Annotated in this window: 70 protein-coding genes; 33 read left to right on the top strand and 37 right to left on the bottom strand. The window is 66.3% G+C overall.

Annotation, left to right across the window (positions count from 1 at the left end; translation table 11 throughout):
- Both BLQ58_RS26470 and BLQ58_RS26465 read left to right on the top strand, forming a co-directional pair.
- Window positions 1–624: ShlB/FhaC/HecB family hemolysin secretion/activation protein (locus BLQ58_RS26470; protein WP_139186180.1), on the top strand; the 624-nt coding region annotated here is incomplete at its 5' end.
- 47 nt (window positions 625–671) lie between these two features.
- Window positions 672–1559: a hypothetical protein gene (locus BLQ58_RS26465; protein ID WP_139186179.1), complete on the top strand. Its 888-nt coding sequence runs from the start codon at window positions 672–674 to the stop codon at window positions 1557–1559.
- 131 nt (window positions 1560–1690) lie between these two features.
- Here BLQ58_RS26465 and BLQ58_RS26460 read toward each other — a convergent pair whose 3' ends face one another.
- Window positions 1691–3757 carry a ParB/Srx family N-terminal domain-containing protein gene (locus BLQ58_RS26460; RefSeq protein ID WP_254776178.1) on the bottom strand — a complete coding sequence of 689 codons (2067 nt, stop codon included), beginning with the start codon at window positions 3755–3757 and terminating at the stop codon, window positions 1691–1693.
- A gap of 298 nt (window positions 3758–4055) precedes the next feature.
- Between BLQ58_RS26460 and BLQ58_RS26455 the strand changes: the two genes are divergently transcribed.
- Window positions 4056–4730 (top strand): NADPH-dependent F420 reductase, encoded by a 675-nt coding sequence (locus BLQ58_RS26455; RefSeq protein WP_254776176.1) that lies wholly within the window; start codon window positions 4056–4058, stop codon window positions 4728–4730.
- 33 nt (window positions 4731–4763) lie between these two features.
- Here BLQ58_RS26455 and BLQ58_RS26450 read toward each other — a convergent pair whose 3' ends face one another.
- Window positions 4764–5153, bottom strand: coding sequence for a GNAT family N-acetyltransferase (locus BLQ58_RS26450; protein ID WP_029050758.1), 390 nt, complete (start codon window positions 5151–5153; stop codon window positions 4764–4766).
- 247 nt (window positions 5154–5400) lie between these two features.
- On the opposite strand from BLQ58_RS26450, the gene BLQ58_RS26445 reads away from it, so the two are divergent.
- Complete coding sequence (locus BLQ58_RS26445) at window positions 5401–6891, top strand: AMP nucleosidase (protein WP_029050757.1); 1491 nt, start codon at window positions 5401–5403, stop codon at window positions 6889–6891.
- 168 nt (window positions 6892–7059) lie between these two features.
- On the opposite strand, the gene BLQ58_RS26440 is transcribed toward BLQ58_RS26445, so the two are convergent.
- Both BLQ58_RS26440 and leuA read right to left on the bottom strand, forming a co-directional pair.
- Window positions 7060–7665 carry an OmpW/AlkL family protein gene (locus BLQ58_RS26440; RefSeq protein WP_029050756.1) on the bottom strand — a complete coding sequence of 202 codons (606 nt, stop codon included), beginning with the start codon at window positions 7663–7665 and terminating at the stop codon, window positions 7060–7062.
- Window positions 7666–8072: 407 nt separating this feature from the next.
- Entirely contained in the window at window positions 8073–9761 is a 1689-nt protein-coding gene (leuA, locus tag BLQ58_RS26435; RefSeq protein ID WP_175460017.1) for a 2-isopropylmalate synthase, read from the bottom strand.
- Between the two features lie 566 nt (window positions 9762–10327).
- Between leuA and BLQ58_RS26430 the strand changes: the two genes are divergently transcribed.
- Complete coding sequence (locus tag BLQ58_RS26430; protein ID WP_254776174.1) at window positions 10328–11707, top strand: hypothetical protein; 1380 nt, start codon at window positions 10328–10330, stop codon at window positions 11705–11707.
- Window positions 11708–12062: 355 nt separating this feature from the next.
- Here BLQ58_RS26430 and BLQ58_RS26425 read toward each other — a convergent pair whose 3' ends face one another.
- From BLQ58_RS26425 to BLQ58_RS26415, 3 genes are read right to left on the bottom strand one after another with little or no spacing between them, the layout of a single operon-like run.
- Window positions 12063–12398 (bottom strand): DUF6587 family protein, encoded by a 336-nt coding sequence (locus tag BLQ58_RS26425; protein WP_029051631.1) that lies wholly within the window; start codon window positions 12396–12398, stop codon window positions 12063–12065.
- Window positions 12399–12438: 40 nt separating this feature from the next.
- The gene (feoB, locus tag BLQ58_RS26420) at window positions 12439–14298 is read right to left on the bottom strand and encodes a ferrous iron transport protein B (protein ID WP_029051630.1); all 1860 of its coding nucleotides are present in this window, start codon (window positions 14296–14298) and stop codon (window positions 12439–12441) included.
- A gap of 35 nt (window positions 14299–14333) precedes the next feature.
- Complete coding sequence (locus BLQ58_RS26415; protein ID WP_049815987.1) at window positions 14334–14669, bottom strand: FeoA family protein; 336 nt, start codon at window positions 14667–14669, stop codon at window positions 14334–14336.
- 217 nt (window positions 14670–14886) lie between these two features.
- Here BLQ58_RS26415 and BLQ58_RS26410 point away from each other — a divergent pair, with 217 nt between their 5' ends.
- The 3 genes from BLQ58_RS26410 to BLQ58_RS26400 all read left to right on the top strand — a co-directional run bounded on the left by BLQ58_RS26410 (window position 14887) and on the right by BLQ58_RS26400 (window position 17164).
- Complete coding sequence (locus BLQ58_RS26410) at window positions 14887–15405, top strand: sigma-70 family RNA polymerase sigma factor (protein WP_029051629.1); 519 nt, start codon at window positions 14887–14889, stop codon at window positions 15403–15405.
- The gene (locus BLQ58_RS26405; RefSeq protein ID WP_029051628.1) at window positions 15402–16169 is read left to right on the top strand and encodes an anti-sigma factor family protein; all 768 of its coding nucleotides are present in this window, start codon (window positions 15402–15404) and stop codon (window positions 16167–16169) included. Before BLQ58_RS26410 ends, BLQ58_RS26405 begins: the two co-directional genes overlap by 4 nt.
- Window positions 16170–16273: 104 nt before the next feature.
- Complete coding sequence (locus tag BLQ58_RS26400) at window positions 16274–17164, top strand: alpha/beta hydrolase (protein ID WP_092603302.1); 891 nt, start codon at window positions 16274–16276, stop codon at window positions 17162–17164.
- 214 nt (window positions 17165–17378) lie between these two features.
- Here BLQ58_RS26400 and BLQ58_RS26395 read toward each other — a convergent pair whose 3' ends face one another.
- Window positions 17379–18272 (bottom strand): LysR family transcriptional regulator, encoded by an 894-nt coding sequence (locus BLQ58_RS26395; RefSeq protein WP_092603283.1) that lies wholly within the window; start codon window positions 18270–18272, stop codon window positions 17379–17381.
- Between the two features lie 127 nt (window positions 18273–18399).
- On the opposite strand from BLQ58_RS26395, the gene BLQ58_RS26390 reads away from it, so the two are divergent.
- The 3 genes from BLQ58_RS26390 to BLQ58_RS26380 all read left to right on the top strand — a co-directional run bounded on the left by BLQ58_RS26390 (window position 18400) and on the right by BLQ58_RS26380 (window position 22487).
- The gene (locus BLQ58_RS26390) at window positions 18400–20211 is read left to right on the top strand and encodes an acyl-CoA dehydrogenase family protein (protein ID WP_092603281.1); all 1812 of its coding nucleotides are present in this window, start codon (window positions 18400–18402) and stop codon (window positions 20209–20211) included.
- 88 nt (window positions 20212–20299) lie between these two features.
- Window positions 20300–21298 carry a Bug family tripartite tricarboxylate transporter substrate binding protein gene (locus BLQ58_RS26385; RefSeq protein ID WP_029051700.1) on the top strand — a complete coding sequence of 333 codons (999 nt, stop codon included), beginning with the start codon at window positions 20300–20302 and terminating at the stop codon, window positions 21296–21298.
- A gap of 31 nt (window positions 21299–21329) precedes the next feature.
- Window positions 21330–22487, top strand: a complete 1158-nt coding sequence (locus BLQ58_RS26380; RefSeq protein ID WP_049816003.1) for a CaiB/BaiF CoA transferase family protein — start codon at window positions 21330–21332, stop codon at window positions 22485–22487.
- A gap of 156 nt (window positions 22488–22643) precedes the next feature.
- On the opposite strand, the gene BLQ58_RS26375 is transcribed toward BLQ58_RS26380, so the two are convergent.
- From BLQ58_RS26375 to BLQ58_RS26360, 4 genes are all read right to left on the bottom strand, one after another.
- The gene (locus BLQ58_RS26375; protein WP_092603279.1) at window positions 22644–24353 is read right to left on the bottom strand and encodes a lactate permease LctP family transporter; all 1710 of its coding nucleotides are present in this window, start codon (window positions 24351–24353) and stop codon (window positions 22644–22646) included.
- Between the two features lie 67 nt (window positions 24354–24420).
- Window positions 24421–25866 (bottom strand): LutB/LldF family L-lactate oxidation iron-sulfur protein, encoded by a 1446-nt coding sequence (locus tag BLQ58_RS26370; protein WP_092603277.1) that lies wholly within the window; start codon window positions 25864–25866, stop codon window positions 24421–24423.
- On the bottom strand, window positions 25863–26579 hold the full coding sequence (locus tag BLQ58_RS26365) for a LutC/YkgG family protein (RefSeq protein WP_092603275.1): 717 nt from the start codon (window positions 26577–26579) through the stop codon (window positions 25863–25865). Before BLQ58_RS26365 ends, BLQ58_RS26370 begins: the two co-directional genes overlap by 4 nt.
- Window positions 26576–27349, bottom strand: a complete 774-nt coding sequence (locus BLQ58_RS26360) for a (Fe-S)-binding protein (protein WP_092603273.1) — start codon at window positions 27347–27349, stop codon at window positions 26576–26578. The genes BLQ58_RS26365 and BLQ58_RS26360 overlap by 4 nt, the downstream gene beginning before the upstream one ends.
- Before the next feature lie 143 nt (window positions 27350–27492).
- Here BLQ58_RS26360 and BLQ58_RS26355 point away from each other — a divergent pair, with 143 nt between their 5' ends.
- The gene (locus BLQ58_RS26355; protein ID WP_029051019.1) at window positions 27493–28200 is read left to right on the top strand and encodes a FadR/GntR family transcriptional regulator; all 708 of its coding nucleotides are present in this window, start codon (window positions 27493–27495) and stop codon (window positions 28198–28200) included.
- Between the two features lie 113 nt (window positions 28201–28313).
- Here BLQ58_RS26355 and BLQ58_RS26350 read toward each other — a convergent pair whose 3' ends face one another.
- The gene (locus tag BLQ58_RS26350; protein WP_049815861.1) at window positions 28314–29411 is read right to left on the bottom strand and encodes an AI-2E family transporter; all 1098 of its coding nucleotides are present in this window, start codon (window positions 29409–29411) and stop codon (window positions 28314–28316) included.
- 182 nt (window positions 29412–29593) lie between these two features.
- Between BLQ58_RS26350 and BLQ58_RS26345 the strand changes: the two genes are divergently transcribed.
- Window positions 29594–30976, top strand: a complete 1383-nt coding sequence (locus BLQ58_RS26345; protein ID WP_029051021.1) for an ethanolamine ammonia-lyase subunit EutB — start codon at window positions 29594–29596, stop codon at window positions 30974–30976.
- 19 nt (window positions 30977–30995) lie between these two features.
- Window positions 30996–31814, top strand: a complete 819-nt coding sequence (gene eutC / locus BLQ58_RS26340) for an ethanolamine ammonia-lyase subunit EutC (protein WP_049815862.1) — start codon at window positions 30996–30998, stop codon at window positions 31812–31814.
- Between the two features lie 17 nt (window positions 31815–31831).
- Here the strand turns inward: eutC and BLQ58_RS26335 are convergent, their stop codons facing one another.
- The 3 genes from BLQ58_RS26335 to BLQ58_RS26325 form a co-directional block, all read right to left on the bottom strand.
- Window positions 31832–32308, bottom strand: a complete 477-nt coding sequence (locus tag BLQ58_RS26335) for an aminoacyl-tRNA deacylase (RefSeq protein ID WP_029051023.1) — start codon at window positions 32306–32308, stop codon at window positions 31832–31834.
- Between the two features lie 33 nt (window positions 32309–32341).
- Entirely contained in the window at window positions 32342–33286 is a 945-nt protein-coding gene (locus BLQ58_RS26330) for a LysR family transcriptional regulator (RefSeq protein WP_029051024.1), read from the bottom strand.
- A gap of 85 nt (window positions 33287–33371) precedes the next feature.
- On the bottom strand, window positions 33372–34685 hold the full coding sequence (locus tag BLQ58_RS26325; protein WP_029051025.1) for an MFS family transporter: 1314 nt from the start codon (window positions 34683–34685) through the stop codon (window positions 33372–33374).
- A 384-nt stretch (window positions 34686–35069) separates the two neighbouring features.
- Between BLQ58_RS26325 and BLQ58_RS26320 the strand changes: the two genes are divergently transcribed.
- The 3 genes from BLQ58_RS26320 to BLQ58_RS26310 all read left to right on the top strand — a co-directional run bounded on the left by BLQ58_RS26320 (window position 35070) and on the right by BLQ58_RS26310 (window position 37274).
- Window positions 35070–35402, top strand: coding sequence for a hypothetical protein (locus BLQ58_RS26320; RefSeq protein ID WP_049815863.1), 333 nt, complete (start codon window positions 35070–35072; stop codon window positions 35400–35402).
- Window positions 35403–35526: 124 nt separating this feature from the next.
- Window positions 35527–36684, top strand: a complete 1158-nt coding sequence (locus BLQ58_RS26315) for an acyl-CoA dehydrogenase family protein (RefSeq protein WP_029051027.1) — start codon at window positions 35527–35529, stop codon at window positions 36682–36684.
- A 44-nt stretch (window positions 36685–36728) separates the two neighbouring features.
- On the top strand, window positions 36729–37274 hold the full coding sequence (locus BLQ58_RS26310) for a hypothetical protein (RefSeq protein ID WP_029051028.1): 546 nt from the start codon (window positions 36729–36731) through the stop codon (window positions 37272–37274).
- Between the two features lie 114 nt (window positions 37275–37388).
- Here BLQ58_RS26310 and BLQ58_RS26305 read toward each other — a convergent pair whose 3' ends face one another.
- Both BLQ58_RS26305 and BLQ58_RS26300 read right to left on the bottom strand, forming a co-directional pair.
- Window positions 37389–37760: a hypothetical protein gene (locus tag BLQ58_RS26305; protein WP_029051029.1), complete on the bottom strand. Its 372-nt coding sequence runs from the start codon at window positions 37758–37760 to the stop codon at window positions 37389–37391.
- 319 nt (window positions 37761–38079) lie between these two features.
- A complete protein-coding gene (locus tag BLQ58_RS26300) occupies window positions 38080–40947 on the bottom strand; it encodes a M16 family metallopeptidase (protein WP_049815864.1) in 2868 nt (955 codons plus the stop codon).
- A 189-nt stretch (window positions 40948–41136) separates the two neighbouring features.
- Here BLQ58_RS26300 and BLQ58_RS26295 point away from each other — a divergent pair, with 189 nt between their 5' ends.
- The 3 genes from BLQ58_RS26295 to thpR are packed head-to-tail and all read left to right on the top strand — an operon-like array spanning window position 41137 to window position 43811.
- A complete protein-coding gene (locus tag BLQ58_RS26295) occupies window positions 41137–42699 on the top strand; it encodes a DNA-3-methyladenine glycosylase 2 family protein (protein ID WP_049815870.1) in 1563 nt (520 codons plus the stop codon).
- Window positions 42696–43259, top strand: a complete 564-nt coding sequence (locus tag BLQ58_RS26290; RefSeq protein WP_049815865.1) for a methylated-DNA--[protein]-cysteine S-methyltransferase — start codon at window positions 42696–42698, stop codon at window positions 43257–43259. Before BLQ58_RS26295 ends, BLQ58_RS26290 begins: the two co-directional genes overlap by 4 nt.
- A 3-nt stretch (window positions 43260–43262) precedes the next feature.
- Entirely contained in the window at window positions 43263–43811 is a 549-nt protein-coding gene (gene thpR, locus BLQ58_RS26285; RefSeq protein WP_029051030.1) for an RNA 2',3'-cyclic phosphodiesterase, read from the top strand.
- On the opposite strand, the gene BLQ58_RS26280 is transcribed toward thpR, so the two are convergent.
- The gene (locus tag BLQ58_RS26280) at window positions 43795–44418 is read right to left on the bottom strand and encodes a LysE family translocator (protein WP_029051031.1); all 624 of its coding nucleotides are present in this window, start codon (window positions 44416–44418) and stop codon (window positions 43795–43797) included. The genes thpR and BLQ58_RS26280 overlap by 17 nt on opposite strands.
- A 137-nt stretch (window positions 44419–44555) precedes the next feature.
- Here BLQ58_RS26280 and BLQ58_RS26275 point away from each other — a divergent pair, with 137 nt between their 5' ends.
- Complete coding sequence (locus tag BLQ58_RS26275; protein WP_049815871.1) at window positions 44556–45461, top strand: LysR substrate-binding domain-containing protein; 906 nt, start codon at window positions 44556–44558, stop codon at window positions 45459–45461.
- A gap of 231 nt (window positions 45462–45692) precedes the next feature.
- On the top strand, window positions 45693–46487 hold the full coding sequence (locus BLQ58_RS26270) for a flagellar brake protein (RefSeq protein WP_029051033.1): 795 nt from the start codon (window positions 45693–45695) through the stop codon (window positions 46485–46487).
- A 16-nt stretch (window positions 46488–46503) separates the two neighbouring features.
- Here BLQ58_RS26270 and BLQ58_RS26265 read toward each other — a convergent pair whose 3' ends face one another.
- Both BLQ58_RS26265 and BLQ58_RS26260 read right to left on the bottom strand, forming a co-directional pair.
- Complete coding sequence (locus BLQ58_RS26265; RefSeq protein WP_029051034.1) at window positions 46504–47352, bottom strand: IclR family transcriptional regulator domain-containing protein; 849 nt, start codon at window positions 47350–47352, stop codon at window positions 46504–46506.
- Window positions 47353–47592: 240 nt separating this feature from the next.
- Window positions 47593–49926, bottom strand: a complete 2334-nt coding sequence (locus BLQ58_RS26260; protein ID WP_029051035.1) for a patatin-like phospholipase family protein — start codon at window positions 49924–49926, stop codon at window positions 47593–47595.
- A 200-nt stretch (window positions 49927–50126) separates the two neighbouring features.
- On the opposite strand from BLQ58_RS26260, the gene BLQ58_RS26255 reads away from it, so the two are divergent.
- The 3 genes from BLQ58_RS26255 to BLQ58_RS26245 all read left to right on the top strand — a co-directional run bounded on the left by BLQ58_RS26255 (window position 50127) and on the right by BLQ58_RS26245 (window position 52457).
- Window positions 50127–50336, top strand: a complete 210-nt coding sequence (locus BLQ58_RS26255) for an oxidoreductase-like domain-containing protein (protein ID WP_049815866.1) — start codon at window positions 50127–50129, stop codon at window positions 50334–50336.
- Window positions 50333–51205: an NAD-dependent protein deacetylase gene (locus BLQ58_RS26250; protein WP_049815867.1), complete on the top strand. Its 873-nt coding sequence runs from the start codon at window positions 50333–50335 to the stop codon at window positions 51203–51205. Before BLQ58_RS26255 ends, BLQ58_RS26250 begins: the two co-directional genes overlap by 4 nt.
- A gap of 355 nt (window positions 51206–51560) precedes the next feature.
- Window positions 51561–52457, top strand: coding sequence for a DMT family transporter (locus tag BLQ58_RS26245; protein WP_049815868.1), 897 nt, complete (start codon window positions 51561–51563; stop codon window positions 52455–52457).
- 18 nt (window positions 52458–52475) lie between these two features.
- Here BLQ58_RS26245 and BLQ58_RS26240 read toward each other — a convergent pair whose 3' ends face one another.
- From BLQ58_RS26240 to BLQ58_RS26230, 3 genes are all read right to left on the bottom strand, one after another.
- A complete protein-coding gene (locus BLQ58_RS26240) occupies window positions 52476–53060 on the bottom strand; it encodes a DUF1439 domain-containing protein (RefSeq protein ID WP_029051038.1) in 585 nt (194 codons plus the stop codon).
- An 84-nt stretch (window positions 53061–53144) separates the two neighbouring features.
- The gene (locus BLQ58_RS26235) at window positions 53145–53348 is read right to left on the bottom strand and encodes a SlyX family protein (protein WP_029051039.1); all 204 of its coding nucleotides are present in this window, start codon (window positions 53346–53348) and stop codon (window positions 53145–53147) included.
- 85 nt (window positions 53349–53433) lie between these two features.
- Window positions 53434–53862, bottom strand: coding sequence for a VOC family protein (locus tag BLQ58_RS26230; protein ID WP_029051040.1), 429 nt, complete (start codon window positions 53860–53862; stop codon window positions 53434–53436).
- A gap of 254 nt (window positions 53863–54116) precedes the next feature.
- On the opposite strand from BLQ58_RS26230, the gene argG reads away from it, so the two are divergent.
- Window positions 54117–55442 carry an argininosuccinate synthase gene (gene argG / locus BLQ58_RS26225; RefSeq protein WP_029051041.1) on the top strand — a complete coding sequence of 442 codons (1326 nt, stop codon included), beginning with the start codon at window positions 54117–54119 and terminating at the stop codon, window positions 55440–55442.
- A gap of 73 nt (window positions 55443–55515) precedes the next feature.
- Here argG and BLQ58_RS26220 read toward each other — a convergent pair whose 3' ends face one another.
- Window positions 55516–56781: a GDSL-type esterase/lipase family protein gene (locus BLQ58_RS26220; protein ID WP_092603271.1), complete on the bottom strand. Its 1266-nt coding sequence runs from the start codon at window positions 56779–56781 to the stop codon at window positions 55516–55518.
- A gap of 106 nt (window positions 56782–56887) precedes the next feature.
- Here BLQ58_RS26220 and BLQ58_RS26215 point away from each other — a divergent pair, with 106 nt between their 5' ends.
- The 3 genes from BLQ58_RS26215 to BLQ58_RS26205 all read left to right on the top strand — a co-directional run bounded on the left by BLQ58_RS26215 (window position 56888) and on the right by BLQ58_RS26205 (window position 62373).
- On the top strand, window positions 56888–57802 hold the full coding sequence (locus BLQ58_RS26215) for a LysR family transcriptional regulator (RefSeq protein WP_092603269.1): 915 nt from the start codon (window positions 56888–56890) through the stop codon (window positions 57800–57802).
- Window positions 57803–57925: 123 nt separating this feature from the next.
- Window positions 57926–58951 carry an aldo/keto reductase gene (locus BLQ58_RS26210; protein WP_092603267.1) on the top strand — a complete coding sequence of 342 codons (1026 nt, stop codon included), beginning with the start codon at window positions 57926–57928 and terminating at the stop codon, window positions 58949–58951.
- 296 nt (window positions 58952–59247) lie between these two features.
- Window positions 59248–62373, top strand: a complete 3126-nt coding sequence (locus BLQ58_RS26205; RefSeq protein ID WP_175460014.1) for a transglycosylase domain-containing protein — start codon at window positions 59248–59250, stop codon at window positions 62371–62373.
- Here the strand turns inward: BLQ58_RS26205 and BLQ58_RS26200 are convergent.
- From BLQ58_RS26200 to BLQ58_RS26185, 4 genes are all read right to left on the bottom strand, one after another.
- Window positions 62338–62589 carry a GlsB/YeaQ/YmgE family stress response membrane protein gene (locus tag BLQ58_RS26200; RefSeq protein ID WP_029051595.1) on the bottom strand — a complete coding sequence of 84 codons (252 nt, stop codon included), beginning with the start codon at window positions 62587–62589 and terminating at the stop codon, window positions 62338–62340. The two genes, BLQ58_RS26205 and BLQ58_RS26200, sit on opposite strands and share 36 nt — an antisense overlap.
- 134 nt (window positions 62590–62723) lie before the next feature.
- Window positions 62724–64829: an elongation factor G gene (gene fusA, locus BLQ58_RS26195; RefSeq protein ID WP_092603265.1), complete on the bottom strand. Its 2106-nt coding sequence runs from the start codon at window positions 64827–64829 to the stop codon at window positions 62724–62726.
- Between the two features lie 95 nt (window positions 64830–64924).
- Window positions 64925–65752 (bottom strand): polysaccharide deacetylase family protein, encoded by an 828-nt coding sequence (locus BLQ58_RS26190; protein ID WP_254776171.1) that lies wholly within the window; start codon window positions 65750–65752, stop codon window positions 64925–64927.
- 62 nt (window positions 65753–65814) lie between these two features.
- On the bottom strand, window positions 65815–66033 hold the full coding sequence (locus BLQ58_RS26185; RefSeq protein ID WP_092603263.1) for a hypothetical protein: 219 nt from the start codon (window positions 66031–66033) through the stop codon (window positions 65815–65817).
- A 156-nt stretch (window positions 66034–66189) separates the two neighbouring features.
- Between BLQ58_RS26185 and BLQ58_RS26180 the strand changes: the two genes are divergently transcribed.
- On the top strand, window positions 66190–66915 hold the full coding sequence (locus BLQ58_RS26180) for a DUF3047 domain-containing protein (RefSeq protein WP_092603261.1): 726 nt from the start codon (window positions 66190–66192) through the stop codon (window positions 66913–66915).
- A gap of 16 nt (window positions 66916–66931) precedes the next feature.
- Here BLQ58_RS26180 and BLQ58_RS26175 read toward each other — a convergent pair whose 3' ends face one another.
- On the bottom strand, window positions 66932–67681 hold the full coding sequence (locus BLQ58_RS26175) for a lipoate--protein ligase family protein (protein WP_092603292.1): 750 nt from the start codon (window positions 67679–67681) through the stop codon (window positions 66932–66934).
- Between the two features lie 185 nt (window positions 67682–67866).
- Here BLQ58_RS26175 and BLQ58_RS26170 point away from each other — a divergent pair, with 185 nt between their 5' ends.
- From BLQ58_RS26170 to BLQ58_RS28970, 3 genes are all read left to right on the top strand, one after another.
- Window positions 67867–69429 (top strand): methyl-accepting chemotaxis protein, encoded by a 1563-nt coding sequence (locus BLQ58_RS26170; protein WP_092603259.1) that lies wholly within the window; start codon window positions 67867–67869, stop codon window positions 69427–69429.
- A 331-nt stretch (window positions 69430–69760) separates the two neighbouring features.
- The gene (locus BLQ58_RS26165) at window positions 69761–72259 is read left to right on the top strand and encodes a glycoside hydrolase family 19 protein (RefSeq protein ID WP_092603257.1); all 2499 of its coding nucleotides are present in this window, start codon (window positions 69761–69763) and stop codon (window positions 72257–72259) included.
- A complete protein-coding gene (locus tag BLQ58_RS28970) occupies window positions 72259–72750 on the top strand; it encodes a hypothetical protein (RefSeq protein WP_139186178.1) in 492 nt (163 codons plus the stop codon). The genes BLQ58_RS26165 and BLQ58_RS28970 overlap by 1 nt, the downstream gene beginning before the upstream one ends.
- A 562-nt stretch (window positions 72751–73312) precedes the next feature.
- Here BLQ58_RS28970 and BLQ58_RS26160 read toward each other — a convergent pair.
- From BLQ58_RS26160 to BLQ58_RS29605, 7 genes are all read right to left on the bottom strand, one after another.
- Window positions 73313–74323 (bottom strand): LLM class flavin-dependent oxidoreductase, encoded by a 1011-nt coding sequence (locus tag BLQ58_RS26160; protein ID WP_092603255.1) that lies wholly within the window; start codon window positions 74321–74323, stop codon window positions 73313–73315.
- Window positions 74324–74438: 115 nt separating this feature from the next.
- Window positions 74439–77123 (bottom strand): patatin-like phospholipase domain-containing protein, encoded by a 2685-nt coding sequence (locus BLQ58_RS29250; RefSeq protein ID WP_175460013.1) that lies wholly within the window; start codon window positions 77121–77123, stop codon window positions 74439–74441.
- Window positions 77124–77215: 92 nt separating this feature from the next.
- On the bottom strand, window positions 77216–78193 hold the full coding sequence (locus BLQ58_RS26150; RefSeq protein ID WP_092603253.1) for a DedA family protein/thiosulfate sulfurtransferase GlpE: 978 nt from the start codon (window positions 78191–78193) through the stop codon (window positions 77216–77218).
- Between the two features lie 114 nt (window positions 78194–78307).
- Entirely contained in the window at window positions 78308–78739 is a 432-nt protein-coding gene (locus BLQ58_RS26145) for an Hpt domain-containing protein (protein WP_092603251.1), read from the bottom strand.
- Window positions 78736–79380, bottom strand: coding sequence for a response regulator transcription factor (locus BLQ58_RS26140; protein WP_092603249.1), 645 nt, complete (start codon window positions 79378–79380; stop codon window positions 78736–78738). Before BLQ58_RS26140 ends, BLQ58_RS26145 begins: the two co-directional genes overlap by 4 nt.
- Before the next feature lie 350 nt (window positions 79381–79730).
- Complete coding sequence (locus BLQ58_RS26135) at window positions 79731–80552, bottom strand: hypothetical protein (protein ID WP_029051721.1); 822 nt, start codon at window positions 80550–80552, stop codon at window positions 79731–79733.
- A 393-nt stretch (window positions 80553–80945) separates the two neighbouring features.
- The coding region (locus BLQ58_RS29605) for an OsmC family protein (RefSeq protein WP_254776169.1) at window positions 80946–81789 on the bottom strand (844 nt) is incomplete at its 5' end.

Here is an 81789-nt window from a genome sequence, read left to right as displayed (position 1 = left end):
CAGCAGCGCCGGAATAACACCCTCCTCGAAGTCGGGGTGACGGACCGCCATTACTTCGGCCCGTCGCAGCTCGACGCCACGCTGTCATTCCGCCAGGGCATTGGCGCCTTCGGCGCGCAGGACGACACGCTGGCGTCGTTCGATGGCCCGACCTGGCGCTACCGCATGATGGTGCTCGACGCCAACCTCTCGGTGCCTTTCAAACTGGCAGAACAGCCATTCCGCTACGTCACGACGATCCGGGGGCAATTCACCAATGACCGGCTCTATTACGAGGATGACTTGACGATTGGCAGCCGATATACCGTAAGAGGCTTCGATGGCGAGAGCCAGCTTGCGGGCGAGCGTGGCTTCTATTGGCGCAATGAACTGCAGGCGCCGCTAGGGATCAGCGGCCAGGCGCTTTACGTCGGCCTCGATTATGGCCGCGTGTACGGACCATCGACCCAGGCACTAGTCGGCACGCAACTGGCCGGCGCGGTGATCGGCATGCGCGGCGGCGTCGGCTCGCAAAAGTTCGGCGGCGTCTCGTATGACGTGTTCCTGGGCACGCCCGTTTACAAGCCGGAGCAGTTCAATACCGCCGGGGTGACGGCGGGGATGCAGGTGGTTTATCAGTATTAGGCGAACTGCGCCGTCCAGCTATCCGATAGACGATAGACCTGTCTCACTTGGCCTTCGATTTCCCAACCCAGGGCAGCACAGACTGCCCGCTCTCAATGCCCGCAAGGGGTCAACTATCCATGAAGAAGACGCTCGCATTAACGCTGTTGGCATCCGCTGCCGTCATCGCCGCCTGTGGTGGATCGGACGGAGAAAATTCGAACAGCGCCGGTACTAACGGCGCCACCACCGGTTCCAATGCAAACGCGATGGCGCCGCTCGATGCGCCTTGCCTGACGCCGCTGGCAAATGGCAAGAAGATGACTGTCTCCGCGAATGCCGGTCCGGTGACGGAGGCGGTCACCTTCGAAGGCAAGCACATCGGTCAGACCACGTTCGATGGCAAGAGCCTCGATACCATCGACGTTCAGGCCAGCGGCACGCTGTTCCACGCCGTATCGTCCAACTTCCGGATCTATCTGGATCCGGAAACCGTGCTGTTTCCGCTCGGCGTGACCGAGTTCGGGCACCGTGGCTATCCGGATGGGCCGTGGGTCAAGTATCGGCGCTTTACGTATGAGGATGCTGCGGGCAAACCGGCCAGGCTGTCGTTGCTGGGCATGCAGCCCAACGAGACGCGCACCGTGACGATGGCGGAGGAGCGCGAATCCGCGTTGGCCACGGATCCGCAGCCGGCGTTTAGCCGTGGCGTTGATCGGAAGGTCCAGCTGACGGTGCAATACATTGGCCGCGAAGATGTGACCGCGATGGGCAAGTCCTACGCCAACACGTGCAAGGTCAAGATCCGGTACGACCGTGAGCCGGGGAGCTACTTCCCCAACCTTGAGGCAACGGTCTGGCTGGCGCCGGGCCTGGGCCCGGTCAAGCTGAGCGGCTTGCCGCTGCTGCGCGTGGATACCTTGTCGGCCGAAACGTCGGGCATCGTGGCCAACTGATCGGCCGTGCATTGCCTCCCGGCGATGCCTCAAGCAAAACACCCCAGCCCTGTCTCCAGGCGCTGGGGTGTTCACCTCCGTCCTTCCGGCGGTTCCCATCAAGGCAAGCTGGCCAGCCAGCTATCCCATCGTTACGGCTTCAGCTTCGACCGATAGTCCACCGCATACGGCAGCTTGCCAGGCTTGGACGAGCCAACCGGTTGCGACAGCGCCGTGAATTCCGTCTCGTTGAACGTGTCCAGGCGGCCCAGCGTGGCGGCAGTCTTGCCGGTGCTGACAATGGCGTCGGGCGACAGGGCCACCATCGCTTCGGCGGCCTTGCGCACGGCCGCCAGATAGGCCGTGGAGTCGCTCAGGTTCACCTGCTTCAGGTCCACGACCTTGCGCAGCCAGTCGCCCCAGTAGAACTCGGTGAATTCCGTGGCGCCGGCAGGCTGGCTGTAGCCGATATCCCGCGTGAAGTAGACCAGCGAGCGGTACTGGTCGTTGCCCAGGCCGTTCGAGAGGCCCAGCTGGCGCGGCAGGTCGGCCGGGTAAACCGGGCGGTTGTCGCCGTCCTTGAGCCAGACCAGCTTGCGTGCGCGCATCGTGCGGAAGAACTGGGCACGGTTCAGGTTCGACAGGTTGTCCTGCACGCGGATCCACATCTTGGCTTGCGGGCCGCCGGTCGGGGCTTCCCAGACCGTGGTGAAGGCGTGATGGCCATCGGTCAGGTACGGTTCGCCATACGGGCCCACCACCAGCGTCTTCATGTCCTCGGGCTTGTCGCCGACGGCCTTCGTGCAGGTGAACGAGTTCAGGTTGTCGATGCGCGAGTCGGTCTTGATGCCGTCCTTGGCGGTCTTGTTCTGGCCGTTGTTCTCGCAGGCGTCGTCGAAATTCTTGGCCGAATCCACGGCGTAGCGGCCCAGCTTGTAATAGATCTGGTCGCGACCGATGGCGGGCTGCGTCGGGCGCAGGTCGGCCATTGTCACCAGGATGTTCTGCTGGGCCGTGGCCTGCAGATAGGTGGAAATCGGAGTCGGCGCCGGCAGCGGCGTGCAGACGGCCGGCAGCACGCGTTGGGACCCCGGCACCTGGCGCAACTGGTAAGCCAGCTTGGCGCTGACCGGCAGCCAGGCGAGCGTTGCGGTCGGCATCTGGCCGGCCACCGGTTCCTGCCACGTACCCGAGATCAGGCCGAAGGCGGCGCCGCTGGCAAAGCCGTTGTAGATCAGCGCCACGTCCGATGGGATATTGTCGGCGGCCAGCACGTTGCCGCTCACCGAAATGATGTTGCGGCGCGTGCGGCCGGTGGTGGCGTTGGCATTGTCGAGCTCGGGCTCGGCGCAGACCCAGTCGCCGTCTACCGCGCTGGTGGGCAGCGACGTCGCGGCGCGCACCACCCAGTTACCGGTGGCGGCCGTGGCGCTGGCGCCCGTTTCGTCCACGAACAGGGCCGTGCTGCCTTGCTGCTTGCCGACGAAGACGCGGCCCACCTTGCTGCCGGCGATGGTGAGCGCGAAGGCGCCCGGATAGCGCGCCTGGTCGGCGTCGGCGCTGAGCGTGCCGGTCTGGCCCCCCGCGCAGCTGGCGCTGTAGCCCTGGCCCGCGCACACGCGCACCGCGCCGTCGGCCTGGATCGCCAGTTGGCCGGCCGTGGCGGTGTCGCCTGCCTGGCGCAGATAGGTGTAGGTGCCGGCGATGTCCTTCAGCTGGGCGCCCCGGTTGGCGGCGGAGATATAGCCCTGCAGCAGGCCGCCGTTGCCGGCCTTGACGTTAGGCACCTGGCCCAGCGCGCCAGAGAGCAGGCCGTCGTCCAGCGTGAAGCTGAACGTGATCGTAGCCGCGGCGGCGGCCAGCGCGGCCGGTACGTCGGCGCCGGAGGCGGTCAGGTTCGATACGCGATAGGTGTCGCCGATCTGCGTGTACTGGCCCACCAGCGCGCCGGCCAGGCCGAAGCGGGAATCGAGGAAGCGCAGGGTGATCTGTCCGGCGGCGGGCTGATCGAGCTGGACCGACACCGTGTCGCCGAAGCTCACCGAACCCATATAGAGAGAACCGCCTGCCAGCGGCCTGACCTGGGCCGGCGTCGCGCCGGTGCTGGCGCCGCCGTTGGTGCCGCCGCTGGCCGTGTTGCCGTCATCGCCACCGCCGCACGCTGTCATCGCCGCCGAGGCCAGCAATAACATGACTGCCGTGCCGGCGCTGCGTTGCATCCATTGCCCAGGTTTCCTAGTCCTGCTTTCCATTGTTCTTCCCCGTTGTTGTTGTGGTGTCGGTTGTTGGGTACGTCGCGCGCAGCCGGTGCGGCGTGTGCGGCACGTGGCCGCGCGACAGTTTATGAACCGGGAATGACGTACCTGTGACAGCCTGACGTCACGGCATCCCCGGCTTTTTCATGGGGATTCGCCTAGAGTGATCGGAGCGGGACAACGCGGAGGGCAGGCGATGACGCACGAATTTCAACGAATGTCGCACGGGCGGCGCAGGCTTATGATTGCCGGCGGGTGGTCCATGCTGCTGGCGCTACCGGCCTGGCACGCCGTGGCGCAGCCGGTCCATCGCAAGACGAAATCGAAGATCGGCGTGGTCGGCTCGGGCCGGCTGGGCGGCGCGGTGGGCAGCCTGCTGGTGAAGGCGGGACACCCGGTGATGTTCGCGTCGCGCCATCCCGAGGAACTGAAGGCGCTGACCGATTCCCTCGGGCCGCTGGCCCAGGCCGGTACCGTCGCCCAGGCCGTGGCATTTGCCGACGTGATCCTGCTTGCGGTGCCTTATGGTGCGGTGCCGGATGTGGGCCAGCAGAACCGCTGGCAGGGCAAGATCGTGCTGGACGCCACCAATGCCGTGGCGGCGCGCGACGGCGCCATCGTGGACGAGGTCAAGGCCAACGGCATCGGGCCCACCACGGCCAAATACCTGGCCGGTGCGCGCATCGTGCGCGTGTTCAATTTCACGGGGGCGGCGGAGTTCACGCGTGAAAGTCACCGCAAGCCGCCGCTGATGGCGGTGCCGATGGCCAGCAACGACGCCGAGGCGCTGTCCGTGGCGGCCGGGCTGGTGCGCGACGCGGGGTTCGATCCAGTGGTGGTTGGGGGATTATCGAGTGCCGACCGGTTTGCGCCCGGTGGCAAGCTGTTCCGCCAGATGGGAACTGCCGAAGAGCTTCGCCATGCGATGGAACAGTAGCCGGACAGCGCCGGCAGGGGGAGCCGCCGCGCCTTAGCGCCGGCGCCACTCCATCGCCACCATCGATGGCGTGAAGCCCAACTGGCCGAAGAATGCGGCTTCGGAGGAGCGTGCTGCGCGCAGAACCCAGGTGATGTCCGGGTCGTTGCCCATGACATGTCGCAGCAATGCGCGGCCGATGCCGCGGCGGCGATGCTGTGGCGCCACGGCGACCATCGAGATGTAGCCGTTGGAGATATCGTCGCAGAGCGCCCGGGCAAAGCCGATGACCTCGCCGTTTTCCACCGCCACCGCCACGCGTTGGGAGTTGGCGATCAGTTGCGCGAACCGCTCGGGATTGCCGACCCGTTGTTCCCAACCGTTGGCCGCCAGCAGCCGCCGGGCCGCCTCCACCTCTGCGGGCAACGGATTACGGATTTCCATCGACAATTCCTCCTGCGTGATTCCGGGGCGCATGCATGCAGACCCTCCAGAAGTGGGGGGCGCAGAGCGGCTGCGCCGCGTTTTCGCGCGATGTGTCGCGCAATTCGTCGCGCATTTCGGCGCAGAGTGTAGCGAAGCCGATGCGGCGGCGTCAAACAACTTTGTCCGGAAAATGCGACCGTCCGCACGCACGGGCAATCCCGGCGCGGGGCGCGCAACGGCCTGTCGCGCGCCGGAAGCTGGCGGTATGATGGCTGCCATGAACGCCCCGATCTTCTCCTCCGCACACCCGGCCGATCAGCTGGCCGAGTTCAGCGATGCCGATAGCGCCATGGCGCGTATCCGCGAGATCTACGACAGCTCCGTGGCAGCCGTGCGTGCGCGCTTCGACGCGTTTGCCAAGGGCAAGCCGCTGCCATCGGCGGCCCACGCGTGCTACCCGTATCTCGGCATCTCCGTCAACCTGGAAACCATGGTCACCGACAGCCGACCGTCGTGGGGCACGGTGGCCTATCCCGGTGTGTACGGCACCACGGTCACGCGGCCGGATCTGCTGTGCGACTACTACCGCGACCAGATCGAGCGGCTGATGCGCTATCACCGCGTGCCGGTGGTGGTGGGCCTGTCGCGCCGGCCGATTCCGCTGCCGTTCGTGATCGAGGCATCGACCACCGACATCAGCTATACCCAGGCCCGCGAACTGGAAGCCTCGTTCGTGCTGCCTGAGCTGAGCCGCATCGACGATTCGATTGCCAACGGCACCTACGAGCCGACACCGGGCGAAGCCTGGCCGTTGTCGCTGTTCCCGGCCGAACGCGTGGACCTGGCGCTGCAGCGGCTTTACCACTACACGGGCACGGCGCCGCATCACTTCCAGCGCTTCGTGCTGTTCACGAACTATCAGCGATATGTCGACGAGTTCGTGACATTGGGCCGCAACCTGATGGCCGGCGACGGTGGCGACGGGTACGTGCGGTTTGTCGAACCGGGCGATGTGGTGCAGGACCTGGGCGGCGTCGAACCTGACGACGCGTCGCGCCCGAAGGCGCTGCCGCAAATGCCGGCCTATCACCTGGTGCGCGAGGACGGCCTCGGCGTGACGCTGGTGAACATCGGCGTGGGCCCGTCGAACGCCAAGACCATGACCGACCACCTGGCCGTGTTGCGGCCGCATTGCTGGCTGATGGTGGGCCACTGCGGCGGCCTGCGCCGCTCGCAGCAACTGGGCGATTACGTGCTGGCACACGCCTACGTGCGCGACGATCATGTGCTGGACCACGACCTGCCACCGTGGGTGCCGGTGCCGCCGATCGCCGAAATCCAGGTGGCGCTCCAGGAAGCGGTGGCCCGTGTCACGGGTTTGTCCGGCACCGAGATGAAGACGCGCATGCGCACCGGCACGGTGGTGTCGACCGACGACCGTAACTGGGAGCTGAAGTCGAAGGCGCTGTACGCGCGCTTCAACCAGTCGCGGGCGATTGCGATCGACATGGAAAGCGCGGCCGTGGCTGCCAATGGCTTCCGCCTGCGCGTACCCTATGGCACGCTGCTTTGCGTATCCGACAAGCCATTGCATGGCGAGTTGAAACTGCGTGGCATGGCCAACGCGTTCTACCGCCAGCGCGTCAGCCAGCACATGTCGATCGGCCTGGAAGCCATCCGCATCCTGCGCGAGAACGGCGTCGAGGAATTGCACTCGCGCAAGCTGCGCAGCTTCGACGAACCGGCGTTCCGCTAACGCCAGGGCGCCAGCACATGGCCCGCCTCACGCCCTCCGAGGCGAATCAGAAATAAAAAAGCGCGCGGGGTTGCCGCGCGCAGTGAGGCGGGAAGGACGTCGGTTAGGCGGCCTTCCTTCGAGGAGACAAAGTGGAAAGTCTCGGAAAAACCGTAATTTCGTTGGCGGTCAGAAGCGATAGCCCACGCCGGCGCTAAACAGCCACGGGTCGAGGTTGACAGTCGACACCTTGACACCATTGGCGTAGACGTTGCTGGAAATCCAGACCTTTTTGGCGTCCACGTTCAGGAACCAGTTCTTGTTGAGCTTGTAGTCCATGCCGATCTGCAGGGCCGGACCCACGCTCCACTTGTCCAGACCCAGCGTGCCACCGGCCAGATCGGCGCCATAGATGCGTGTCGCGTTCACGCCGGCACCGACGTACGGGCGGAACGTGCCGTTCGGCAGGAAGTGGTACTGCAGCAGGATGCTCGGCGGCAGGTGCTTGAACGTGCCGATCTTCGTTCCGTCAAGGCTCACGTCCTGCTTCTGCGGGATGGTCAGCACCAGTTCGGCCGCGATATGCGGCACGATGAAATACGTGATATCGACTTCCGGAATCCACTTGTTGTTGACGTGGATGCGATCCGATGCCCCAACGCCGCCTACGGGGTCCGACTTGTTGGCCATGTCCAGATAGGTGCCGCGCAGGCGCACCATCCAGTTGCCCTGCGCTTCGTCAGCGGCGACGGCAGGCGCGGAAATGGTGCCGATGGTGGCGGCGGCGAGCGCCATGCCAATCGAGGAAACGAGGGTCTTGCGGCGGGGAGAAATTGCAGTGGTCATGTTGGTCAGGCACAAAACATCGAAAAAGTGCGACCAGTGTGTCTTGTGCGAGGCACCCAAACCTTGATGCAGGACAAGTGAAGTGCAGCCCACGCAAATTGGATGGAACTGCGTCGTCAATGCGCGACACCGCTGCGGCGTCGCCGCCCCGCGCGGGCTTGCGACACAAGGTGAATGCTTCTATGGACATGCGGATTTATTCGTGGCGCAGCCGCTTTGCGGCCCTTACGCTGTGGGCTCGTGGTTGTGCACCGCGCATGTCGTGGGCGTCCGTCAGGACGTCTTTTCAGGTGTGCCCTGTGGGGGCAGGGCACACCGTTTTTCAGCCAGATCAGCGGATCAGTTCAACCCGCGGATCACGCAGCCCGGGCCTGGTCGTGGCCCTGCGCCCGCAGATGCCGGTTGACGCCCGACACCATGGCCTTCAGCGATGCCGTGACGATGCTGGCGTCCACGCCGGCGCCAAATCCCGTCGGCGAATCGCCAACCCGCACTTCCACATAGCAGGCCGCATTGGCATCGGCGCCGGTGGTCATGGCGTGCTCGTGATAGTCCATCACCCGCACGGCAATGCCCAGGCCGCGTGAAAACGCATCGACGGTGGCATCGATGGGCCCGTTGCCCGCACCGCGCACCCGCACCGGCTGCCCGTCGCGTGTCACTTCCATCTCGATTTCCACGGCGTTGTCGCTGGTCGACACCATGCGGTGCGACACATAGCGCAGCGGCGCATCTACGTCGAGGTACTCGCGGCGGAACAGTGCGTAGAGGTCCTCGGCGCTGGCTTCCAGCCCGGTCTCGTCGGTCATCACCTGCACCGCGCGGCTGAACTCGATCTGCAGGCGGCGCGGCATGAAGATGCCATGGGCCTGCTCCAGCAGGTACGCCATGCCGCCCTTGCCCGACTGGCTGTTCACGCGGATCACCGCGTCGTAGCTGCGGCCCAGGTCGGCGGGGTCGATCGGGAGGTAGGGCACTTCCCAGATGGCGTCGGGCTTCTGTTGCGCAAAGCCCTTGCGGATGGCGTCCTGATGCGAGCCCGAGAAGGCCGTGAAGACCAGATCGCCCACGTACGGATGGCGCGGATGCACGGGCAGCTGGTTGCAGTGTTCCACGCACTGGCGCACTTCGTCGATATCGGAAAAATCGAGTTCCGGATCCACCCCCTGGGTGTAAAGGTTCAGCGCCAGCGTGACCAGATCGACGTTGCCGGTGCGTTCGCCATTGCCGAACAGGCAGCCTTCCACGCGGTCGGCGCCGGCCATCACGGCCAGTTCGGCGGCGGCCACGGCGGTGCCGCGGTCGTTATGCGGATGGACGGACAGCACGATGTGTTCGCGTCGCGCCAGATGCCGGTGCATCCATTCGATCTGGTCGGCAAAGACGTTGGGCGTGCTGCATTCCACCGTGGTCGGCAGGTTCAGGATCATCGGGCGCGCAGCATCCGGCTGCCAGACGGCCGACACCGCATCAGAAACTTCCAGCGAGAAATCAAGTTCGGCCAGGCTGAAGGTCTCCGGCGAGTATTCGTACGTCCAGGCCGTTTCCGGCATGGCATCGGTCAGCTCGCGGATCAGGCGCGTGCCGGACACGGCCACCTCCTTGATCTCGTCGCGCGACGCATTGAAGACGATGCGGCGCCAGGCCGGGGCGATCGGGTTGTAGAGGTGAACGGTGGCGCGCCTGGCGCCGCGCACGGATTCCACGGTGCGACGGATCAGGTCTTCACGCGCCTGCGTCAGCACCACGATGGTGACGTCGTCCGGAATGCGGTCTTCCTCGATCAGCATGCGCACGAAATCGAAATCGGTCTGCGATGCCGACGGGAACGCGACCTCGATTTCCTTGAGACCGACCTTCACCAGCTGTTCGAAGAAGCGCAGCTTGCGGGCGCTGTTCATCGGCTCGATCAGCGCCTGGTTGCCGTCGCGCAGGTCGGTGCTCATCCAGCGCGGTGCGCGGGTGATCTGGCGCGATGGCCACGCACGGTCAGGCAAATCGACAACGGTGGCGGGACGGTACTTGGCGGCGGGGTTGCGCAACATGGGCATGGCATCTCCTTCCTCGCTAAGGAAGCATCAGGAAGCGGCTCGGCATACGAGGGCTTCGCGTGAACGGAAAAAACGGAAAGACGGAAAAAAGTGGCGAACGGCTGCCGAACTGCCACAGGGCACTAGGCCCGGCAACCGATCGGTAGGCCTAGCAGTAGCGAGGAAGCGCCCAGCAGGGCGCGGCACGACGTCAGGGCGGCCAGCGAACCATCAACACGCGCGCGCACGGCGGCACCGATGCGCGAGGCATCTGCGGCGTGGCGGAGGATGAGGGCGTTGGCTGGCATCGTGCGAGAAGGATATCGTCGCGCCATCTAAGCGCGGACGAACAGGAGGAGGGTAGTGCAAAACGCACCACAGCGTCAACCGTCGGCATGTCGTCTGACAGGTCTGATTCGGCCGGCAATGCGGGGCACCGCACGTCAGAGCTTTACCCCGAACGGATGAGTTCCACCCGATATGTGGGTTGGCGCTCAATCCTCTGGCCAGTACATCGCCATTCACTTCCCGCCTAGGCTGGCAGCAGCAGGAACGGGATCGATAACGACAAGGGGGCAATCATGCGTACACGTACGTGGACGGGGTGGATCGCGTGCATGGCGACGGCCATGCTGATGGCGGCATGTGGCGGCGGTGGCGGCAGCTCGGGCGCCGGCACGACGGCCCCCGCGGGCACCGGAGGCGATGCCGGCGGCAACGGCGGTGGCGGCAGCACGGCCGTCGCCAAGTCGTACACGCTGGTCATGAACCGTACGTCGGGGCAGGTAGCCGTGGGCAGCACCATCTCGCTGACGGCATCGGTCGTCGACGATCTCGGCAACGATGTCACGGGCGCCACGACCTTCGTCTGGAACAGCGGCAACGGCTCTGTGGGGGCGGTGGCCAACGGCACCATTCCTGGCAGCGCCGTGGTGACCGGCGTGGGCGTGGGCACCACGTCGGTGAACGTGGCGGCAACGGTGGCCGGCGCCAATGGCACCACCACCGTGCTCCCACAGGTGGCCGCCACGATCACGGTGGTGGCACCGGGCGTGCGGACGTACAGCCTGGCGCTGCCATATCCGGTGCTGTCGATGACCAATGGCCAGGTGCTGCCGGTAACGGCATCGCTGATCGACAGCGACGGCGCGGACCGCTCGGGCGCAGCCACGGGCTGGACATGGCGCAGCAGCACGACGGCCGTCCAGGCCACCGGCACCACCAACGTGGGCACGCTGCGCGGCGTCAATACCAGCGACACGACGGCGCAGTCCTTGGTGACGGTGCAAGTCACCGCCCCCGACGGCAATACCTTGACCGCCGCCTTCCTGGTGTCGGTATTCAAGACCAGCGTGTCGACCTATCGCCTGGTGCTGTCGCAGTACGGCAAGCAGATCAACGCGTTGAACGTGCTGAACGGCTACCCGCAGACCTACGACTCGCGCGTGCTGCGCAATGACGAGAGCGATGCCACGGCCGCCTTCACCGGGCTGTGGACGTACATGACCACCTCGCCCTCGCTGGCGGTGGTGCCGAACTCGGCCACGCGCGTGACCACGGTGACCACCAGCCGCCCGACCGGCATCGCCCCGCTGCAGAGCGTGCTGGAGGAAATGGCCGGCAGCCTGACGCTCACCGCCAAGCCACGCGCCCAGCTGCTGGTGACCGAGCAGCCGACATGGGGGCTGATCTATAGCGGCCCGGACCCGTTCATCGTGCCGGGCGGCGGTGCGCCGGTCTCCGCGCACCTGCTGCACCGTGGCATCGACGAAGGCATCATGGGATGCAATGGCACGTGGAACTGGGAGGTGGGCAGCGGTCCGGTGTCGATCGTGCCGCATGGGGGCAACCTGGCGTCGGTGGTGCCCACCGGCTCAGGACCCTTCACGGTGATCGTCTCGTGTACCGCCGGGACCGAAGCCATGCCGGTGTCGCTGACGATTCCGGGCGTGGCGCAGTAGGGCCGGTTGGACGCGAAGAGTGTCCGCCGGGGGGGGGGCGGGTTGTTTCGTTGGGTGGGCGTACCCGTTTCTGCGTAGCGACCCCCGACATCCGGTTATGCGCTCCGCTCTCCCATGAATGGGAGAGGGGTTGGGGGAGAGGGCAGGCGTTTCAACAAGGATCGGCGGGATTTGAACCTCCGGACCCTCTCCCCCGGCCCCTCTCCCGCGCTGCGGGAGAGGGAAGCAAACAGGCGGGGTCCAGTGCAAAGCGTACCCGTTTCTGCGTGCGGTCCAATCAGGTCCCACCAAAACAAAACGGCGACCCCAAGGGATCGCCGTTGTCATTGCCGAGCCGCTCGGGCCGGTGCCGCCATCAGGATTTGCGTACGAAGCGGATGACCTGCTCGTTGCTGCCGCCGGAAGCGGCACTGCCCGTACCGCCAGAACCGGCGCCCGACGTGTTCGAGCCGCACGTGCCGCAGCCGCTGTTCGTATCGCAGCCGCTGGCGCACCCCGCGGCCTGTGTCGGGGCCAGACGCCGCGCCAGCCATCCGCGCCAGCCGCGGGCAGCCACGCCGCCCAGCATCGCCGCCAGACGCGCCTTCGCGCGCTCCCGTGTGCGTGGCATATAGCGCCCCGCGACGTGGATGGCGCAGCCCAGCACGATCAGCGGAACGATCAGGGTTTCGAAGGCGTGATAGAGCGTCATGGCCGTTGGACTCGAAGGTGGCGAGTCAGTTTCCTCGCAATCAGGTGAGCGCCAGCGCCACGCGGTACGTGACGAACGACGCGACATAAGCCAGCCCGGCCAGGTAGGCGGCCGAGGCGGCCATCACCTTCCAGGAATTGGTCTCGCGGCGGATCACCGCCAGTGTGGAAATGCACTGTGGCGCGAAGACATACCAGGCCAGCAGCGACAGCGCCGTGGCCAGCGACCATTGCGCCGCGATCATCGGCGCGAGCTGCACCGCCACGGCATCGTCGCTGCCCGACAGCGCGTACACCGTGGCCAGCGCACCCACCGCCACTTCACGTGCGGCCAGGCCCGGCACCAGCGCGATGCAGATCTGCCAGTTGAAGCCGATCGGGGCAAACACATGCTCCAGTGCGCGGCCGATCATGCCGGCGAAGCTGTAGTCGATCGGCGGCATGGTGGCGCCTTCGGGCGGCGACGGGAACGTGGCCAGGAACCACAGCAGCACGGTCAGCGTCAGGATCACCTTGCCAACGCGCGACAGGAAGATGCGCGCACGCTCCCACAGGCCGATGCCGATATCGCGCGGATTCGGCACGCGGTACGACGGCAGTTCCATCAGCAACGGATGGTCGGTGCGGTCGCGGCGGAACCACTTCAGCACGTAGGCCACCAGCAGCGCGCTGACGATGCCGGCCACATACAGCACGAACAGCACCAGGCCCTGCAGGTTGAACAGGCCGGCCACGGTGCGCTCCGGAATGAACGCGCCGATCAGTAGCGCATACACGGGCAGGCGCGCCGAGCAGGTCATCAGCGGCGCCACCAGGATGGTGGTCAGCCGGTCGCGCGGGTCCTGGATCGTGCGGGTGGCCATGATGCCCGGAATCGCGCAGGCAAAGCTGGACAACAGCGGGATGAACGACCGGCCCGACAGGCCCGCGCCCATCATTAGGCGGTCCAGCAGGAACGCGGCGCGCGGCAGGTAGCCCGATTCCTCGAGTGTCAGGATGAACAGGAACAGGATCAGGATCTGCGGCAGGAAGACGATCACGCTACCCAGGCCGGCGATCAGACCATCCACCAGCAGGCTCTTCAGCATGCCGTCGGGCATCAGGCCGCCGATCCATTCGCCGAAGAAATGCACGCCGGCCTCGATGCCGTCCATCATCGGCTCGGCCCACGAGAACACGGCCTGGAACATGAAGAACAGCAGCACGGCCAGGATCACCAGGCCGAACACCGGGTGCAGCACCACGCGGTCCACGGCGTCGTCGAAGCGCGCGGTGCGGGTGGGCATCGTCACGGCGGCGTCCAGCAGGCGCTTGACCTCGGCGTGGGTGTCCAGCTCGGACACGCTGTCGAGTGCCTGCGCCGGCGGTGCCGGGGGCAGCGTCTCGTCGAACAGCTTCACCAGCGCGGCGGCGCCGTCGCGCTTGACGGCCACGGTCTGCACCACGGGCACACCCAGCGCCCGCGACAGCGCATCGCGGTCGATCACGATGCCACGGCGCGCCGCCGCATCGCTCATGTTGAGCACCACCACCATCGGCAGGCCCAGGCGGCGCAGTTCCAGCACGAAGCGCAGGTGCAGGCGCAGGTTGGTGGCGTCGACCACCGAGACCAGCAGGTCGGGCCGCACCTCGCCGGGACGCTGGCCCATGCAGACCTCGCGCGTGATGGCTTCGTCCAGGCTGGCCGAATGCAGGCTGTACGCGCCGGGCAGGTCGAGGATGCGCACGGTGCGGCCGGCCGGCGAGACGAACTGGCCTTCCTTGCGCTCGACGGTCACGCCGGCGTAGTTGGCCACTTTCTGGCGGCTGCCGGTCAGGCGGTTGAACAGTGCGGTCTTGCCGCAATTGGGGTTGCCTACCAGCGCGATGCGCAGGGCGGAGGCATTCTGGGCAACTGACATGATGGATTAGGGTCAGGCGACGCGCGGGCAGGCCTTCAGGCGATGCGCTGGGCGTCGGAATCGGAAGCGTCGGTCGTATCGGCCGTTCGGGCCATATCGGCCTGGCTTGCCGGGGCGATGCTCGACACGGTGGCGCTGGCTACCTCCACGGCAATGCGATCGGCCTCCGAGCGGCGCAGTGCAAAACGCGTGTAGCCCACCTGGGCGACCAGCGGATCCTTGCCGAACGGACCGAAGGTGACAATCTGCACGGATTCGCCCGGCACGAAGCCAAGATCGCGCAGACGTCGCGCGACAGGGTCGCCAGGGGTGGCATCGTCCACCGATTTCACAATGGCGACCGTGCGCCGGGGCAGTTCAGACAACCGCATATGCTTCCAGTCCAAGGGCGGATCGCCGCCACGCGGCAGGGAAAATCCTGCCGGGTACGTAAATAGAAATCGTTCTCGATTGTATAGCATTCGCGCCATTTGCGCGCTGAAGCCACACCGTTGTTAGCCGTTTGTAATGTGGACGGAATAATTCGCCCTGCCGGACGTTTACGTGTAACGACTCTCTCCCTTGCCGCGCCCTGGCGCCCCGATACCGATGGACAACGATTTCTCAGACGATGCGCTGCGCGAAGTGATTCCGAGGCTGCGCCGCTTTGCGGTGTCGCTGACGCGGAACGAGGCCAGCGCCGACGACCTGGTGCAGGCGTGCCTGGAACGCGCCCTGTCGCGCCGTGTGACGCGGCAGGAAGGCGGCGACCTGCGCGCCTGGTTGTTCTCCATCCTCTACCGGCTGTTCATCGACGGCCAGCGCCGCGCCAAGCGGTACGCGGGCTTGCTGACGCTATTCGGGGTCGGGAGTGACGAAGACAGCGTCCCCTCCACGGAAGACGTGGTGCTGACCCGCTCGGCGCTGGACAACTTCAACCGGCTGTCAGCCGAACAGCGCGCCTTGCTGATGCTGGTCACGGTGGAAGGGCTCAGCTACCAGGAGGCCGCCGATGCGCTCGACGTGCCGATCGGCACCGTCATGTCCCGCATTTCGCGGGCGCGCAAGGCGCTGCGCGAACTCACCGACGGCAAGGTCGTCCATACACCCCTGCAGGTGCTCAAATGAATACCCTGATGCCCACCGAACCGGAACTGCACGCCTACGTCGATGGCGAACTGGACGAAACGCGCCGACTGCAGATCGACGCACTGATCGACAGCCACCCGGACCTGGCGCGCCAGGTGCAGGAGATCCGGCTCGACATGCAGCGCCTGCGCGCCAGCATGGAGCCGCCCCCGGCCGACACGCCGGCCCGGCTCGACCCATTCCGCATCCGGCGCGGCCTGCGCGACCGCCTGCGGCACCGCGTGGCCATTGCCGCGTCGCTGGTCATGGCGCTGGCCGTCGGCGGCATGGGCGGCTGGCAGTCGCGCGAGATCGCGCTGCGCCAGAGCTATCCGCCGATGGCCGACGCGATGTCGGCCTATCGGCTGTTCGCCGTCAGCGCCACACCGGAGATGGTCGACGTGAAGGTCGATGCCACGGCCACCGACGCGCGCGAACTCCAGACATGGCTGAATCGCCATTTCGTGCAGCCAGCGCCGCTGCCCGATTTCTCGGCCTATGGGTTCCATCCCGTGGGGGGCCGGTTGATGTCGAGCGAACAAGGCCCGGCGGCGATGATCCTGTACCGGAACCCGCAGATGCAGGCGATTGTTTACTACGTGCGGCCGCAGGGCGAACTGCGCCTGCGTAACGGGTCGCGCACCGAAGGCAACCTGATGGCCCAGTACTGGCGCAATGGGCGCTATCTATATGCCGTGGTCAGTCCAACCGACAATCCGGCCGCGTTGCCCGTGCAGCGCGCCGTTGCGCCGGGCGATACCTGAAAAGATATGCAGCGAGGAAATAGCGGCCGGGTGTCGATCGTCATACTGGGACACAGAGCATGACCGCAGTCCCATGCATGTGCTCCAGGATGAAAGGATCGATGATGAAACGGAACCACCCCCTGCTGGCCGCCCTGGCCACCGCCGCCGCCTTCACTTTCGCGCAAGGCGCGATGGCGCAGGTCACCCCCGCACCGCAGACCCCGGCCGCTGCCGCCGCTGCTACCGCCCCTGTCAGGAACATCGTGCTGGTCCACGGCCTGTATGCCGATGGATCGAGCTGGGAGAAAGTCATCCCGCTGCTGCAGGCCCGCGGCTACCACGTGACGTCGGTGCAGAACCCCACCACGTCGCTCGATGCCGATGTCGATGCGGTCAGGCGCGCACTGGCGCTGCAGGACGGCCCCACGCTGCTCGTCGCGCACTCGTATGCGGGCATGGTGATCAGCCAGGCCGGCGACGATCCGAAGGTGGCCGGCCTGGTCTATATCGCCGCCCGGGCTCCCGATGCCGGCGAAGACTATCCGGCGCTGACGCGCAGGTTTCCGGCCGCGCCGGCCTCGGCAGGCCTGCAGTGGTCGGCTGACGGCTACGGCAAGCTGTCCGAGCAGGCGTTCGTCAATGACTTTGCCGGCGACCTGCCGAAGGCGGAGGCCGAAGCCTACTACGCCGTGCAGCAGCCGATGGGCAAGGCCGTCACCATGGCCCGCACCACCGTGGCGGCGTGGCGCCACAAGCCGACGTGGTACGCCGTGTCGACCCAGGACCGCACCATCAATCCCGACCTGGAGCGTTTCATGGCCAAACGCATGGGCGCGTTCACGATCGAGATTCCGGCAAGCCACGTGTCGCTGATCTCCCATCCGAAGGACGTTGCCGACCTGATCGTGCAGGCGGCCAGCGGGCAGGGCTCGGCCAAGGTGGCCAGCACCGGGACGGACAAGGCTCTTCACGCCGCGATCGCGCCGCGCGACCCGTTTGCTGATGGCGCCTAATCTAAGGGATTACCCCGGCCGGGTGGGGGAATCAGCCTGCCTGAGCACCTTTCTCCCGTGAATCCCGCGTGAATAACACGTTTGCGGTATTGGTGCGGCGCACCCGCCGGCCCTAAGCTTCACGCACGCTGAACACCCCGTTCCACGCGTACTTCAGAGCCGCTGGCCCCCTGGGCCGGTGGCTTTTTCTTTTTCCCCGGGCCGGCTCGCCCGGCTAGACGGCCGACTGCGCCGCCGCTGCCCTGACTGTGGCCACGAAGTGGTCTCGCGCGGGATGATCGGGCGCCTGCTTCCACACGCAGTAGACCTCCGATGGCACCGTGGCGTCGGCCAGCGGCCGGAACGCCGCCCCCGCCATGCCTGAGCGCGCCATGGCGGCCGGCACCACGGCCACCCCCATGCCCTGCGATACCAGCGACACCACCGACAACCAGTGGCGCACCTCGTGCCGGATGCGTGGATAAAAGCCGTGTGCCGCGCACATGTCGAAGATGCGGCTGTAGTAGTCGGGCGAGGCCTCGCGCGAAAACAGCACGAACGGCTCGCCGCGCAGGTCGGTCAGGGCCACCGTATCGCTGGCCGTCAGCGGGTGGTCGGCCGGCATGCAGCAGACGAACGGTTCGGAATGCGCCAGCGTGGCCGCCAGTTCATCGGGCACCCGGCTGGTGTGGACAAAGCCCGCATCGAGTTCGCCATGCAGCAGGGCATCGATTTGTTCCTGCGAATTGAGTTCGGTCAGCGCCACATGGATGCCGGGATAGCGGCGCTGGAATTCCTGCAGCCGCTGCGGCAACCCGCGATACAGCATCGACCCGACAAAGCCCACCCGCAGGCGGCCCACCGCGCCGGCCTCTATCTCGCGCGCCAGCAGCCGTGCCGATTCAGCTTGCGCCAGCAAGGCGATAGCCGATTCCTGAAATGCCCGGCCGGCGGCGGTCAGGCGCACCCCGCGGCTGTCGCGCTCGAACAGCCGGGCGCCTACCGACGCTTCGAGCTGCTGGATGTTCAGCGAGAGCGGCGGCTGTGAAATCGACAGGCGCCGGGCGGCGCGGCCGAAGTGCAGTTCCTCGGCCAGCACGAGAAAGTAACGCAGGTGGCGGAATTCCATGGCGATACAAATTTTGTATTGATCAAGCCAATTTTAGAATTGGACGCGAATCGTTGGCGATCAAATAATGGATCCCAAACCATCCCGCCCGCCGTTCTGCAGGGCAGGGAGCCAACGGAGACACCGCATGCCGACCAGCGCCACCCGCCCCGCCGCATCGCCGCCCGCGCCACTTTCCCCGCCTTACGGCCAGCCAGACGCCCATCCGGTGCCCGACCGCCACGGTTCGAGCCTGTTCGCGGCTGACCCCGACCTGCGCGCGCTGCTGCCGCTGTACCTGCCAGCCGACCTGTTCAATCACCTGCTGCCGCACCTGGAGCGCATGGGCGCGCTGGCCGGCGGCGTGCTCGACGAACTCGCCAACGTGGCCGACCACGCCCCGCCGACGCTGTCGCATCGCACGCGCACCGGGCTGGACGGCCAGCGGATCCACAAGCATCCCGCCTACGTCGAACTGGAACGCGTGGCGTTTTCGGAATTCGGCCTGGCCGCCGCGTCGCATCGCGGCGGGGTGCTGGGCTGGGACAAGCCGATGCCGCCGGCAGCCAAGTACGCGCTGACCTATCTGTTCGTGCAGGCCGAATTCGGCCTGTGCTGCCCGCTGTCGATGACCGACTCGCTGACGCGCACGCTGCGCAAGTTCGGCGACGCGGCACTGGTCGACCGATTCCTGCCCAACCTGACCACGCAGGTGTTCGACGACCTGTACCAGGGCGCGATGTTCATGACCGAACAGGGTGCCGGCTCGGATGTGGCCGCCACGGCCACGCGGGCGATCCGCGACGACAGCGCCGAAGGCGGCTGGCGCCTGGTGGGCGACAAGTGGTTCTGCTCGAACCCCGACGCCGCACTGGCCATGGTGCTGGCGCGCGTCGAAGAGGCCGATGGCACGGCCGTGGACGGCATCAAGGGCGTGTCGCTGTTCCTGCTGCCGCGCACGCTGGCCGATGGCAGCGCCAACCACTACCGCATCATCCGTCTCAAGGACAAGCTGGGCACGCGCTCGATGGCCAGCGGCGAAATCCGCCTGGAAGGCGCGCACGCGCACCTGGTGGGCGAACTGGGCCGTGGCTTCGTGCAGATGGCCGACATGATCAACAACTCGCGGCTGTCCAACGGCGTGCGGGCGGCCGGCCTGATGCGCCGCGCGCTGACCGAGGGCCAGTTCATCGCCCGCGAGCGCCGCGCCTTTGGCAAGCGGCTGGCCGACATGCCGCTGATGCGCCGCCAGTTGCTCAAGCTCACACTGCCCACCGAGCAGGCCCGCACGATGGTGTTCCAGACCGCCGAGGCGCTGCGCCGCGCCGACGCGGGCGAGGCCGACGCCTATCCGCTGATGCGCATCCTGACGCCGCTGATCAAGTTCCGCGCCTGCCGCGACGCCCGCAAGGTGACCGGCGATGCGATGGAGATCCGCGGCGGCTGTGGCTACATCGAGGAATGGAGCGACCCGCGCCTGGTGCGCGACGCCCATCTGGGATCGATCTGGGAAGGCACCAGCAACATCGTCGCACTCGACGTGCTGCGGGCCATCCGACGCGAAGGCTCGCTGCCGGTGCTGCAGGCGCATCTGAGCGGTCTGCTGCACGACACGCCGCTGCAGGCGCAGGCGCGCGAAGTGTTTGCCGCAGCCATCGCCAATGCCGCCGCACTGGCCACGCGTGCGGCCGAGGCCGGTGCCGATGGCGACGTGCTGGCCCGCCAGGCCGCGTCGGCGCTGTACCACGTCACCAGCGCCGTCGCCATGGCCTGGGAAGCGGGCCGGATCGGCTCCGTGCGTCGCATGCGCCTGGCGCAACTGGTGCTCGTGCATCGCGTGCTGCCGCAAGACCCGCTGGGCGGCGGCACAGAGCCCGACTGGCTGGCCGATACCGTGGCCCCGCCGGCCGATGGCGCGGTGCGCGCGGCCGGTCCGGTCGATCAGGTCAACGTGTTCTGACGTTCGGCAATCTGCTGTTCTGAACGGGCGCGCCGCCAACCCGAATCGCGCGCCCAATATAAAAAAGCTTCACCGGAGACAACGCATCATGCCCCAATGGCACCGCCGCGCGGCCCTGGCCGCCTTTGCCTCGCTGGCCGCCTGCACGCTGTTTGCAACGGCCACCCCCGCCTTCGCGCAGAAGGATTTCCCGAGCAAGCCGATCATGCTGGTGGTGACCTACCCGCCGGGCGGCCCGACCGATGCGATGGCCCGCACGCTGGCCGCCGCGCTGAAGAACAGCCTGGGCCAGCCCGTGGTGGTGGAAAACCGCGCCGGCGCAGGCGGCAACATCGGTGCCGAGGTGGTGGCCCGGGCCGAGCCTGACGGCTACACGCTGATGTTCGGCACGTCGGCGCCGCTGGCGATCAACGTGAGCCTGTATCGCAAGATCAACTACGACCCGGTCAAGAGCTTCGCGCCGGTGATCCAGATCGGCCAGTTGCCCAATGTGCTGGTGGTGAATCCGGCCGTGCCGGCCAAGAACGTGCAGGAGCTGATTGCCTATGGCAAGGCGCATCCCGGCAAGCTCAGCTATGCGTCGTCGGGCAACGGGGCGTCGTCGCACCTGGCCGGCGTGCTGTTCAACAACCTGGCCGGCACCGACTTCCAGCACGTGCCGTACAAGGGCACCGGCCCGGCGCTGAACGACCTGCTGGGCGGCCAGGTGAGCATGACCTTCACCGACGTGCTGACCGCGCTGCCCTTCATCAAGAGCGGCAAGGTGCGCGCGCTGGGCGTGACCACCAAGGGCCGCTCGCAGGCGCTGCCCGATGTGCCGACCGTGGCCGAGCAGGGTGTTGCCGGGTTCGATGTTTCGGTATTCTTTGGCGTGGTGGCACCGGCGGGAACGCCCCCCGCCGTCATCGGCAGGCTGAACCATGCGTTCGCCGACGCGCTGCAGCAGCCCGAAGTCCGCAAGACGCTGCTGGCGCAGGGGCTGGAACTGGCGCCGTCCACGTCGCCAGAACAGCTGGGCAACTTCGTGAAGGCCGAGGTCGGCAAGTGGCGTACCGTCGTACAGAAATCCGGCGCACAGCTGGACTGACATCACGACAACAGCATCACAAGGAAGAGACATGACGCCATCCCAAACCGGCACTAGCGGCAAAAGCGGCGCGCTGGCCGGCATCCGCGTAGTGGATTTGTCACGCATCCTGGGCGGTCCGTTCTGCGGGCAGATCCTGGGGGATCACGGGGCCGACGTGCTCAAGATCGAACCGCCACAGGGCGACGACACGCGCACCTGGGGCCCCCCGTTCCGCGACGGCGTGGCGTCGTACTACTTCGGCCTGAACCGCAACAAGCGCGTGATGAAGCTGGACCTGACGGCCGACGCCGACCGGGCCGTGCTGCTGGCTTTGCTGGCCGATGCCGATGTGCTGGTCGAGAACTTCAAGACGGGCACGATGGAGAAATGGGGGCTGGGCTACGACGCGCTGTCGCAGCGTTTTCCACGCCTGGTGCATTGCCGTGTGTCGGGCTTCGGTGCCGATGGCCCGCTGGGCGGCCTGCCCGGCTACGACGCCGCCATCCAGGCGATGGCCGGCATCATGAGCATCAACGGCGAACCCGACCGCGACCCGCTGCGCGTGGGTTTGCCGGTGGTAGACATGGTGACGGGCCTGAACGCGGCGCTGGGCGTGCTGCTGGCCCTGCAGGAGCGCGAGCGCAGCGGGCGCGGGCAGTTCGTCGAGGCGGCGCTGTATGACTCCGGCCTGTCGCTGCTACATCCGCACGCGGCCAACTGGTTCATGAGCGGCAAGACGCCGGGCCGCACCGGCAACGCGCATCCCAACATCTACCCGTACGACACGGTGGCCACGGCGACCGATCCGATCTTCCTGGCCGTGGGCAACGACCGGCAATTCCGCATATTCTGCGAGCACATCGGCGTGGCGGAACTGGCCGACGACGAACGCTTTGCCACGGCCGGCGCGCGCTCGGTCAACCGGGCGCAGCTGAAGGGCACGCTGGAATCGAAGCTGGCCGCGTGGGATGGCAAGGCGCTGGCCGACGAACTGTCGGCGGCCGGCGTGCCGTGCGCGCCTGTGCTGTCGGTGCCCGACGCGCTGACGCATCCGCACACCGCGCACCGCGGGATGGTGGTGGAGATGCCCGGCGGCTACAAGGGCCTGGGCGCCCCGGTCAAGCTGAGCCGCACGCCGGCCACCTACCGGTTTGCACCGCTGACGGAGGGCAATGCGTTCCTGCCGAGAGAAGCGGCGAACGATTGAGGTAGCTGTTGCCCCCCTCTCCCGCACGGCGGGAGAGGCGTTGGGGGAGAGGGCCAGCAGTTCAAACAACGACAAATCGCAATGTGAACCTCGACGCCCTCTCCCCCACCCCTCTCCCATAAATGGGCGAGGGGAGCGCATGACAAGCGGTGTCGCTCACCCCGGAATCATCCCCGTCAGCCAGTAAGCCTGGATCATCGTGATCACGCCCACGATGAACGCGAACAGCAGGCTGTGCTTGACCGTGAAGCGGAACAGCTCCGATTCCTTGCCGACCAGGCCGGTTGCCGCGCAGGCCACGGCGATCGACTGCGGCGAAATCATCTTGCCCGTCACGCCGCCCGTGGTGTTGGCGGCCACCAGCAGCGTGTCAGACACGCCGATCTGGTGCGCCGTGGTGTGCTGCAGCGAGCAGAACAGCGCGTTCGACGACGTATCGGAGCCGGTCAGGAACACGCCCAGCCAGCCCAGCAGCGGCGAGAAGAACGGGAATGCGGCGCCGGTACCGGCCAGCAGCAGCGCCAGCGTGGACGACATGCCCGAGTAGTTGGCCACGAAGGCAAATGCCAGCACCAGGCCGATCGACAGCACCGGGCGGCGCAGCTCCAGCAGCGTTTCGAAGAAGGTGGCGATGGCGTCGCGCGGCTTCATGCGTAGCAGCACCACCGAGATGACCGCCGTCAGCAGGATGGCGGTGCCGACGGCGGACAGCAGGTCGAGCTTCAGCACGGCCTCGTAAGGCTTGGGCGCTGCCACGATCGGCGCGGCCTTGATGACGAGCTGGTCCAGCATCGGCACCTTGAACTTGAGCACCGTACCGGCCAGCGCGCCATTGGCGGCAAACAGCGCCTTGAACGACGGCAGGCTCCACACCGTGACGATGCCGGTCAGGATGCCGAACGGCGCCCAGGCGCGCACGGTCTGGCCGAACGTGTACGGCGATGGCTTGCGGTTCGACGGTGCACCCATGCCGCCGCCAAAGCCGGCCATGGCGACCGTGCCGCCCGACATCGTGCCGGCGGACGAACCACGTGCCGCCTGCGATGCCGAACGCGGCTGCCACACGCGCAGGAACGACGCCAGCGCGATCAGGCTGACCAGTGCGGACGTGATGTCCGGCAGTTCGGGCCCGATGTGATTCGACGTGAAGTACTGCGTCACCGCGAAGCTGCCGCCCACCACGAACGCGGCGGGCCATGTCTCGCGCACGCCCTTCCAGCCGTCCATCATGAACACCAGCCAGAACGGCACGGCCAGCGACAGCAGCGGCAACTGGCGGCCGGCCATCGCGCCGATGTGCATCGGGTCGATGCCGGTGACCTGGCCGGCCACGATGATCGGGATGCCCATCGCGCCGAAGGCCACCGGCGCCGTGTTGGCGATCAGGCAGAGCCCGGCCGCGTACAGCGGGTTGAAGCCCAGGCCCACCAGCAGCGCGGCCGTAATGGCCACCGGCGCGCCAAAGCCAGCCGCGCCTTCCAGGAACGCGCCGAACGCAAAGCCGATCAGCAGCATCTGCAGGCGCTGGTCGTCGGTGATCGACAGCACCGACGCGCGGATCACGTCGAACTGGCCGGTCTTCACGACGATCTTGTACAGGAACACCGCCGTGACGATGATCCAGGCGATCGGCCAGAGCCCGTAGGCAAAGCCGAAGCCGGCGGCGGCAAACGCCTGCTGCGCGGGCATGCCGTAGGCGAAGATCGCCACGACCAGCGCCAGCGCCAGGGTGACGGCGGCCGCCACGTGGCCCTTCATGCGCAGCACGGCCAGCGCGACGAAGAAGAAAAGGATGGGTACCGCCGCTGCGAGCGCGGACAGCCAGAGGCTGCCCAGCGGCGTATATAGCTGGGTCCAGGGTTGCACGGGATGTCTCCTCGTTGGTGTTTAAGTTCTTGAATTCTTGTGGGTGGCGGCGCCGGTGCCGGCGCGGCTACCCGGGCTGGTTCCGTTCGGCCAGCAGGTCCGACAGGCTCTTGGGCGCGGGGGTCAGCGGCTGGCGATGCTGGGTCCAGCCCATCTGTGCTGCCGGCGTGAAGGCGCGCAGCCGCGTGGCGGCCCAGCGGAACACGCGGTAGGCGGCCGGATGCGCGAACGCCCCGCTCCAGAAGCGCCACACCAGGTGTTCGCGCCTGCTGTACTTCGCGCCCTGGCCCTTCAGCGGATGCGGCACGGCCTCGTCGGGGTTGCGGTTGGCCTCGGTACGCAGCCGCACCAGCAGCTGCGGAATCGGAATGCGCACCGGGCATACCTCGCCGCAGGCGCCGCACAGGCTCGATGCGGTGGGCAGGTCGGCCGTGGCGTCGAGACCCAGCAGGTGGGGCGAGATGATCTTGCCGATCGGGCCCGGATAGGTCGTGCCGTAGGCGTGGCCGCCGATGCGCGTGTAGACCGGGCAATGGTTCATGCAGGCGCCGCAGCGGATGCACTGCAGCGTGGCGCGCAACTGCGCGTCGGCATAGGCCTGGCTGCGGCCGTTGTCGAGCAGCACCAGGTGCACTTCGTGCGGGCCGTCCTGCTGGCCGGGCTGGCGCGGGCCGGAAATCAGGTTGAAGTAGGTGGTGATGGCCTGGCCCGTGGCCGAGCGCGTCAGCAGGCTCGACAGCGGCACGATATGCGCCAGGCTGGCTACCACCTTTTCCATGCCCATGACGGCCACGTGCACGTTGGGCACGGTGGTGGAAAGGCGGCCGTTGCCCTCGTTCTCCACCAGCCAGAGCGTGCCGGTGTCGGCCGCCGCGAAGTTGACGCCCGACAGGCCGATGTCGGCTTCCACGAACGCCTGGCGCAGCGCGCGCCGGCCGGTCTGGATCAGCGCGTCCACGTCCTCCGTGTAGGGCGTGTCCGGGATGTGCTGCTCGAACAGCGTGGCGATGTCGGCCTTGGTCTTGTGGATCGCCGGCATGACGATGTGCGACGGCTTTTCGCCGGCCATCTGGACGATGTACTCGCCCATGTCCGATTCGATGCAGTCGATGCCGCGCTCCGCCAGGTAATGGTTCAGCTCCATTTCCTCGCTGGCCATCGACTTGCCCTTGATCACGCGTTTCGCGGCGTGGTTCTGGGCGATGCGATGGATGATCGCGTTGGCCTCGTCGGCCGTCTCGGCCCAATGGACCTGCACGCCGGCCTTCGTCAGGTTGGCTTCGAGTTGCGTCAGCAGGTCGGGCAGGTTGGCCAGCGCGTGCTGGCGCACCGCTTCGCCGAGGTCGCGCAGGTGTTCCAGTTCGTCGCCGTCCGGAAACTGCACGGCGCGCTTTTGCTGCAGGAAGTCCATCGCGCCGCGAAAGCTCTGGCGCAGCTTGAGGTCGTCCAGCGCCTCGCGCGCCCGGGCGCGGAAGTCGGCGGCGGGAACGAAGTGAAGGGTCTGCTGGCTCATTGTGCGGCACCTGCGGCGTGATCGTTGACGATGACGACCCAGAGCTGGCGCGGGCCATGGGCGCCGTAAGCCAGCGTCTGCTGGATGTCGGAGGTCTTGGACGGGCCCGACACCATCACCAGGTTGGTGGGCATGCCATCGGTCCAGCGCTCGGCACGCACGGCGCTGTGCAGGTCGGGATGCAGCGTCGACGCGTAGACCAGCGCGATATGGATCGGCGGCACCAGCGACATCGTGCGCGGCGATCCGGCATCGGGAGCCAGCACCAGCGTGCCGGTTGCGGCCAGGCCCGAGCGGGCCACCGTGAAGCCGGCGTCGACGGTATCGAACAGCTCGGCCTTCCATGCGTCGATTGGACGGTCGAAGTCCAGCGTGGCGGTGCCGGCGCGCAGCGCGCGCGCCAGCGCGGCGCCTTCGGGGCGGGCCGTGTCCAGCAGCAGCCGGCGCACGCCTTCGGCGGCGAGCCGGGTTGCAACCCAGGCGGGCCAGCCAGCGGCGTCGGTACAGCACACCTCGGCGTGCGACGCGCTCAGCGCGGCCTGCATCGACGCCACCATGGCGTCAACCGGCGGGCGCTCGCCGCGCCGCGTGTCGAAATGTGCGTCGATGCGGCGGTCCAGTTCGGCGGTGTCCGCGGCCAGCGTCGATCCGGAAGTCGGCACGGCGGCGCGCAAACGGCCCAGCATGCGCTCGCGGGCGGTCATGGCGGTCATGCCGCGCCTCCGGTACGGCGCCAGAGGAACGACGCCAGGTGTTCCACCGGCAGCGGCGCGCCGGCATGGGCGGCCGCGTGGCCGATATTGAGCAGGCAGCCGCAGTCGGCGGACACGAGGCGGTCGCAGCCGGTGGCGCAGGCGGAAGCCACCTTGTCGCGCACCATGGCGCCCGAGATATCGGCGTGCTTGAGCGAGAACGTGCCGCCAAAGCCGCAGCATTCCGATTCCCGCACGTGCTCGACCCGCGTCACGCCCGGCAGCGCATCGACCAGCGCCACGCCATGGGCACGCGTACCCATTTCTCGACGGGCGGCGCACGACGTGTGCAGCACCACGCGTTCATGATCGCCGGCCGGCACGTGGTCAAAGCGCACATGCAGCACATTGAGCAGGAATTCCGCCAGTTCGTAGACCCGCCCGGCGATGTCGCTGGCCAGCCGTGCGGCCTCCGGATCATCGGCGAACAGCGTCGGCCAGTGGTGGCGCATCATGCCGCCGCACGACCCCGAGGGCACGATGATCGGCCAGGGTTCGCGGAACAGTTCCAGCTGCGCGCGCGCCACCTTGCGGGCCTGCTCGGGATTGCCGCTGCTGTAGGCCGGCTGTCCGCAGCAGCTTTGGCCGCGCGGAAAGTGGACGGTCAGGCCCTCGCGCTCCAGCAGACGCACGGCGTCGAGACCGGCCTGGGGCACGAACAGGTCGACGAGACAGGTGCCGAACAGATAGACCTGTTGCGGGACGGTCGTGGGGTATTGCCTGGATTGCATTGTCTGCCTCCGGTATGGCGCCGGCGCGGGTGACGCGCTTTACGGCATTTTTGAGCGCATAATTCCCGCTCCCGCGCCGGAGTACAAATTGGTTGGACCAATCCGCCGGTGGGGGCCGAAAACAGGGGACGGGGAAGGGATCGATGGGCGGCAGCGCACGTAACCGCGTGGAAGACATCATGCGCAGGATGGAGACCGCGTTGCTGGACGGCACGTGGCCCGTGGGCACCCGGCTGCCCGCCGAACGCGTGCTGGCCGAGCAGTACGCGGTGGCGCGCAACACGATCCGGGAGGCAATCCAGCGGCTGGCGGCGCGGGGGCTGCTGCAGAGCCGGCGTGGCGCCGGCGTATACGTCACCGATCAGCTGCGCACCGGCATTGCGTCGCCCTGGGGCCAGCTGGTGGCCGACCACCCGGCGCTGCGCGACGACATCCTGGAGTTCCGCCGGGTGCTGGAGGGCGCCACCGCCTACTTTGCCGCGCTGCGCGCCGACGCTGCCGATCTGAAGCGTATACGTGCCCTGCTCAAGGAACTGGAGCGGTCGCGCAAGACCGACGACAAGGCCGCCGAGGCCGAGGCCGACGCGAAGCTGCACGACGCGATTGCGCAGGCGTCGCACAACACCATGTTCCTGCACCTGCATACGAGCGTGATCGGCATGTTGCGCGAACACATCACGATCAACGGCACCGGCCTGCGCGAGGCCGACGGGGAGTCGTCGGACCTGCTGCTGCGCCAGCACCGCACGCTATGCGAGGCGATCCTGGCGCGTCGGCCCGAAGAGGCGCGCACGGCCATGCAGACCCATATCGATTTCGTGCGCAGCAAGGTGGACGGCGAAAGCGCCTGAGCGGCGCTGTCCGGAGAGGGGGCCGGACGGGCTGCCTGCGCCGCCGGCCGCAATTGGTCGTACCAGTTGCTGCGTACCCGTTCCCAATGGAATCAGTGACTTGGCGCGGCGGGTTACACCAGCCCCGAGTTCGTCAGCTCGCGCTTCACGTAGGCGTAAAAGATCGGTCCGGCAATCACGCCGGGGATGCCGTACAGCGTTTCCATCACCAGCATCACGGTCAACAGCTCCCACGCGGCCGCCTGTATACGCGCGCCGATGATGCGGGCGTTCAGGAAGTATTCGAGCTTGTGAATCACCACGAGGAAGAACAGCGACACGATGGCGATCGGCAGCGACACCGACAGCGACGCGATCACGATGGCCGTGTTCGAGATCAGGTTGCCCAGCACCGGCAGCAGCCCGGCAATGAAGGTGATGGCCACCAGCGTCTTGGACAGCGGCAGGTGCTGGTTGAACAGCGGCAGCGCCACCAGCAGGTAGATCGACGTCAGGATGGTGTTGATCGACGAGATCTGGATCTGGGCGAAGATGAACTGGGCGAACGACTGCTGCAGCGTGCGCGCGCGGTTGATGAGCGCGCCGGCCAGCGGCCGGCGGTTGGGCCGCGAAATGGCGCGGTACAGCGCGACCATCGCGCCGATGATCAGGCCCAGCACGATGTGCAGCAGGGTGCGGAGGATATCGGTGCCCAGCCGCTGCGCCATCTGGGCATGCTCGCGCATGGCGCCTAGCAGCGTGGTGACCAGCTCCTCGGTGCCGCTGGGCAGGTAATCGCTCAGCCAGGTGGGTAGCTGGGTACGGGACTGGTCGATGATGTCGGCGGCATGGTCCAGCAGCCGCTCGACGGTGGCGCTGTCCACGTTCAGGAAATGCACCAGCGCCCAGATGCCACCAGTCAGGGCCAGCAGGATGATGGCGGACAGGATGGCCACGGCCAGCGCATCGCGCCGGGAATGGGTCAGGCGGGGCGCCAGCACGTCGACCAGCGAATACAGCAGCAGCCCCGCCAGCAGGGCCGCCACCAGGTTCGCATGCATGACCAGCAGCAGCGCGCCGGCGGTCAGGACATATGACACCACCGTGACGCTGAACCAGCTTCCTGGTGGCAGGCGCGGGCAGGCCGATGACGGGGAGGTTGAGGATGAGGACGCGGCGTCGTTCAGGGCGCCATCGTTGGCGCGGTCTTCCGGGTTTTCCAGCTGCGGCATGTCTCGGCTGAGCACGATTGAATTGGAATGAGTAGGCGGATTGTCGACGTGGCGCGTAACAATGGCAAGACAGCTTGCGCAGACAAGCGATCTTGCCGGCGCCGGGCGCGGAACTTGCGTCGTCGCCGTGGCCTATATTGGGGAGCAGAAGACGGCGCTGCCGCGCCAGGAGACCGCCTGCCATGGCCTTTACCCAGACCGTCGGCGTCCGCCGGCATGTGTTTGCCGACCTGCGCACGCTGCTGGCCCGTGCCAGCCCGGCGCGCTCGGGCGACGCGCTGGCCGGCATCGCCGCCGCCAGCGAGGAGGAACGGATGGCCGCCCGCATGGCACTGGCGGACATGCCGCTGGCCCACTGCCTGACCGAGGCGCTGATTCCCTACGAGGACGACGAGGTCACGCGGCTGATCGTCGACAGCCACGACGCGGCGGCCTTTGCCGAGATCGCCAGCCTGACAGTTGGCGACTTCCGCAACTGGCTGCTGCGCCACGAGACCGATTCGGCCACGCTGGCCCGGGTGGCACCCGGCATCACCCCGGAAATGGCGGCGGCCGTCAGCAAGCTGATGCGTAACCAGGACCTGGTGGCGGTGGCGCGCAAGTGCCAGGTGGTGACGCGCTTTCGCGGCACGATCGGCCTGCCCGGCCGCCTGTCCGTGCGGCTGCAGCCCAACCATCCGACCGACGACCCGCGCGGCATCGCGGCGTCCATCGCCGATGGGCTGCTCTACGGGTGCGGCGACGCCACGATCGGCGTCAATCCGGCCGGCGACAACCTGGGCGCCATCGTCACGCTGCTGAAGCTGATCGACGATATCCGGACGCGCTACGACGTGCCCACGCAATCGTGCGTGCTGACCCACGTCACCCATACGCTGCGGGCCATGGAACAGGGCGCGCCCGTTGATCTGGTGTTCCAGTCGGTGGCCGGCAGCCAGGCCGCCAACGCGGCATTCGGCATCTCGCTGGCGCTGCTGGATGAGGCACGCCAGGCGGCGCTGTCGCTGGCGCGCGGCACGGTTGGCAACAACGTGATGTACTTCGAGACCGGCCAGGGCAGCGCGCTGTCGGCCAACGCTCACCATGGAATCGACCAGCAGACCATGGAATCCCGCGCCTATGCCGTGGCGCGGCGTTTCGAGCCGTTGCTGGTCAATACGGTGGTGGGTTTTATCGGTCCCGAGTATCTCTACGACGGCAAGCAGATCATCCGGGCCGGCCTTGAGGACCATTTCTGCGGCAAGCTGCTGGGCGTGCCGATGGGCTGCGACGTCTGCTACACGAACCACGCCGAGGCCGACCAGGACGACATGGACACGCTGCTGACGCTGTTCGGCGTGGCCGGCATCAACTTCATCATGGGCGTGCCGGGTGCCGACGACATCATGCTGAACTACCAGAGCACGTCGTTCCACGATGCGCTGTACCTGCGCGAGGTGCTGGGCCTGCGGCCCGCCCCCGAGTTCGAGGCGTGGCTGCAGCGCATGGGCATGCTGGACAGCGCCGGCCGCCTGCTGCCGCCCACCGCGCGCCAGCCGTTGCTGACGATGGCCGAATCGCTCTGACCAGACCGAGGACACGCCGATGCCGAACCACCCAGCCCCCCCGGAGCATCCCCCTCATGCCGAAGATCCGTGGCAACGCCTTCGCCAGTTCACGCGCGCCCGCGTGGCCATCGGCCGTACCGGCCATGCCCAGACCACCGAAACCGTGCTGGCGTTCGGCCTGGCCCACGCGCAGGCACGCGATGCGGTACACCTGCCGCTGGATGCCCATTCCATCGAGGCGGCGCTGCAGGCTGCCGGGCTGGCCGCTGTGCATGTCCACAGCGCCGCGCACGACCGAGACCAGTACCTGCGTCGCCCGGACCTGGGCCGCCGGCTCGACGACGCCAGCCGTGCCGCGCTGGCGGCCGATACCGGGGCTGATACCGAGGACGATACCCGGGCCGATACCCAACCGTACGACGTGGTGTTCGTGATTGCCGATGGCCTGTCCGCGCTGGCGGCGCAACGCCACGCGGTGCCGCTGCTGCAGGCCGTGCTGGCGCGGCTGCCGGCCTGGCGGACCGGCCCGGTCGTGGTGGCCCGGCAGGCACGCGTGGCCCTGGGCGACGAGATCGGCGAACGGCTGCAGGCGCGGCAGGTGGTGATGCTGATCGGCGAGCGCCCAGGGCTCAGTTCGCCGGACAGTCTCGGCATCTACCTGACCTACGATCCGCGCGTGGGTCGTACCGACGCGCAGCGCAACTGCATCTCGAACGTGCGCCCGGAAGGGCTTCCCTACGCGCAGGCGGCTGATCGTCTGGCGTTTTTGCTACGTGGGGCCGTGGCGCTGGGGCGGTCCGGGGTGGACCTGAAAGACGACAGCGCCGCCGGTGCGGCGGCGCTGCCAGGGACGTGATGCGCCAGGGGGAAGGGCTACGACATCATCACGCGCGAGAACCTGCCGCGCTGTGCGTCCTCCATCAGCATCATGAACTGGTCGCGGTCCATGTGAACCAGTTCCAGGTGGTCGCCCGCCTCGAACCAGACTTCGGGCTCGGCGAACAGGCTTTCGTCGACATAGGTCTGCATGCCGTACGACATCGCGCACGGCGGGATGGCGCCAAGATCGCAATCCTTGAAGACTTCGCGGATTTCGTCCTCATGCGCCAGCACCAGCTTGCGGCCCGTCATTTCGCACAGGACCGATAGCTGCAGATGGTGGTTCGACGGGATCACGGCGGCCACGTAGCCGCCTTCATCTTCCAGCAGCAACGTCTTGGCCAGACGGTGCCCCGGTACATGTGCCGCGTGCGCCGTGGCCATGCTGCTGAGACTGTAGGGGTGACGAATGATGTCGAACCGGCTGTTCATGCGGCTGAGCCGGCCAGCCAGGGTGCCTGCCATTGCCATGATCGTCTTCCTTCCCGCGCGGGTGGGCGCGGTTTAGTCCTGAGTGTTCTCACTATAGGCACTGTCGCCGCGCATGCGAGGCCAGATTGCCTGCAGCTCGGTCTTGAGGAAGGTCAGCAGATAGCGCGTGGCCATGGTCTGGTAGCGGTTGGGCATGGTCAGCATGTAGAGCTTGCTGCCGAACACGCTGATGCGATAGTCGGGCAGCAGCGGCACGAGCGTGCCATCCGCGAGATCCTTGCCCACCGCATAGAGCGGGAAAATGCCGAGGCCGAGCCCGCCAACCACGGCATCCTTCAGGAACGCGAAGTTCTCGGAACTCAGCGTGGGCGCCAGCACCACCTGTTCGCGCTCCCCGGTGGCGTGGCGGATACCCGAAGCTTTCAGCTTCTGGCCAATCGGCGATGCGCAGACGATGGCATGGGCGCCAAGGTCGGCCAGCACCGCCGGCTTCGGCCGGCCCGCCAGATAGGCGGGCGCGCCGCAGACAATCCAGTCGACCGTGCCGATCTCGGTGGCCACGACCGAATCTGGCGGCGTCGAAATGATGCGCAGCGCCACCTCGACATCCTCGGACACGAGGTTGTGGATGCGGTTGTCGAACACCACGTCGAGCGTGATGTCGGGATAGCGTTGCTTGAACTGCACCAGCAGCGGCGACAGCATGGCGTGCCCCAGGCCGGTGGGTACCGACAGCCGAACATGGCCCTGCAGGCTCTTGCCCATGCTGCTGATCAGCGCGTTGGCGGCGGCGACTTCGCCCAGGATGTTGCGGCCGTGCTCGTAGAGCCCGGCGCCGACGGGCGTGGGCTCCACGTGGCGCGTGGTCCGGCGCAGCAGTTGCACGCCCAGTTCCTCCTCCAGCGCCTTGAGGTGGTAGCTGACATTGGCGCGCGTCATCTTGAGCTTGCGCGCGGCGGCGCTGAGGTTGCCCGCGTCGACGATATCGACGAACAGGCGCAGGGCGTTGAGATCCATGACGAGACAGGCGCGGGAATGAAAAAGGGGCCCGAAGGCCCCCCAGTTTGCCATGACGGCAGCGGCGCGCGTCCCGGCGCCGGCGTCAGTGCTCGTGATGCAGGTACTTTGCCTGGCGCGGCAGGCGCAGGCTGACCAGGAATGCAATAACCATCATGCCGGTCACGTACCAGTAGAACGCGTCCTCCTGACCACCCTTTTTCAGGGCCAGCGCCACGTATTCGGCCGTACCGCCGAATAGCGCATTGGCGATGGCATAGGCCAGGCCCACGCCCAGCGCACGTACTTCCGGCGGGAACATTTCGGCCTTCACGATGCCGCTGATCGACGTGTAGAAGCTGACGATGGCCAGGGCCACGCAGATCAGCAGGCCGGCCATTTCGGGGCTCGATACCGTCTTCAGCGCGGTCAGGATCGGTACCGTGGCAATGGAGCCCAGCGCGCCGAACAGCATCATGTTGTGGCGGCGGCCGATGCGGTCGGACAGCGCGCCGAACAGCGGCTGCATGCACATGTAGAGGAACAGGCAGACCGTCATCACGTAGCTGGTGGTCTTGATCGGCAGGTGGGCCGTGTTGACCAGGAACTTCTGCATGTACGTGGTGAACGTGTAGAAGATCAGCGAGCCCCCGGCGGTATAACCGAGCACCGTGAAGAACGCGGCCTTGTGGTGGCGGAAGATCTCGCTCACCGTGCCGGCGCCCTTGCTGTTGCGCTGCTGCGCGGTGGTGGTCTCATGCAGCGTGCGGCGAAGCAGCAGGGCCACCACGGCGGTGATGGCGCCGACCACGAAGGGGATGCGCCAGCCGTAGGATTTCAGTTCCGCTTCGGTCAGCATTTGCTCCAGCAGCACAATGACCAGTACAGCCAGCAGCTGGCCGCCGATCAGCGTCACGTACTGGAACGACGAGAAGAAGCCGCGTCGGCCCTTGAGCGCCACTTCGCTCATGTAGGTGGCGGTGGTGCCGTATTCGCCGCCGACCGACAGGCCCTGCAGCAGCCGCGCCACCAGCAGCAGCGCAGGCGCCCAGTTGCCGATGGTCTCGTAGGTCGGCAGACAGGCGATCAGCAGCGAGCCGAAGCACATCATGACCACCGAGATCAGCAGCGAATTCTTGCGGCCGTTACGGTCCGCGATACGGCCAAAGAGCCAGCCGCCGATCGGTCGCATCAGGAAGCCCGCCGCAAACACCCCGGCAGTGTTCAGCAGTTGTGCCGTGGGGTCGCCTTTCGGGAAGAAGGCCGGCGCGAAATAGATCGCGCTGAAGGCATAGATATAGAAGTCGAACCACTCCACGAGGTTGCCCGACGACGCGGCCACGATGGCAAAGACGCGTTTTCTGGTTTCTTCGGGGGAGGGTGCCGTGCCGTTGACGGCGGAGGAGGCGATGTCTGTCATAGGACCTTCTGTTCTTGACTTGGCGGCGGGGGCGCCGCTGGATACGGACGAGGAGAGCGAGGTACGACGAAGGCCGGCAAAACCGCCAAGCCGGCCTGGGGGCGTCGCAGGTCGGGCCCGTGTGCCCGGCTAGCGTAGCGCGGAACGGCCAGCCACCCAAGGGGGGCGGCTTTCGCAATTGCCCTGGCATATTGCAAATGCCTTGCCACCAGCGGTTTTGCGCCGCATTGTCCGATTGGCTGGAAAGAGTTTTTACAAAGCGCGCCCACCCGACATGAAAATCCTGGCCGGTGTGACCTCCGTCACCAAGCCAACTTGCGTGGGCCGCGCGGCTGCGCAATCATGCAGGGCGATTCTGAACGCCGTCTTTCAACGCCCCTGTCCATGTCCAATCCGCGCCTCCTGCCGTTCCTGCTGGCACCTTTGCTGTGGCTGGCCGCCGCGGTGGCACTTGCCGAGGGCGATCCCAACCTCGTGCAGTGCCAGCGCATCAACCAGGCGCAATTGCGGACGGCTTCCGAGGAGACGCTGCTGTTCCTGCGCTGCCGGGCACGGCAGATTTCCTATGACGCCCCGCGGCTCAAGGGCGTGACCCAGAAATTCCGCGACGACCTCGTGTTTTCCTGCCTGGACCAGGCCGACGAGATCGAGCACCAACTGCGGGTGGGCCATGGCTACACGCGGGAAACGCTGGCCCGCAAGAAATGTGATCATTAGGGCTTGTCGGGCGATTGTCAAATTATCTTGACGGTTCTGTACAAGTTGGCGTGGATTGTCAAAATCGATGGTCGGCGTACCATTGGCGGCCATTGTTGTCGTACCGACTCACCCGGAGACTGTCATGGCCCTCGACGCCGAATCCTTTTCCCTGCTGCGCGCCTCCGTGCAGCGTTTCATCGATGAGCGCCTGAAGCCGGCCGAAGACACGCTGGAGGAAATCGACGACGTGCCGGCCGACATCGTGGCCGACATGAAGGAGATGGGCCTGTTCGGCATCTCCATTCCGGAAAACTACGGTGGCATCGGCCTGTCGATGTCGCAGGAATGCGATGTGGTCTATGACCTGGGCCATACGGCCTTCGCGTTCCGCTCCGTCTTCGGCACCAACGTGGGCATTGGCTCGCAGGGCATCCTGATGGATGGCACCGAGGAGCAGAAGCAGACCTACCTGCCCAAGATCGCCAGCGGCGAGCTGGTCATCTCCTTCGCGCTGACCGAGCCGAACGCAGGGTCGGACGCCGCATCGCTGCAGACGCGTGCCGAGCTCGATGGCGACCACTACGTCATCAACGGTACCAAGCGGTTCATCACCAACGCGCCGCGTGCCGGCGCCTTCACGCTGATGGCCCGCACGGGCGGCCAGGGTGCCTCGGGCATTTCGTCGTTCATCGTGCCGGCCGACACCCCGGGCATCTCGCTGGGCAAGCCTGACAAGAAGATGGGCCAGCGCGGCACCAAGACGTGCGACGTGGTTCTGGAAAACGTGCGCGTGCCGGCCGCAAACATCATCGGCGGCGTGCCGGGCGTGGGCTTCAAGACCGCCATGAAGGTGCTGGACCGTGGCCGCCTCCATATCTCTGCGCTGGCTTGCGGCATGGCACATCGGCTAATTACCGATGCCGTCGCCTACGCGAAGGAGCGCAAGCAGTTCGGCAAGCCGATTGGCGACTTCCAGCTGATCCAGGCCATGCTGGCCGACAGCCAGGCCGAACTGTACGCCGGCCTGTCGATGGTGCGCGATTGCGCGCACCGCTACGACGCCAAGCCGGCCGGCCAGAGCGACCCCGAGGTCAGCATGCTGGCGTCCTGCACCAAGATGTTCTGTACCGAAATGGTGGGCCGCGTGGCCGATCGCGCCGTGCAGATCCACGGCGGCGCCGGTTACATCGCCGAATACAAGGCCGAACGGTTCTATCGCGACGTGCGCCTGCTGCGCCTGTACGAGGGCACCACGCAGATCCAGCAACTGATCATCGCCAAGCAGCTGCTGCGCGACTGATCCGGCTGACAGCAGCGGACCGACCCGAGGGGATAGGAGACAGGATGAGCAAGATCCAGGTTGCGGCCCCACAGGGGACGGCCGCTGCAGACCACGGCGCGGTGCATCGGCTCCGGGCCGTGGTGGCCACGTATCGCACCACGCTGCAGGCCTACACGCTGGTCGTGTCGGCCGATACGCTGATGGCACTTTCGACCGGCCCCGAGCCGGCGCACTCGGCCCGCGACTATCGCGCCCAGGCACATCTGGACCGCCTTCACCAGGCGGTACGCGATTGCGGGCTGGCGCTGCCCAGTGCCATCGTCGTGGCGGTGGCCGGCGGCACCATGCGGTGCGAATGCGACCATCTCTATTCGCTGGACCTCGATCCGCGTGCGGGCGACAGCCTGATCGTGCTCGATGGCTACGACCGCCTGGTCGCGCTGGCCGATAGCGGCCGCGGCCATATCAAGACGCTGGTCACGGCCGTGCTGTGCTCCAACGTGACGACCGCTGCCGAGCCTCCGATGCCTGCCACGGAAGCCGACTGTGCGCTGATGCACGTGTCCGCAGCCGCCCGCTGGGCCGGTGCCACGCGCGTCTGGCAGTAAATCCGGCAGTCAGCCCGGCAGTCCAGCCGGGGCAGTCCACCCTTGGCAGTCCAGCCGGGCAGTCAGCGGGTCATCTGTCATCGCGCGGTGACGCTGCCCGCGCAGAATCCGGGCTCAGGCCCAGACCGTGTCGACTTCGCGTAGCAGATGGCCCGCGAGGATGTAGTCGCCAAAGCGCGTTGCCTTGGCTTCCAGATCCAGCAAGTCCCGGTCGGCCAGCAGGCCAAGGTCGAACTGGCAGTACAGGTTGCGTTGCCGGAACGTGGTCTTGGGCCTGCCCAGCCCCGCCTGCAGGGCTTCAGGTGTGCGGACGGCGATACTTTCCTGTCCGCGGTATTGCACCTTGATGCCGCGCTTCTCGCCAAGCCGGCCGAGCTCGATGGCGTCCTGCCACCCCGTCTCATAGTCCAGCTCAAGCCCAAGCGCCTGCTCCGAGGCCAGAAGCCTGAGCGCTTCCGCCTTGCTGCCAGCTCGCACAATTGACATCCACACCTCAAGTCTCAAGAAAGACTGTATAAATATACAGTGTTCGAGCACTTGTCTCAAGGGCACGTAAGGCAAGGGCACATGAGGCAGGGGCCCGTAAGGCAAGGGCACATGAGGCAGGGGCCCGTAAGGCAAGGGCAGGTGAGGCAAGGGCACGTAAGGCAGGAGCCCGTGAGGCCATCGCACGTGAGGCAAGGGCCCGCGAGGCAGGGGCACGTAAGGCAAGGGCAGGTGTGGGGCCAAGCGCACATAAGACGCCAGCGGCTCACACGGCCCCGGCGGCCTGTGCAAGCTGTGCGGCGCGTGGCGCCCCGCCGGCTCAGGGCTTGCTGGCGTCCGGCGGTGCGGCCGCCGCCGGCGTCCCGGCCTCGGCAGGAACCGCGGTCGGCGCCGTCGCAGTCGCGCCGAAATCGCCGGCGAATGCCTGCGTCAGCATGGCCGGGCCCAGGTAGCGGCGGATCGCGGCGTTGACGGCTGCGGGGGTGGCCGTGCGGATGGCTTCCTCGATGGCCGCCGTGTGCGCCATGGTCCGGCCCAGGTACGCCTGGTTGGCCAGCGCGCCGGCCAGTGCGCCGTCGCGCGTGCGGCTGACCATGCCCTGTTGCAACAGCCCGCTGGCGGCCTCGGCCACTTCGCTGGCCGTGACGCCGTCGCGGACAAAGCGCGCCATTTCTTCGTCGACGGCCTTGCGCAGGCGGGGCAGGTTCTGCGGGGCGTAGGCCGCCCAGAGCCCGAACCGGCCGGCGCGGTCGAGCGCGCCGACCGACAGCGAGCTGGACACCCCATAGCTGATGCCGTCGAGCTGGCGCAGGCGGTCGGCCAGCCGGCTACGCATGCCGGTGCCGCCGAACACCCGGCTCGCGATCAGCATCAGCGGGTAGTCGGGTGAATCGCTGACCAGGTCCACCGGCTGCGAGGCCAGGTAGACCGCATTGGCCTTGCCCGGCGTGTCGAGCGTGAAGTCGGTGGCGGGAATCGCCACGAACGGCCGGTCCACCCGCTCGAACGGTACCTGGGCGCGCCAGTCGCCAAAAAGGAATGCGGCCTGCCGAATGGCGTCATCGGCGTCGAAATCGCCAACGATGGCCAGCTGCGCATGCTCCGCGCCATAAAAGCGCGCATGGAAATCGCGCAGGTCCGCCACCGATACGGCGCGCAGTTCGGCCACGCTTTCGTCAAACGTTGGCGTGTAGCGCGGGTCGCCCGGCGGATACGGATTGCCGTGACGCCCCAGGGCATTCGGCGCCAGCGCGTTGGGCTGCTTGCGCTGGCTTTCGATGCCGGCGACGCTGCTGGCCCGCAACGTCTCCAGTTCATTACCGGGGAAGGTCGGCATGCGCAGCACGGTGCGCAGCAGCGCCAGCAGGTCGGGCAGGTATTCGCGCCGCGTGTCGAAGCGCACGGTCACACGTTCGTCGCTGCCCGAGATCGACACGTTGGCTTTCAGCGCCTCGAAGCGGTCGGCGATCTGCTGCCGCGTGAACGCACCGGCGCCGCGGTCGAGCATGGCGCCCGTCATGGATCCCACCGCATTCTTGCCCTGCAGTGCCTGCAGGTTGCCGATGCGCAGGATCAGCGTGCCGTTGACCGCGCCGCCGCGCGTGGGCTTGGGCAGCAATGCGAGCTGCATGCCATTGGGCAGCGTCTGGCGCACGGTATGGGCGTCGATATTGGCCGGGGCCGGATCAAAGGTGGCCACGGCCTGCGCCGCCGGCTTGCCCGTGTAGTGCTGCGTCAGCGCAGCCAGATCGGGCGCGGCGGGGATGGCGGCCAGCTGCGGCTTGTCTCCCGGCACGAACTCGCCCACCGTGCGGTTCGCGGGGCGGAAGTAGTTTTCGGCCACGCGCTGCACGTCGGCCCGGGTGGTGGTCTCCACGCGGTCGCGGTTGATGAAGAACAGCCGCCAGTCGCCCTTGGCGATGGCACCGGACAGCGCCACGCCGTAGGCGGCCGGATCATTGAGCGTCTTCTCGTAGGCATTGCGCAGGCGCACCCGCGCGCGCTCCACTTCCTCGTCGGTGACGGGCTGCGTCGCGATGCCCTCCACCGTCGCGATCAGCGCATCACGCACCGGCCCGATCGGACGGTCCCTGCTGGTGCCCGCCGCAAACTGGATCACCCCCGGGTCCTTCATGGAGGTGAAGAACGACCCCTGCCACGCGGCCTTGCGGGTGTCCACCAGGCTGCGTTCGAGCCGGCCTCCCGGCGTGTCCGCCAGGATGACCGCCAGCATGTCCAGCGCCGTGATGTCGGGGTGCGCGCCCGGCGCCACGTGATACATCGCCGACACGATGCTGCTGTCGCCCGGCCGCACCAGCGTCAGCTCGCGCGCGCCTTCCTGGGCCGGCTCGACCGTGTACTCGGGCGGCAGCACGCGTGTCGGACGCGGAATCGCGCCAAAGGCCTGTTCGATCCGGGCCAGCGTGCGCGCCGCGTCGAACTGCCCCGTGACGACCAGCACGGCGTTGTCGGGCTGGTAGTAACGGCGATAGAACGCCTGCAGGTTGTCGATGCCCACGCGCTCCACGTCGCTGCGCGCGCCGATCACCGCCTTGCTGTAGTTGTGCCAGCGGTAGGCGGCCGCGTACATCTGCTGCTGCAGCATGCGCATGGGATTGTTCTCGCCAATCTCCATTTCGTTGCGCACCACGGTCATCTCGCTGTCCAGGTCCTTGCGCGCCACGAAGCTGTTGACCATGCGGTCGGCCTCCATGCGCAGCGCCCAGTCGAGGTTGTCCTCGCTGGCCGCGAAGGTCTCGAAGAAATTGGTACGGTCCTGGTTGGTGGTGCCGTTGTACTGCATGCCGCGCCGCGCGAATTCGGTCGGAATGGTCTTGCCCGGCAGCGACGGCGTGCCCTTGAACAGCAGGTGTTCCAGCAGGTGCGCCATGCCCGTTTCGCCGTAGTTTTCATGGCGGCTGCCGACCAGATAGGTCATGTTGACCGTGGTGGTGGGCTGCGCATCGTCGGGCGCCAGCAGGATGCGCAGTCCGTTGGGCAGCCGGTATTCGGTGATGCCTTCGACGGTGGTGACGGGTGTGGCGCGTGCCGCCGGCGCGGCGGCCGGGGGGGCAGCCAGCGGACCGGTCCGCGCCGCGTGGACGTCGGGGACGCTCAGGCCGCAGACGATGGCCACGGCAATCCCGGCGATTCGGGTCATGCCGGCAACGGGACGACGACGGTTCATGCAGACTCCAGAGGCGGCATGCAACGCCGCAGGTGAGCAGATTCTAGCCTCAGCGGCGCGCCGTGCAACGCGGCCGACCGCACTTTCAGAATCGGGCGCAAAGTGACGTCGTCTTTCCTTCAGAATGGCTTCAGGAGAATGTCCGATTCCAGCGCATTCAAGGCGCCGCACTGGCGTAGGATGCGTGCCATGGAACTCGATCCCGACACCTGCTACAAGGCCATTGCGTCACATGACCGCCGTTTCGACGGACGCTTCTTCGTAGGCGTGTCGTCCACGGGCGTGTACTGCCGGCCGATCTGCGCGGTGCGCACGCCGAAGCGCGAAAACTGCACGTTCTACGAGTCCGCGGCGGCCGCGGAAAAGCATGGCTTCCGGCCGTGCCTGCGCTGTCGGCCGGAACTGGCCCCGGGCCATGGGCTGGCGGACATCTCCGGAAGGCTGGCGCAGGCCGCCGCCACGCTGATCGACGAAGGCTTCATGGCCGGTGCCGGCGTGGCGCAGCTGGCCGCGCGCATCGGCGTGACCGAGCGCCATCTGCGCCGGCTGTTCGACGCGGAGTTCGGGGTGTCGGTGCATGAGTACGCGCAGACGCAGAAGCTGCTGCTCGCCAAGCGCCTGCTGACCGATACCGCGCTGCCCGTGACGGAAGTGGCGCTGGCGGCCGGGTTTGGCAGCGTGCGGCGCTTCAACGACGTGCTCAAGGAGCGGTATGGGCTGACGCCACTGGCCATGCGCAAGCGCGCGGCCGATGGCATGGCCGATCGCCTGGTTTTCGAACTGGGCTATCGTCCGCCGCTGGCCTGGGCCGAATGGCTCGGATTCCTCGCCGTGCGGGCTGTTGACGGCATCGACCAATGCCACGCCGGGGTCTATACGCGCACGATTGCCATCGACGCGGGCGGCCACCGGCACCTTGGCTGGGTGCGGCTGGAACACGTGCCGAAGCGCACGGTGGTGCGGGTAACGTTGTCCGGTTCGCTGGCGCACGTGATTCCGCAGGCTTTGGGAAAGGTGCGCCGCCTCTGCGATCTGGGCTGCCGTCCCGACATCGTTGACGCGCACCTGGGCGAACTGGCGGCCGGCACGCCGGGCATGCGGCTGCCGGGCACCTTCGACGGGCTGGAGATTGCGGTGCGGGCCGTCGTCGGACAGGTGATTTCGGTGATCCAGGCGCGCCGTATCCTGGCGCGGCTGGTGCGTATCGCCGGCGAGCCGTTGCCGCCGCAGGCGCTGGCCGGCCTGGCGAGTTCCGCCGATGCCACCCAGGCGGCGCCCGTGACCCATGCCTTCCCGACCGCACAGGCGCTGGCCGCGCTGCCCGATGCCGATTACCAGGCGGCCGGCGTGTCGGTGCCGAAGATCCGCGCGATCCGGGCCCTGGCGCGACAGGTGGCGGCCGGGGAGATCCGCCTCGACCCGCACGCGGCGCCCGAGGACACCGTCGCGCGGCTGTGCGCGATCGACGGTATCGGCGACTGGACGGCGCAGTACGTGGCCATGCGGGCGCTGGGATGGCCCGATGCGTTTCCGGGCACCGACTACGCGTTGCGCAAGGTGCTGGACGTCAGCACCGTGCGGGCGATGCAGGCCAGGACCGCGCAATGGGCGCCGTGGCGCGCCTATGCGGCGATCCACCTGTGGCATCGCTACGAGCAAATCAAGGACGCTGCGCAGACGCCGGGCGCCGGCGCCGACAGCATCGACATCCGGAACAGCAACATCGAGGACAGCGAGGAAGAAGCAGCATGAACAGCTATCAGATCATCGACAGCCCGCTGGGCGACATCCTGCTGCGCGCGCAAGACGGCCTGCTGACAGGCGTGTTCTTCGCGGGGCAGAAGTACCACCCCGGCCAGGCACGCGCCACGGCGCCGGCATCCGATGCCGATGCACGCGTGCTGGCGCAGGCGGCGGAAGAACTCGACGCCTACTTCGACGGCCGGCTCCAAACGTTTACCGTGCCGATCCGGTTTGCCGGCAGTGCGTTCCAGCAACGAATCTGGCAAGCGCTTTGTGACATCGAATTTGGCGAAACATCGACGTACGGGCAACTCGGCGCCGGTCTCGGCCTGCCGCCGAGCCATTCACGCGCGGTAGGTGGGGCGGTGGGCCGCAATCCGCTGTCGGTCATCGTGCCGTGCCATCGCGTGCTGGGCGCGTCGGGGGCGCTGACAGGCTACGCCGGCGGGGTCGATCGGAAGCGCGCGCTGCTGGGACTGGAGGGCGTGCTGCAAGCGGGCGACGATGGCAATGGCCCGGGTCAGCCCGGCCACGCGCGCGCGGCTCAGGCGGCGTTGGCGCTCTATTGAACGGTGCCGCGGCTTTTCATCGCGATCGACACACCGGCCGCGCTGGCGCACGCGCTGCTGCAAACCCTGCCGGCCCATCGCGATATCCGGCCCACGCCAGCCGCGCAGTTGCATCTGACGCTGCGATTTCTGGGCGAGTGCGATGCAGCGGTCACGACGGCCATCGCGCACGCGCTGCGGGGCGTGGCCGTCGAACCCATGGTGCTGCAAATCCGTGGTGTGGGCCGTTTTCGCGGGCGGCAGGGTTCGATCCTGTGGGCCGGGCTGGCCGAGTCGGCGCCATTGCAAGGTATGGTCGATCAGACCAGCGCGGTGCTGGAAGCCCACGGCATCGCGCCCGATCCGCGTCGCTTCCGCCCGCATCTGACCCTGGCGCGCTGCCGTCCGCGCGCGCCGGAGCCGCTGCTGCGCGATTGGCTCGGCGCGTTCCGCGACCTCGCGGCGCCACCGTGGCAAGTCGATCAATTCCTGCTCTACGAGAGCTTTCTTGGCAAGGACGGCGCCCGGCACGTTGTGCGCGACACCTATCGGGCCGTCAGCCCAGGTTGCTGACGCCCAGCGCCACCCCAAGTCCGCACAGCGTGGTACCGATGACCCGGTCCAGCAGCCGCTGGCGCTGCAGCATGGCCGCGCGGAGCGTCGGCGAGCCGAAGCACCACGCGACAATGCCGAACCAGACCAGGTGCGCCAGCGACATGAACAGGCCGTAGCCGAACTGCGCCGCCAGCGGGGTATGGGGGCTGACCACCTGCGTGTAGGTGCTGACCACGAACAGCGTGGTCTTCGGGTTCAGCGCGTTGGTCAGGAAGCCCATGCGGCATGCCGCCGTGCCGGAAATGTCAGGCGCGGCCGTGGTGTCCACCGTGATCGCCTTGCGATTGCGTAGTGTCTGGATGCCGATCCACATCAGATAGCCGGCGCCCAGCAGCTTGATGACCGACAGCACGCCATGGGCGTGGGCAATCAGCAGCGACACGCCGAGCATCGTATAGGCCACATGCACCTGTACGCCCAGCGCAATGCCCAGCGCGCACAGCAGACCGGTGCGCCGGCCGAACAGATAGCTGTTGCGGGTGACCATGGCGAAATCGGGCCCGGGGCTGATGACGGCGAGAACGGTGATCGTGGCGACGGCGGCAAGTTCGGCGAGGGGGGTCATTTCTGGTTAGTTTTCGTTGTGGAAGGCGGCCGCTGGGGGTGCGCGGCAGGCGCCATTCTGTCTCGCAGAAATGGGTACGCAAAGCGATTTATACTGGCGCAATTCCGTGAGTAAAACTGACTGATCGCATGGCTTCGATGCACTGGCTGGGCTGGATCCGCTTTTTCGAGGCGGCGGCGCGACACCAGAATTTCGCGCGCGCGGCCGAAGAGCTGCACCTGACGCACGGCGCGATCAGCCGCCAGATCCGGCAGCTGGAAGACGCGCTGGGCGTGCCCCTGTTCGAGCGGCGCAACCGGGCGGTATTCCTGACCGACGCTGGCCAGACGCTGCATGCGGCGGCCACGCAGTCGATGGATCTGCTGGCGGCGGCAGCCGAACGGATCCGCGCGCCGACGCCGGCCGCGGCGCTGGTGCTGTCGTGCGAGCCCACCATCGCCATGCGCTGGCTGATCCCCCGGCTCGGCCGTTTCTCGGAAGCGCATCCAGACGTTCCGCTGCACCTGATGGCGGCCGGCGGCCCCGTGGACTTTGCCGCGCAAGGCATCGATGTTGCACTGCGGCGTAACGACTTTGCATTCGATCCACGCTGGCATAGCAGCGAACTGGCGCCCGAGCGGGTGGGGCCGGTCTGCCGTCCTGATCTGGCGCAGGCGGGGCTGGCCGATGCGGTCAGGCTCCATACCCGTACGCGCCCCGATGCCTGGCAGCGATGGGCCTGCAGCGCCGGGGAGGCCTTGCCAGGCGCGCCGGACGGGCCCGGCAGCCAGCGCGACGCCTGGTACGAACACTTCTACCTGAGCCTGCAGGCCGCCGCTGCCGGATTGGGCTGGGCCGTGGCATCGGAGTGGATGGCCGCCGACGAACTGGCCGATGGCCGGCTGAGCGCGCCCCGGGGATTCGTGCCCGACGGGTCGGCGTACCACCTGATATCGCCAGTGCCGTTTGCCAGGGACCCGCGCCGCGCGGCCCTGTTGCACTGGCTGCGAGCCGAACTGGCGCGGGCGCCTGGGGGGCAAACCGACGCGCCGGCCGGCCGATGAAACAACGCCGCACCCGCCATGGGGCAACGGCGCCGAAAGCGCAGCGGAAGCTACCCCACCGAAGTCGGTTCCTAAAGTTACGTCGTATTTTGCCGAAGGCCATGGCATATGCTTGCGCCGCTTGGGTGGCGCGCTTACCATGCGGCGGCTGGCGCGCCGCGCGCTGACAGATCCATTGCCCGCCCGCCCTGGCGATCCGCGGCGCAACCACTATTAGACGTAGCGTATTCCATGAGTCTTCAAGATCCCCGCGGGCCGCAGGCAGGCCAATCCTTGTCCCAGTTCGAGGACGAGTCCGACGAGCGGGACGCTGCGCAGTCGGATGAACGCTACCGGCTGACGCACAGCTCGCAGATCGGCACGGTGTTGCGCGACATGGCGTGGCAGAAATGCCTGCTGAACGTGCGCTCGCGCAATGGCTCCGAGATCGTGACGTCGATCCTGCACGTCGATCCGGCCAACAAGACGTTCATTTTCGACTGGTGCCGCGCCGATGGTGAGCGCCAGGCGCTGATGGGGTCGGAGCAGAATGCCTTTTCCGGCCTGCTGCGTGGCGTACCGGTGAACTTCGTGGTGGGCACGCCCGGTGCCACGCGTTTCGAGGGCGGCCCGGCGTTTATCGCCGACTTCCCCGAGAAGCTCTACCACTTCCAGCGCCGCCGCCATTTCCGCGCGCGCACGCTGCTGACCAAGGGCTATCGCTGCGAGGTCGTGCTGCCGGCGTCGGCCGACAAGACCACGCTGCAACTCGATATCGCCGATCTGTCGCTGTCGGGCGTGGGCCTGCGCTCGCGCCAGGTGGGCGCCGACCAGCTGCCGGTGGGCACGGTCATCAAGAAATGCCGGCTCGATTTTGCCGAGCTGGGCCGCCTGGAGCTGGACATGCAGGTGGTAGGCCACTGGCTGGTCGGGTTTGACGACAACACCGTCCACCACTACGGCTGCGCGTTCCTGAATCCGGACGGGCGCATGGAAAACTTCCTGCAGCGCCTGGTGTTCCAGCTGGAACTGGCGCACCGGGGCTGAGCCCCGGCGGGGTCAATCAGCTTCCTACCAGCTTGCCGATCGCGGCTGCCGCCTCGCGCATGGGGCCGAGCAGCCGCGCGATCATTTCGGATTCCGACACCTTGTTGGCCTTCACGCTCACGCTGATGGCCGCCACCACCATGCCCGTCTGGGCGCGCACCGGCACGGCAATCGCCCGCAGGCCCGGTTCCAGTTCCTCGTCGATCAGCACATAGTCCAGTTCGCGCGCGCGCTGGAACGCCGCTTCCAGTTCCGGCCGCGAGACCTTGGTCAGCAGCGTGCGCGGGCGCAGCTCGGCATGTTCGAAGAATGCTTCGAGCACGGCGTCGGGCTGGTGGGCCAGCAGCAGGCGGCCCGTGGACGTGCAATAGGCCGGCAACCGGCTGCCCATGCCCAGCGCATGGGTCAGCACGCGATGCACCTCGGAGCGCACCAGGTACAGGATGTCGATGCCGTCCAGGATGGCCAGCGCCGACGTCTCGTGGACGCGTGCGCTCAGCGTGTCGAGGATGGGCTGCGCCGACGAGACGAGCGACGTCGACGAGAAATAGGCATGTCCCAGGTGCAGCACGCGCGGCCGCAAGGCAAAGTGCCCGTCCTGCTGGCTCACGTATCCCAGTTGCTCCAGCGTATAGAGGCAGCGCCGCACCGAGGCGCGCGACAGCTGCGTGCGCTGGGCCACCTGTGAGATCGTCAGCGGCCGCTTACGCTCGGAGAACGCCTCCAGCACCGTCAGGCCGCGCGCCAGCGACAGCATGAAATTCGGATCCCCGGCAAAGCTGTTGAGAATATCGGCCGGCGGATGGGCGGCGCGGACGGTGTCGGCCTGGGCTGGCTTGAGATGGATGGGATTGGGGGCGTCCATGGCGGGGGGCGATGCGCTGTTCGATAATCGCGCATCTTAACGCCCCGGCACGCAGATTTCCGAATTCCAGACAAAAAAATGTCGCCGATTGGAGCGGCGACCGGGGAAGGGGGTGTCAGGAGGACGGGGGTCCAACCAACAGGATCGAGTATAGAGAGCCGCACAGAGACATTACATACAACTAACGTGGGGGTTCGGTGCGCCGCACTTTGTGGCGCAGGCACTACCCAACCGGGCAGGCTACGGCTTGCCCAGGAACAGGTAGAACGCGTAGTGGCCCCCGGCCGCCCGCCCGTAGGCGAGGTAAAGCGGGCCGATCGGGCTGTCCACGCCCAGGAACAGCGATCCCGATTTCAGCGCCCCGGTGGGGCTGCCAGCCACCAGCGGCGCGCCCACGCGCCCGATTTCCGCCGACGCCCCGGCATAGACGCCTTCCAGCAGCGTCTGCTTGACGAGCTTGTTGTAGTAGACCAGCCGGGCAAACTGGATATTGCCGCCGATCAGCTGGCCGGTGCTGTAGCCGGACTGCTGCAGGAAGCCGCCCCACTGGAACAGGTCGTAGCGGGGCAGCCCCGGCCCGCCGATATTGCTGCCGGCGCGGATGCCCAGGTTCACCGTGCTGCGCCCGAACGAATACGCGCCGGTCGCCGTGAGTTCGCCTTTCGTGTAGGTATCGGTGGCGCCCATGCCGGCCTGCGACGAGAACACGTTGATCGATCCGCCATAGCCAAAACGCGGAAAGTTGATGCTGTCCAGCTGATCGAACAGCAGCCGGCCCGTGATGGCCCGCCGCTGCACGTCGCTGCCGGCGGTCGGCGCCAGCGATTCCGGCCCGGTGGACAGCGACACGTTCTGATGCCCGATCACCACGCCCAGCCGGGCTTCGCCGTACTTGGTGAACTGGCTGCCCACATCGAACGCGAAATCGGTGCGGCGCAGGTCGTATTCGGCGATCTTGCTGTCGCCGCTGAACACGTTGACCGGCCGGCGTTCCAGTTCGATGCGCGGCGCCACGAAGAACAGCTGGCGCGTATCGAGCGGCTGGTAGAACTCGCTGACCAGGCTCGATGTCTGCCCCACCTGCACGTCGTTGCGCCATTCGGCGCCGAGCGAATTCAGCCAGGTGCGGCGATAGCTGGCCAGCAGGTTGAAGTAGGCGTTGCCACGAAAGTCCGAACTCAGGCCCAGCCCGAAGCGCAGGTAGTCGGGACCGTAGCTCTTTTCGACGGCATCCACGTTCAGCACGCGCTTGCCCGGTTCCTCCAGGAAGCGATAGTTCACGTGCTCGAAGTCCCCGGTGCCGAACAGGCGCCGCATGTCGCGGTCCAGCGTGGCCTGCGTGATCGGCTCGCCGGGTCGGGTTTCCATGGTGGCGGCCGCAAAGGCCGGGTTGACGCGATCCAGCGGGGCGAAGCGGATTTCGTCGACCGGGCGCAGGTCGGGCGGCGGCAGGGCGCGCTGGGCGACGCGCAGGGCCGCGTATTTGTCTTCCGGCAGCGACAGCGCCGACAGCCGGTCGGCCACGCGTCGGGCGGCCGCTTCGCCGATGGGGATGGTCTTGGGCAGGTGGTTGAAGTCGCCCGCCGAGAAATCGCCCAGGGCCGGTTCGATCAGGATGTCGGTCGGCTTCAGCGACGCCAGCGACGTGCGCACGTTCTGCTCGGTCAGGATATTGAGCATCTGCCCGGTGACGCCGATCAGCGAGGTCAGTTCCTCGCGCTTCATCAGCGGTGTGCCCAGGTTCACGGCGATGACGATGTCGGCGCCCATGGCACGCGCCACGTCCACGGGCAGGTTGTCGGTGAGCCCGCCATCGACGAGCAGCTTGCCTTCGTACTCGGTGGGCGCCACCGCGCCAGGCACCGACATGCTGGCGCGCATGACGTTGGCCAGTTCGCCCTCGCTGAAAACCACCGGCGTGCCGGCCACCAGGTCGGTGGCCACGGCGCGGTAGGGAATCGGCAGCGAGTCGAAATCGCGATAGCCTGGAGCGTTGGCAAGCTGGCGCAGCACGGTTTCGAGCTGCACGCCCGATACCGCCCCCTTCGGCAGCAGCAGCCCGTCCGACCGTACCCCGATCTCGGGCGTCACCAGGTTGGTGTGATCCTCGATCTTGCGTCGAATGGCCAGGTCCTGGCGCGGCGGCCGTTCCTTGAACAGCGCATCGGTCGACAGGCTGCCGACGAGCTTTTCCATATCGGTGGTGCTCATGCCCGTGGCGTATGCGCCGCCAACCAGCGAACCCATGCTGGTGCCGGCGATGCAGTCCACCGGCACGCGTAGCGATTCCAGCACCTTCAGCACCCCGATATGCGCCGCGCCGCGTGCGCCGCCGCCGGACAGCACCACGCAGATGCGCGGCCGTCCATCCGGATGTGGCGGAAGCGCCGGGCGGGCGACAGGTTGGTCGGGCGTGGCGGGAGTCAGCACCGGCGGGGCGGTGGGGGCCGGGTTGGGCGGCGGCAATAGCGCGCGGCCAGCGTCGGCCGCGATGGCGGCCGCGCAGGCCAGCATGGCCGCCAGGCCTGCGGCGGACCGATGCAATGCGGAAGTGACGCGCGTGGCAGTGACCATGGCAATTGGCAGTCCGCCGTGTACCGGTTCGGCGCACCACACTAGCAGCAGCGCCCAGCCCGGCACAGCCTTGTCGAAACAATTCAATATCGCCCCGGTTTCCTGCATATCAGGGATTGCCTCGCCATGCATTGGACCAAAGACCCTGATCGGGGCGGGCGTCATATACTGGCGCGGTTCTGTTCTTCCACTGTCCTGCCGTGTCCGCCGCCGAGTCTGCCGCCGATTCCTTCCCCCCGCCCGATGATCCCAAACCGCTGCCGCCCGAACGCCCCGGCGACAACGAGTGCTGCCAGAGCGGCTGCGATCCGTGCGTGTTCGACTTCTACAACGACGAGATGGATCGCTACCGCCAGGAGCTGAAGGCGTGGGAAGCGCGCCAGGTCGGGCGCGTCAAGGTGAATCCGTGAGCCACGCCGCAGACCGCGACCACCGCGACCACCGCGACGGCCCCGGCGCGGCATTGCTCGACTTTGTCGAACGCCATCCGCGGCTGTTCGTGCTGACGGGCGCCGGTATCAGCACCGATTCCGGCATTCCTGGCTACCGCGACGAACAGGGCCGTTGGCAGCGTTCCGCGCCGATGACGATCACGGCGTTCCTGAGTGGGCATCCCGCGCGCCAGCGGTACTGGGCGCGCAGCATGGTGGGCTGGCCCGTGGCGGACGCCGCGCAGCCCAACATCAGCCACCGGGTGGTGGCGCGCCTGGGCGATGCCGGGCGCGTGGCGGGTCTGGTCACCCAGAACGTGGACGGCCTGCACCAGCGCGCGGGCAGCCGCGATGTGACCGAACTGCACGGCAGCATCGGCCAGGTGGTGTGCCTGTCGTGCGCCACGCCATATCGGCGCATCGATATCCAACGCTGGCTGTGGCTGCACAACCCCGATTTCCACGATGTATCCGCGCTGCCGGCGGCCGATGGCGACGCGCATCTGGAGTCGCCGCTGTTCGACAATTTCGCGGTGCCGGATTGCGAGCGTTGCGGCGGGGTGCTCAAGCCGGACGTGGTGTTCTTTGGCGAATCGGTGCCGCGCGAGCGCGTGGACGCGGGCCGCCGGGCGCTCGATATGGCCGATGGCATGCTGGTGATCGGTTCGTCGCTGACGGTGTTCTCGGGCTACCGCTTCTGCCTGTGGGCGGCCGAGCGCGGGTTGCCGATCGCGGCGCTGAACCTGGGCACCACGCGTGCCGATCCGCTGCTGGCCGCCAAGATCTCCGCCCCGATCGGGCCGGCCCTGGCCGCGCTGGCCGTGTCGCTGGGGCTCGAAGCCGATTGACCGCACGAGCCGGCACGGCTAGGATCTGACCGTTGCCGGCGCCTGTGCGCCGCCCTTGCTTCCGCAAGGCTGACATCCGATCTACCGATCACGCCATGACGCCCCGAGCCCTCTCCACCATCGCTGTTGCTGCCGCCGCCGCCGAACCGTGCGGCCTGCCAGCGCGCGAGCGCGGTCTGCTCGGTGCCGGTCCTGTCGCGCCTCCCCCGTTCGCGCCGCCCATGGCGCCTCCGACGGCGCCCCCTCGCGGCTGATTTCCGCCGCCTTTTGTCCCCGGCTTTCCTGATGGATCACGTGCCGACGCCCGCTGCGTCAGCACGCGCCGGGGCCTGCGTGGTTTCGACAGGACCCAATCATGACTTTCCAGAAAGATGCCGTGGCGGCAGGGGCTGCCACGCAAACGCGTGCGTGCCTGCTGGCCGCACATGGCGCCACCCCGTTGTTCGTGCTGCTGTGGAGCGGCGGTGCGATCTTCAGCCGCTGGGGCCTGGCCCACGCCTCGCCCTTCGCCTTCCTGACGTTGCGCTTCGTGATCGCGCTCGGCGTGCTCGCGTCGATCGGGCTGCTGCGGCGCCGGCTGCTGCCGGCTGCCGGCACCCGTGGCCGCGTCGCGCTGGCGGGTGCGCTGATGATCGGCGGCTATTCGATCTGCTACCTGCTGGCGCTGGATTTCGGCATGACGCCGGGGGTGCTGGCCACGGTGCTGGGCGTGCAGCCGATCCTGACGCTGCTGTGGTCCGAGCGGCGCGTCTCGCCGGTGCGGATGGCCGGACTGGTGCTGGCGCTGGGCGGGCTGGTCATGATCGTGGCCGACAGCCTGATGGCGGCGCGGCTGTCGGCCGGCGGCTGGGTTTGCGCACTGGGTGCGCTGGCCTGCATGACGACCGGCGCCGTCTGGCAGAAGGGCGTGAAGCAGGCGCCGATGGAGGTGCTGCCGCTGCAATACACCGTGGCGCTGCTGATGTGCGTGGCGTGCCTGCCTTTCCAGCCGTTCCGCTTCGAAGTGGTGGCAGGTTTCCTGGTGCCGCTGCTATGGATGGGGATCGTGATCTCGGTGGCAGCCACGCTGCTGTTCTACCGGCTGATCCAGCGCGGCAACCTCGTCAACGTCACCAGCCTGTTCTACCTGGTGCCGCCGGCCACCGTGCTGCTGGACTACCTGTTTCTCGGCAATCGTCCCGCGCCGCTGGCGCTGGTCGGCATGGTGGCGATACCGGCGGGCCTGGCGCTGGTGTTCCGGCCCGCGCGTTAGCGCGGGGATCGCGCAGGATCAGCGCAGATCCACCTTCACGCTGATGCCGGCGGGTGTCACGGTGATGGCGCCCGGCTGCACATCCTTGCCGTTGAAACGCAGTTCCTCGGGCTTGAACGTGTAGAGCGGATAGTCCTTGAGCAACTGTTCGGCCACCACGGCGCCGATCGCGTTGAGCTGCTGCGTGTACTGGCTCATGCCCTGTACCTGCACGTCCTGCACGGTGGGATTGTCCAGCAGCACGGCGCGGCGGGTGGGGTCGTACTTCACGCCGCTGTTCAGCGACATCGTGCCGTTGACCGGCGGCGCCGGAAGGATCGTGTTGGACATGGCCGCGTCCATCTGCGTGGTCACGCGGTTGGTGGCCTGGTCGAGCACCAGCCGTGGATTCGACAACTGCACGCTGACCAGCTCGCCATAGCGCAGCGTGGTCGGAAACTTCTTGTCGACGGCGCTCTGCAGTTCGGCCTTGGTGAAGGTGTACTCGCCGGTCCAGACGTTGTAGCCGGCGTGGGCCGTGCCAAGGGCTGTGGCGGCGATGGCCACGGCCAGGAAATGGCGCAGGTGACGAGCGGGGCGCAAAGACGGGGCGGTCAGGGGCATGGATGCGGAATGGTCGGTCGATAGCCGGTGTGACCCGGTCATCGCGAAGTTCGTTCCGGATTGTGCCTCATGCGCCGGTCAGACTCAGTAGTGCGGCGGGATCTCGTGCTGCGGGTTGCCCTCGGCGCCCAACGGTGCGGCGGCGCGCACCTGCTGGTAGAGCGCACGAAACTGGGCCTGCAGCAGGTCGAGCTGCTGCTGCTGGCGGGCAACGGTCAGGTTGAGCGTCTCGATCAGGTCCTCCTGGAAGGCGACCTTGATTTCGAGATCGGTCAGGCGGGATTCCATCAGCGATTCTCCGGTTGGGTGCGGCATTGTAGGGGATGCTACGCCGTGCCCAGCCGGAGGCCGATGGATCAGACGCGCGACGCCGTTACTGCTTGGGTGCGACCAGCACCATCCACGTGATGCCGAACTTGTCGGCCACCATGCCGAAGCGTTCGCTGAAGAACGTGGGGGCGGCCGGCATCACCACGTTGCCGCCCTGCGACAGCGCACCGATGGTCTTGTCCACTTCGGCCGCGCTGGCCACCGTGATCGACAGCGCAAAGCCCTTGAATTCGGCCTGGCCCTTGTTCTCGCCGTCAGACCCCATGATCGTGGTATCGCCAATCTGCAGGGCCATGTGCATGACCTTGTCGCCGCTGACGGCGGCCGGGCCGCAGCCAGGGCCCGCGTCGGGCGGGGCATCCTTGAAACGCATCAACCCTTCCACCCTGGCGCCAATGGCGGTCTTGTAGAACTCGGCCGCTTCCTCTGCGCGACCATCGAAAAACAGGTACGACTGGACTTTCGAAGACATCGACATCTCCTGCTGGGTTGGGCCCGGCAGCCCCGGGCGTTGTGCGAAGCGGCGCTTGTGTACGCCGTCCACAAAAGACTAGACGACGGTCTGTACGATGTCCACATTTATTTTCGGCGGCCCCGCGTTTGGCGCTGACGCCGTGCCATGTCACAATTCAAGGTTACGAGTTTCGGGCGCCGGACCGGCTCGCCGCACGGCCAGTTCGTGTGGGGGCGCCCCAAGAGCCGACAAATTCACCTGGTTTTCTGGCGATGACTACCATCCTGCAGCACATTCCTTCCGGCCAGCGCGTCGGTATCGCATTCTCGGGCGGCCTGGACACCAGCGCCGCGCTCCTCTGGATGCGTCAGAAGGGCGCCATTCCCTACGCCTACACCGCCAACCTGGGCCAGCCGGACGAGCCGGACTACGACGACATTCCGCGCCGTGCCATGGCCTACGGCGCCGAAGCCGCCCGCCTGGTGGACTGCCGCGCCCAGCTGGTGGCCGAAGGCATCGCCGCGCTGCAGTGCGGTGCGTTCCACATCTCCACCGCCGGCGTGACGTACTTCAACACCACGCCGATCGGCCGCGCCGTGACCGGCACGATGCTGGTGGCCGCCATGAAGGAAGACGGCGTCAACATCTGGGGCGACGGCAGCACGTTCAAGGGCAACGACATCGAGCGTTTCTACCGCTACGGCCTGCTGACCAACCCGGGCCTGCAGATCTACAAGCCGTGGCTGGACCAGCAGTTCATCGACGAACTGGGCGGCCGTGCCGAAATGTCGGAATTCATGCGCCAGCACGGCCATGCGTACAAGATGTCGGCCGAAAAGGCCTACTCGACCGATTCGAACATGCTCGGCGCCACGCACGAGGCCAAGGATCTGGAGCACCTGGATTCGGGCATCCGCATCGTCCAGCCGATCATGGGCGTGCAGTTCTGGCGCGACGAAGTGGAAGTGAAGCGCGAGGAAGTGACCGTGCGCTTCGAGGAAGGCCAGCCTGTGGCGCTGAACGGCAAGACGTTCGCCAACGCCGTGGACCTGTTCATGGAAGCCAATGTCATCGGTGGCCGCCACGGCCTGGGCATGAGCGACCAGATCGAGAACCGCATCATCGAAGCCAAGAGCCGCGGCATCTATGAAGCCCCGGGCCTGGCGCTGCTGTTCATCGCCTACGAGCGCCTGATCACCGGCATCCACAACGAAGACACCATCGAGCAGTACCGCGACAACGGCCGCCGCCTGGGTCGCCTGCTGTACCAGGGCCGCTGGTTCGACCCGCAAGCCATCATGCTGCGCGAAACCGCACAACGCTGGGTGGCGGGCGCCATCACCGGCGAAGTGACCATCGAGCTGCGTCGCGGCAACGACTATTCGATCCTGAACACCACCTCGCCGAACCTGACGTACAAGCCCGAGCGCCTGACGATGGAAAAGGGCGAGTCGATGTTCACGCCGCTGGACCGTATCGGCCAGCTGACGATGCGTACGCTCGACATCGTCGACACGCGCGAGAAGCTCCAGACGTATGCCAAGACCGGCCTGCTGTCGTCGCAGACCAGCGCCGCGCTGCCCAAGCTCGAAGACTGAGCCGCCGCAGCGGCCGCGACGGCACGCTGAAACCAAGAACCGGCACGAGCAATCGTGCCGGTTTTTTTTTGGCTCAGAACAGTTGCGCGGTATCGATGGCTGCCGCCATGGCCGCGTAACCCTGGTCGCCCGGGTGCAGGTGGTCACCGCTGTCGAAGGCCGGCAGCAGGCGTTCGGGGTGGGCCGGATCGCGCACGGCGGCGTCGAAATCGGCTACCGCGTCGAACGTGCCGCTGGTGCGGATCCAGTGATTCACCCGCTGCCGCAGGGCCTCTTTCTCCGGCGAGGAATAACCGTGGATCGGGCTGCCATCGAGCGCACCCGCAAAGGGCGTGATGGTGGCGCCGATCACGCGCACGCCGCTGGCGCGGGCCTGCGCGACCAGCTTGCGATATCCGCCGGCAAGTTCGTCCACGGTCGGCAGCTTGCGGTCCGGTGCGAACGTCGAGCCGGGCCAGGCGATGTCGTTGATGCCCAGGGCCACGACCACGCTGCGTACGTGCGGCACAGCCAGCACGTCATGACCGAAGCGTCCGAGGCCCGATTCGCCCATGCCGTCGCGCAGCAACTGCCCGCCCGAAATGCCGGCATTGAGCACGGCGGTGCGCTGGTGCGCCAGCCGGGTTGCCAACTGGTCGGGCCAGCGGCGATCGGCATCGGGTGTCGCACCATTGCCTTCGGTGATGGAATCGCCGATGGCCACGACGGTCGGATAGGGCGCCGGCGTTTCGACTTCGATGGCCGCCAGGAGGATGCGTGCCTGGAACGTGCGTGCCTCGCGCGTCGCCGGCTGGCCGGCCCGATCGACCTGATTGCCGGGCACGATGTATGCCGTCTGTCGGCCATCCCAATGGAACGATGCCAACGTCGTGGGCCGGGGCAGGTAGAGGCCCACGGCCAGGGTATCGAGCGCCGGCACGTCGAGGTCCACTGGATCGCTCGTCACGGTACCGCCGGCCGGCACGGCCACCGCGGCATGGCCGGCAAATGTGACCGGGCGCCCGAGATGGGCCGCCTTGCCCTGCATGCCCGCCGCTTCGATGTGGACGGCCTGCCGGCCATACCGGTTCGACAGCACCAGTCGCACGCGTCGGCCGCCCGCGCTGATGCGCACGCGCTGCACGACTGTGGCGTCGTGGATCGGTTCGGGCAATCCAGTGGGCAGCGGCTGGGCGCCCGGGGCCCAGACCGGCTGCTGGCTGGCGACCCATGTCGTGGCCCAGCTGGTGGTCAAGTTGGCGGCGGGGGCGGCGTCGGGCGAGGCCTGTCCGGCAATTCCGGCACCGGAAAGCAGGCTGCCGGACATCGCCATCGCGCGCATCCATGACGTTGAGAACATCGGAGACTCCTGAAGTCGTAAAGAGGATCCCAATGTCACTCATTCCGATACTTGCAGGTAGGTGGCAGAATGGCATATCACTCATGCCAATAGAGAATGGGCTGCCATGGATACCCTCAAGGCAATGCGAGTCTTCGCCCGGGCGATGGAACTGGGCAGCCTGTCGGCGGTGGCGCGTGAAATCGGCACGTCGCAACCCACCGTCAGCAAGACCTTGGCCGCGCTGGAGTCGGACCTCGGCGTCCGGCTGATGGAACGCACGACCACGCGGCTGACGGCCACCGAAGCGGGCCGCCGGTTCTACGCGCAGGCGCTGACCGTGCTCGATGCCTATGGCGAAGCCGTGGGCGAGGCGCGCGGGCTGGCCAACCATCCATCCGGCCGGATCATCGTCAGCGCGCCGGTCAGCCTGGGGGTGCTGCGGCTGAACGCGCTGGTGCTCGAATTCCTGCAGGCCTTTCCGGATGTCGATATCGATCTGCGGTTCGACGACCGCTTTGTCGATCTGGTGGAGGCCGGCGTCGATGTGGCGCTGCGTCTGGGCGCGTCGCTGCCGCCCAACGTGGTGGCGCGTCGCATCGCCGTATCGCCACGCATGCTTGTGGCCGCGCCCGGCTATCTGGCCCGTCATCCGCCGCTGCGGCAGCCGGCCGACCTGATCGACCATCGGTTACTGCGCTTCACGTGGCTGGCGGCTGGCGAAGAGATCGTGCTGACCGATGCACGTGGCCGTACCGCCAGTGTCGAGGCGATCTGCCGCTATCGCGTCAACAACTCGCTGGCGATGCGCGAGAGCTTTCTGGCCGGCGCAGGGCTGGGCCTGACGCCGGCCTGGCTGGTGCAGGACCTGCTGGACCGTGGCGACCTGGTGCCCGTGCTGCCAGGCTGGCATGGCCTGCCGCAGGAGGCGTTCCTGGTCTATCCGTCGCGCCGATACCAGCCGGCCCGCACGCGTGCCCTGCTGGCGTTCCTGGCCGAGCGCCTGCCGGCGCTGCCTGGTTTCGCCCCGGCCGATACATAGCGGAAATGCGAGCCCGCCCTGCAAGCTGCGCCGCAACGCGGCACAATGCGCGATGCCGGCCCGGATGGATATCAGGGCCGCTTGCCTTTTCTGCTTCGGCTTCGCTAATCGGGGAACCTCGTCATGCCAGATTTCACCATGCAGTACCGCCGCCTGGGCGCCAGCAACCTGAACGTATCCACCCTGTGCCTTGGCACGATGATGTTCGGCGACCAGACCGATGAAGCCGAGGCGGGACGCATCGTCGCCAGCGCCCGCGCGCACGGCGTCAACTTCATCGATACGGCCGACGTGTACACCAAGGGCGCGTCCGAATCAATGGTAGGTCGTCTGCTGCAAGGGCAGCGGCACGACTGGGTGCTGGCGACCAAGCTCGGCAACCCGATGGGCAGCGGGCCGAACCAGCAGAATTACTCGCGCAGCTGGATCCTGCGCGAGGTGGAAGACAGCCTGCGCCGGCTGGATACGGACTTCATCGACATCCTCTACCTGCATCGCGACTTCGCCGGTGCCAACCTGGAAGAGCCGGTACGCGCGATGGGCGACCTGATCCGCGCCGGCAAGATCCGCTACTGGGCCGTGTCGAACTTCCGCGGATGGCGGATTGCCGAGATCGCCGCGCTGTGCGACAAACTGGGCGTACCGCGTCCGGTGGCATGCCAGCCGTACTACAACCTGCTGAACCGCATGCCCGAGGTGGAAATCCTGCCGGCGTGCCAGCATTTCGGCCTGGGCGTGGTGCCCTACAGCCCGATCGCGCGAGGCGTGCTGACCGGCAAGTACCTGCCGGGCCAGGCGCCGCAGGCGGACTCGCGCGCCGGCCGCGCCGACCGCCGCATGATGGAAACCGAATTCCGCGAAGAGTCGCTGGTCATCGCCCAGACGCTGAAGGCGCATGCCGAAGCCCGCGGGCTCACGCCGGGCCAGTTCGCCACCGCCTGGGTGCTGGCCAATCCGATCATCAGCTCGGTCATCGCCGGCCCGCGTACGCTGGCACAGTTCGAGGACTATTTTGGTGCGGTGGGCGCGGTCATCTCGGCGCAGGAAGAGGCCTTGGTCGACGACCTCGTTCCGCGTGGCCATGCATCCACCCATGGCTACAACGACCCGAACTATCCGTTCGGCGGACGCCCCGTCACAGCAGCCTGAACTCGCCCGTCATGGCGTAAAAATGACAACGGCAGCCGGCATTGCCCTCCCGGAATACACAGGGGTGTGATGCCCAAGCTGCCTGTTGCGCGCCGCGCACGCCGGTGCGTTTGAATACGTGCGGTTGCCAACTTCCGTCGCACATTCCGCAGCGATCCGCGTAATATAAATACACGCGGTGGCTTTCGAATGAAGGTCATGTGGCGCAGGCTTTGAGCCGGCGATGCCTGCCGAAACGGTAGGCCCGGCGCAACCGGATGCGAAACGTGTCACGTCGTGGCTGGGTCCTTGCAGGGATGGCAGTCGCCGTATGCGGCGGCGCGTACATTGTCGTGAGTCTCGTCTCCAACGAGGCTCAGACCTCTCAATGGCAGGCTCGCTATATGAGCCGGCTGGGCAAGTCATTGACCTTCGAAGTTTTGCCCGGCCCGAGCGACAGCATCCGCTATCCGCACTCCGGCCCCTACGATCTGCGTCTTGGCTACGAACGCCTTGGCGAATTCGGCGAACGGTTACTTCGGGAAGGCTATGTCACGACGTCGCAGTCCCGCATGTCATATGACATGGTCCGGCTGATGGACCAGGGCATTTTCCCGCCGTACCGGGAAAAGACCCAGGCCGGGTTGCTGATCCGCGACTGCAATGCCCTGACGATGTCGTACGACCGCTATCCGCAGCGGCAGTACGAGAATTTCGATTCGATTCCGAAGGTGCTGGTCACGTCGCTGCTGTTCGTCGAAAACCAGAACCTGCTCAATCCCGAGTACCCCATGATGAATCCGGCGCTGGACTGGCGCCGGTTTTCGCGCGCGGTCATGGACCAGGGCATCCGCCTGGTCGATCGAAGCCACCGCCAGCCCGGCGGCAGCACGCTGGCCACGCAGATCGAGAAATACCGTCATTCGCCCGAAGGCAAGACCCAATCGATTGCCGACAAGCTGCGGCAGATGACCTCCGCTTCACTGCGTGCGTACCACGACGGGCCGGACACGCAGCGGGCGCGCGAGAATATCGTGGTCGACTACGTCAACACGGTGCCGCTGTCGGCGCGGTCGGGTCATGGCGAAATCGAAGGCGTCGGCGACGCGCTGTACGTCTGGTATGGCGAAGACTTCGCCGAAGCCAACCAGCTGCTGCGCGAGATGGATCCGCGCAATCCGTCGCCGCGCGCGGCCCAGGTGTACAAGCGCGTGCTGTCGCTGATCATCTCGCAGCGGCGCCCGTCATATCACCTGAGGCGCGACGACACCAACCTGGATGCACTGACCGGCAGCTACCTGCGCCTGCTGGCGTCGGCCAACGCCATCACGCCGGAACTGCGCGACGCCGCGCTGGCGCAGTCGCTGGACAAGGCGGCGCCGCCGAAGCGGCCCGCGCCCGACCCCTGGGTCACGCGCAAGGCGATCAACCAGGTACGCAACGACGTGCAGCACATGCTGCATGTGGACAGCCGCTACGACCTCGACCGGCTCGACCTGACCGTGGACAGCACCGTCAATCGCGAGGCACAGCGCAAGGTGACCGAGACGCTGCTGCGCGTGGGTACCAAGGATGGCGCCCGCGAGATGGGGCTCTACGGCAAGAACCTGCTCAAGGAAGGCGACGACCCGTCGCGGCTCGTGGCCAGCTTCACCCTGTTCGAGCGCGTCGGCAACGCGGCCGTCGTGCGGGTGCAGACGGACAACGTCGACCAGCCGTTCGACATCAATGCCGGCGCGCGGCTGAACCTGGGGTCCACCGCCAAGTTGCGCACGCTGGTCACTTACCTCGAAGTCATCAACGAACTGCACGACCGCTACGCGGGCATGAGCGTAGCCGACCTGAAGGCGGTGCAGGTGCCGCGCCAGGACGCGCTGACACGGTGGGCCGTCGACTACCTGATCAAGGCCAAGCCGGCCGAACGCGAGCGGGCCGCCATGCTCGATGCCGCGATGGAACGCAAGTATTCGGGCAATCCCGGCGAGGCGTTCTATACAGGCGGTGGCATGCAGAGCTTCACCAATTTCGAGAAGTGGGAAGGCGAGCGGCCGATGACCGTGCGCATCGGGTTCCAGCATTCGGTCAACCTCGTGTTCATCCGCATGATGCGCGATATCGTGCGGTACGAGGTGTTCCTGGCGCATCCCGAGGCCGGCTCGCTGATCGAGGATCGCAACGACCCGGGCCGCCGCCCCTACCTGGAACGCTTTGCCGACGAGGAAGGCAGCGCCTTCATGGTCAACTTCTGGCAGCGTTACCGTGGCAAGACCAACGACGAGCGGCTGCAGGTGCTGCTCAGCCGCGTGAAGCAGCCCACGCCGCATCTGGGCGCCGTGCGGCTGTCGGTGGCGTTGCTGAGCGCGCGGCCCAACATGGACTACGAGACCTTCGCGCGCACGCTGCGGCAGTGGATGCCCAAGCAGAAGTTCGATGACGAGGATCTGCAGAAGCTCTATGCCAAGTACGGCCACGACAAGTTCAACCTCAACGACCGCGGCTACCTGTCCCGGATCCATCCGCTGGAACTGTGGATGGTCGAGTACCTGGGCACGCATCCCGACGCCCCGCTGAAGGACGTCCTGCAGCAGAGCGCGCAGGAGCGGCAGGCCGTGTACGTGTGGCTGTTCAAGACGCGCAGCAAGCTGGGGCAGGATGGCCGCATCCGCACGCTGCTGGAGCGCGAGGCCTTCGAGAAGATCGCCCGGCGCTGGCAGCGGCTGGGGTATCCGTTCGATACGCTGACGCCGTCGTACGCCACCTCGATCGGTGCGTCGGGCGACCGGCCTTCGGCATTGGCCGAGCTGGCCGGCATCATCCTGAACAACGGCGTGGATGCACGGCCGTCCACGGTGCGCATGTTCGCCTTTGCGTCGGCCACGCCGTACGCCACCACGTACAGCCTGCAGCCCAGTCCGGGCAAGCCGCTGATTGCGCCTGAAATCGCAGTGCTGGTGCGGCAGTCGATGCTGGACGTGGTGCAGCGGGGCACGGCCAAGTCGATCAACGGCGCGTTCGTGCCGCTGAACCGCAAGGGCCAGCCGCAAGGCGGGCCGCTGCTGGTTGCCGGCAAGACCGGCACGGGCGAGCAGGTGTTCCAGACCTACGGGCCGGGTGGACGCGTGATCGCGTCGCGCACGGTGAACCGCTCGGCGACGTTCGTCTTCCTGGTAGGCGATCGGTACTTCGGCACGGTGACGCTGCACGTTCGCGAGCCGTATGCGGCGCGTTACTCGTTTACCAGCGCGCTGGCGGTGCGGGTGCTGCGGGCGCTGGCCCCGCAGATCACGGCCATGGCCGCGCCGGGCAGCGACGCCACGTTGCTGCGCTGCCAGGACACGACCCTGATGGCGATCCAGCCCTCGACAGCCTCGCTGGCGCCAGCCGCCGAGGACCCGGCGCCGGCAAACCTAGCGCTTGCGGCGGACCGCGTCGTAAATAAATAGCAGGGCGATGGCGCCGATGATCGAGGCGATCCAGCCTACCGGCTCGCCTGCCCGGTAGAACCCCATCGCGCGACCCACATAGCCCGCCAGCAGCGCGCCCAGCACGCCCAGGACGATGGTCATGATCCAGCCCATCTTGTCGTCGCCGGGCTTGATCGCCCGCGCAATCAGTCCCACGACCAGGCCAACCAATACCGTACCGAGAAATGCCATCATGATGCGCTCCTTCCATTGCGAAGAGGGACCGGTGGCCTATCGTGCCACCGTCATGTGACGAACCGGGGTACATCGGCGGCGCGCCAGCGGACCGGCGCGCCGCGCTCCCTTCAGGCCCGCAGGCCCCGGGCAGCTCAGGTCTTGCGCGAACTGATCACGGCCTCGGCCACATTGGCCGGCGCTTCCGCGTAGTGCTTGAATTCCATCGTGAACGTCGCGCGGCCTTGCGTCAACGAGCGCAGCGACGTGGAATAGCCGAACATCGTCGCCAGCGGCACCTCGGCGCGCACGATCTTGCCGCCGCCGCCCGCGATGTCTTCCATGCCGTGCACGATGCCGCGCCGCGACGACAGGTCGCCCATCACGTTGCCCGTGAATTCCTCGGGCGTTTCCACCTCGACGGACATCATCGGCTCCAGCAGCACGGGCTTGGCGCGGCGCATGCCTTCCTTGAAGGCCATCGAGCCGGCCATGCGGAACGCGTTTTCGTTCGAGTCCACGTCGTGGTACGAACCGAACACCAGCGTCGCCTTGACGTCGACCACCGGGTAGCCGGCCAGCACGCCGGTCTCCAGCGTTTCCTTGATGCCCTTGTCCACCGCCGGGATGAACTCGCGCGGCACCACGCCGCCCTTGATCGCATCGACGAATTCGTAGCCGCCGCCCTGCGGCAGCGGTTCGACATTGAGCACCACGTGGCCGTACTGGCCGCGCCCGCCCGACTGCTTGACGAACTTGCCTTCCACGTCCTTGGCCGCGCTCTTGATGGTCTCGCGGTAGGCCACCTGCGGCTTGCCGACCGAGGCCTCCACGCCGAACTCGCGCCGCATGCGATCCACAAGGATTTCCAGGTGCAGTTCGCCCATGCCAGAGATGATGGTCTGGCCCGATTCCTCGTCGGTGGCCACGCGGAACGACGGATCTTCCTGCGCCAGGCGATTCAGCGCGATGCCCATCTTTTCCTGGTCGGCCTTGGTCTTGGGCTCCACCGCCTGCGAGATCACGGGCTCGGGGAACGACATCCGTTCCAGGATGATGACCTTGTCCGGGTCGCACAGCGTGTCGCCCGTGGTGGCTTCCTTCAGGCCGACGGCGGCGGCAATATCGCCGGCGCGCACTTCCTTGATCTCGTTGCGCACGTTGGCGTGCATCTGCAGGATGCGGCCCAGCCGTTCGCGCTTGCCCTTCACGGGGTTGTAGACCGTATCGCCGGAATTGACCACGCCCGAATACACGCGAAAGAAGATCAGCTGGCCGACGAACGGGTCGGTCATGATCTTGAAGGCCAGCGCGGAGAACGGCTCGTCATCGCTCGGATGGCGCTCGGCTTCCTTGTCGTCCTCGGTGTGGCCCAGGATGGCGGGCACGTCCACTGGCGAGGGCAGGTAGTCGATCACGGCGTCGAGCATGGCCTGCACGCCCTTGTTCTTGAACGCGCTGCCGCACAGCATCGGCTGGATCTCGCCGGCTACCGTGCGCTTGCGCAGCGCGGTCTTGATCTCGGCCTCGCTCAGCGCCTCGCCGCCCAGGTACTTTTCGAGCAGTTCCTCGCTGGCCTCGGCGGCGGCCTCGATCATCTTGTCGTGCCATTCCTGGGCCAGATCCTTCAGGTCGGCCGGAATGTCGGTGTATTCGAAACGCACGCCCTGGCTGGCGTCGTCCCAGACGATGGCCTGCATCTTGACCAGATCGACCACGCCGCGGAAGTTGTCCTCGGCGCCGATCGGAATCTGGATCGGCACGGGATTGCCCTTGAGGCGGCTCAGGATCTGGTCGCGCACGCGCAGGAAGTCGGCGCCAACGCGGTCCATCTTGTTGACGAAGGCGATGCGCGGCACGTTGTACTTGTTGGCCTGGCGCCAGACGGTTTCCGATTGCGGCTGCACGCCGCCCACGGCGTCGTAGACCATGCAGGCGCCGTCGAGCACGCGCATCGAGCGTTCCACCTCGATCGTGAAGTCGACGTGGCCCGGCGTGTCGATGATGTTGATGCGATGCTCGGGATAGTTGCCGGCCATGCCCTTCCAGAACGCCGTGGTGGCGGCCGACGTGATGGTGATGCCGCGCTCCTGCTCCTGCTCCATCCAGTCCATGGTGGCCGCGCCGTCATGGACCTCGCCCAGCTTGTGATTCACGCCGGTATAGAAGAGGATGCGCTCCGTCGTCGTCGTCTTGCCGGCGTCGATATGGGCGCTGATGCCAATGTTGCGGTAGCGTTCGATGGGGGTCTTGCGGGGCACGGTGTTTCTCCTGGTTCGGCACCACGGGCCGACAAGCGTAGCACTTCCGCGATATGCGCGTATTTCCCCATGCCGCATAAGGCATAGCGGGGCAATCAGGGCCAGCTTTCGCGTGCGTAGACGCCTGCGGCGGCGCGCGCCAGTGCTGCACGCGCGGCTGCCTGAGTATCGGTATAGAACGGCGGGTCTGCCAGTGGCAAGCCGTTGTCGCGGGCGGTTTCCACCAGGATGCGCAGGTATTCCGTCATGTGCGATGCCGTGAAGCCGTTGGAGTCGTGGAAGGCCACGATCACTGGCGTCACGCCGTCCACGGCGGGCAGGCGGTGGGCCACCATCGCCTGGCCCACGTTTTCCAGTTCGCGGCGCATGTGCGGGCGTCGGCGCAGGCTGATGGTCCAGCCATAGATCTTGCCGTCGCGCGCGCTGGCGTCGGCCATGAGCATCCCCAGGCCCGCCTGGGCATACACGGCCTGCGTGCTGGCACTGTAAGCCCAGTTGGGCGGCCGTACCACGGCGAGCGCCTGTCCGCACTGGGCCGCGATGTCGGCCTGGCCGCGCCGCAGCGATGCCGCCAGGACGTCGGGCGCCAGCTTCGTATGGGAAATATGGCCCCCCACCATGCCGCTGTGGACGGCCATCAGCTGGCCCTGTGCACAGGTTTCGTGCATCTGCGCGCGGCCTTCCGGGCCACCGCCCCGGCGCGGGTTTTCAGTCTGGACGAAAAAGATGCCCTTGACACCCGGCGTGACCGGATTGTCGGCGAACTGGCGCAAGATCAGCGGCGTCCCGCCAAAGGGGCCGGAGTCCGGGCCATCGTCCAACGTCAGCAGGAAGCGCACCGGCGCCAGGCGGGCGGCGGTGTCGGGCGGCAGGGGTTTGTCTGGGCCCACCGCGCAGCCGGACAACGCCAGCGTGGCGGCCATGGCCGCTGCGACGAGGGGACGGAAAATGGGCAATACGTAGGGGCGCAAAGTAAAAGTGATCTTCAAGGCAATTTCAAAACAAAGACCACGGCGATGACCGTGGCGATCAAACCAGCAAAGGCTGTCAACTCGGCGTCGACATGGTTGTCGGGCCCCCGCCAGCGGCCGGGATAGCCCCCGAAGGTGATGGCCATCAGCACCACCCAGCCGATGGCATAGAAGACCCCGTAGAAGATCAGTTCCATGAACAGCCAGCCGATGGCTTCGATCAGCAGTCCCATCCCAACATTCCTTTCCCATCGTCCAGGGGATGTCAGCGCGCGTCCGATCGTGCAATCAGTCGCCGGCTCACGGCACGTTGCCGGCAGGCTACCTAGAATGATGAGGAATTCGCGACGCTTGCGCGAACCCTTTCACCTGAACACGAAGGCCGTCCCATGGTCCGCCCCCCTATTGCAGCCGCTGTCCTGCTGTCCGCCCTGCTGTGCTGCGCCGCCCTGCCGGCGTTGGCGGACGGCCCCGGCGTTTCGTTTTCGGCCGGCAAGCCCGGCGGCGCCCTGCCCGATGGCTGGCAGAACCGCCCCGTGGTATCCGGCAAGAAGCTGACCCGCTATGCGCTGGTCGCCGCGAACGGTACCACGGTGCTGCAGGCCGATGCCGCCGGCGCCGCGTCGGGCCTGGTCCACGAAGGCGATATCGACCTGTCGAAGACGCCGGTTGTCGAATGGCGCTGGAAAGTTGCAGCGGCCATTCCGGGTGCCGACAACAGCGTGGGCGCCAGGGAGGATGCCCCGGCCCGCCTGGTGTTCTTCTTCGACGGCCGCAGCAGCAACCTGTCGATCGGCGACCGCGCCGAGGCGCTGGCCGCCGGTGTGGCAGGCGAAAAGCTGCCCTATGCCACGCTGATGTACATCTGGACCAACAGCGCGCCAGTGGGCACGGTCATCGCCAATCCGCATACCAGCCGTGTGCAGATGATCGTGGTGGGCAACGAGGCCGGCAAATGGCAGACCTTGCGCCGCAACGTGGTCAGCGACTTCCAGAAGGCGTTTCACGAAGCGCCGGGCAAGCTCACCGGGTACGGCATCCTGACCGACACCGACAACACCGGCGCCACGGCGCGGGCCTGGTACGGCGATATCGGCTTCCTGCCCGGCAAGTAGCACTGGCGCGCCGCACCTAGCAACCCGGCGGCGTGGAGGCCGCAATGGCCGCCTGGATCGCCGATGACACGCGCGCGGTGAGGCCGCTGGCATCGTCCAGCCCGGCGGCTTCCCTGACGCTGACTACCTTGGCCGGGTCATAGTGCCGGCCGCTGCCGATGGCCGCTTCGAACGCATTGGCGCGCGCGTTGATGTCCTCCGGATCGGCATCCACCAGCAGGATGGCGTGCGCCAGGACCAGGTGGCGCTGGCCGTCGGGCGTCTGCACGTCGGAGGGCGCCCGCCGCCAGTACTGGGCGGTGCCGGCGATCTTGCGTGCCCTGTCGCCGGGACCCCAGGCCAGATTGTACCGGCCATCGCAGAACGATCCTTCCACGGCCTGCCAGTGCGTTTCCACACCCACCTGGCGCAGGCCGACGGCGATGACCTCGCACAGGTGCAGGTAGACAGGTTCCATCCAGCTGGCGGCGCCCTTCGGCAGGGCATAGGCCAGGCTGACATTGAGGATGCCCGGCCCCTGCGGCACCAGGCCGCCGCCCGACATGCGCAGCCAGACCGGACACCCCTTGGCGGCAAAGTCGGCGCGGGCCGCCTCGATGCCGGGCTGGCGCAGGTAGCTGCGCGGGATCACCAGCGAAAGTGGCGCTTCCCACAACTGGGCTACCGGGCCCGAACGGGCCGCGTGGTCCAGCAGCGCCAGTTCGCCCTGCAGCGGATCGGTCCCCGCGGGGTCGGCATCGGCAAACGAAAACGTCGTGGCGTGCATCAAGGTCATGGCAGCTCGAAAGGTTGGCCCGGCAACGTCCGATCACGGATCTCGCGTGCAGCTTACGCCATGCGCCAGTCTGGTGCTAAAAAGCCGCGCCGCAATTGCCGTTATCTCTGAGGCGAACGAAGACCTCCCGAAGCCTGTCCCGCGAAGTTCTCCCATATACCTCAGCCTGTCGCATCATGAACCGACTTACCCTCAATGCCAAACTTTGGGCGGCGCTCGCCGTCATGTGGGTGCTGCTGCTTGCGCTCGGCGCCTGGAACGCCTTCCACACCAAGTCCGTGATGATGGCCGAGCGCCGCGACGGCCTGCAGTCGCTGGTGGCGACGGGCGAGGGCATCGTCAAGCTGTATGCCGAGCGTGCCGCCAAGGGCACGATGTCGAAGGAAGACGCCCAGAAGGCCGCCAAGGACGCGCTGCGCGCCATGCGCTTCGGCCAGAACGGCTATCTGTTCATTGTCGACTCCAGGCCGCAGGTGATCCTGAATCCGGGCCTGCCGCAGACCGAGGGTAACCAGGTTGGCGAGTTCAAGGACCCGGACGGCGTGTACGTGTACCGCGCCATCATCGAGGGCGCGCGCCGCACCACCGGCGAGGACGCCGGCTTTTCCACCTATCGCGGCCGCCTGCCCGGCACCGAGAACCCGCAGCGCAAGCTGACCTATGGCCGCTACGTGGCCGACTGGGACTGGTTCGTCTGCACCGGCGTGTTCCTGATCGACATCGAGGACGCCTTCCGCGCCAACCTGATCAACGCGCTGCTGAGCACGCTGTTGATCGGCGCGCTGATCGCCGCCGTGATGGGTATGATCATGCGTACCGTCAAGCGCAGCCTGGGCGGCGAGCCGGCCTATGCCGTGGAAGCCGTGGCGCGCATCGCCGGCGGCGACCTGACCGTGCCGGTGCAGGTGCGTGCCGGCGACCACCACAGCGTGCTGGCCGCGATGCAGCAGATGCAGCACCGCCTGTCGGCCACGCTGGGCGATATCCGCGGCGCGGCCGGTTCGATCGCCACCGCGACCAACCAGATCTCGGCCGGCAACCACGACCTGTCGCAGCGCACCGAGGAACAGGCCTCGGCGCTGGAACAGACCGCGTCGAGCATGGAGGAACTGACGGGCATCGTGCGCCAGAACGCCGACAATGCGCGCCAGGCCAGCGCGCTGGCTGTGAACGCTTCGGAGATCGCCAACCGTGGCGGCGAAGTGGTCAGCGAGGTAGTGGCCACGATGGGCGAGATCAACCAGGCATCGCGCCAGATCGTCGACATCATCGGCGTGATCGAAGGCATTGCCTTCCAGACCAACATCCTGGCGCTGAACGCCGCCGTGGAAGCCGCCCGCGCGGGCGAACAGGGCCGCGGCTTTGCCGTGGTGGCCGGTGAGGTGCGCAGCCTGGCCCAGCGCAGCGCGAACGCGGCCAAGGAAATCAAGACGCTGATCGACAATTCGGTGGCGCAGGTCGACAACGGCTCCACGCTGGTGACCAAGGCCGGCGAGACCATGCAGGAAGTGGTTGGCGCCGTCCGTCGCGTGACCGACATCATGGGCGAGATCAGCGCCGCATCGGCCGAACAGAGCACCGGCATCGAACAGGTCGGCCAAGCCGTCACGCAGATGGACTCGGTGACCCAGCAGAACGCCGCGCTGGTGGAAGAAGCCGCCGCCGCTGCCCAGTCTCTGGCCGAACAGGCCGACTCGATGATGCGCGCAGTCTCAACGTTCCGCCTGGCACGGGCCTGAAGCAACGCGGCGGCATCGCCGCCCTCGGCCCGATGAAAAAAACCGCGGCTTCGGCCGCGGTTTTTTGTTTGAGGGTGCCGATCAGACGGCTTGCCCTCGATCTACTCGCCCCCTGGCCCTGACGGCGCCACATAGGCATAGCTTTAATCTGCATGGCAATTGCGCTAGATCGTGAACGAATCTGAATTCGTGCAGTGAAGGTTTACCACGCCCGGACAGATCGCTTACTGTGCGCCGCTAGGTATTCCGCCGGCGACAGTATTCGGACGAAGTCGTCGGCTCTCGACATCGAGGGCGATATGAATTCTGGAATCTCCAATTAAGGCGGACAATGTCGAACAGCAAGCCGACTACGCCGCGCCTGCCACCGTTGAAGCCGTTGCGCTTCACTTTTCCGATGCGCAAGAAGGGGCATGGGAACAATGCCTCTGCGGTCGAGATTATCGACGAACATGAATTCCACAGGCTGCTGAAAAACGAGCCATCCGGTGGCTATTCGGTCAGCCGCAGCGGCATGTGGCATGGCGGTATCCATATTTCGGAAGCAGGGGCGGGCCAATTCCTGGACATCAGGCATGGCGTACGGTGCATAGCCGATGGCGAGGTTGTGGCCTGGCGTCTGAACAAGGCTTATCCGGTCAGCGAATTGCCCGCAGGTGACGACAACCCGGCGGTCAATGCCCCCTATAGCACCGGCTTTGCCCTCGTCCGCCACGCGATGGAGTTTCCGCGCGGCACCACGCTGACGTTCTTCAGCCTGTACATGCACTTGCAGGACCTTAGGGGGTATGAGGACGATACCAGGCTACCGCGGCCGGCGTACTGGTCGCCCGAGTTCAAGGTCACGCCGTTTGCTCGGGACAAGCCTTCCAGAGGCAGCCACGGACAGCCGGCCCCCGCAGAGCAGCAAGGACTACGCGTGCGCGCGACCCGCCCTTATGGCAGACCGCTTTGCATCCTGCCGCAGGGCACCCAGTTCAGCATCAGCGAGCGCACCGGCAATTGGGGCAAGATCAAGAATATCCACGCGGCGCGGCCGTATCCGCCCAAGGCGGGCGCGTTTGCGACGCCGACTGCCGCCATTGGGGGATGGGCCTTCCTGGGCAAGGAACACGGCGGCCATGTCGTCGAGGAAGTCATGCCGGAGGATCACCTCGACAAGGTGGTCGTTCCGACACCACCCGTCAAGATCAAGGCAGGCGAGCTGATTGGTTACCTTGGGCGCTACGATTCTCTGAATCAGAAAACCTCCAGCCGGATGACGCATGTCGAGGTGTTTTGCGGGGATGACATCAAGTCGTTCCTTGCGAAAGGACGAGAGTGGATTGCGGAGAAGTCTACTTACCCCAAGGAATGGAAGGCGCTTGGGCTGCCGGCGGAACCAACGATCCTGCGTGTGGGAAAAGGAACCAAGCTGTACAAGGCAGCATTGCACGAGGGAAAGGACGCACCCCGCACCGATGTCATTGTCGTTGAAAAATTCTCGGAACTGTCTCGGAATTCGGAGAACCGCTATGCGGAGTTAGCACCGGGAACCGACAACCTCAAGCTGAACTGGTGGAAAGTGGGCGGTGCAAACATGCTACGCAACCCCATCAGCGGTTGGGTGCGAGAGCAAAACTTCGCCGGTGGTCGCGTGACCCGTGAATTCCCACAATCGTGGATCGACTTTGACACATTGGAACACGCGCATGACCCGACGCATACGTTGTTTTCGGCTACCCAGTCATACGTCGACTATGTAACGGGGGCGGACGTGCCGGAGTCTGCGGCACTCTCCAAACTGAGCCCGCTGATGACTGCAATCTATCGCGCAATCTACCCCGCGCACGACGACAGGCGCGCAGCCGATGAATTATGTTGCGTGGCTAACGACCCGTGGCGTGCTCTGACGATGTCGCGGCTCATCATCAAGCACGAAAGCGAATGGGCTAATCCCGCCAAATGGAAGCGGCTCGTCACGGCCCTTGGAGAAGCGCGACAACACGAGGCCGAGCAAAAACGAATCGAAGACCTCGTCTGGTGGGATGACGTGAAAGCTGCTCCGTCCGACCTGCCGGGGCCGGAGGTGTTTCATATTCATCCTGTCGCGCTGGTGGGGAATTTCATCCGCCAGAGGCAGCTAATCACGTTAGATATGCTCGTGGCAGCCGAGCCAGGAAATTCCGATGAATATAACGACGATATTTTACCGCACTTGAACAAGTATGCCGAAATCTACAACGTGAACACACCGAAAAGGATTGCGCATTTCTTGTCGCAAGCGGCGCACGAAAGTGGCTTTCGCATTCGCGAGGAGGCGCTAAATTACGGCGCTCGTCTCATGCGGAAGACCTTTGGTTGTAGAGGCGGACCGAAACAGTACGATAAAGTCGCCGATGACTGCGTAAATGGCAGGTTGCGGGAAAAGCTGTGGAGCCAGGAGCTCCAATATGCACATAATGCAATTAATCTCGGTAGCTACGTTTATGCGGATCGGATGGGTAATGGGGATGAGTCAACCGGTGATGGATACAAGTACCGAGGTCGAGGAATTATTCAGGTTACCGGGAAGAGCGGATATCAATCATTCCAGGACGAACATAATCGTCGTTTCCCGGAGGACAGTCAAAACTTCGTCGAGAATCCAGGCTTGTTGTCTGCGAATTTGGGGTATGGCATTGAGTCGGGATTCGTGTTTTGGGTAAAAAGCAACCTGAACTCTATTGCTGAAGTTGGAAGCGTTCGGCGTGTGACGCAGGTCGTCAATGGGGGCCAGAACGGTTATGGTGACAGGCGTAATCGATACAACCGAGTGGCTCCCTTGCTTGGACTGCCGGCGGATCAATAATGAGTAACGTTAGTCGCTTCTTCATCGTTATGATGGTATTGGGTGGGCATCATTTTCCGCAGGTGCACGCCGAAAGTCTTTGTGTAGATCACGAGACAATATTCTTCAACTGCAAACTCCACTCGAAAACTGCTTCTTTATGCAAGTCAAAAAGTGAAGATGTCGTGACGTATCGATTCGGGGATAAGTCGCGTATCGATCTGGAGATCTCCGATGCCGACGTGCGTCAGCGAAAGATTTTTTATTTCAGTAGCACGTCTTATGCTGGTGGCGGCGAGGCGCATATTAGATTTTCAAGGGCGCGATACACATACTATCTCTACGATAAAACGGTCAAGACGGATGGTGGTTATGATTTTTCCGCTGGCATTGTCGTGTTTCGAGGTCGCGTGAAAATTGCCGATCATATATGCACTAACGTAGGTTCTATACGTGGTAGTGCCTATGTCGAAATGACTCGCGAGAAGTATTCCGATATTTCCGGTAAATGATGTGGTTCTTCGAAGTAACTCGGGAAGGAAGATGTTGTTTAGTATGGCCTCAAGAAAATTAATGTGTCGGCTGGTTCTCCTTTCAGTAGGAACTTCTGTGCCTGTTCCTGTGGAAGCGAAGGAGTCGACATTATGCCGTTCTTACGAGGAGGTGTACTTCAGCTGTCAATTAGATAAGAAGGCCGGTAAAAAAATCGTCTCGCTATGTGCGTCCGGAAATATATCCCCTGGTAATGGATATGTTCAATACAGATTTGGAATGCCGGAAGCGATTGAACTTCAATATCCTGAACTTCCTTTGCCGCCGAAGAATATATTTTCAATCAGTGACATCGCCGCAGGAAACGTCAGTTTCACTCATGTGAAATTTCGCTCGGGAGCTTATGATTACGTGCTGTATCAGGGTCACCCAAGCGGAGTCTACGTAGTGAAAGGTCGGCGTCTTGTTGGGAACCACGTGTGTCAAGCGGGTGATTATGTTTCTATTAGCCCGCGCGCTTTTCGTGGCATCGAGACGGTGGACCCTGTCGACGGAATCGAATTAGTTCAGGGCCCACAGCCCTCAAATCACCGCCGTCCTCTGCACGGCCTGCATCGCGTCCGCTGCGATCTCGAAGGAGTGCAGGCGTGCCGGGTGGTCATAGATCTGGCCGGTCAGCATCAGTTCGTCCGGGCGCAGGTCGTCGACAAAGCGCTGGATACCGTCGCGTACCGTTGACGGGTCGCCTACCACGGAACAGGCCAGCGAGCGGCGGATGTGATCGGCTTCGCTGGCGTCCCACAGGCGGCTGATGTCGTCCACGGGCGGCTTGAGCTGGCCGGGCGTGCCGCGCACCAGCGACAGGAACTGCTGCTGGAGCGAGCTGAACAGGCGGCGCGCCTCGTCGTCGGTGTCGGCGGCGAACACGTTCAGCCCCAGCATCACGTGCGGCCGGTCGAGTTGTTCGGATGGCCGGAACGTGCGGCGGTACAGGTCAACGGCCTGGCGCATGAAGCCCGGTGCGAAGTGCGACGCGAACGCGAACGGCAGGCCCATCGCGGCCGAGAGTTGGGCGCTGAACAGGCTGGAGCCCAGCAGCCACAGCGGCACCTTCAGGCCGGCGCCGGGCACTGCGCGTACCCGTTGGCCCGGACGCGCCTCTTCGAAGTACGCCTGCAACTCCTCCACATCCTGCGGAAAGCTGTCGGCGGTGTCGTGATTGAGGTGGCGACGCAGGGCGCGCGCCGTAGCCTGATCCGATCCCGGCGCGCGGCCCAGGCCCAGGTCGATACGGCCCGGATAGAGCGACGCCAGCGTGCCGAACTGCTCGGCCACCACCAGTGGCGAATGGTTCGGCAGCATGATGCCGCCCGAGCCGACACGAATGGTCGACGTGCCCTGCGCCACGTAGCCGATCAGCACGGCGGTGGCTGCGCTGGCGATGCCCGGCATGTTGTGGTGCTCCGCGAGCCAGAAGCGGCGAAAGCCCAGGCGTTCCGCGTGCCGGGCCAGGTCCAGCGTGTTGTGCATGGCCTGGGCTGCGGTGCTGCCTTCCGCGATCGGCGAGAGATCGAGCAGGGAATAGGGGATCATGGCTTGCCACGCGCGGCGTATGCCGCACGACTTGTGAATTCAGGGACGGGCTATGGTAGTCACACCTGAACGATCGTGCTGGCGCCACGCAAGAGGCCATGCTGACCGTGGGGCCTCATGGAACCCGCGCGAACAGTCGTGCGCCGATTGGCCCCGTGGCGATGCGCAGGCCAAGCGCCCGCCCCAGCGCGCGATGGTTTTCCCATCGCATTTCTCCTAGAAATGCTTCCGTTTGGTTTCCGGGCGGGGATGTCGGATGCCGCGCGTCGTATTGGCGTACCGCGTCGGGCGTCGAGGCGGCCAGGCACGGCCTGATGACGATGATGCGTGCCCGGGGTGGGCCGGCCTGTCCCGCCTCGTAGACATTCAGAAGGATTGCGAACTTGTCGCCGGCGTCGGCCGGGGCGTTGCCGGAAAGGTCGTCTGGCGCGCAGAAAGCCGTGCCCAGCACGGGGTCGCAGGCGGCAGCGGTGTCTACCTCGATCCTCAAGCCAAGATCTCCGCGCGCACGTGCGATCAGGTTGGACAAGTCGGCGAAGCGGTTGCCCCCACCACCGCCCCCACCACCGCCGCCAGCCATATCGCCGCCCATACCGCCGCCCCCACCGCCGCCCATACCGCCGCCCATACCGCCGCCGCCATCGCACAGGACGATGAGTCCCACCAGCCGCTCGGGCCGCAGCAGCTCGTAGACCGCCGTGTTGTCGAAGTGGCCGCCGTCCGACAGATACTGCCAGCCGCCACGCATGCCGTGGAAGCGCCCAAGCAGTTCGCAGGCCAGATGATATTGGGTGCGGAACAGCCTGCCGAACCGGCCGGGATGGGGTGGATCACTGGCGCCATGGGCCGTCATGCGACCCTGCCACCATATCCCGGGACGCAGATTGGCCAGCCCGACCAGCAGCGAAGCGCCCGGCGTTGCGGCATTGCCCGGCCCAATGGGCACGGCCCCGCCGGAAAGCGCAATCCAGTCGCCGACGGTGCGTAGCTGCGCGCCGCCTGGCATGCCGTCTGGCTGCCCGAGCGCGCCGTGGCACGGCTTGCCATCGACAGTGATCCGAACATGGTGGCCGGCCGGGGCGGGTCCCAAGGCAGGCAGCGATGCCAGGGGGGAGCCCGGTCCGACGCAAAGCGGCCGATCCCGCAGGCCGTGCGGAATCCGCTGCCCGGCCAGGTCGATCGACTCGTTCAGCGTCACATTGATCAGATGGAGCGGCGCCAACGTGCGCGGATCGTAATAGGCGTCGAGTGCCAGCGCGTCGTCGGGCGCCGGGGCGGTCCGGCTCGCCGCATCGATGGCGGCATGGCGCTGCCCGTTGGATGCACCCAGATAAGCACGCGTGAGCCGCGCGGCATGAAGCGGCTGCAGCGTCGAAAGGTTCACCAGGCCAACGCCGCGCCCCACGCCGATGGCAATGGCCAGGGCGATCAACGCGAGCCCGACCAGGGACGACGTGGTCCATGCCTTGCCGTACACCAGCCAATCGACGGGTTCCCCGCCGTCCCAGCGCACCCAGAGCACGATCCACGACCACAGCGCGACGAGCAGAAGCGCCAGCGTGGCCGCGGCGGCGCCTGTCAGCAGTGCGGCAAGAGACGGCGCGGGAAGCCGGCGCCATGTCCACGTTGTCGCGGCTGAAGCGCGCGGGACGGGGTCGCGGCGTATGGCGCCGTAATGGACCACCCAGGCCAGCGCAACTGCCGCCAGGGCCGGGCCGGCTCCGATCCAAGGGTGCGCCGCCATCGATCCATACAGATACCAGCTGCGCGCGATGGTGTCGGCCACACCCAGCGCCGCCAGCGCGGCTGTCAGCGTGGCGGCGGCGCGCAACGCACGCGCGGCACGGGCCCGGTACATGCCGACGGTGCGCGGCGCCGGCAGCAGGACGACCAGTCCCGCGGCCACAACCAGCCAGATCAGGATGGCCGTCTTGAAGGTCTCCATCAGCACGAGCGCGCTTGCGATGCCGGTCAGCAGCACGGGCCGCGTCAAGGCATGGGCTGGCTGGCCGGCATCGTCCGTGCGCGGGGACAGGAGCCCGCAGGCCATGGCCGGCGGTACGGCCAGCAACAGCGCCGATGCGATCGGCAGCCACAGGTATTCGCTCCACCAGACGGCTGGAAGGTTTTCGTTGAAGGCCCGGCGCGCGGCGTAGAGCAGCGTCATCTCGTCGCGGCCGACGCCGGGCCAAGCGCCGATCATCAGATGCAGCCCAAGCGCCAGCAGGGCAAGTACCGCCAGCAGGATGCTGCCGAGGATGCATTGCATCGCCAACCAGTTGCGCACCACGACGATGGCCGCCAACAGACCGTCGCCGGCGTCGGCCCATGTCAGCGCGCGGCCACTTTCGCGCAACCACGCCATGGCGCGGCGCCCGGCCGGGGCGTAGGCACCGCTTTGCAAGGTGCCATAGGCGGATTCGGCGGCTTGCCGGGGGGTACTCCCGGGCACCAGTCGGCCAGGTACGAACAGGCTGGCAAAGAATGCGCCGATGAAACTGCCGCTGCCAACGGTCGACAGGTAGTCGACACGGGCCAGCAACGATTGGCCCGGCGGCGTCGCCGGGGGAATTTCGCTGTTAGTGGAGGGGGACGACGGGGGGCAGGGGGACTCGGCCAGCGCCTGCATGACGCCCAGACAGAAGGCGGCGCCCCGCTGGCCGCCGCCAGACAACGCCAGGGCCACGCGCGTGCGCGCGGCCGGCGCGACGGGCAGGTGCAGCGCGCGACGACGATGCGCCACACGGGCGGCTTCATCGTCCCACCCGGAATCGTCCCAGCCCTGGTTAACTTCCGGCATGCCCGCCCCTTTCGCGCACAGACCGTCTGGGGCCAGTATAGGAGCGGCGGCAGAACGAAAAAGTGGCGATCGGACGGGGCCGGGCGTGGCCGCTAGTGCGCGGCTGCCTGGGTCGGCGCGTCCGGCGTGGTGGCCGACAGTGGACTCAGCGCGCCTTGCAGACGCTTCCATTCATCGAAGCCGCCGGCCAGCGCCCAGGTGTTCGGGTAGCCAGCCGAACGTAGCCGCTCCGCGAGCACGGCCGCCGACATTTCATGCGGGCAGGCGCAGTAGACGACGATGTCGGTGCCTTTGTCGTGATCGGCCAGCGCGCTGAACGGTCCACGCATTTCCAGGACCACGGCGCCGGGAATACGCTCGATCGGCGTCGCGCCATGCGCCCGGACATCGACCACCACCATCGGGCGATCGGCCGCGCCACGGCGTTGTTCCATTTCCATCACGGTCATGCGGGGGATGCGCCCCGTGCGGCGCAGCAGGCGCCAGCGTTGCCAGAAGCGCCAGACGATAAACAGCGCGAATCCGCCCAGCGCAACCAGGACAGCGATGTGGCCATAGGCGCTGAACGCCGCCAGGATCGTATCGACGAAGTCGCTGAAAACCACGCCGGCCAGCAGCGCCCCGCCGGCCCAGACCAGTGCGCCGAGCGCGTCGTAGAACAGGAAAGTCAGGAAGGGCGTGGCCGTCATGCCCGCCATGGCCGTGGAAAGCGCACCCGCACCTGGCAGCAGCTTGGCAAATACCAGCGACCGCGGACCGACCCGCAGGTACAGCGACTGGGTCTGGCGGATGCAGGTATCGGGCGACAGGGACACCCGGCAAATCGTGCGCAACATGGGCTGGCCCAGCCGCTTGCCGGCGAAGTACCAGGCGGTGTCCGCGATCAGGCAGGCGGCGATGACCGCGAACAGTACCGCACCGATCGACGGGCCGGTTTCCTGCATCGACAGTGCGCCGGCCACGAACAGCATCGGATAGGCCGGCACCGGCAGACCCGCCTGCTCGGCCAGCACGTTAAGGAATACCAGACTCAATCCATGGCCATCGAGCAAGGCCTGCAGATCACCCACGACATGTCTCCCGCGTTTGGTCATTGCCGGCGGCGTTGAAGAAAGGGGGCACCGCCGGATCGGTGTGTAGTGTGCCAGCGCACGGCACGGCTTGCACGCGACGGAACCGCTGCACTACTTCAAATTCGTTGAATGGGAGGCGTCCGGGCCGTGCTCGCCAGCGCCGCCGTGCGCCGGACGCAATGCCAGCAGTGTGTCATTGAATTCCTTCAGGATAGCGGTGTATCGCGGAAACAGTGTGTTGACCACCGCGGCATTGCCTTGGCCGGCCGCCGATTCCAGTGACTTGCCAGCCGCCACCAGCGTGTTGCAGCGCGCCAGGGCCGCGCTGCCCTTGATGCGGTGCAGGCTGCGCTGCACGGCGGCCCAGTCCCGCAGGGCCACGGCCTTGCGCAAGGCGCTCGCGTCGGTGGCATTGCCGTCCAGCAGGCGGGCCACCAGCATGGCTTGTACCGTGGTGTCGTGGCATGCCGCACCCCGCACCGCGATGCCGATGGCGTCTCGTTCTTCGGCGGTGAGATGGGTGCATGCCCTGCCAGCGTTCATGGAACCAGCCGGCAGCGGCGCGCAAAGTCGACCAGATCGACCAGGGATTCGGCGCCGAGTTTGTTCATGATGCGTGTCTTGTAGCTGCTCACGGTCTTGTTGCTGATGAACAGGGCCTTGCCGATGGCCTTGTTCGTCATGCCGCGCGTGAGCATCCGCAGGATTTCCATCTCTTTGTCGGTGAGCTTTCCCAGCCCTTCGGTGTCGTTGGGAGACTGGCCGTCGCGCTGTGGGTCGCGAGGCATGTCGCGGGGCGTGCCCGACGGAAACACCGTAAATCCGCCAAGTACGCTTTGTACGCAGCGCACGATGGCTTCCAGATCCTGGGTCTTGCTGACAAAGCCTTGCGCCCCCGCCTGCATCGCACGGGCAGCGAACGGCACGGCATCCTGCGCGGTCAGCACCAGCACGCGCACCCCGGGGTGCGCTGCGCGCATGCGCGGTACGGCGTCGAGTCCGCTCATGCGTGGAATGTCCAGATCCAGGATGACGAGGTCGGCTCCATATTGCCTGACAAGATCGACGGCGGTCTGGCCGTTGTCGGCCTCGGTGATGCGCTTGATGTCCGGCAGTTGCGACAGCTGGGCCCGCAGGGCGAGTCGCAACGCCGGGTGGTCGTCGACAATCAGGATGGTTGTCATGCCTTGCTCGCATGGCCAACGGGATGGGCCACTGTTTCACATGGCGACCCAGTATAAGGAGGGCTCCCGCTGCCGAAAATGCGACGCTTCCGCAATTGCTGTGGGAAATTTCCGCAACTCGTCTGAAAGTTGCAGAAAGTCCGCGTTACGTCAGTCGTCCTGGCGTGGCACGGCATTGCGCCGGCCAAAAAAATAGCGGCCCGCCGTGCTTACGGGGGCCGCAAATCGGGAATGCGAGGAGGTCAGATTCCTCAAGGAGAGTTATCGACACTTCGCAGGTCCGCTGATCCCCACCGAGGTGGGGCATGACGCACAAACGCAGGGGGCCGGCGCAGGCCGCGCGCTGCCCGTCATGCGATCAGCCGGTCGGGCCGGATGGCTGGCGCCGCGCGTGCGCGCAGGCGGCGAACCCCGTCTTCGATCTCGGCGTGAGCGGCATCGAGCCAATCGATCCGATGCCGCACCGGATCGTTGGGCGAAAGGTCGTTCTCGCTGATTTCGCGCAGAAAGTAGCGCACCATGCTGCCCGCCCGTGCCGGCACGGGCATCATGCCCAGCAACTGGTCGCGCGCGAGCAACCCCTGGCCGGCCGCATACTGCAAGGCGGCCCATGCCATACGGCCCAGGGCGACATACATGGCATCGGGGCGGCATTGCCCCAGCGCCCCGAGGAACAGGTTGTCGAACACCACCCGCAGCATGGGGGCATCGAGCAGGTCGTCCAGCGTGCCATCGAACACCAGGCCTCGCCGGGTGGTGGCGTACGGCAATACGGCCAATGGCTGGATCGCTTCAAATCCATCATTCCAGAGGGCGGCGGCGTGGGGCTGGCCGATCAGTTCTGGAATCCGGAAGTGGTCGAGCATCCGGATCAGGTTGGGCCGAACCATGCGCCCGCCCAGTTCCACCCGCCGTTTGTGCTCGCGCTGAATGACGCGGCCGGGCGTGTGCGCGCGCAGCAGCTCGTCGGTCACCGTGGCAGCCAGCTGCACGTGCGCATGGCCCGGCGTTGCACTGACCAGTATCAGTCTGGCATTCTCGTTTCGATGCTCGAACGGAACGTACTTCATGACATATGTCCCGTCCTGATCCACAACGACTGGCTTTTCTGCGATAGCGCGAATGCCGCCACGACGGATTCGCGCGCAATACTCTTCTAGGTAATTCGCCAAGATGTCCCCGCTCCCGATGCTTCCCTGATTTGAGCAACCGATGTTCTTTTTTGGGTCCATGTTAAGCCCCGATGAAGTGCCAAGAAAGCGAATTAGTGCGCAATACGTCGCATTGCGACGCGGCCTTCGTGGGCCATCGAACAAAGTCTGAAAACGTGCCCCACGTTTGCGGGATGCGAATTGGGACGGTTTTGTATCGCGCTGCAGGAGAACGGTGCGCGAGTTGCAGGGCAGAAAGATGACGAGCGGGATGCGAGCCGCTCGCGTGGGCAAGGGGAAGCGGGGAAAAAAGGCCGGACACGAACGTGTCCGGTAACCCATTTGCTGACTCAGGTCGTGTCAAAACCCGAGGGTACAAATGATAACCATTATCATTTGTGCGGTCAATTCTTCCTATTGGAATTCAGACGCCAGCGTGGTGTCGATCGTGATCTGCGCGCTGAGCGCCTTGTGTACCGGGCATTTGTTCGCCACGCGAAGCAGGTCTTCACGCACGTTCGGCGCCAGTTCGCCACGCAGTGCAATATGACGGATCAGCTTGTATGAGCCAGGCGTTTCCTCGTGGGCCACGCTGACATGAATCTCCTGAAGATCGTAACCCTTGCGCTTGGCGTAGATCTGAAGCGTCAGGGTGGTGCAGGCAGCCAGTGCCGAGTCCAGCAGGTCGTGTGGGTTTGGAATCGCCGGGTTGCCCATTGGCGCATCAAGGTCAGCCTGCCACTGCGCCGTACCGTTGCCGAGTTCGCACACGCTTGAGCCGGAATCGGCCAGCCATTTGGCTTGGATTGTCATCGGTAGTGTTCCTGGTTCCTGTGTTCTCATGAAAACGACGGGCTGGCAGCCCGGCGACTCTGATTCTATACATGCACCGCCGCAACTGCGTTGTAAGTGGCTCAATAGTATCTTCAAGGGTTTTTTAACGGATTTATGACAAGGGGCTTGCGTACCCGGCCAATCCCATCTAATATTCGCCCCCTCGCAACACAAAGCGCGCTGCAAACGCAGCAGTGACAAGGGTTGCGGGGTTGGCAGAGGGGTTGGGGTTGCGAGGTTTGCAGCGCTGGCCGGCAGAAAAAAGTTCTGCGAAAACTGTTGACGAAACGTTGAATGCTCTGCATAATCTCGTTTCTCCGCTGCAACGAAAGACGCAGCGACAGCGAACGGCAAAGCCGGTTGCTGGGGTTCTTTAACAAACAAACAACCGATAAGTGTGGGCGCTTGATGGCGAACGCCACGG

This window comes from Ralstonia sp. 25mfcol4.1, from assembly GCF_900104095.1.
Taxonomy (GTDB): domain Bacteria; phylum Pseudomonadota; class Gammaproteobacteria; order Burkholderiales; family Burkholderiaceae; genus Cupriavidus.
Note: the sequence above shows the minus strand (reverse complement) of the source record. Positions and strands in the feature narration are given on the sequence as shown.

Bases quoted from the DNA above. Each gene is read 5' to 3' on its own strand.
- BLQ58_RS26460 (WP_254776178.1), bottom strand. From the start codon at position 3,757: ATGCAACGCAGCGCCGGCACGGCAGTCATGTTATTGCTGGCCTCGGCG.
- BLQ58_RS26455 (WP_254776176.1), top strand. From the start codon at position 4,056: ATGCTGCTGGCGCTACCGGCCTGGCACGCCGTGGCGCAGCCGGTCCAT.
- BLQ58_RS26450 (WP_029050758.1), bottom strand. From the start codon at position 5,153: ATGGAAATCCGTAATCCGTTGCCCGCAGAGGTGGAGGCGGCCCGGCGG.
- BLQ58_RS26445 (WP_029050757.1), top strand. From the start codon at position 5,401: ATGATGGCTGCCATGAACGCCCCGATCTTCTCCTCCGCACACCCGGCC.
- BLQ58_RS26440 (WP_029050756.1), bottom strand. From the start codon at position 7,665: ATGGCGCTCGCCGCCGCCACCATCGGCACCATTTCCGCGCCTGCCGTC.
- leuA (WP_175460017.1), bottom strand. From the start codon at position 9,761: ATGTTGCGCAACCCCGCCGCCAAGTACCGTCCCGCCACCGTTGTCGAT.
- BLQ58_RS26430 (WP_254776174.1), top strand. From the start codon at position 10,328: ATGCGTACACGTACGTGGACGGGGTGGATCGCGTGCATGGCGACGGCC.
- BLQ58_RS26425 (WP_029051631.1), bottom strand. From the start codon at position 12,398: ATGACGCTCTATCACGCCTTCGAAACCCTGATCGTTCCGCTGATCGTG.
- feoB (WP_029051630.1), bottom strand. From the start codon at position 14,298: ATGTCAGTTGCCCAGAATGCCTCCGCCCTGCGCATCGCGCTGGTAGGC.
- BLQ58_RS26415 (WP_049815987.1), bottom strand. From the start codon at position 14,669: ATGCGGTTGTCTGAACTGCCCCGGCGCACGGTCGCCATTGTGAAATCG.
- BLQ58_RS26410 (WP_029051629.1), top strand. From the start codon at position 14,887: ATGGACAACGATTTCTCAGACGATGCGCTGCGCGAAGTGATTCCGAGG.
- BLQ58_RS26405 (WP_029051628.1), top strand. From the start codon at position 15,402: ATGAATACCCTGATGCCCACCGAACCGGAACTGCACGCCTACGTCGAT.
- BLQ58_RS26400 (WP_092603302.1), top strand. From the start codon at position 16,274: ATGAAACGGAACCACCCCCTGCTGGCCGCCCTGGCCACCGCCGCCGCC.
- BLQ58_RS26395 (WP_092603283.1), bottom strand. From the start codon at position 18,272: ATGGAATTCCGCCACCTGCGTTACTTTCTCGTGCTGGCCGAGGAACTG.
- BLQ58_RS26390 (WP_092603281.1), top strand. From the start codon at position 18,400: ATGCCGACCAGCGCCACCCGCCCCGCCGCATCGCCGCCCGCGCCACTT.
- BLQ58_RS26385 (WP_029051700.1), top strand. From the start codon at position 20,300: ATGCCCCAATGGCACCGCCGCGCGGCCCTGGCCGCCTTTGCCTCGCTG.
- BLQ58_RS26380 (WP_049816003.1), top strand. From the start codon at position 21,330: ATGACGCCATCCCAAACCGGCACTAGCGGCAAAAGCGGCGCGCTGGCC.
- BLQ58_RS26370 (WP_092603277.1), bottom strand. From the start codon at position 25,866: ATGAGCCAGCAGACCCTTCACTTCGTTCCCGCCGCCGACTTCCGCGCC.
- BLQ58_RS26365 (WP_092603275.1), bottom strand. From the start codon at position 26,579: ATGACCGCCATGACCGCCCGCGAGCGCATGCTGGGCCGTTTGCGCGCC.
- BLQ58_RS26360 (WP_092603273.1), bottom strand. From the start codon at position 27,349: ATGCAATCCAGGCAATACCCCACGACCGTCCCGCAACAGGTCTATCTG.
- BLQ58_RS26355 (WP_029051019.1), top strand. From the start codon at position 27,493: ATGGGCGGCAGCGCACGTAACCGCGTGGAAGACATCATGCGCAGGATG.
- BLQ58_RS26350 (WP_049815861.1), bottom strand. From the start codon at position 29,411: ATGCCGCAGCTGGAAAACCCGGAAGACCGCGCCAACGATGGCGCCCTG.
- BLQ58_RS26345 (WP_029051021.1), top strand. From the start codon at position 29,594: ATGGCCTTTACCCAGACCGTCGGCGTCCGCCGGCATGTGTTTGCCGAC.
- eutC (WP_049815862.1), top strand. From the start codon at position 30,996: ATGCCGAACCACCCAGCCCCCCCGGAGCATCCCCCTCATGCCGAAGAT.
- BLQ58_RS26335 (WP_029051023.1), bottom strand. From the start codon at position 32,308: ATGGCAATGGCAGGCACCCTGGCTGGCCGGCTCAGCCGCATGAACAGC.
- BLQ58_RS26330 (WP_029051024.1), bottom strand. From the start codon at position 33,286: ATGGATCTCAACGCCCTGCGCCTGTTCGTCGATATCGTCGACGCGGGC.
- BLQ58_RS26325 (WP_029051025.1), bottom strand. From the start codon at position 34,685: ATGACAGACATCGCCTCCTCCGCCGTCAACGGCACGGCACCCTCCCCC.
- BLQ58_RS26320 (WP_049815863.1), top strand. From the start codon at position 35,070: ATGTCCAATCCGCGCCTCCTGCCGTTCCTGCTGGCACCTTTGCTGTGG.
- BLQ58_RS26315 (WP_029051027.1), top strand. From the start codon at position 35,527: ATGGCCCTCGACGCCGAATCCTTTTCCCTGCTGCGCGCCTCCGTGCAG.
- BLQ58_RS26310 (WP_029051028.1), top strand. From the start codon at position 36,729: ATGAGCAAGATCCAGGTTGCGGCCCCACAGGGGACGGCCGCTGCAGAC.
- BLQ58_RS26305 (WP_029051029.1), bottom strand. From the start codon at position 37,760: ATGTCAATTGTGCGAGCTGGCAGCAAGGCGGAAGCGCTCAGGCTTCTG.
- BLQ58_RS26300 (WP_049815864.1), bottom strand. From the start codon at position 40,947: ATGAACCGTCGTCGTCCCGTTGCCGGCATGACCCGAATCGCCGGGATT.
- BLQ58_RS26295 (WP_049815870.1), top strand. From the start codon at position 41,137: ATGGAACTCGATCCCGACACCTGCTACAAGGCCATTGCGTCACATGAC.
- BLQ58_RS26290 (WP_049815865.1), top strand. From the start codon at position 42,696: ATGAACAGCTATCAGATCATCGACAGCCCGCTGGGCGACATCCTGCTG.
- BLQ58_RS26280 (WP_029051031.1), bottom strand. From the start codon at position 44,418: ATGACCCCCCTCGCCGAACTTGCCGCCGTCGCCACGATCACCGTTCTC.
- BLQ58_RS26275 (WP_049815871.1), top strand. From the start codon at position 44,556: ATGCACTGGCTGGGCTGGATCCGCTTTTTCGAGGCGGCGGCGCGACAC.
- BLQ58_RS26270 (WP_029051033.1), top strand. From the start codon at position 45,693: ATGAGTCTTCAAGATCCCCGCGGGCCGCAGGCAGGCCAATCCTTGTCC.
- BLQ58_RS26265 (WP_029051034.1), bottom strand. From the start codon at position 47,352: ATGGACGCCCCCAATCCCATCCATCTCAAGCCAGCCCAGGCCGACACC.
- BLQ58_RS26260 (WP_029051035.1), bottom strand. From the start codon at position 49,926: ATGGTCACTGCCACGCGCGTCACTTCCGCATTGCATCGGTCCGCCGCA.
- BLQ58_RS26245 (WP_049815868.1), top strand. From the start codon at position 51,561: ATGACTTTCCAGAAAGATGCCGTGGCGGCAGGGGCTGCCACGCAAACG.
- BLQ58_RS26240 (WP_029051038.1), bottom strand. From the start codon at position 53,060: ATGCCCCTGACCGCCCCGTCTTTGCGCCCCGCTCGTCACCTGCGCCAT.
- BLQ58_RS26235 (WP_029051039.1), bottom strand. From the start codon at position 53,348: ATGGAATCCCGCCTGACCGATCTCGAAATCAAGGTCGCCTTCCAGGAG.
- BLQ58_RS26230 (WP_029051040.1), bottom strand. From the start codon at position 53,862: ATGTCTTCGAAAGTCCAGTCGTACCTGTTTTTCGATGGTCGCGCAGAG.
- argG (WP_029051041.1), top strand. From the start codon at position 54,117: ATGACTACCATCCTGCAGCACATTCCTTCCGGCCAGCGCGTCGGTATC.
- BLQ58_RS26220 (WP_092603271.1), bottom strand. From the start codon at position 56,781: ATGTTCTCAACGTCATGGATGCGCGCGATGGCGATGTCCGGCAGCCTG.
- BLQ58_RS26215 (WP_092603269.1), top strand. From the start codon at position 56,888: ATGGATACCCTCAAGGCAATGCGAGTCTTCGCCCGGGCGATGGAACTG.
- BLQ58_RS26210 (WP_092603267.1), top strand. From the start codon at position 57,926: ATGCCAGATTTCACCATGCAGTACCGCCGCCTGGGCGCCAGCAACCTG.
- BLQ58_RS26205 (WP_175460014.1), top strand. From the start codon at position 59,248: ATGGCAGTCGCCGTATGCGGCGGCGCGTACATTGTCGTGAGTCTCGTC.
- BLQ58_RS26200 (WP_029051595.1), bottom strand. From the start codon at position 62,589: ATGATGGCATTTCTCGGTACGGTATTGGTTGGCCTGGTCGTGGGACTG.
- BLQ58_RS26190 (WP_254776171.1), bottom strand. From the start codon at position 65,752: ATGGCCGCCACGCTGGCGTTGTCCGGCTGCGCGGTGGGCCCAGACAAA.
- BLQ58_RS26185 (WP_092603263.1), bottom strand. From the start codon at position 66,033: ATGGGACTGCTGATCGAAGCCATCGGCTGGCTGTTCATGGAACTGATC.
- BLQ58_RS26180 (WP_092603261.1), top strand. From the start codon at position 66,190: ATGGTCCGCCCCCCTATTGCAGCCGCTGTCCTGCTGTCCGCCCTGCTG.
- BLQ58_RS26175 (WP_092603292.1), bottom strand. From the start codon at position 67,681: ATGCACGCCACGACGTTTTCGTTTGCCGATGCCGACCCCGCGGGGACC.
- BLQ58_RS26170 (WP_092603259.1), top strand. From the start codon at position 67,867: ATGAACCGACTTACCCTCAATGCCAAACTTTGGGCGGCGCTCGCCGTC.
- BLQ58_RS26165 (WP_092603257.1), top strand. From the start codon at position 69,761: ATGTCGAACAGCAAGCCGACTACGCCGCGCCTGCCACCGTTGAAGCCG.
- BLQ58_RS28970 (WP_139186178.1), top strand. From the start codon at position 72,259: ATGAGTAACGTTAGTCGCTTCTTCATCGTTATGATGGTATTGGGTGGG.
- BLQ58_RS26160 (WP_092603255.1), bottom strand. From the start codon at position 74,323: ATGATCCCCTATTCCCTGCTCGATCTCTCGCCGATCGCGGAAGGCAGC.
- BLQ58_RS29250 (WP_175460013.1), bottom strand. From the start codon at position 77,123: ATGCCGGAAGTTAACCAGGGCTGGGACGATTCCGGGTGGGACGATGAA.
- BLQ58_RS26145 (WP_092603251.1), bottom strand. From the start codon at position 78,739: ATGAACGCTGGCAGGGCATGCACCCATCTCACCGCCGAAGAACGAGAC.
- BLQ58_RS26140 (WP_092603249.1), bottom strand. From the start codon at position 79,380: ATGACAACCATCCTGATTGTCGACGACCACCCGGCGTTGCGACTCGCC.